We start from the raw sequence: 113011 nt of genomic DNA on the forward strand, positions 1-113011 counted from the left end.
GCCGCCGTCCTTGGGCAGCTGCGGCAGCATGTTCGTGCCGAGGCCGAGGAACGACTTCTTCGGCACGGTGCCCTTGCCGGTCGCGATCTTCTCGAACGCCGTCTGCAGCTCGGCGCCGAGGAAGATCGAGATGATCGCCGGCGGCGCCTCGTTGGCGCCGAGACGGTGGTCCTGGCCGATGTTCGCGACCGACGCGCGCAGCAGCGCCTGGTGCTTGTTGACGGCCTTGATGACCGCCGACGCGAAGAACAGGAACTGCGCGTTGGCCTCGGGCGTGTCGCCCGGGTTGAGCAGGTTCACCTTCGTGTCCGTGCCCATCGACCAGTTGTTGTGCTTGCCCGAGCCGTTGAGGCCGGCGAACGGCTTCTCGTGCAGCAGGCAGACCATGCCGTAGCGGCGGGCGACGTTCTGCAGGATCTGCATCGTCAGCTGCTGGTGGTCGGAGCTGATGTTCGAGTTCTCGAACAGCGGCGCGAGCTCGTACTGACCCGGGGCGACCTCGTTGTGACGGGTCTTGATCGGGACGCCGAGCTTGGAGAGCTCCTCCTCGACCTCGAGCATGTAGGAGAGGACGCGCTCCGGGATCGACCCGAAGTAGTGCTCGTCGAGCTCCTGGCCCTTGGGCGGCTTGGCGCCGAACAGCGAGCGGCCGGTCGTGTACAGGTCGGGGCGCTCGAAGTAGTACTGCTCGTCGACGAGGAAGTACTCCTGCTCCGGGCCGACCGTCGTGAAGACGCGCGTGGCGGTCTCGTCGCCGAGCAGCTTCAGCGCCTTGATCGCCTCGTTCGACAGCGCGTCCATCGAGCGCAGCAGCGGGATCTTCGCGTCGAGCGCCTCACCCGTCCACGAGACGAACGCCGTCGGGATGCACAGCAGCGCGCCGTTGGGGTTCTCGAGGATGAACGCGGGGGAGGTGGGGTCCCAGGCGGTGTAGCCGCGCGCCTCGAACGTCGCGCGGATGCCGCCCGACGGGAACGAGGAGGCGTCCGGCTCCCCCCTGGATGAGCTCCTTGCCGGAGAACTCGGCGAGCGCCGTGCCGTCGCCGACCGGCTCGAAGAAGCCGTCGTGCTTCTCCGCCGTCAGGTTGGTCAGCGGCTGGAACCAGTGGGTGTAGTGCGTGGCGCCCTTCTCCATCGCCCACTCACGCATCGCCTGCGCGACCGAGTCGGCGAGCGAGGCGTCGAGCGGCTCGCCCGCGGCGAGCGACGCCTGGAGCGCCTTGAAGATGTGCTTCGGCAGCCGGGCCTTCTGGACGGCGACGGAGAAGACGTTGTCGCCGAAGTTGGAGGCACCGGGGACCGTGAGGTCCGCGGCGCCGAGCGCGCCGCCGTTGGAGCTCCACTGGGCGGCCGTGACGTTCTGCTGACGGGTGCGGCTCATGAGCTGTTCGATGTCCTCCTGAGGGAACGACGGGGGTAGAGGCGCGCGCGCAGAAGCGACGCGCGCGGGTTGCGTCGACCAAGGTATGCCGCGCGACGTCCCGCCACCTTATCCCGATGTCCAAACCCTCGGTGAAGGGTTTCGCCCGTGTGTCACGACGCGGTCACGTCGGTAGAAGTGGTGTAGGAGGACACCGGGTCCGGACGTAGTCCGACCACCGTGGTGTCCATGCTCGTCGGTCCCTTCCACAGGATCGATGAATGGAGCACCACGATGGCCGAGGACCGGATGATGACCCCTGCCGATGTCGTTGCGCGAGCGATGAGCGGCGAGCACGGAGATCTGTTGCGCGACGCGGTCGCGCTGGTCGTGCGTGAGTTGATGGAGGCCGAGGTCGCGCAGCTGACCGGGGCGGGCCGCGGTGAGCGGTCCGAGGACCGCGTCGCGAATCTCAACGGGTACCGCCAGCGGGCGTGGGACACCCGGGTGGGGAGCATCGAGCTGGCGATCCCCAGGACGCGGTCCGGGCCGTCGTACTTCCCGAGCTTCCTGGAGCCTCGGAGCCGGTGTGAGCAGGCGATCGTGAGCGTGGTGATGGAGGCCTACGTCAACGGCGTCAGCACCCGCAAGGTCGATCGGCTGGTGGAGCAGCTGGGGATCGGGGCGATGAGCAAGGACCGCGTCAGCCGGCTCTGTCGTGATCTGGACGAGCTGGTGGCCGAGTTCCGTGAGCGCGAGCTCACGGACGCCTATCCGTACCTGTGGCTGGATGCCAAGCACGTCAAGGTCCGCGAGCGCGGCCGGGTTGTCTCGAAGGCGCTGGTGGTCGCCTACGCGGTCAATCAGGACGGGGTGCGGGAGGTGATCGGCCTGGATATCGGCCAGGTCGAGTCGGGCCCGTTCTGGGTGGCGTTCCTGCGCTCGCTGAAAGCCCGTGGGCTGCACGGGGTGCAGCTCGCGATCAGCGACCACCACGAAGGCCTGAAGGCGGCGATCGCGCAGGTCCTGGACGCGCCGTGGCAGCGCTGCACCGTGCACTTCGTCCGCAACATGCACGGCCACTGCCGCCGCAACGAGCGCGGCCTGATCAGCGCTGGCCTGCGCGAGGTCTTCCAGGCCGCCGACGGCACCGAGGCGCGCCGCCGCGTCGGCGAACTGCTCGATCGCCTCGCACCGGTCGCTCCGAAGGTCTGCGAGCTGCTCGATGCTGCCGAAGAGGACCTCCTGGCGTTCTACGCGTTCCCGAAAGCGCACTGGAGCAAGCTGCGCTCGACCAACCCGCTGGAACGGGTCAACAAGGAGATCGGCAGGCGTTCGGATGTCGTCGGGATCTTCCCCAACGACGCGTCCGCGATCCGGCTCTGCGGCGCCGTCCTGATCGAGCAGAACGACGAGTGGCTGACCTGCCGGCGCTACCTCTCCGAAGAGTCGATGGCGGTCGTCCTGGCGGGCCCCATCGAGGACGCCGACGAGGTCCACGACCTGGAGGTCGCGAGCCTTGCGGCCTGACCCCCTCCGCTGGAGGCTGCACGCGTTGGGGGTCTCGCCTCGGCTCGCCCTCCGGGCTCACCTCAGCGACACCCCCAACGCGATCCGAGAGGAGAAGAGCCCCCTCCACACGGCCTGACACGCCGCGATGTACCCGACGAGCGAGCTACACCACAACACGCGACTTGACTCACGACGCCCCCGACAGGCTGGCGAATCCCCCCCGACGATGTTCCGACACATGGCTAAAGAGGTTGTGGACCGGCTGTCGCACCATGGTCGAGCACTTCGACCCAGGAGGATGTATGCGACGTTCGTCGTTGGCGGGGGCGCTCATGCTGAGCGTGCTCGCCGCACTGATCGTGCCGGCCGTTTCGATGGCCGACACGCTCGAGGCCTCACTCAACGGCCAGTTCCCGGAATCACGCGCCATCAACACCATGTGGGTGATGGTCGCCGCCCTGCTCGTCATGCTCATGCAGGTCGGCTTCATGTTCCTCGAGATCGGGTTCTCCCGTGGCAAGAACGCCGGCACCATCGTCGCGAAGATCCTCACGAACTTCTCGATCGCCGGGATCATGTTCTGGGCCTGCGGCTTCGCTCTCGCGTTCGGCGCGCCCGTCAGCGACTCGTTCAACGTCGCCGGCAAGGAGGGCTTCTTCCTGCAGGGCTTCGGCGATCCCGCCACCGCGTTCCCGGTGCTCGGGATCTTCGACGTCACCGTCGAGACGAAGTTCTTCTTCCAGTTCGTCTTCTGCGCCGTGTCCCTGGCGATCGTCTGGGGCTCCACGCTCGAGCGCATCAAGTTCGGCGTCTACATCATCTACGGCATCGTCTTCGCCGGCCTGATCTACCCGCTCGGCGCCCACTGGGTGTTCGGCGGTGGCTTCCTGCAGAACGGTGACTACCTCGGCCTCGGCCTCGTCGGCATGCAGGACTTCGCCGGCTCGACCGCGGTCCACCTGATCGGCGCCACCGGCGCCCTCGCGGCGCTTCTGCTGCTCGGGCCGCGCAAGGGCAAGTACGGCCCCGACGGCAAGCCGCGCGCCATCCCGGGCCACAACATGCCGCTCTTCGGCCTGTCCGTCCTGATCCTCTGGTTCGGCTGGTTCGGCTTCAACGGCGGCACCGCGCTGTCCGGCCTCGACGGCCGCTACCCGGAGATCATCCTGATCACCAACCTGGCCGCCGGCTCCGGCGTCCTGGGCGCCCTGCTCATGTCCAAGATCAAGATGGGCACGCTGGACATCGGCATGGCCGGCAACGGCGCGATCGGCGCGCTCGTCGCCATCACCGCCCCGTCGGGCTACGTCGAGGCGTGGACCGCCCCGATCATCGGCGTCATCGCCGGCCTGCTCGTGCCGATCTGCGTGATCGCGATCGACAAGAAGGTCGACGACCCGGTCGGCGTGCTGACCGCGCACGGCATCTGCGGCATCTGGGGCACGCTCGCGTGCGGCATCTTCACCGCGCCGCGCCTGGCCCAGTACAACGCGTTCGGTGATCCGAACGGCGGCCTGATCTACAGCGGCTCGTTCGACCAGCTGCTGGCCCAGGTCGTCGGACTCCTCATCGCCTTCTCGTTCGTCTTCCTCATGAGCTACGGCACCTTCTGGCTCATCAAGAAGACCTACGGCCTGCGCGTGACGGAGGCCGAGGAGGACGCCGGTCTCGACATCTCCGAGCACGGCATGTACGGCTACCCGGAGCAGTTCATCCCGTCCGCCGAGCTCGTCGGCTACGGTGCCGCCCCGGCGGCGTCCGCGAAGGCGGGGGCCCCCATTGCGACCACGAAGGAGGCCACCGCGTGAAGAAGATCGAGGCGTTCATCCGCCACGAGGCGTTCGAGCCGATCCGGCTCGAGCTCCTCGGGCTCGGGTTCCCCCTCGCTGAGCATCAGCGAGGTCAAGGGCTCGGGCCGTCAGAAGGGCATCACGGAGCGCTACCGAGGCGCCGAGCTGACGAACTACCTCCGGCCGAAGCTGAAGCTGGAGTGCGTCGTCTCAGACCGGGACGTGCAGACGATCGTGGACACGATCCTCAAGCACGGCCGCACCGGTGCGGTGGGCGACGGCAAGGTGTTCGTCCAGCCCGTCGACGACGCGTACCGCGTCCGGACCGGTGAGTCGGGCGAGGAGATCCTGCAGGCGCACCCGGACGCCGCAGCGACCACCTAGTCCGACCGACCCAGCAGAGCGCCTGGCCGGGGCGGCGGCGCACACCAGTGCCGTCGCCCCGCCTGCGTTCACCGGAGGAACCCATGGCCACGCCGATCCCCCTGAGAGACATGTCCGCCACGCCCGCACGCAACCAGCCCGACCCGCACTCCGGAGGCCTCGTCGAGCGCCTCCGCGCGATCCACCTCCAGATGGTCGAGGCGGTCCTCGGGGGCGACGGCCTGGACCGCGTCGCGCGGCTCGCCGCCGACGCGGCCGGCGGCGCCGTCGTCGTCGCCATCCCCCGACTGCAGGCCTTCGCGCAGGGCGGGCCGTCCGCGCCGCCCGAGACGCTCGACGCCGTCAAGCGCTACGTCGCGGACCGCGTCAAGGGCCGCCCCGTCCCCGCGCCCGACGGCGTCCTGATGGACGTGCCGATCAGCTCCGGTGACGAGGTCGTCGGCGCGGTCGTCCTGCTCGCCGCCGCCGACGCCACCCCCGCCGACGAGGCCGGGGAGTACCTGCACCTCGCCGCGGTCGCCTCGCTGACCGAGGTCGCCATCGAGGAGGCCAAGGAGGAGGTCGAGCAGAACCTGCGCGGCTCCTTCCTCGAGGACCTGCGCTCGCGCCCCGACCTCGAGCCGCGCGAGATCGTGCGCCGTGCCGGCCGGCTCGGCTGCGACCTGTCGCGCGGCACGGTCGTGCTCTGCGCCGAGCTGAAGACCGACCGTCCCCGCCACGTCGTCGCGATCATCAACGGCGACGAGCCCGGCGCCCTCGCCCAGCTCATCGACGACCGCGTCTACGCCCTGCTGCCCGCGGCCGGCGGCGACGACGCGCCCGAGGCGACGCTCGACCGTGCGCGCCGGCTCGCCCAGCGGCTCGGCCAGTACGGCACCGTCGGCCTCTCGAGCTTCTACGCCGACCCCGGCGAGTTCGCCCGCGCGATCCAGGAGGCCGAGCTCGTCCTCGACGTCCTGCGCCAGAGCGACGGGACCGGCGGCTTCGACAGCCACGACATCGGGACCGGCACCTACCGGCTGCTGTTCCGGGTCCTCGCCTCGCACCCCGAGGAGGTCCGGTCCTTCTACGAGGACACCGTCGCGCCGATCGTCCGCTACGACGACCAGTACCGCACCGACCTCGTCGGCACCCTCGAGTCCTATCTCGAGCAGAACTGCAACATGAACGCGACCGCCGCGGCCATCTACGCCCACCGGCACACCGTCGCGTACCGGCTCGAGCGCGTGAAGGAGCTCACCGGCCTCGACCCCATGCTCTCCGAGGACCGCGAGCGCCTCGGCCTCGGCCTCAAGGCGTACCGGATCATCGCGCCGCGGCTGCCCAAGTGAGGGTGGGGGGCGGCGGGGGCTGACGGGCGCCCCCGCTCGCTCCGGCACTCGGCCTCCGGCCTCGCACCGGATGCCGCTCGCGGGGGCGCCCGCCGAGCCCCGCCGCAGCCGGGGGCGCTGCGCGCGGCTAGCGCTCGTCGGTGTCCCGGACGACCTTGCCGGTCTCCGGGTCGACGCGCGACCGGGCGGGCGCGTCGGAGATGTCGACGGTGAAGTCGCCGGCCTGCTCGCTGGCCGTCTTCGCCTTGCCGTCGAGGCCGGCGGCCACGCGGTACTTCACCGTGTGGGTGCCGGACTGCACCGGGGTGACCCGCCACGAGAACGTGCGCGTCTGGCCGGCGGGGAGCGAGCCCAGGGCCCACGTGTTGGTGTAGGCGGTGTCGCCGCCGACCGGCGGACGGTCGATGACCCAGACCGGGCGCGACGGGTCGGCCAGGCCGGGCTGCTCGGAGTCCTTGGAGAAGGAGTCGACCGTGACGGCCACGACCGGCACCGCCTTCGTGTCCGCGTTGCGGACCGTGATCTTCATCTCGCTGGCCGACGCGAGCGACTGGCGCTCGGGGAACGACGCGGAGACGACCTCGAGCGCGTACGTGCCCGAGGGCTCGTCCGCGTCCTGTCGCTCGCCACCGCCACAGCCGGCGATCACAAGGGTGGCCGCGGTGAGCACCGCGCTGGTCTGGAAGCTCCCTCTCACAGCGCGCCGCAACGTACCAGACGCAGGGGCGTCCGCGGGACGGTTTCCGCGCGCGTGTGACCGCGGGGCACCGGCGGCGCGCCGGACCGAACGTTCCCGTTTGTCAGAGGTCCGGCGAAAGGCATAGACTCCGGCGTCGTCACTGGGTCCGGTGACTCATGACCCTGAGGAGGGGCTGTCCGTGGTACGTAACGTCGCCGATCGAGCGTTTCTTCCGACGAAGAACGTCCTCGAAGAGGTCGGGGACATGATGATCCTGACGGGGAAGACCATCGTGTCGGCCCTCCGCCCGCCGTACCCGTACGGCGGCGAGTTCGTGCAGCAGTTCCTGTTCACGCTGCGGCTCTGCTGGTTCCCGCTGCTGGTCTCCACGATCGCCTTCGGCTACGGGGCGCCCGGTCTGCAGGCGGCGAACTTCCTCGTGCTGTTCGGCGCGCTGGACCGCCTCGGCGGGTTCTTCGTCCTCGCGTCGATCCGCGAGTTCGCGCCGTTCGTGACCGCGATCGTGCTCGCCGGCGTCGCCGGCACCGCGATCACCGCGGACCTCGGCGCCCGCAAGATCCGCGAGGAGCTCGACGCGCTCCAGGTGCTCGGCGTCGACCCGGTGAAGAACCTCGTCGTGCCGCGGTTCCTCGCGCTGATGCTCGTCACCGGGCTGTTCGACATCTACGCGCTGCTGTTCGGCATCTTCGGCGGCATCCTCGCCACGCTCGTCAACGGCGCGCCGCTCGGCCCGTTCTGGGCGACCTTCTTCACCAACGCGTCCGTGACCGACCTCTGGGGGTCGGTGCTGAAGTGCACCATGTTCGGCGCGATCATCGCGATCGTCTGCTGCTACAAGGGCATGACCGCCTCCGGCGGTGCCGAGGGGGTGGGACGTGCCGTCAACCAGGCCGTCGTCATCGCCTTCCTCGGGGTGTTCGCGTTCAACTACGTGTTCACCCAGACACTCCTGGCAACCCACCCCGAGATCACGGTGATCCGATGAACACCGGCTGGCTCAGCGTCCCCCGGGACTGGATCGCGAACTTCGGCGAGATCGCCAAGTTCTGCGGCAAGATCGCCGGGCAGGTCTACAGCCTGCGCGTGCTGCGCTTCTTCGGCGAGGCGCTGCGGCAGTGCGGGATCCTCATCCTCAGCTCGACGCTCGTCATCTGGGGCCTCGTCTTCATCATCGGCCTCCAGTGCGGGATCGAGGGCGCGTACTTCAACCGCTCGGTCGGCGCCCCGGCCTACGCGGGAGTCTTCTCCGCCTGGTGCGACCTGCGCGAGCTGGTGCCCTACGCCTTCGGCTACATGATGGCCGCGAAGGTCGGGACCGGCATCGTCGCCGAGCTCGGATCGATGCGGATCTCCGACGAGATCGACGCGCTCGAGGTCATGGGCATCGACTCCACGGTGTTCCTCTGCGCGACGCGCCTGCTCGCCGCCTGGCTCGTGCTGCCGTTCATGTACATCGCGGCGGTCGGCGCCGGCTTCTTCGCGAGCTACCTCGCGGTCGTCGAGCAGATCGGCGAGGTCAGCTCCGGCGGCTTCTTCCTCATCTTCTGGATGTTCCAGAACCCACCCGACCTGCTCTACAGCGTCATCAAGGGGATGACGATGGCGACGGTCATCGTGCTCGTCGGGTGCTACTACGGCTACCACGCCAGCGGGGACCCGTGGGCGTCGGCACCGCGACCGCGAAGTCCATGGTCCTCAACATCGTGCTCGTCCATCTCATCGGGATGCTCGGCACGCAGCTCTTCTGGGGTGCGAATCCCCGGGCCCCGATCGGAGGTTGACCCCCATGCCGCGCATTCCTCGACGGGGCGGAGGCTCCGGAGACGACACCCCCAAGCCGCCGGCCGACGACTGGCTCAGCGACGACGCTCCGCGCGTCGACGAGCCCACGGCCGTGACCCCGCCCGCGCCGCCGGTCGAGGTCCCGCCGATCGACGTCCCGGCGCCCGCCCCGGCCGCCGCCGCGGCGCCGGAGCCCGCCCCGGTCAAGGTCGTCAGCGAGCCCGAGCCCCCGGCCGGCCGTCTCGACGACGACGAGTACAAGTGGCACACCGGCCTCGCGACCCCGGCGGGGACGCCGGATGCGGTGGAGTTCATCGATGTGCACAAGGCGTTTGGGCGCAACAAGATCCTGCGGGGTCTGAACATGGGTCTTCCGGAGGGGAAGATCTCGATGATCCTGGGGCCGTCGGGGACGGGGAAGTCGGTGTGCATCAAGCACATGGTCGGGTTGCTGTACCCGGACGAGGGTGATGTGCTGGTGCACGGGGAGTCGGTGCCGAACATGCCCGACGACGATCTGTTCGAGATGCGCAAGAAGTTCGGGGTGCTGTTCCAGGACGGCGCGTTGTTCGGGTCGATGAACATCTTCGACAACGTGGCGTTCCCGCTGCGGCAGCACACGGAGAAGTCCGAGGACGAGATCGCGCAGATCGTCAATCAGCGCATGGAGGAGGTCGGTCTCGGGGCGGCGAAGGACAAGTTCCCCAACGAGCTGTCGGGTGGCATGCGCAAGCGTGCGGGGTTTGCGCGGGCGCTGGTGCTGGATCCGGACATCGTGTTGTTCGACGAGCCGGACTCGGGTCTGGATCCGGTGCGTACGGCGCTTCTGGGTGAGCTGATCCAGGAGATCCACGAGACGGTGATGAACGAGGCGCGGGCGGATGGGCGTAAGCACATGCCGGCGTTCGCGATCATCAGTCACGACATCATGACCTGCCGTCGGGTGGCGGAGTACATCTCGGTGTTGTGGCGGGGGAAGATCGTGGAGGCGGGTCCGGCGCAGGACATGCTCAACAGCGACAACCCGTTCATCCGGCAGTTCCTCGCGGGCGAGTCGATGGGCCCGCTCACCATGGACTGACGGATCGTCCATCCGTCCAGGGTCCGCGGCACCCACCGCGGATCCATCGGGCCGGCCGGTCACCGGCCCGAGAAGCCGCAGACGACCTTCACGCAAGATCAACAGTCGTTCGGGCATGATGCCCGCCCCGCTCGCCCCAGTCCCACTTCGAGGGCACCTCTGCACCAGCGCCGCACACCCCTTGTCGTTCCCCCGTTCGCCGATCCCCGCAGGACCGCGCGATGACCGCTGCCCGCGCCGGGATCGTCGGCCTGCTCGTCGTCACGCTCGCGGTCGTCGCGGTCGTCCTCACGCGTGGCGACGACGTCACGAGCTACACCCTGCGGTTCGAGAACGCCGGCCAGCTGGTGAAGGACGACGACGTCCAGATCGGCGGCCGCCGCGTCGGCTCGATCCGCGAGATCACACTCACCGGGGACAACCAGGCCGAGGTGCGGATCGAGCTCGAGAACGCCTACGCGCCGCTGCACGTCGGGTCGACCGCCGTCATCCGCGCCACCTCGCTGTCGGGCATCGCCAACCGCTACATCGCGATCTCCCCGGGCGCGAACTCCAACCCGGAGATCCCCGAGGGCACGACCCTGTCCGCGGAGAGCTCGACGACGATCGTCGACCTCGACCAGCTCTTCAACACGCTCGACCCCAAGGCGCGCCGCTCGCTGCAGGAGGTCATCCGCGGATCCTCGGTCCAGTACAACGGCAAGGGGCGACAGGCCAACGAGGGCGCGAAGTACTTCAACCCCGCGATCTCGACCACCGCACGGCTCGTCAACGAGCTGACGCGCGACCAGAAGGTCTTCACCGACTTCCTCGTCTCGAGCTCGAAGGTCGTCACCGCGCTGGCCGAGCGCCGCCCGCAGCTCGCCTCGCTGATCGCCAACACGAACCAGACCGCCGCCGCCATCGGGGACGAGCGCGTCGCGCTGGACACGTCGCTCGGCGTGCTCCCCGACACGCTGCGCCGCGCGAACACGACGTTCGTGAACCTCCGCTCGACGATCACCGACCTCGACACGCTCGTCGCCGAGAGCAAGCCCGCCACGAAGGAGCTCGCCCGCTTCCTGCGCGAGCTGCGGCCGCTCGTCGCCGACGCCCGCCCGACGATCAAGGACCTGCGCACCCTGATCCGCAAGCCCGGGACCGGGAACGACCTCATCGAGCTCGTCCGCAAGGCCCCGCGCCTGGAGCGCGTCGCCAGGCCCGCGCTCGCCAACGGCATCGAGGCGTTCCGCAAGACCACGCCGGTCCTGCAGTTCATCCGTCCCTACACCGCCGACCTCGCGGGCTGGATCCGCGACTTCGGCCAGGGCGCCTCCAACTACGACGCCAACGGCCACTACGCGCGCATCTCGCCGATCGCGAACCTCTACTCGCTCACCGACAACGTCCTCAACCCGCTGCAGAGCGCCGCCCCGCTCGACGGGTTCCAGAACGGGGTCGTGCGCCGCTGCCCGGGCGCCGCGAGCCAGACCCGTCCCGACGGGTCCAACAACTGGCGTGACACCGACGGGAAGCTCGACTGCGACCCGTCCCTGACCCTCCCCGGCCCGTGAAGCGCCTCGCCGCCATCCTCGCCCTCGGCGTCCTCGCCGCCGCGTTCGCCGTCTTCGGCAGCGGCGCCGGCGACGGCGACGCGTACCTCGTGCGCGCGGAGTTCCGCAACGCCTTCTCCGTCATCCCCGGCGAGGACGTCAAGATCGCCGGCGTGCGCGTCGGCTCGATCGAGGCGCTCGACGTCACCGACCGGCAGACCGCGGCCGTCACGCTGAAGATCGAGGAGCCCGGCTTCCAGGACTTCCGCACCGACGCCACCTGCACGATCCGGCCGCAGTCGCTGATCGGCGAGAAGTTCGTCGAGTGCACCCCGACGCAGCCCAAGGCGCAGGGCGCCGCCCCGTCCCCGAAGCTGCAGCGGATCACCTCCGGCGAGGGGGAGGGCGAGTACCGCCTTCCCGGCCTGCAGGCCAGCCCGGTCGACCTCGACCTCGTCAACAACACGCTGCGGCTGCCGTACCGCCAGCGGCTCTCGCTGATCCTCAACGAGCTCGGCGCCGGCCTCGCGGGCCGCGGCCAGGACCTCAACGCGATCATCCGCGACGCCGACCCGGGCCTGAAGGCGACCGACAAGGTCCTGAAGATCCTCGCGTCGCAGAACCGCGTCCTCGCCGACCTCGCCCGCGACTCCGACACCGTCATGCGGCCGCTGGCGCGCGAGCGCGGCCGCGTCGCCGACTTCGTCCAGCAGGCGAACACGACCGCGCAGGCGACCGCCGAGCGGCGCGTCGACCTCGAGCGCAACCTCCAGCGGCTCCCCGCCTTCCTGCGTGAGCTGCGGCCGACGATGGCCCGGCTCGGCGAGCTCGGCGACCAGTTCACCCCGGTGCTGTCGGACCTCGGCCGGGTCGCGCCCGACGTCAACCGCTTCGTGTCCCAGCTCGGGCCGTTCACCCGCTCGGCCACGACGTCGCTGACGTCGCTGGGCGACACGACCGTGGTCGGCCGCGACGCGCTGCTCAAGAGCAAGCCGATCATCGACGACCTACGCCAGTTCGGCATCCAGGCGAAGCCGCTGTCGACGAACCTCGACGCGCTCCTGACGAGCTTCAAGGAGACCGGCGGCGTCGAGCGGCTGATGGACTACCTCTTCTACCAGGTGGCCGCGATCAACGGGTTCGACCAGTTCGGGCACTACCTGCGCGCACAGCTCGTCGTGAACCTCTGCTCCACGTACGCGGTCACCAACGACCCGGCGTGCAGCGCGAACTTCACCGGCACCGCGTCGCGCAGCGTCACGACGCGCTCCGCCCAGAGCGCCCTCGACGCGATCGACGACGGCCGCTCGCCGCTGCTGGCCAAGACCGACGCGGTGCTGCGCGGCATGAGCCCCGAGGACGTGCGCGCCGCCACCACGACCGCGCGCCAGCGCGACGAGGCCAGGCCCGCGCTCGCCCCGCTGCCCGCCCGCCCCGCGAAGGGCGAGGCACCGCTGCAGCTGCCCGCGTTCCTGCCCTCGACCGGCGAGGCCACGCCGCAGAAGGCGGCGCCCGCGCCCGCCCCGTCCGCGACGCCGGGCAGCGCGTCCCCCGCGACCGAGGGCCTCCTCGACTACCTGCTCGGCGGGGGGGGCTGATGCAGCGTCGCAGCCCGTCCCTCGCCGCCAACCCGGTGCTCATCGGCGCCGCGACGACCCTGATCGTCATCGTCGCCGTCTTCCTCGCGTACAACGCCAACAGCGGCCTGCCGTTCGTGCCGAGCTACTCGGTCAAGACGCTCGTGCCCTCGGCCGCGAACCTCGTGCCCGGCAACGAGGTCCGCCTCGGCGGCGCGCGCGTCGGCGTCGTGCAGGACATCACCCCGGTCCGGCGGCCCGACGGGTCCGTCATCGCCGAGCTCGACCTGAAGCTCGAGACGACCGTCAAGCCGCTGCCCGTCGACTCGACGATCCTCGTGCGCCCGCGCTCCGCGCTGGGCCTGAAGTACGTCGAGATCACGCGCGGCACCTCCAAGCGCGGCTTCGCCGACGGCGCGACCGTCCCGTTCTCGCAGGCGACCCCCACGCCCGTCGAGTTCGACGACGTCATCAACACCTTCGACCTGCCGACCCGCAAGGCGTCGCGGACGAACATCGAGGAGTTCGGCACCGCGTTCGCCGGCCGCGGCGGCGACCTGAACATCGCGCTGCAGGAGCTGCAGCCGCTGCTGCGCAACCTCGCGCCGGTGATGGACAACCTCGCCGACCGCCGCACGCGCCTGGGCCGCTTCGTCCGCGTGCTCGGCCGCACCTCCGCGGAGGTCGCCCCCGTCGCGCAGACGCAGGCCGCGCTGTTCGCGAACCTCGACACGACGTTCGTCGCGCTCGCCGGCGTCGCCCGCCCGTTCATCCAGGACACGATCTCCGGCGGGCCCGCCGCGCTCGACGCCGGCATCCAGGGGTTCCCGCGCCAGCGCCCGTTCCTGGCGAACACCGCGAGCTTCGCGCGCGAGCTGCGTCCCGGCATCCGCGCGCTGTCCGGGGCCGCGCCCGACCTCGCCGACGCGCTGCAGATCGGCACCCCGGTCCTGCGCCGCTCGCTGGACCTCAACCGCCGCCTGAAGCCGACCTTCACCGCCCTGCAGGAGTTCGCCGCCGACCCCGCGGTCAAGCTCGGCGTCGCCGACCTCACGAACCTCGCGAAGATCGCCAACCCGACGATCGCGCACCTCACGCCCGTCCAGACGGTCTGCAACTACGTGACGCTGTGGTTCCGCAACGTCGCGAGCCTCCTGAGCGTCGGCGACAACAACGGCACCGGCCAGCGGTTCATCATCATCGCGACGCCGCAGGGACCCAACGCCGAGGGCGCGCCCTCCAGCGGTCCCGCCAACGGCCCGCTACGCGACAACTACCTGCACACCAATCCGTACCCGAACACGGCCTCGCCCGGCCAGACGCTCGAGTGCGAGGCCGGGAACGAGCGCTACGCCGCCGGCCGCCAGGTCATCGGCAACGTGCCCGGCAACCAGGGCACGTCGACCGAGAAGACGACCATTCAGAAGGACAACTGACGTGGCCCGTCGCGCATCCTCCGGTCGCCGTCGCGGCACCTCCGGACCGTCCGCCTTCGTGGTCGGGGCGCTCGTGCTGCTGCTCGTCGGCGTCGGCACGTACATGGGCTTCGCGAAGGACCTGCCGTTCACCTCGGACTTCCGGATGAAGGCGGTGTTCGAGTCCGCGAACTCGATCCGCAAGAACTCGCCGGTGCGCATCGCGGGCGTCAACGTCGGCAAGGTCGTCGACGTCCAGCGCCAGGACGGCACCGACGCCGCCGTCGTCACGTTCGAGCTGAAGGACAAGGGCCTGCCCGTCCACAAGGACGCCACCGCCAAGATCCGGCCGCGCATCTTCCTCGAGGGCAACTTCTTCCTCGACCTGCAGCCCGGCACCCCCGGCACCCCGACGGTCGGGGACGGGGACACGCTGCCGATCACGCAGACCGCGACCCCGGTGCAGCTCGACGAGGTCCTCACGGCCCTGCAGTCGGACACGCGCGAGGACCTCAAGGCGGCGCTCGACGGCTTCGGGACCGCACTCACGTACGAGCCGACCGCCGAGGACGACGCCGACCAGGACCCCGACGTGCGCGGCGAGACCGCCGCCGAGGCGTTCAACGACACCTACGACCGCGGCGGTCGCGCGCTGAAGAACCTCGCGATCGTCAACGAGGCGACCCTCGGGACCGAGCCGCGCGACCTCTCCAAGCTCATCGCCGGGCTCGGGCGCGTCACCACCGCGCTCGCCTCCCGCGAGGACGACCTCAAGGGGCTCGTCACGAGCTTCAACACGACGATGGGCGCGCTGGCCGCCGAGCAGACGAACCTGCGGGCCACGGTCCGCACGCTCGCGCCGACGCTCGCGAGCGCCAACCGCGCCTTCGCGAGCCTCAACGCCGCGTTCCCGAACACGCGCGCGTTCGCCCGCGAGATCCTGCCCGGCGTCCGCGCCACCCCCGGCACGATCACCGCCTCGTTCCCGTGGATCGCCCAGACGCGACGGCTGCTCGGGCCCGCCGAGCTGCAGGGCCTCGCCCGTGACCTGCGCCCGACGACCGCGGCGCTGTCGAAGGTCGTCGACACCTCGCTGACCCTGTTCCCGCAGGCCGACCTCGTCGCCAAGTGCGCGACCCGCGTGATCCTGCCGACCGGGGACATCAAGATCCAGGACGGCACGCTGTCCACCGACCGCGAGAACTACAAGGAGTTCTGGTACGCGATGGTCGGGCTCGCCGGCGAGGGCCAGAACTTCGACGGCAACGGCGGCTACGTCCGCTTCCAGACCGGTGGCGGCAGCCAGACCGTGTCGACCGGCAAGGTCGGCGGCGCCGCCGGCGACGTGCTGTTCGCCAACGCCGCGTCCAAGCCGCTGGGCACCCGGCCCGCGTTCCCGGGCAAGCGGCCGCCGTACAACTCCACGGCCCCCTGCTTCGAGCAGAAGATCCCCGACCTCAACGGCGCGAAGGTCGGCGGCGCCGAGGGCGGCGTCTCGGCCGGCGCCGCCCGGTCGGCGATCGGGGAGCAGCTGCGCGCCGCGCAGTCCCGCAAGCGCGACGCCGCGCCGTCGACCGGTGACTCCGTCGCCGGGGCGCTCGCCGAGCGCCTGAACCCGTTCCGCGGCGCCACGGTGGGGAAGTGACGTCGTGAGGCGCGCGATCAGCAAGAACCTCCGCTGGATCGGGGCGATCGCCGGCCTCGCGCTCATCGCGAGCGTCGTCGGCGGCTACATCCTCTCCAACCAGCGCTTCTACCTCCCCAAGTGGGTGCCGGTCCTCGGCAGCGACTTCGTCGACTACAAGGCCGAGATCCAGACCGCGCAGTCGATCACCCCCGGCCAGGGCCAGACCGTGAACATCGCGGGCGTCCCGGTCGGCGAGCTCTCCGACGTGCAGCTGAAGGACGGCCGCGCGATCGTCACGCTGAAGATCCGCCGCCGGTACGCGCCGCTCTACAAGGACGCCAGCGCGCTCGTGCGGCCGAAGACCGGGCTCAACGACATGATCGTCGAGCTGTCGCCCGGCACGAAGGCCGCCGGGGAGCTGCCGCGCGACGAGCCGATCGACGTCCGCAGCACGCTGCCGAACATCAACGCCGACGAGATCCTCGCGTCGCTGGACGGCGACACGCGGTCCTACCTGCAGCTGCTGCTCGGCGGGGCGGGGGAGGGCCTGCGCGGCAACGGCGAGCGCCTGTCCTCGACGATCCGCCGCTTCGAGCCGACCGCGCGCGACACCGACCGGATCGCCACCGAGCTCGCCAAGCGCCGCGAGAACATCCGCCGCGTCGTCCACAACTTCCGGCTCGTCAGCGAGGCGCTCGGCGAGAAGGACGAGCAGCTCGGCGACCTCGTCTCGAGCTCCAACGCCGTCTTCACCGCGTTCGCCCGCCAGGACGCCCGCCTGCGCGAGACGCTGCAGCTGCTGCCCGACACGCTCGGCGAGACCCGCACCGCCCTCGACAAGGCCGACCGGCTCGCCCGCCAGCTCGGGCCGACGCTCGGCGCGCTGCGGCCCGCCGCCCGCAACCTCGGTCCGGCGCTGCGCCAGACCCGCCCGTTCCTGCGCACCACGACCCCGGTCATCCGCGACCAGCTGCGCCCGTTCGCGCGTGACGTGCGGCCGGTCGTGCGGGTCCTGCGGCCCACCGCCCGCGACCTCGCGGTCGTGACGCCGAAGCTCTCCAGCGCGCTCACCACGGTCAACTACCTGCTCAACACGCTCGCCTACAACCCGCCCGGGGACGCCGAGGAGGGCTACCTGTTCTGGACCGCGTGGGCCAACCACGCCGCCGGCACGGTGTTCGGCACCCAGGACGCGCACGGCCCGATCCGCCGCGGCCTGCTGCAGCTGTCCTGCTCGACGCTGGCGACGCTCGACTCGCTCAAGCCGGTCAACCCGCAGCTCGGCACGCTCGTCGACCTCGCCGGCGTGCCGCTGACCAGCGACGTCTGCCCGACGACCAGTCAGGCCGGCACCGGGACGACGACCACCCGGGCGCGCGGCGCCGACGCGGTCGTGCCGCAGACGCCGACGCAGGAGCTGACGACCGAGCCGGTCGCCGCCTCCCGTGGGACCGCCACCGCGGGGGAGGGGCGCTAGATGGTCAAGCAGGCACCCACGGTCGGGCGGCTCCTCGTCATGGTCGGCTTCGCGCTGTCCTGCTTCGGCCTGCTGCTGTTCCTCTGGGTCGCGTTCGGCGGCCCGACGCCGCTGAAGCCGCAGGGCTACCGCTTCACGACCTCGTTCGGCGAGGCGACGCAGCTGGCCGTCGAGGCGGACGTCCGGATCTCGGGCGTCTCCGTCGGCAAGGTCAAGGAGATCACGCCGAACAAGTCGACCGGCCGCTCCGACACGGTCATCGAGCTCGAGCCCCGCTACGCGCCGCTGAAGCGCGACACGAAGGCGATCCTGCGCCAGAAGACGCTGCTGGGCGAGACCTACGTCGAGCTGACCCCGGGCACCCGCGGGGCGGGCACGGTCCCCGAGGGCGGGCGGCTGCCCGCCGGTCAGGTCTCGCCGACCGTCGAGCTCGACGAGATCTTCCGCGCGTTCGACCCCAGGACGCGGACCGCGTTCCAGAACTGGATCCAGACGCTCGCCGTCGCCAGCGACGGGCGGGGCCGGGACATCTCCGACGCGCTCGGCAACCTCGCGCCGTTCTCGCAGGACACCAACGAGCTGCTGCGGATCCTGAACTCGCAGTCCGCGACCGTCCGGCGCCTCGTGCGCAACGGCGGCGAGGTGTTCGACGCGCTGAGCGAGCGCCGCGGCCAGCTCGCCGGCCTGATCACCAACGGCAACCGCGTCTTCGAGACCACCGCGCGTCGCGACGCGGAGCTCGCCGACACGTTCCGGATCCTGCCGACCTTCCAGCGCGAGGCGACGCGGACGGTCCGCCGCCTGACGACCTTCGCCGACGACACCGACCCGCTGATCGACCAGCTGCGGCCCGCCGCCCGGCAGCTCAGCCCGACGCTGATCGACCTGTCGGCGCTCGCCCCGGACCTCAAGGCGCTGTTCCGCGACCTCGACCCGCTGATCACGGCGTCGCGTCGCGGCCTGCCCGCCACCGAGCGGTTCCTCGACGACCTCAAGCCGTTCCTGGGCGAGTCCGACCCGGTGACGCGGCAGCTGAACCCGATCCTCGACTTCCTCGGCATGTACCGCAACGAGGTCGGCGCGTTCTTCGCCAACACGGTCGCCGCGACGCAGGCGTCGAACATCCCGCCCGGCGGCGACGTCACCACGAAGGTCCACTACCTCCGCACGACGAACCCGCTGAACCCGGAGGTGCTCGCCGTCTATCCGCGCCGGCTCAGCACCAACCGGTCCAACCCGTACCCGCTCCCTGGCGCGTTCAACGACATCAAGGACGGCCTGAAGGTCTTCGAGGACCGCCACTGCCGCAACGGTCTCGTGCCGACGCTCGGCGGGCTCGGGGACACGCTCTCCGGTCTCGTGCCGCCCGCGCTGCGCGCGAACATCGTGAAGTTCGTCTTCGGCGGCGCGATCGCCGACGTCGTCGCGCCACCCTGCACGAAGCAGGGCCAGTTCACGATCGGCGGCAAGACCACCGACTTCCCGCAGATCGGGGCGTCGACGTCGGCCACCGCGGGCGCGTCGCGCGCCACCACGAAGTAGCCCGTGCCGTCGAGGGGCGGCGCCCACGTCCCGTCGCGTCGGTACGGTGACGGGGCCGTGAGGGAGACGTCGGGCTGATGGTCGTGCGAGGGCTGACCGCGCTGATGCGCGGCGCGGCGCGTCGCCCGCTGGCCGCCTCGATCCTCGTCGCCGTGCTCGTCGCGGCCGGCACCGTGCTCGCGCTGCAGCTGCGGCCCACCGCGGCGACCGAGACGCTCGTCGGCAAGAGCTCCGACAGCTACGAGGCGACCCAGCGGTTCTACGAGCGGTTCGGCGACGACGCCGTGTTCGTCGTCGTCCGCGAGGACCTGAAGTACCTGGCGCTCACCGCCGACCTGCAGCGGGTCCTTGGCCTCGAGGGCTGCCTGTCGGGCAACCGGCCCGCGGGCGTCGTGCCGCGCGGGGGCGAGAACGGGCCGTGCGCACGGCTGGCGCGGACGAAGCCGACGAAGGTCGTCTTCGGGCCCGGCACGTTCCTCAACACGGCCGTGACGCAGATCGCCGAGGAGTTCGGGCGCGAGCAGCAGCGGGCCGCCGAGCGGGGGGCGAGCGCGGCCGAGGCCGCGCGACGGCTCGCGCGCTCGCAGGGCAAGAGCACCGCGGAGGCGCGACGCCTCGGCGAGCAGGCCCGCGAGCTCGTGAACGCCGAGTTCACCCGCAACCTCCTGCTGCTCGCCACGAAGTACGGCGTCACGTCGCTGCCGCAGCTGAACAACCCGGACTTCGTCTCGAACATCATCTTCGACGACAGCCGGCCCGTCGGCTGCCCGAAGGCCCGCTTCGCCTACATCCTGCCGAGCTGCACCACGGCGCTGATCACCGTGCGGCTCAACCCCGGGCTCTCCGAGGGCGACAAGCAGCGGGCGATCGCCGACATCCGCGCCGCGGTCGCGATGCCCGACTGGCGGCTGGAGAACGGCAAGGGCACCTACGTGGTGACCGGCGCCCCGGTCGTCGTGGCCGACCTCACCGACGCGATCACCGACTCGATCATCTGGCTGATCGTCGGCGCGCTCGCGGTGATGGCCCTCACGCTCGCGCTCGTCTTCCGCGCCCGCCTGCGGCTGCTGCCGCTCGTCGTGGCGCTCGCGGCGACCGCCGTGACCTTCGGGGTCCTCTCGCTCGTGGGGGCGAGCCTGACGATGGCCTCGATCGCGGTGCTGCCGATCCTCATCGGGCTCGCGGTCGACTACGCGATCCAGCTGCACGCGCGCCTGGAGGAGGAGCGCCGGGCCGCCGGGGGCGACCTCGATCGCGCGATCGACCGCGTCGCCGCCGCGGGCGCCCCGACCGTGGTCACCGCCGCGGTCGCGACCGCCGCCGGCTTCCTCGTCCTCGTGCTCAGCCCCGTGCCGATGGTGCGGGGCTTCGGCATCCTGCTCGTGCTCGGCATCGCGCTCGCGCTGCTCGCGGCCCTCGTCCTGGGCACCGCGGTGCTCGCCGGGACCGACGGGCGCCGGCTGCCCGACGGCGGCCCGCTCGGCGCCGCGCTGCGCGGCGCCGGGGAGCTCGTCGTCGACAACCCGGTCGGCCGGGGCGTGCGGCGCGGCGGCCGGGCGCTGCGGGCGCGGGCCGCCCGGACCGGTCGCCGGGGCCTCGCCCTGGCCACCGCCCGGCCCGGACGCGTCGTGGCGGTCGCGCTCGCCGTCGCGGTCGCCGGGTGGGCGATCGACACGGGCGCCGAGGTCGAGTCCGACATCCAGAAGCTCGTGCCGCGCGACCTGCCCGCGATCACCGACCTGCAGGCCCTGCAGGAGTCCACCGGCGTGGGCGGGGAGATCGACGTTGTCATCACCAGCGACCGCCTGACCGACCCGGCGGTCGTGCGCTGGATGACGAGCTACCAGGACACGCTGCTGAAGCGGTTCGGCTACAGCGCCAAGCGGGGCTGCGGCAAGGCCGAGCTGTGTCCGGCGTTCTCGCTGCCCGACCTCTTCCGCTCCGGGACCGCGAACCGCAGTCGCGCCCAGATCGAGGCGCTGCTCGACGCCGTGCCGCCCTACTTCTCGCAGGGCGTCATCACCGCCGACAAGCGCACCGCGAGCCTCGCGTTCGGGATCCGGCTGATGTCGCTGGAGCGCCAGCAGGAGGTCATCGACGTCATGCGCGACACGCTCGACCCGCCCGCCGGGGTCCGCGCCGAGCTCGCCGGACTGCCGGTCCTCGCCGCGGAGGCCAACGCGGCCGTCGCCTCGCCGTGGCGCCGCGCCGGCACGCTGATCGCCGGGCTCGTCGCGGTGGCGCTCGTGCTGCTCGCCGCGTTCCGCGACCGCCGCCGGGCGCTGGTCCCGCTCGTCCCGATCGCCTTCGCGACCGGCTGGTCGGCCCTGATCCTGTTCCTGACGCGGATCCCGCTGAACCCGATGTCGGTGACGCTCGGCGCGCTCGTGATCGCGATCTCGACCGAGTTCAGCGTCCTGCTGTCCGAGCGCTACCGCCAGGAGCGCCTCGCGGGACACCCGCCCGAGGAGGCGCTGCGACGGACCTACGCCTCGACGGGCGCCGCGGTCCGCGCCAGCGGCATCACCGCCATCGCCGGGTTCGCGGTCCTCGTGCTGTCGGACATCCGGATGCTGCGCGACTTCGGCGCCGTCACCGTGATCGACCTGACCGTCTCGCTGCTGGGCGTGCTGCTCGTGCTGCCCGCGGTCCTGCTGCTGGCCGAGCGCGGCGAGCTCGTCCCCGCTCGGCTGCGCCGCGGCACGCGGGCCGGCGCCGCGTCGACCGGCCGGCCGCGGATCCCGCTGCTGCGCCGCAAGCAGCAGGTGGCGACGGCGACCCCGGGGGAGGGCACGTGAGCGAGGACGGACGCGACGACGGGCCGCTGGGCTTCGGCCCGGCCGACGAGGAGCCGGCGCGCCCGTCGGTGCCGCCGCCGGCCCGGGACCGGGACCCCGACCGGCCGACCGCCGCCGAGCGGCTCGCCGCCGGTGACGCGTCCGACCCCGACCTGCCCCGGCCCGGCCGGCGCGAGCGACGCCCGTCGCTGCCGGGCGGCCGCGGCCGCTACGGCTGGTTCGTCGGGGTCGTGCTCGTGCTGCTGCTCGGCCTGGTGACCCTGAACTCGATCGGCAGCGACGGCGTGTCCTCGCGCGGACTGGAACGCGAGAGCGAGGCCCCGACCTTCGCGGCGCCGCTCGCGCTCGGCGACCTCGACGGCGACGTGAACGTCGCGACGAAGGCCGACCAGGGCGACGCGGGCGACGTGCCGGCCTGCTCGATCCGCCGCCCCGACGTCGTGACGCTGTGTGCCCTGACCGAGCGCCGCCCGGTCGTCCTCGCGTTCTTCGCGACCCGTGGCGGGGACTGCGTCGACCAGCTCGACGCCGTCGAGGCGGTCAGCCGCCGCCATCCCCGCGTCGCGTTCGTGGGCGTGTCGATCCGCGGCGACCGCGGGGACCTGCGCGACCTGATCCGCCGCCGCGGCTGGACGTTCCCGATCGCCTACGACCGCGACGGGGTGCTCGCGAACCTCTACGGTGTGGCCGTGTGCCCGCAGATCGCCTACCTGCGCCGCGGCGGCCGGACCTTCGACACCTCCCTGGGGACGCTGCGCGAGCGTGACCTCGAGGGGTACGTGACCGCCCTGGAGCGCGGCGGCGCCCGCTTCGGCGAGGCGCCCACCGGGACCACCGGAGCGTCCGGGGCGACGCCGTGACGCACGAGGAGCTCAGCCGCGAGGGATGGGTCGACGCCGAGCTGCTGGCGGAGTTCCCCGAGCTGGGCGTCTTCACGATGGAGGTGCTCGCCCCGCCGCGCAAGAGCCCGCCCGCGCTGCGCGGCCAGCTGCGCACCCTCAGCTCGCGCTTCAACGGGGCGGCGGCGATCACGATGCGCCGCCAGCCGATCCCGCACGCCTACCGGGTGTTCTTCCGCCACATCGGCCTGGACCCCGACACCACCCGGACGCCGATCGAGGCGGCCGCGATGGAGCGGCTGATGCTCGGCGGCTTCGAGTCGCGCTCGTGGGCGCACGACGCGATGCTGCTCGCGCTCGTCGAGACCGGCGTGCCGGTCTGGGCGCTCGACGCGGACCGCCTCGACGGGCCGCTGGGGATCCGTCCGGCGCGCGACGGGGAGCGCCTGGGCGGCGGCGACCTGGGGACCGACCTGCCGGCCGGCCGGCTCGTCGTCGCGGACGCCGACGCGCCCGTCGCGGTGCTGTTCGGCGACCTGGCGCACGACCGCGCGCCGACCCCGGAGACCGCTGTCCTGCGCCTGTTCACGGTGCAGGTCGCGGGGGTGCCCTCGATCCACGTCGAGGAGTCGTTGTGGGCGTGCGCCAACGCGATGACCAACCGGTCGTGACAGTCGGCACACGCTGCTAGGCTCGTCCGCGGAGGAGCACCGTACCGTGGTCGTCATCGAGGACATCGAGCAGATCCCGCGTCACGCGCCCGGCCGTCCGCCGGCCGGTCCCGGTGAGGGCTCGCCCGGTCACGGCGGTGGCGACGACCACGCGGCCCGTCGCACGCTGCGGGCGCAGGTCAAGCGGCTCGAGCGCGAGCTCGGCGACGCGCTGATCGCCGCGTTCCCGCGCACCGCGGTCGACGTCCGCGTCCCGGCCGTCCACCGCGGACCGCAGCTGCTCGGCATCGCCGAGCTCGAGGCCCTCCGCGACGACCTCGCCGAGAAGCTCCGCGAGGCGCGCCGCGTCGTCCACGAGCGTGGGGAGGAGGAGGAGCGCAACCGCGACCTCCTCGAGCGCATGCTGCGCGACCCCAAGCGCTACAAGTTCGCGCGCCTGCCCAACCGCGACCTCGGCGAGTCCGGGTGTGGGGTCTGGCAGGTCCGTCCGCGGCTCGGTCTCATCGGCATGCTCGCGGGCTGGTGGCACGTCAAGCTCTCCAGCGGGTGCCCGTTACCCCGCTGCGCGCCGCGTCGCCCGGCCGGACGCTCGTCTAGCATCCGACGGCGATGGGGAAGCGGTCACGCAAGCGAGCGGCGCCCGGCGCCCCCCGGCCCGCCGCACCGACGGTGGCGCCCGGCACGCCCGAGCGCGGCCGTCCGGTGTCGCGCAAGGCCCGGCCGACGGAGGCGCCCGACGCGCTCTGGCACCCGCTGCCGGTGACCGAGACGCTCATCTTCCTCGGCCTCATCGGCGTCCTCTACGGCTTCTTCACGCAGACCCCGCCGGCGCTGTTCGTCGGCATCGGCCTCGTGTCCGTCGCCGCGGTCGAGCTCGCGATCCGCGAGCACTTCGCGGGCTACCGCTCGCACAGCTCCCTGCTCGCCGCGCTCGCGGGCGTGCTGGTGGCCCTGCCGCTCTACTTCACCTCGCTCCCGGGCGAGGCGCTGCTCGTCGTCGCCGCGCTCGTCGGCGCCGGCGCGTTCCAGGTCCTGCGCACCGCCTTCGCGCGGCAGGCCGGCGGGCTCACGTTCCGCGCGTGACCTCCGCGATCCCCACCCGAGACCCGGCAGGAGACCCATGACCGACCCGTTCACCGGCGCCGCTCCCGCGCCGCGCCGCATGCAGCTGCGCGGCATCCACCACGTCACGATGATCTGCGCGGACCTGCAGCGCACGCGCGCGTTCTACCGGGACCTGCTCGGCCTCGGGGTCGTCCGCGAGGGCGACAACGACGACGACCCGGGCGCGCAGCACGTCTGGTTCGGTGACGCGGGCGGGAGCCCGGGGACGCTCGTGACGTTCCTGGAGTACCCGCAGATGGACGAGGGGCGCGTCGGGCGCGGCAGCACGCACCACCTCGCCTTCCACGTGTCCTCGCGCGAGGAGCTCGACGCGTGGCGCGAGTACCTCGTCGGGGCCGGGGTGCCCTGCAGCGACGTGCTCGAGCGCTCCGGGCTGCGGTCGGTGTACTTCCGCGACCCCGACGGGCACCTGCTGGAGATCGCCGCGGCCTGAGGCCGCGGCGCGCCCCCGGGCGGACTAGACCAGCGCGGCCTCGCGGGAGCGGTCGAAGCGCCCGCTGCGGTCCGGCGTGCCGGACGTGGGGGCGGAGCCGTCGAGCATGGCGGCGACCGCGCGGCGCTGACGCTCGGTCATCGAGCCGACCGTCTTCGTCTCCGAGAGCGGGACGCGCTGCAGGAACGTGCGGCAGCGCGTGCGACCCCAGCGCTTCTGGGCCATCAGGAGGTCGGCGACCGTCATCGACTCCGCCTCCCACGAGCACTCGAGGATCACCTCGGCGGCACGGAGCTCGCCCGCGAGGACGCGGCGCTTGAGCTCGGCCCGGGCGAGGCGGACCTCGTTGGCCTTGGCGAGGGCGCGCAGATGCTGCGGCCCAGGGGTCGTCGGATGCTGCATGGGTGAGATGTCCTCCCTCCCGTCGGGGTGGCACGACGGGAAATCCTCGTGTTGGGCGTCCGCGTGCACCGGCGACGTCGGGTCCCTCGGCGGATCGCGCAGGTAGCGGCGGCAGGTCGTCCCACGAGACCCGGCCTCTGCGCGGTGCCCGCCCCGTCGACGCGTCGGCAACGCCCCTCGAAACTACGTCAGGTCGCCGGGCCTGGTCAACGTGTGAACCTCGACAACATCCGCTCAGAGCGCCTTTTTCGTGACCGCCCTGTGACGCCCCGTGATCCGGTTGGTACGCCCGTCCGAACCGACCGGTCCTGACCGCCCTCGACCTCGGGTCGAGGGTCAGATGAACGGCGCGGTTCAGCCGTGGAACGACGTCGGCAGCGGCCCGTGCTCGGCCTCGAACGCGGCCTTCACCGACGAGAACGCGTCGAGCGCGCGGTCCAGCGTCGCGCGGTCGTGGGAGGCCATGACGCTCGTGCGCAGCAGCGCCCCACCGGGCGGCACCGCCGGGTGCAGCGCCGTGTTGACGAACACGCCCGCGTCGTACAGGGCCTTCCACAGCAGCACGGCCTTCCAGTCGTCCCCGACCAGCACGGGAACGATCGGCGTGACGACGTCACGGCCGTCCCCGAGCGGCTGGGGCTGCACGACCGCGAAGCCACGCTCCTGCAGCCCGTCACGCAGGTAGCGGGCGTTGTCGAGTACCGCGGCCAGCAGCGGCGGCCCGTCGGGGGAGCGCAGGACCCGCAGCGCGGCGAGCGCCGCCCCGACCGCGGCCGGCACCGCGGCGGCCGTGAAGAGGAACGCGCGCGAGGACACGCGCAGGTAGTCGACGACCTCGCGCGAGCCCGCGATGAAGCCACCGCACGACGCCAGCGACTTCGAGAACGTGCCCATCCGCAGGTCGACCCGGTCGGCGACCCCGAACAGCTCGGCCGTCCCGGCCCCGGTCGGCCCGAGCACCCCGGCGCCGTGCGCCTCGTCGACCATCAGCCGTGCGCCGAAGCGCTCGCAGAGGTCGCAGATCGCCGGCACCTGGGCGATGTCGCCCTCCATCGAGAACACGCCGTCGACGACGACCAGCACGCCGCCGCCGTCGCCCGCGGCCTTCTCGAGCGTCCGCTCGAGCTTGTCCAGCCGGTTGTGGCGGAACGGCCGGAGCTTCGCCTTCGACAGCAGGCAGCCGTCGAGGATCGACGCGTGGTCGCCGGAGTCCGCCACGACGGTGTCGCCCGGGGCCAGCAGCGTCCCCAGCGTGCCGACGTTCGCCTGGTGGCCGGTCGTGAAGACGATCGCGTCCTCCGTGCCCATCCAGTCGGCGATCTCCTCCTCGAGCTGCGTGTGCAGCGGGATCGTGCCGTTCAGCAGCCGTGAGCCCGTCAGACCCGTCCCGTACTGCTCCAGCGCGTCCCGGGCGCCCTGCAGGACGCGGGCGTCCTCGGTCAGGCCCAGGTAGTTGTTGGAGCCGAGCATGATCCGCTCCGCGCCCTCCATCCGCACGACCGGCCGCGCCGGGCCGTCGAGCGTGCGGAAGTAGGGGAGCAGGTCGGCGTCGCGGGCGGCGCGCAGCTGCGCCTCACGCTCGTGACCCCGGACCTTGGCGAAGACGTCGATGGCGGTGTGCGACATATAGGGTCCTCTTTCGATGAGCACCGTCGAGATCCGTCCCGTCCGCTCGCGTCGGGACCTGCGGGAGTTCGTCGAGCTCCCGTACCGCCTCCATGCTACTTCGCCGCGCTGGGTGCCCCCGCTGCGGCTGGAGCGGCGGCTGTTCCTGAGCCGCCGGCTCAACGCCTTCTTCAAGCACGGGGACGCCGAGTACCTGCTCGCCGTGCGCGGCGACCGCGTCGTCGGGCGCCTCAGCGCCCACGTCGACCACGCCTACAACCGCTACCACGACACGTCCTGGGGCTGGTTCGGCTTCCTCGAGATCGAGGACGACCCGGAGGTCCTGCCGGCGCTGCTGGACGCCGCCGAGGCGTGGCTGCGCGGCAAGGGCTGCGACCGCATGGTCGGGCCCGCCGACTTCACGATGAACGACGAGTCCGGGGTGCTGTACGAGGGCTACGACCTCGACCCGATGATCAAGCAGCCGTGGCACCCGCCCTACGTCTTCGCGCGCTGCGAGGAGGCCGCGGGCCTCGACAAGGCGATGGACCTCTGGATGTGGAACCTCGAGGTCTCCGACCGCTCGAAGATGATGCCGATCCTGTTCGAGCTCGCCGACCAGGTCGAGACCAAGCACGGGATCCGCCTGCGCAAGATGTCGCGCCGCTCGCTGCGCAAGGACGTGGACCGCTTCAAGGAGGTCTACAACAGCGCCTGGTCGCGCAACTGGGGCTTCTCGCCCTACGACGACAAGGACCTCGACCAGTACGCGCAGGAGCTCCAGCTCGTCTTCGACAAGCACTGGTTCATGGTCACCGAGACCGCCGAGGGCGAGACCGTCGGCGTCGCCATCACCGTCCCGGACGTCAACCAGGTGCTGCGGCAGATGAACGGCCGCCTGCTGCCGCTGGGCTGGTGGAAGTTCCTCACCAAGGGCCGGCGGATCGACCGCGTGCGCGTCGGCTTCCTCGGCGTCAAGCCCGAGTTCCAGCACACCGGCGTCGCCGCGAAGATGTACGTCGAGCACTTCGACATGGCCGAGGTGCGGCCGCAGAAGGGCGGCGAGATGGGCTGGATCCTCGAGACGAACAAGGCGATGAACCGCGCCATGGAGGCCATGGGCGGGACGATCGTCAAGCGCTACCGGGTCTACGAGCGCGTCTGGGGCGCCGGCTCGGCGACCGGCGAGGACGCCTGAGCGCGACGCGACGCGGGCGCGGTGCCGAACACGGTGTCCCACCAGGGGGCGCTGATCCCGAACGCGACGGTGTCGTCCTGGAAGTGGTGGCGCATGTGATGCTCGCGCAGGCGCCGCCCGAGCCGCGACCGCGGCACCCGGTGGTGCAGCAGGTAGTGCGTCATGTCGTACGCGAGGTAGCCGGCGAAGAAGCCGGCGCACAGCGCGTTGGCCTGGCCCGCGGGCAGCAGCAGGTGGTAGAGCCCGACGAACAGCGCCCCGAGCGGGAGGCTCGCCGACGGCGGCATGACCAGCCGCATCGGGTCGTTGGGGTGATCGTGGTGGACCCCGTGGATCATCCAGTGCAGCCGCGCCCCGATGCCCTTCTCGGGCTCGAAGTGAAAGACGATCCGGTGCAGCCAGTACTCGGTGAGCGTCCAGGCGACGTAGCCGATCGCCACCCACAGCACGAGCCCGAGCGGCGAGCCGAGGCCGCGGTCGACCGCGAAGTACAGGAACGCCCCGATGATCGGGACGAAGAGGGTGGGCACGACCGCCGGGTGCACCCGCGTGACCTTGTCGAGCAGCGGCGAGCGGAACATGGGCGGCGAGGCGCGAAGCTCCTCGGCCCTGGTGGCGTACGTGACCGATGTCCGCTCCGGCTCAGGCATCGATGTACGGGAGAATACCGACCGCTGCGGCGGCCCTCCGTGGCCGGGCGCGTCACCCGGCCCGTGCGGTCTGCCGCGGGGACTACACTCGGGCGAGCATGCCGCCGCAGCCGCCGACGGGGACCGACGAGGACACGCTCGACGAGGCCGAGGAGGTCACCGCCGAGCCCGTGCTCGGGGACGCCCGCCCCGCCGTCCGGCGGCCCGGCACCCCGGCCGCGGTCGACCCGGCCTCCGGTGCCGTGAGCGCGCCCGCGACCACCCGCCAGCTCGCGGTGCAGGCCGCCGCCGTCGCCGCGACCGCCGTGGTCGCCGGCGCCGCCACCACCGCGCTCGTGCGCGCCGCCCGGGGCGGCGGTCGCGCCGCCGGCCGGGCTCGTGGCCGCGCGCGGCAGGACGGCGTCGAGGTGCTCGAGACGCGCACCTACGTCGTCGACGTGCACGTCCTCGGGCGGCGGTGAGCGCGGCCGTCCCGGTCGAGGTCCGCGCCGAGGTCCGGCCGGCCTGGCCGGTCCGGCTCCCCGGTGGCGGCATGGACGGGCTCGCGCTGCGCCGCGGCGACGTCTGGCTGCGCCTCGTGCACGTCGGCCCGTCGGCGGTCGAGCTGCGGGCCGCGCAGCCCGAGCCCGGGCGCCTCGTCCTCGGCGCCCGCGCGCGGCGCCGCGCCGACGCCGAGCACGGGCTGGAGCGGCTGCGCTTCGCGCTCGGCGTCGACGACGACCTCGCCGACTTCCACGCCCGCTTCCGTGACGACCCCGTGATCGGCGCGAGCGTGCGGCGCCGCCCGTGGCTGCGCGCCCGGCGCCGTCCGGTGGCCTTCGAGGCGCTCGCGTGGGCAGTCACCGAGCAGCTCATCGAGTACGACCGCGCCGTGCGCATCCAGCGGCGCATCGTCCGCGCGCACGGCCGCCCCGCCCCGGCGTGGGCGTGGCCCGGGCTGCGCGACGCCCCGTCGGCCCGGACGGTCGCGGAGCTCTCCCCGGCGCGGCTGCAGTCCTACGACCTCGCGGCGGGCCGCGCGCTGGCGCTCGTCCGCGTCGCGCGCGAGGTCGCCGACGGGCGCGTCGACCTCGACGACCCCGACCACGAGCGCGGCTGGGCGCGGCTGCGCGCGATCCCGGGGATCGGCGCCTGGACCGTGGAGGTGCTCGCGCTGCTGGGGCAGGGCCGCGACGACGTCGTGCCCGCCGGGGACCTCGGCTTCCTCAAGGCGCTCGGCGCCCTGACCTCCGGCGGCGACCCGCGCGCCCGCGTCACCGAGGAGGAGGTGCGGGTGCACATGGCGCGCTACGACCCGTGGGCGGGCCTCGCCGGCGTGCATCTGCTGCACGTCCTCACCAGCGGCCCGAAGGCGCTCGCGGCCTGAGCCGGCCGCGAGCGGTGCGACGGTCCCGTCGCTCAGTCCAGGCCCTCGCGCTCGTTGCCGATCGGGGCGCCCGGCAGGAACTCGTTCGTCAGCGACGTCGGGTCGATCTCCTTGGTGATCAGCCCGCGGTCGAGCATCCAGCGCCCGTAGGCGCGCCACTGCGACGGATCCATGAAGCCGAACGGGTCCTCGTCGTCGGCCGGGAAGAACACCGGCAGCGTCTTGCGCACGACCGCCTCCTGGAGGCCGCGGTCGAGGTCCGGGTTGGCCTTCAGCAGCGGCGTGACGCCCGCCGCCGGATCGGCCCGGACCTGCTCGGTGCCCTGGCGCAGCGCCTGGAAGAACCGGCGCACCAGCGCGCCGCGGTCCTTCGTCGTCTCCTCGGAGGCGACGACGACGAGCTCGTCGTAGGTCGGGACCCCGACGGTCTCCATGCGGATGATGTCCGGGTCCTTCTTCTCCCGCTGCAGCTGCGTGCCCTCGTAGTTCCAGAACGCGCCGAGCGTCGCGTCGACCTTCCCGGAGATCATCGCGGGCACGAGGTTGAAGCCGACGTCGACGGTCTTCACGTCCTCGGGCGGCACGCCCGCCTCCTCGAGGATCGTCTTCAGGTACGCGGCCTGGTACGGGATGCCGGCGGTGCCGACCGTCTTGCCGCGCAGGTCCTCCACGCGCGTGATCTTCTCCTTGCCCAACGCCATCAGCGAGGTCAGGGGCTTGTTGACGATCGCCCCGACCGCCACGAGCTTCGCGCCCTTGTCCCGGGCGAGCAGCAGCTCGGGCTCGTAGGAGATCGCCAGGTCGGCGCGGCCCGCCTCGACGAGCTTCAGCGGGGCCGACGGGTCCGACGGGGTCTGGATGTCGACGTCGAGGCCGACCTTCGCGAACGCGCCCGACGCCTGCGCGGCGTAGATCCCCGCGTGGTCGGCGTTGGGGAAGTAGTCGAGCATCAGCGTCAGCTTCTGCGTCTGCGGCGTGCCCGCGATGTCGTCCTCCTTGGACCCGCAGGCCGACAGCAGGAGGGCGACGGGCAGGAGCAGCAGGCACAGCAGCGCGGCGGGGGAGCGGCGGGTCATCGAGGGGATCCTCCGGGTCGGGCGGCCCACGGCAGGAGACGGCGCTCCGCGAGGACCAGGGCGTAGAAGAGGGTGACGGCGAACGCGGCCAGCACGACGACCGCGGCCCAGGCGCGGGCGGTCTCGAGCTGGCCGTTGGACTGCTTGAGCAGGTGGCCGAGGCCCGAGTTGGACCCGGAGTCCTCCGCGAGCACGGCGCCGATGACCGCGATCGCGACGGCGATCCGGGCGCCGGAGAGCGCCGCCGGCGCGGCGGCCGGCGCCTCCGCCCACCAGAACACCTGGCGCGGGCTGGCGCCGAGCGTGCGCAGGAGCTTGCGCCGGTCCGGGTCGGTCCGGTCGAGCGCGTCGAGGGTCGTGACCGCCACGGGGAAGAAGCAGATGATCGTGATGATGGCGAGCTTCGGGCCCAGGCCGAACCCCAGCCAGAAGACCAGCAGCGGCGCCAGCACGACGATCGGGACCGCCTGCGAGCCGACGAGCAGCGGGTAGGTGGCGCGGCGCAGCAGCGGGCTGCGGTGCAGCGCGACCGCGGCGACGAAGCCGACGACCAGGGCGCAGAGGACGCCGAGTCCGACCTCGGTCGCGGTGACGAGGAAGTCGTCCCACAGCAGGTCGCGGTCGTCGATGAGCGCCTCGCCGATCTGCAGCGGCGAGGGCAGGATCAGCTCGCCGGGCCCGCCGATCGACGTGTAGGCCTGCCAGACGCCGAGGAACGCGAGCACGAGCAGCGCGGCGAGCATCAGCGCAGCGCCTCCAGGACGGCGGAGCGGACCTCGAGCACCGCGCGGTCGGTGCCGGTCCGGGGCCGTGGCGCGTCGACCACGACCTCGGCGACCACGCGCGCGGGCCGGGGGGGAGAGGACGAGCACGCGGTCGGCGAGCACGGCCGCCTCCTCGACGTCGTGCGTGACGAGCAGGACGGTGCGCGGCTCCGTGGCCAGCGCACCGGCGAGCCAGGCGCGCAGCTCCTCGCGCGTCAGGGCGTCCAGGGCGGCGAACGGCTCGTCGAGGCACAGCACCGGCCGGCCGGCGAGCAGCGTGCGCAGGAACGCGACGCGCTGGCGCATGCCGCCGGACAGCTCGTCCGGGCGGGCCTGCTCGAAGCCGGCGAGGCCGAAGCGCTCGAACAGCGGCCGCGCGGCGGTCCGCGCCGCGTCCCGGCCCACGCCCGCCAGCCGCGGGCCGAGCGCCGCGTTGTCCAGCGCGGTCAGCCAGGGCAGCAGCTGGTCGCGCTGGGGCATCAGCACCGCCGGGTCGGCGGCGACCGTCCCCGCGTCGGGGGCGACGAGGCCGCAGACGAGCTCCAGCAGCGTCGTCTTGCCGCAGCCGGAGGGGCCGACGAGCGCCACGACCTCACCGGGCGCCGCGTGCAGCGACAGCCCGTCGACCGCCGGCACCGGCCCGCCGCGACGCGGCCGGTGCGCGAACGCGACACCGTCCAGCCGGACCGCCCCGGGGCCGCCCGGGGCGCCCGTGGCCGTCGGCGTCTGCGCCCCGGCGTCGCTGCGTGTGGTCATCGGCTCCCTCCGCGGGCATTACCCCACAGGTTCGAAGGGTCCGGACCCAGCGCGGGTCGATCTCAGCCGGGCGATCTTCCCAGCACCCCTGTGTACATGCGCCGTCAGCGTACTACGGGGGTCCGCCGTCAGGCGGCGGCCGCCCCCGGCCGGCCGGCCTGCACGACGTAGGACGCGCGGGTGGTGATCGGCGCCCCGGGCGTCCGCACGTACGGGACCACGCGGAAGTCCCCGCGCCAGGTCTGGCGGTCGACCTCGCAGCGCAGGTAGCCGCGCTGCTCGTTGGTGAACAGGATGTGCGGGTTCTCGGCCAGCACGGCGCGCCCGCCCGCGCTGATGTCCTGCCCGTCGCCGCCGGTGGCGATCGAGGTCGTGACGAACTCGCTGCCGAGGGTCGGGCTCGCGACGTCGCCCGGTGCCGCGTGGACGTCGGCGCAGTAGTGCTTGTGGACGTCCCCGGTGAGCACGACGAAGTTCTCGACGCGGCCGTCCTGGACGGCGCGCGTGATCCGTTCGCGGGCGGGGACGTAGCCGTCCCAGCTGTCGGCGCTGAACCCCTGCGCGGGACCGGCGGTGAGGTCGCGCTGGGCGAAGAACACCTGCTGCGCGAGCACGTTCCAGCGGCTGCGCGAGCGCTGCAGGCCGTCGATCACCCACCGCTCCTGCTGCGGGCCGGTGAGCGTGCGGGCCGGGTCGAGGCGGCGCGCACCGTCCTGGTCGTCGCGGTACTGACGGGTGTCGAGCACGTTCAGCGTCAGCAGGTCGCTGTACCCGACGCGGCGGTAGAGCAGCATGTCGGACCCGCGCGGGACCTGCGCGCGACGGAGCGGCAGGTGCTCGTAGTACGCCTGGAACGCGACCGCGCGGCGGGCCAGCCACGACTCGGTCGTCGCGTTGACGCCGATGCGGTCCTGGGGGAGAGGCCCGCCCAGTCGTTGTCGACCTCGTGGTCGTCGAAGGTCACGACCCAGGGGGCGGCGGCGTGCGCGGCGCGCAGGTCGGCGTCGGTGCGGTACAGCGCGTGGCGGTTGCGGTAGCCGGCGAGCGTCTCGGGCTCGGGGCCGTCGTGCTGGCGCGGCTTCGTCGGCGCCGGGCCGCCCTCGTAGATGTAGTCGCCGAGGTGCACGACGAGGTCGAGGTCCTCCCGGGCCATGTGGCCGTAGGCGGTGAAGTAGCCGTCCTGGTAGTGCTGGCAGGAGGCGACGGCGAACCGCACGCGGTCGCCGCGGCCCGGGCGGGGCGCGGTCCGGGTCCGGCCGGTCGGGCTCTCCTGGGGCCCGACGAGGAAGCGGTAGAAGTACTCGCGCGCCGGGTCGAGTCCCTCGACCTCGACGTGGACGCTGTGCCCGACCTCGGGACCGGTGAGCGTCACGCCGCGCCGGACGACGCGGCGGAAGCGGTCGTCGTGCGCGACCTCCCAGCGGACCGGCACGCGGCGGGCGGGCAGGCCGCCGCTGCCGTCCGGGGCCAGCGGCACGGGCGCCAGGCGCGTCCACAGGACCACGCCGTCGGGCAGCGGGTCGCCGGAGGCGACTCCGAGGGTGAACAGCGGGTCGGAGAACGGGCCGCGGGTCAGCGCGCCGGCGCTCAGCGGGCGGGCGGCGAGGAGGGCGCCGGCGCCGAGCGCGGCGCGACCGAGCAGCTGGCGGCGGTTGATGGGGCGGTGGTCCCAGGTTCCGGTGATCGACATGCCCGCGAGCCTGTCAAGTGCGACAGGCCGCGCATGTGATCAGGTGGTGACGGCGCCCGTCAGGCGCTGTGCACGGGGCGCGTCAGCGCCTTGACGAACTCCTCGAGGTGCGCCGTCGTCCAGCACTCGAACGCCTCGCAGTGCTGCTCGTAGGTCGCGATCACCGAGTCGCCGTAGTTCCAGTACAGCCGCGGCTCGGGGTTCAGCCAGAACGTCCGGCCGGCCTTCGCCGCGATCTGCCCGAACGTGTCGGCCGCCGGGTCGCGGCCGTTCGTGCGGGCGTCCCCGAGCACGATCACGGTCGACCGCGGGTGCAGGTCGCCCTCGACCTGCTCGCGGAACTCGCGCCAGACGCGCCCGTAGTCGGTGTAGCCGGAGACGTCGGCGACCCCGGCGTCGCGGCCGATCGCCTCGCTGACGGCGCGGAAGTTCCGCTCCTTCTCGAAGACCTCGGTGACCTCGCTGATCCGCTCGATGAAGACGAACGAGCGCATCTTGCGGAACGAGTCGTGCAGCGCGTGCAGCACGCTGAGGAAGAACACGGAGGCGCTCGCGACCGAGGTGGAGACGTCGCAGACGACGTAGATCTCCGGGCGGCGCGGCCGCTTGGGCTTGTACTTCAGCTCGACCGGCACGCCGCCGGTCTGCAGCGACGCGCGCATCGTCTTGCGCACGTCGACCTGGGCGTGGCGGCGCGAGCCGCGCTGCTCCTGGCCCTGGGTCTTGAGCCGGCGCTTGAGCTGCATCACCGTGCGGTGCACCGCGGCGAGGTCCTGGAGCGGGCCGGACGGCAGCGCGCGGTCGATCTCGTTCAGCGGCCGGGCGGGCGGCAGCTGCTCGGTCCGCTCGATCTGGCTGCGCTCGAGCTCGCGGCGCAGCAGCTGCTCGAAGCGGCGGATCTCGTCGCGCGGGAGCCCCTCGTGGCGCGGGTCGTCCTGTGGCAGCTCCGGCTGCGGCTCGGCGCGCAGGCCGAGCTGGCGGCGGATCCGCTGGACGTCGACCCCGACCACGCCCGAGCCCTCGCCCTGCTGGCCGAACGCGGCGATCGCCACCCGCGCGAGGTCGGACATCGCGTCGCCGTCGCCGTCCTGGATGGCCTGCGCGATGAGCTTGCGCAGCTCCTCCATGTCGAACTCGCCGGCGCCCTCGAAGTCGATGCCGCCCTCCTCGCGCACCCCCTCCTCGATGGCGGCGACCTCGGCCGCGCGGAAGAAGAAGCGGTCGAAGACCTGGCCGAAGATCCGCCGGTCCTCGGGGGACTTCGCGATCGTCGTCGACAGCGCCTCGCGGAACACGTCGCGCTCGGTCCAGCTGACGTGGTCGAGCACCGAGAACGCGTCGAGCAGCTCGGACGTGCCGACCGCGACGCCCTCGCCGCGCAGCTCCTCGCCGAACTCCAGCAGCCGTGCCGCCATCCCGTCCTGGCGCTCGGCGCTGCGGGCGTACAGGGCGGCCTGGCGCGGGTTCGGCGTCCGCTTGCCGGGACCGGGGGCGGGGGGCGCGGGCACGGTCGCCGCCTACGAGGCGAGCCCGGGCGTGAGCTTCACGCCGACGCGCTCGCTGACGACGTCGAGGTCGGTGCGGTGCTTGACGATGATCGACATCGTGTTCTTGAACGTCTCGGCGTCGATGTCGGTGGCCCCGAGCAGCAGCAGCGCGCGGGCCCAGTCGATCGACTCGGCGATGCTCGGCGGCTTCTTGATGTCGAGGTCGCGCACGAGCTGGACGATCTCGACGAGCCGGCGGCCGACCGCGTCGGGCAGCTCCGGCGTGTGGAGCTTCACGATCTCGAGCTCGTGCTCGAGCTCGGGGTAGTCGAGCCAGAGGTACAGGCAGCGCCGCTTGAGCGCCTCGGTGAGCTCGCGCGAGTTGTTGGACGTCAGCAGCACGATCGGCCGCGAGCTCGCGGTGACGGTCCCGAGCTCCGGGATCGACACCTGGAAGTCCGACAGGATCTCGAGCAGCATCGCCTCGAACTCCTGGTCGGTCTTGTCGATCTCGTCGATCAGCAGCACGACCGGCTGCTCGCTGGAGATCGCCTGCAGCAGCGGGCGGGTGAGCAGGAACTCCTCGCCGAAGATGTCGTCCTGCACCGTCGACCAGCCGGACTCGTCGCGGCCCTCGGCCTGGATGCGCAGCAGCTGCTTGCGGTAGTTCCACTCGTACAGCGCCTTGGACTCGTCCAGGCCCTCGTAGCACTGCAGGCGCACGAGCTCGCGTCCCGTGTACTGCGCGAGCGCCTTCGCGAGCTGCGTCTTCCCGACCCCCGCCGGACCCTCGACGAGGATCGGCTTGCCGAGCTGCGCGGCCAGGTAGGAGACGAGCGCGGTCGACTCGCCCGGCAGGTAGCCGGTGGCCAGCAGGCCTGCGGACAGCGCTTCGACGGACTCAGGGGTGACGGGAGTCGGCATGAGACGCGACACGATATCGGTGTGCGATCCTCGGACCGTGTCCCCGAGCGCCGTGGTCGTGACGGCCGCCATCTCGGCGGCCCCCGTGCTGGGTCTGATGGCGTTCGGGGTCGTCCTCGCCATCGCCGGTCACATGGCGCGCAACATGCGCGTCGCCGCGCTCGGGATCGGGGCGCTGTTCCTGGCGACCGGCCTGATGATGGTGCTCGGGTTCGCGTCCTACCAGGACGACAAGCGCGACCCGCGCAAGTGCAGCGACGAGCCGGACTACGCGCAGTTCTGCAAGCGCTGAGCGCGCCGCGGCCGCTCAGCCGCGGGTGCGCAGCGTCCGCGTGAAGCCGACCACGCGGCCGGTCAGGTCGCGGGCGCGGACGGTGACGCGCAGCGGGCCGGGCCGCGTCGCGCGCGGCAGCGCCACGGCGGCGGTGAAGGACCGCGTGGCCCGGCTGCGGCGGGCGGTGGCGATCGTCGTGGCGGCCCCGCCCCGCACCCGGCGGACGGTGATCCGCAGGTCGGTGACCGGCAGGCGGACCGCGAGGCTCAGCCGCAGCGCGCCGGTGCGGGAGCGGTTCGCGCGGCGCAGGCCGAGCACGCGCTCCGCCGCCAGCGTCGGGCTGGCGGGCGCGGGGGAGGGGGTGGGCGCCGGGGCCGTCGGGACGGCCGACGGATCGGGGCCCGCGTTGCGCACGATCCAGGCGGCGAGGTCGGGGGCGCCGATCCGCGCGTAGACCCCGTACTGCGTCGGGAAGCCGCAGCCCAGGCCGAACGAGACGACCCCGACGAGCAGCGGAGCGCCGCCGTCCTCCACCATCAGCGGGCCGCCCGAGTCACCCTGGCAGGAGTCGCGGCCGCCCAGGCCGTTGCCCGCGCAGAGCATCGTCGCCGGGTCGTAGCCGAAGGTGTTCTGGTACGTCGCGTTGCAGGTGCGGTCGCTCTGGATCGGCACCTCGACCTGCTGCAGGTTCGGGTTGGTGGCGGGCGCCTGGAAGCTCGCGCTGCCCCAGCCGATCACCGTCGCGGTCGTGCCGGCGGACCACCGGGACTCCTGTCCCGGCTGGACGACGCGGATCGGCGCGCCGCGAGGGGCGCGCTCGAGCTCGACGAGCGCGACGTCGTTGCTGGCGCCCACCGGGGTCCCGTAGGACTCGTGGCGGATCACGCGCCGGGCCGGGATCCGCTCGCCGGTGCGCACGTCGGTGCGGTCGGCGGTCCCGAGGACGAACGCGAGATCGGTCGCCGGGGTCACGCGCGAGCCGTCGTCGACGCAGTGCGCCGCGGTGAGGATCCAGGTCGGCCGCACGAGCGAGCCGCCGCAGATGAACCGGCCCTCCTGCTCCATCGCCGCCATCGCCGGATAGGCGCGGGTCGGCGGGCCGCCGCCCACGATCGCGTGCGCCGGCGTCGCCGGGGCCAGCAGGGCGGTCGCGGCGAGCGCGAGGAGCAGCGGGCGGCGCATGCCTGCACGATAGGCGCCCGCGGGTCGGCGGGCGCCGCAGCTCACATCTCGCGCTCGTCGAAGCTCAGCTGGCCGCCGGCGTCGCCCGGATCGGCGGGATCGCGGCGGGCCGCCGGCGGGCGCGCGGGCGGGGCGGGCGCCGTGGCACGGGCGCGCGGCCGCCCGTCGGGGGCGACCCGCGTCGGCTGCAGCGAGCTGTCCACGCGGGTGGCCCCGGTCGGCGGGTCCTCCGCCACCGGTGCCCCGGGCGGCGCGGCCGGGGCGGGCGCGGGAGCCGCGGCGGGCACGGGGTCGGCGTCGATCACCGGCGGCACCGGGCGTCGCGGCGTGCGCACCGCGGCGGGCAGCGGCGGCTCGAGCACGCGCGCGGCGCGCAGCCGCACGCCCGCGGAGGCGAGGAAGATCGCGGCGCCCAGCGCCAGGAAGATGCCCCAGCGCAGCCCGTAGGTCGTGACGAGCGTGCGCGTCGTCTCCTCGTCGGGCTGGTCGAGCAGCCGGTAGAAGATGAGGAACGCCGCCCAGCCGCCCGCGGCCGCGATGACGGTCCCGTCGCCGCCGGGCAGGTGGAAGGCGCGGCCCTCGCCGCGGCGGAAGAGCAGCAGCAGCACCGAGCCCGCCACCAGCAGCGTCGCCGCCTCGACGAACGAGAACGCGGTCCACGCCGACAGCGTGTCGGTGCTCTTGGCCAGCGCCTGGTCGCGGCCCTGCGTGACGATCGCGGTGACCGACTTCGAGTACCAGGGCAGGAACATCGTCACGACCATCGCGAGCGCGCCGTAGACCGCCAGGCGCTGCGCAGGCTCGAGCTGCGCGAACGACCGCGCGATCCGCCCGGCGAGCCCGGCGGCGAAGCGCCCGGCGCGCTGTGCCGCCCCGCCGGAGCCCGATGTCCTGGCGGGTCCCGGCTCAGCCATCGGCGTCGGCGGTCAGGGCGGACAGGGCGGCGAGTCGCCGCTCGACGAGGTCGCGCACGCGGTCGTCGACCGACGGGTCGCGGGCGACCTCGCGGGCCTCGAGCAGCGCCTCGCGGGCGCGCTCGGCCCGGTCGTCGGCGACGGTGGCGTCGGGCGTGTTCTTCAGCAGGTTGTCGGCGCGCAGCAGCAGGGTGCGGAGGCGATCTGCGGGCGCGGCGGACACGGCTCGATCGTAGCGCGGGGCCTCGGCGGCACGAACGCGTCGTTGCAGCGGCCCGCGACGTCGCCCGCACGGCCACCTGTCTGAACGTTAGCGTTCACCCTCATGCGCACCCCCGGGTCCCGTCCTGCACCGCGCCGCGCGGCCCTGTCGCTGCTGTCGGCCGCGCTCGTCGCCGCCTGCGCGCCCGCCCCCGCCCGCGCGCAGGACGAGCCGTTCACGGTCAAGACGCTGCGCTTCGACACCCGCGTCGGCCCCCAGGGGGACCAGCGCTGCGAGGTCGTCGGGGACCTCTACGTGCCCCGGTCGGCGACCGCGGCGACCCCGGCCCCGGCGATCCTCACCACGAACGGCTTCGGCGGGTCCAAGGACGACCAGGCGCCGGCGGCACGCGCGTTCGCCCGCCGCGGCTACGTCGTGCTGTCCTACTCCGGCCTGGGCTTCGGCGGCTCCCGCTGCCGCATCACGCTGGACGATCCGGACTTCGACGGACGTGCGGGGCAGCAGCTCATCACGTTCCTGGGCGGCGGCAGCGCCGCGACCGACGGGACCCGCATCGAGGTCGTGCGCCGCGACGCGCGCGGCAGCGACGGCCGGCCGTACGAGCACGACCCGCGCGTCGGGATGATCGGCGGCTCCTACGGCGGGCAGGTGCAGTTCGCCGTCGCGGGCGTCGACCCGCGGCTGGACACGATCGTCCCGCAGATCACCTGGAACGACCTCTCCTACGCGCTGGCCCCGAACAACACGAGCCTCGCCGAGGGCGTGAGCGCCGCGACACCGGGCGTCCACAAGACGCTCTGGACGACGCTGTTCTTCTCGGTCGGCCTGCTCCGCGGCGTCGAGTACGCGCTCGACGACCCGGCCCGGCTGCTGCCGTGCCCGAACTTCGCCGACCAGGCCTGCCGCGCGAAGCTCGAGATGGACGCCACCGGCCATCCAAGCCCGGCGACCGTCGCGTTCGCGCGACACGCCTCGGTCGCCACGTACCTCGACCGCGTCCGCATCCCGACGTTCCTGCAGCAGGGGCAGGCCGACACCCTCTTCAACCTCCAGGAGTCGCTGGCGACCTACCGCGGGCTCCGGGCGCGCGGCGTGCCGGTGCGCCTGTTCTGGCACCGCTGGGGCCACAGCGGCGGCGCCGCCCCGGGGGAGATCGACCCCGCCGAGCCCGAGCGCGGCTACGAGACGCGGCAGTCGCTGGCCTGGTTCGAGCACTACCTGAAGGACCGCGGTCCCCGGCCGCCGCAGGACTTCCAGTTCTTCCGCGACTGGGTCGACTACGAGGGCGACGCGGGCGCCGCCTACGCCGCCGCGCCCGCCTATCCGGTCGGCGCCACGCGCACGCTGCGGCTCAGCGGCACGGACGCGCTCGTGCCCGGCGGCGAGCCGGTGCGGGCCGGGGCCGCCGCCTTCACGACCACGGTGGCGAGCCTGCCGACGAGCTTCACCGAGCTCAGCGCGCTCACGCAGTCGCCGCCGGTCCGCGACCTCGACGGGACCTTCGCGGCGTGGTCGACCGCGCCGCTGCCGGACGACGTCACCTCGGTCGGCGTCCCGCGGCTGACCGTGCGCGTGCAGGCCCCGCGCTCCGCCGACCCGGCGTTCATGCCGGTCCTGTTCGCCAAGCTCTACGACGTCGCGCCCGACGGCACCGTCGAGCTCACCCATCGCCTCATCTCCCCGGTGCGGATCGCGGACCCGTCGCAGCCGGTCGAGATCGAGCTGCCGGGGGTCGTGCACCGCTACCGGCGCGGCCACACGATCCGCCTCGTGCTCGCCGGTGGCGACGCCGCCTACCGTGGCGGGACCGTCCCGATGGCGGTCCGCGTCCTCACCGACGCGACCACACCGGGGACGCTCGTGCTCCCCGTCGAGGGGGACCGGGGCCTGCCGACCGGCCTGGAGGCCGAGCGGGCGGCGGCGCGGACCTGCACGAGCCGCCGGACCGTCACGTTCCGCGTGCCGCTGCGCCGCGGCGAGCGGATCACACGGGTCGAGACGACCGTCGACGGGCGGCGGCGCACGGTCCGTCGCGGCCGGTCGCTGCGCGCGACGGTCGTCCTGGCGGGTCTCCCACGCGGGACCGTCCGGGTCCGGGTGCGCCTGCGCACCTCCCGGGACCGGACGATCACCCGCACGGGGACCTACCGTCTCTGCGCGCGCCGCTAGGCGTTCGTCGGGCTCGGCGTCGCGGTGGGCCGGACGGCGCTGCGGGCCGGGCCCTCCTCGGAGAACCCGATCCGCGCGTGCAGGCGCGTGAGCGGGGCGGGCGACCACCAGTTCCAGCGGCCCAGCAGCGCCATCAGCGACGGCACGAGCAGGGTCCGGACGATGAACGCGTCGACGAGCACGCCGACCGCGGCCCCGACGCCGATCTGCTTGATGAACAGCACCGAGGACGTGCTGAACGCGCCGATCGCGACGGCGAGGAGGATCGCCGCGGCGGTGACGACGGCACCGGTCCGCGCGACGCCCATCGCGACGACCTCGCGCTCGTCCACCGGCTCGCCGGAGGCCAGCGCCCGGTCGCGCAGCTCCTTGATGCGGCCGAGCAGGAACACGCCGTAGTCGGTGGAGAGGGCGAACACGAGCGTCGCGGTCACGACGAAGTCGGTGGCCTCGATCCCGCCGTTGCTCGTGTAGCCCAGCAGGCCCTCCAGGCGACCGTCCTGGAAGATCCAGGCGAGGACGCCGAGGGTCGTGCCGACGGTCAGCGCGTTCATCACCAGCGCCTTCAGCGGCAGGATCACCGAGCCGGTCATCAGCCACAGCACGACGAACGTCAGGACGGCGAGGATGCCGAGCGCGAGCGGCAGCCGGTCGCCGATCGAGGCCTGCTGGTCCAGGAACTCGGCGGCGACGCCACCGACCTGCACCTCCAGCGCGGTCGGCAGCTCGCGGATCTCGCGCACGACCTGCTGCGCGGTGTCGCTGGCGCGGCCGTCACGGGCGGTGACCGTCAGCTGCCAGGTGTCAGGCGCCAGCTGCACCGGGGCCTGCGCGCGGACGACGCCGGGCAGGTCGGCGACGGTGCGGGCCAGCGCCCCGACGGCCTGGCGGTCGGTGCCGCCGATCGCGACGGTGATCGGGTCGTTGTCGGTGGCGGTGAAGTCGCGCTGCAGCGTGTCGGCGACCTGCCGGGAGCTCAGCGACGTCGGGACGCTGGTCTGGTCGACCGGCGCCCACTGCGCACCGAGCGACGGGAGGGTCAGGACGACCATGACCGCGGCGGTGGCGAGCGCGATCAGCCCGGGGCGGCGCATGACCCCGTGGGAGATGCGGTACCAGCGGGTGGCGGCCTCCTCGCCGGTGTCGCGCACGGCGAGCTTCTCGCCCCACAGCGCGAGGAAGACCGGGGTGACGAGCAGGGACAGCACGGCGGCGACAATCGCGACGACGGCACCGCCGATGCCCATCGACTGCAGGAAGTTCAGCGGGAACACGATCAGCGCGGCGAGGGCGATCGCCACGGTGGCGGCGCTGAACGCGACGGTGCGGCCGGCGGTCGCGAGCGTCGCGGCGATCGCGGCCCGGCCGGGACCGTGCTCGGCGAGCTCCTCGCGGTAGCGGGTGAGCAGCAGCAGGGTGTAGTCGATCGCCAGGCCAAGCCCGAGGCCGATGACGAGGTTGAGGGCGAAGATCGACAGCTCGGTCGCCGCGTTGACGAGCCGCAGCACGAGGAACGTCGAGAGCACGGTGGCGATGCCGACGACGAGCGGCATCACGGCGGCGCGACGGCCGCGGAAGAACAGCAGCGACAGGAGGACGAGGATCGGGAAGGCGATCGTCTCGGCGCGGCCGAGGTCCTCGGAGATCTGGTCGCCCATCTGCGTCTGGGCGACGAGGCTGCCGCCGAGCAGCACGCCCTCGCGGTCCCCGAAGCGGGACTCGAGCGTGGAGACGACGAGGTCGTCGTCGGCGTCGGCGCGCAGCAGCACCGCGTGCGCGGCGGTGCCGCCGTCGCGGGAGAGGAGCGCGCGGTCGCCGGAGGTGGCGAACGAGCTGACGGCGGCGACGCCGGGCACGGTGCGCAGCTCGCGGTCCAGGGCGGCGACCGCGGCACGGTCTCGGGTCTCCTGGAGCACGATCACCGAGGGGGAGACCTCGGTCTGCGTGGCCCGCTCGATCCGCTCGACGGCGGCGACGGACTCGGCGTCGGGGGCGACGAAGCCCCCGTCGTCCTGGAGGGCGCCGAAGACGGGGCCGCCCAGCGCGCCGGCGAACGCGATGAGCAGCACGACGCCGACGAGGGCGCGGCGGGGTCGGGTGATGAGCAGGTCGAGCAGGCGTGACATGGAGGTCCTTGGAGGAGGAGGGGCGACTGGACGGCCGTACATATACAGACGTAGATATACAGGTGTCAAGTTGTCCGGGTTGTGGGTATAGTCGACCTGTGGCCCCGTCCGACCGTCCCACCGCAGCCGCCCGGCCTCGCGCCGCCCGCGGCGACGGCGAGCTCCTGCGCGAGCACCTGCTCGACGCCGCGAGCGAGCTCGTCCACGAGCAGGGCACGGCGGCGAAGCTCTCGATCCGCCAGGTGACCAAGCGCGCCGGGGTCTCGCCGATGGCGCTTTACCTGCACTTCGAGTCGCTCCCCGCGCTGATCGACGAGCTGATCGAGCACGGCTTCGTCCGCTTCCGCGCCGCCCTGCACGACGCCGCCGAGCGGGTGCCCGCCGACGACGCGGTCGGGCGCCTGCAGGCCCTCGGCATCGCCTACCTGCGGTTCGCGCGCGAGGAGCCCGCGATCTACAGCGTGATCTTCGGCGACGAGCACGAGCGCCAGCACGCGGAGAGCCCCGAGCACACGTCGAGCTCCGGCAGCGCGGCCTTCGAGGACCTCGTCGGCGCGATCGCCGCCTGCCAGGCCGCGGGACTCGGCCGCCCCGGGGACCCCGCCGCGCTCGGCATCGGCGTCTGGTCCTCGATGCACGGCTTCGCGATGCTGTGCACGATCGACGACGACCCGAAGCTCACCTGGCCGAGCGACGAGACGTTCGCCGCGATGATCTACGACGCCTGGATCGCGCCTCGTCCCTGACGCGGGACCGCCGACCGTCGCTCAGACGATCGGGATGTCCTGCACGTCCGGCCCGGCGCCTGCCGGTCGCGGCGTCGCCGACGCCGGACCCATGCGCTCCACGAGCCAGTCGATCAGGGCGCGCACCAGCAGCAGGACCTGACGCACGACCTCGGTGAGCTGCTCCTGCAGCTCCGCGGGGACGAGCGCGCGCAGCGACTCCAGCAGGGCGACGAGCGCCTGCAGCTCCCCGGCGCGGGCCTCGCGGTCGCCGCCGGTGCGCCAGCCGGCCGGCGGGGTGCGCCCCTGCTCGTGCGCTGCCCGCGCGTCCGCGGCCTCGCCCGCGAGGGCGCTCGGCCGCCTCCTGGGTGTCCTGGATGCGGCGGCGGAGCTCGTCGAGCGGGTCGTCGTCGGGGCGGTCAGTCATGGGCGAACGTCACGTGCAGGGCGCCGTCGGCGAACGACGCCCCCGACGGACGATAGTCCGCGAGCGCCGGCGGCAGCAGGAGGGTGCGCTTGTGGCCGTCGACGCGCACCACCAGCTCGAGCCCGATCTTCTTCAGCGAGATGTCGCCCTTCTCGGCGAACGGCAGGTCGAGCCGCAGCGTCGCCGAGTCGCGGCGCACCGTCAGCTCCTGCGAGACGGACCCGTGCAGCACGCCGTCCGCGGCGTGGTCGCCGAACAGCGCCCCGCCGAGCTCGTCGAGCATCGCGGGCCCGACGACCTCGCGGTCGAAGTACGGGGCGCGCAGCACCGGAACGGGGGAGAAGGCCTCCTGCACCTCGACGAGCTGCTCCTGCTGGCGGTCGCGCCAGGCGCCGAAGTACGCCCCGACGTCCTGCGGGAAGACCCGGTTGACGACGACCGCGTCGGTGAGGAAGCCGTAGAGGTTCAGGTAGGTGAACGTCCGGCGTGCCTCGTCGATGACCATCCGGTCCGGGTTCATGACCAGCCGCAGCGAGACGTGCTCGTGGTCGCGGAGGATCTCGTTCATCGCGATGAGGTTGCGGATCAGCCGCTGGACGTCCTCCATCACCGCCTCGCCGGGCAGTGCGACGTCCAGGACGGCGCGCGCGAACGGCCGGGCGGCGTCCATCAGGCGCGACTGCTGCGGGAAGACCTTCTCCAGCCACCACCGGGCGACGTCGGGGAACGACAGCAGGCGCAGCGTCTCCCCGGTCGGCGCGCAGTCGACGATCACGACGTCGTAGGCGCCCTCCTCGTAGTGGCGCTTGAGCGCCAGCAGGCTGAACAGCTCGTCCAGGCCCGGCGGGACGGTCAGCTCCTCGGCGCTGATCCGGTCGACCCCGCGCTCCACGAGGATCTGCCCGAGCCAGGCCTGCACGGCCGCCCAGTTGCGCTCCATCTCCTCCTGCGCGCCGACCTGCTGGGCGTCCAGCAGCGGCCCGACCGGGGTCGGCTCGCCGCCGACGTCCTGCCCGAGGCTGTCGGCGAGGCTGTGCGCGGGGTCGGTCGAGAGCACGATCGTGCGTCGGCCGGCGGCCGCGCACGCGCGCGCCGTGGCCGCGGCGACCGACGTCTTCCCGACCCCGCCCTTGCCCGTGTAGAGGATGGTGCGCGGCGGCATCGAGCCCGCAAGGCTACTTCGCGGACGCCACCTTCACCGCGCCCGAGACGATCGTCGCGTTGCCCGCGAGGTCGACCGCCCGGACGCTGATCGCGTAGGACCCGGGAGCCTTCGGGGTGAAGCGCAGGGCCTGCGTGCCGCGCCCTAGGCGGACGGTCCGGCCCGCGACCGGGCGGCCGGCCCGCGTGACGCGCGTGGTGACCGTCGAGATCTTCGACAGCACGTACGGCACCGTCACCCCGCGCCGGGCGCGGGCGCGCGCCGGGCGGGCGGCCCGCAGCGTCACCACCGGCCGTGTCCGCAGGTAGCCGGTGAAGCGCTCGGCGGTCCCGCAGTAGAGCGCCGGGTCGGGGACGGCGGGCGTCGCCGTCGCGCCGCCCGCGGCCTGGGCGGCGGCGGCCCGCGCGGTGTCGTCGGTCAGGCGGCCGCAGAGGTTGCGCAGGAAGTCCCGCAGCAGCGTGTGGTACCCGAGGTCCGACTCGCGCGCCTGCGAGTACATCGACCAGGCACCCGTGTCGTAGGCGGGCACCTCGCGCCGCAGCTGCGCCTCGCCGTCGGCGAACAGCGCGCGGCCCCCGTCGTCGTTGGCGAAGGTCGCGAAGTCGCGCAGGCCGATGAGCGACTGCACGAACCCGTTGAGCACCCGCAGCCGCGGGGCGAACGAGTAGATGAGGTAGTGCGCGCCGGCGTCGGTCGCGACCCGGACGCCGGTGGGCGGGGGCGTGCGGAAGATCCCCAGCGCGGCCCGCGCGGTGTCGAAGTACGGGCCGTGCCCGAGGCGGATCGCGGCGCGCGACAGCGCCTGGACCGCGGTCCCCTGCGACAGCGCGCTGACCCACGGCGGCCGGCCGCCGTCGAAGCGGAACCAGGACTCCCAGGCCAGGCCGCCGGCCCGCGGGGTGGCGAGGGCGACCGCCTCGTCGAGCAGGGCGCGCAGCTCGGGATCGTGGTCGCCCGAGAGGAACAGGCCGTTGGCCTTGCCGAACGTGCCGAGCCACTGCAGCTGGATGCCCTGGCCGGGGTAGCTCTGCCAGACGAGCCGGCTGCCGGAGAACGCGACCCGCTGCCCGTACCCGACGAGCCGTCCGGCCGCCCACCACTGGCGGTTGCGGGCGACGGTCTGGAAGACGGCCGGCAGCCGCGCGGCCGTGAGCGCGCCGGCCGCGGCGACCTCGTCGACCGTGCGCAGCACCCCGCGCAGCTCGACCGCGCGGCGGCCGGTCAGCCGTCGCAGCGTCCGCTGCGCGGCGTCCCACGTGTCGCGGTGGCGGTCGTGGGTCGCCGCGTCGATCGCGCCCGCGTCGCGCAGCCGTGCGAGCTCGCCGCGCACGGTCCGCCGGGAGCGCGCCGCGCGACCGACCGCCCCGTCCGGCGCCGTCGCGGAGGCCGGGGCGGTGACCCGACCGACCGGTCGGTCGGGAGCGGGAAGGAAGCGGTCGTCGCGGGCGGTCACCTGGCCGTCGGGCTCCAGCACGAGCAGCGGGGCGCCGGCCGCGGGGCCGGCGAGGGCCAGGGCGACGAGCGCGGCCGCGAGCAGGGCGATCGGCGTGGCGCGCACGGGACCGATGCTACGCTCGCCGCCGCCGCGGGCCGCAGCCTGCGTTGCACGTCCGATTCTTGAGGGAGTAGTCCGACCGTGCCGTCCACCCGTCGTGCCGTCCAGGTCCTGTTCACCCTGCTCGCGCTGGTCGCCGGCGGGCTCACGCTCGCCGCGTGCGGCGGCGGCGACGACGGCGGCGGAGGGGACGACAGCGTCTCGGGCATCCTCACCTCGACCTTCGGATCGGACAAGCCGATCCGCAGCGGCAAGCTCGACGTCGCGGTCTCGCTCGACGCGCAGGGCCTGCCGAGCCTCACCGGTCCGGTGGCGCTGAAGCTCACCGGCCCGTTCCAGAGCAACGGCAGCGAGAAGCTCCCCGCGTTCGACTTCGACCTGTCGCTCGACGCGTCCGGCCAGTCGTTCACCGCCGGGGCCGTGAGCACGGGCGACAAGGGCTTCCTGACCTTCCAGAACCAGAACTTCGCGGTCGGCGACGAGCTCTTCCAGAGCTTCAAGACCGGCTACCAGCAGGCCCAGAAGGAGGCGGGCAGCCAGGAGGACGGCCCGACCTTCAAGGCGCTCGGCATCGACCCGCTGCGCTGGCTGAGCGGCGCGAAGAAGGCCGGCACCGCCGAGACGGGCGGGACCGGCACGACGCACATCACCGCGACCGTCGACGTCCCGAAGTTCCTCCTGGACATCAACACGCTGCTGGAGAAGGCCGACGACCTCGGCGTCGCGCAGCAGGCGCCCGCCGAGGTGCCCGCCACGCTGACCCAGGCCCAGCGCACGCAGATCGCCGAGGCGGTCAAGAGCGCGAAGGTCGACGTCTACTCCGGCCAGGACGACCAGCTGCTGCGCCGGATGGTCGTCGCGGTCCAGTTCGACGTGCCGCAGGCCGAGCGCGCCGGCGTCGGCGGCCTCGAGGGCGGCACGCTGAAGCTCGACCTCACGATCGCCGACCTCAACGAGGAGCAGAAGATCTCCGCGCCCGCGAACGCGCGGCCGCTGGAGGAGCTCACCGGCCAGCTCGGCGGCGGCGCGACCACCGGTGCGGCGGGCGCGTCCGGCACCACCGGTGCGGGCGGCGCGGCGAGCGAGGCGGGCGGGGCGCCGGCCGCCAACCCGGAGTACCTGGAGTGCCTGGACCGGGCCGGGACGGACCTGCGCAAGGTCCAGGAGTGTGCCGGGGCGCTGACCGGGTAGGTTCGGCGCGGTGGATCCGCGCGCACTGCTGACCCCGCAGGGGTGGCCCTACCTCCTCGTCCCGTTCATCCCGGCGGCCGTCGCGTTCGAGCTCGCCGGGCTCGACCCGGTCCTCGTCTTCTTCGCCTCCGCGGCCGGGGTCATCCCGACCGCGGCGCTGATGGGCCGCGCGACCGAGGAGCTCGCGGCGCGCAGCGGGCCGGGGATCGGCGGCCTGCTGAACGTCACGTTCGGAAACGCGCCCGAGCTCATCATCGCGCTGTTCGCGCTCAACGCCGGCCTGCACGAGGTCGTCAAGGCGTCGATCGTCGGCTCGATCATCGGCAACACCCTGTTCGTGCTCGGGGCGGCGATGTTCGCGGGCGGCCTGCGCCGCGACCGGCAGTACTTCAGCGCCGCCGCGGCCTCCGCGCAGTCCTCGATGCTGCTGCTGGCGATCGTCGCGCTCGTGATGCCGGCGATCTTCCAGCTCGTCGACGCCGACGGGCTGCCGCGACCCGGCGACGAGCGCGTGAACTTCGGCGGCGACGTCGAGACGCTGTCGCTGCTCGTCGCGCTCGTGCTGATCGTCAGCTACGCCGCGGGCCTCGTCTTCTCGCTCGTCACCCACCGCGACCTGTTCAACCCCGACGACGACGAGGACGGGGACCAGGAGGAGCCGTGGACGGTCCGCCGCAGCGTGCTCGCGCTGCTCGCCGCGGGCGTCGCGGTGGGGGCGATGAGCGAGATCCTCGTCGGGTCGATCACCGAGGCGGCGGGCTCGATCGGCCTCAGCGAGTTCTTCGTCGGGGCGATCGTCGTCGCGATCGTCGGCAACGCCGCCGAGCACTGGGTCGCGGTGCTCGTCGCGATGAAGAACAAGATGGACCTCGCGGTGAACATCGCGATCGGCTCCAGCGCGCAGGTGGCGCTGTTCGTCGCGCCGGTCCTGGTGATCGCGAGCTTCGTGCTCGGCCCGCACCCGATGGCGCTCGTGCTCAACGGGTTCGAGCTCGGGGCGATCCTCATGGCCGTGCTCATCGCCGGGCAGGTCGCCCGCGAGGGCGAGAGCACCTGGTTCATGGGCCTGCAGCTGCTGCTCGTGTACCTCGTGATCGCGCTGGCGTTCGCGTTCGCCTGACCCGGTCGCCGCGCGTCGGTCAGGCCGCCTCCCGCGCCGGGGCCGCCGCCACGGGCGACCACGCCGCACGGACGGCCGCCAGCACGGCGGGCAGCCGGGCGCGTAGGAAGAAGTGCCCGTCGCCCGGCAGCACCGTCGTGCGCCGGTCCCTGATCGTGGCGGTGTGGGCGAGCGCGTGCCCGACCGGGACCGTCGCGTCGTCGCGGCCGTGCCAGACGAGCACGGGTCCCGGCACGGCGGCCGGGGAGAAGCCCCAGGGGCCGAGCGCGAGCCGCAGGTCCTCCAGCACGCAGTCCGGCCCGCCGGCGACGGCGTCGAGGATCGCGGCGGTCATCTGCTCGCGACGCTCGGGCGTCAGATGGGCCCGGTCGGCCGCGGCGCCGCGACGCTCGATCAGGCCGATGAGCGCGTCCGGCCGCGCGCGCACGGCGGCGACCAGCGCCCGGGCCGCGGCACGCGCCGCGCGCGGATGGCGCACGGTCCGCGCGCCGAGCGCCAGCAGCGGCGTCGCCGCGGGCGCGGCCCCCGGTCCGCGCAGCGGCACGGTCGTCGAGATCAGGGCGGTGACGGCGACGCGCTCGCCGAGGCGGTGGGCGCACGCCGCCGCGTAGGGGCCGCCGGCGCTGACGCCGAGGACCGCGAAGCGCGCGAGCCCGAGCGCGTCCGCGAGCGCGCCCAGGTCCTCGGCGAACGAGCGCAGCGTCCGTCCGGGGTGCGGGTCCGAGCCGCCGAAGCCGGGCCGCTGGGGCAGCAGCAGCCGCACACCGGCGTCCTCGAGCGCCTGCTCGGTCCATGGGCAGCGCGCGGGGCGCGTGCCGATCGCGCCGTGCAACTGCACCAGCGGCAGGCCGTCGGGCGGGCCGAGGGCGGTGCAGGCGAGGCGGCGGCCGTCGGGCAGCGGGACGGTGGCGGCGGCGAGGCGGACGGCGGCGGTCACGGCGCTCCTGGGCGGTCGGACGGACGGGAATCTGCCGCTGTGCAGGGTCCTTGCCCGCGGACCGGTCGGTGTGACCGTTCGGGGAACGGGAGCGCCGCCGGGTCAAGCGCGGGCCGCGTCGGCCGACGATCGGGGTGTCATGGACCCGGTCACCGCCACCACCGCCGCGCGCGACACCACCGGTGTCGCGCGCGCGGACCGGGTGACGAGCGACGAGCTGTCCGCCCGCACCGGCGGCGTCTCGCCGACGAGCACCTCGTTCAAGACCGTCCTCGAGGCGGCCGCCGAGGGCCGGGCCCGCTCCGGGGTCGCCGCGGGCGTGACCGCGGCCGAGCGCCACGAGCAGGTCGCCGGGCACCGCTACGTGCGGGTGACCGCGGGCGTGCGCGAGGGCAGCTACGTCAACACCAGCGGCAACGCCCGGCACGGCGAGGCGTTCGCGCTCGTCGAGCGCGGCGGGCGGACGTTCCACGTGTACGGCGAGGGCGCCGACCGGCGGATCGTCGAGATCCGGCGCGCGACACGCGACCCCGCCGCTCCCACGGCGGCCGAGCCGTCGGTCGCGGCCATGCCCGCCGCGACCACCCTCGCGCCGACGACCACGACCACCACCGCGACGGTCCAGGACCCGGACGTCACGGGCGACGGCGGCGGCCTCGAGGCCCCCGAGGACGACGCGCGCTGATCGCGTCGCTCAGGCCTCGAGCTCGCGGACCTGCCGGGCGATCTCCGCCTCGACGTCCAGCGGCTCCTGCCCGGCCTTCACGCGGCGGCGGTTGCGTGCCTCCACGAGCGTGCGGATCTCGTCCAGCAGCTCCGGGTCGATCCGCGTCGCGGTGAGCGCGGCGAGCTCCTCCTCGACGTCCAGCGGCGCCTCGCCGCGGCGGACGCGCCGCACGTTGCGGGCCTCGAGCATCTGCCGGATCTCCTCGTCGCGCTCACGCGCGAGCGCCGCGCCCTGGGCCGCGGCGGGCCGGGGACGCTCCTCGTGGAAGCCACCCTGGCCGATCTGGTCGTAGCTGCGGTCGCTCGTCGCGAGCGTCAGGACCGCGATGACGATCCCCACGCCGACGACGGCGAACAGCACGATCCCGAAGACCTCCTGCACCGTCCCAGCTTAGGCTCTGCGCATGTGGCGACGGCTGAGACGGCGCACGATGGGTCCGAGCCGGCCCGCGGTCCACGGCGACCAGTGGCCGCTGCTCGCCGTCACGCTGGTCGCGCTGGTCGGCAGCGTCGTGTTCGTCCTGACCGTCGTCCTCGACGGCTGAGACGACCGCGGGACGGCGCGCCGTCCGCGGGCGCCCGCTGCGATCCTTGAGGGATGCCGGACCGCTCCACCCGCGACGCCGTCGCCCAGGCGGCGCCCCTGCCCGAGGCCCAGGCGGCCGCCGGGGCCCGCGGTGGCGGCCGGGCGGCGGGCGGGGGCGACCCGCTGGTCGGCGAGCTGCGGCGCGCCGGGCTGCTGCCCGCCCTGGTCCTGCACCTGCTCGCCGACGACCGCTCCTACGGCAACCAGCTGATGGACCGCGTCACCGAGGTGACCGCCGGTCTCGTGACGGTCAACCCGAACACGATGTACCCGCTGCTGCGCGACCTCGAGGCCCGCGGGCTGATCGCCGGGGAGTGGGAGCACCCGGAGCGGCGCTCGCGCCGGTTCTACCGCCGCACCGCGGCCGGCGCGCAGGAGCACGAGCGGCTGCGCGCGGCGCTGGAGCCGCGGCTGGCCGCGGTCGCCGCCGCGGTCACCCGGCTGCAGGCCGAGCTCGACCTCGAGCCCGGACCCGGTCTGCCACCATCGCGCCCATGACCGTCCGCCGCACGCGTCCCGTCCGGTGAGCGCCGCCGCGCTCGCCGACCTCGTCCGTGGGGCCGGCTCCGTCGTCGCGCTCACCGGCGCGGGGATCTCCGTCCCGTCGGGCATCCCGGACTTCCGCTCCCCCGCGACGGGGCTGTGGGAGAACGTCGACCCGATGGAGGTCGCGCACATCGACGCGTGGCGCGCCGACCCCGCGCGGTTCTGGCGCTTCTACGGGGACCGCTTCACGACCCTGCGCGAGAAGCAGCCCAACGGCGCCCACCGGGCGCTGGTGGCGCTCGAGCGGGCGGGCCACCTCGAGGCCGTCGTGACGCAGAACATCGACATGCTGCACCGGCGGGCGGGCACGGCCGAGCTGGTCGAGGTCCACGGGACGATCGAGCACTCCTCGTGCCTGTCGTGCCTGCGCCGCTACCCGGTCGACGTCGTGCGGGAGCGGCTCGCGGCCGCCGCGGACGGCGTGCCCGGCTGCGACTGCGGCCGCCCGCTGAAGCCGGACGTCGTGCTCTTCGGCGAGTTCCTGCCGGAGGGCGCGCTCGAGCGGGCGGCGTCGCTGGCGGCGGGGGCGGACGTGCTGCTGTGCATCGGCACGTCGCTGGAGGTCCACCCGATCGCCCAGCTGCCCGGGATCACCCAGGCGGCGGGCGGCACCGTCGTGGTGGTGACGCAGGGGCCGACGCCATGGGACGGCCGGGCGGCGCTGAAGCTCGACGGCGACGTGGTCGCCGAGCTCGAGGCGGTCGTGGCCGCGCTCGGGATCGCCTAGTCCGTCGCGGGGGGCGGCAGGCGCCGCAGCAGCTCCTCGAGCGTCGCCTCCATGCGGGTGAGGCGCGCGTCGAGGTCGGCCGTCCCCCTGGAGCGCGGCGAGCCGGTCGTCGAGCCGGTCGACGCCGTCCTCGATGCCCTCCAGCCGCTGGGACAGCGACCGCACCCGGCGTGACAGCCGGTCGACGTCGGCGGCGGACGGGATGTTCAGCGCGCCCATCGCCGCCTCCTGCGCGTGCACCGCGCGCTCGCGGGCCTCGAAGGCGCGCGAGAGCGCGCCGCTGACCAGCGGGCTGCCGAGCAGCTCCTGGGCGATCCGCCCGAGCGGGTCCTCGCCCTTGCGCGGGACGTCGTCGCGGTCGTCGGACGGGTGCTCGCTCATCGTCCTCCGAGCGTAGCGGGCGGCCCGAAGCCGCTGGAAACGGCCGGGAAAACCGGCTGCTCCCGACCGCTCGACCCGGATGGGGGTGGATTACCCCCTTTCGGGCGAGGGACGGCGCCGGTTGGGCGTTGCATTCCGGCTGAGCGGCCGGATAGCGTGCCTGCATTCCGGTCGAGGGGTCCGTGGTAGGGTCCGCCGCGCCGGGCGGCGGATGACGGACGTGACCGGCACAGCGGGGGGAGGAGCCCGCAAACACGCATGAACAAGCGCAAGCTGCTTCTGGGTCTCACTTCTGCTGGCGTCGTCGCGGCGGGCTTCGGCTCGACCGTCGGCTCGGCGAGCGCGGACCCTCGGACGTTCCAGGTCACCCTGCTCGGAGGCGCGGTGATCACGGTCACGCTGGACGTGCCTCCCGGCACGCCGGTGGGCCAGATCAAGATCCCCGGGATCGAGCTGCCCATCCTCGGCATCCAGGAGGTCGGCGGGACGCCGGCCGCCCCGTCGCCGACCGCGACGCCGGCGCCGACCCCCGAGCCCGCTCCGGGTGGCGAGGTCACGACGATCGAGGGTGCCCCGCAGGTCGTGCAGGAGGCCGGCTCCGCCGAGCAGGAGACCTCGGGCACGAAGACCCGCACCCCGTCGAAGAGCACGAAGGCCGTCCAGCAGGCCGCCGAGCAGCTCGCCGCCGCCAAGAAGGACGCGGCCGAGCGCCGGCAGGCCACGAAGCTGCGCAACAGCGACGGGTCGCCGACCGAGGTCAACCCGGGCTTCGCGATGTCGCTGCCCGGCGTCGCGCCGATCGGCGTCCCCAACTTCTTCATCGAGAAGTTCCGGATCCCGCCGTTCCTGCTGCCGATCTACCAGGCGGCCGGGATCGAGTACGGGGTGCGCTGGGAGATCCTCGCGGCGATCAACGAGATCGAGACCGACTACGGCCGCAACCTCAACGTGTCCTCCGCGGGCGCGCTGGGCTGGATGCAGTTCATCCCGTCCTCGTGGAAGGCCTACGGCGTCGACGCCAACCGCGACGGCAAGAAGGACCCGTACAACCCGGTCGACGCGATCTTCGCCGCCGCCCGGTACCTCAGGGCCGCCGGCGCCGACGAGGACATCCGCAAGGCGATCTTCGCCTACAACCACGCCGACTGGTACGTCGACAGCGTGCTCATGCGCGCCCGGCTGATCGGCGGCCTGCCCGCCGACCTCGTCGGCTCGCTCACCGGCCTGACCCAGGGCCAGTTCCCGGTCCACGCGAAGGCCACCTACGCCGACGACCTCTCCGAGGCCGATGCGGTCAAGCGCGTCGCCAAGGGCCAGAACGCCGCGAACGTCGTCGAGTCGACCGCCCGTCGCGGCATCGACATCTTCGCCAAGGCCGGCAGCTCGGTCATCGCCGTCCAGGACGGCAAGATCGTGAAGATCGGCAAGAGCAAGCGGCTGGGCCGCTTCCTCCAGCTCGAGGACGCCTACGGCAACACGTACACGTACGCGGAGCTCGGCAGCGTCGCGCGCAAGCATCCGGTGCCGAAGGCCGCGAGCGTCTCCGAGTCCGCCGTCGCCAAGGAGCTCGAGCTCCCGAAGGACAAGGCGCCGAAGGCTCCCGCGTCCGCCGGGACGCAGAAGGCCGCCGAGGTCGTCGAGCGGGTCGCCAAGACCGCGACCGACTCGGTCAAGGCCGGCAAGGAGCGCCTGTTCGCGAACCCGGCGCGCCCGCAGGCGTACGAGGCCGGGGGCGACAAGCAGGTCGCCGACCAGGGCGAGGCTCTCACCGACTCGTCGACCTTCGACACGTACTTCACCGACGTCTACGGCCTGAAGAAGGACGACGTCGTCCTCAAGGACCTCAAGGTCGGCTCGAAGGTCATCGCGGGCACCGTCCTCGGCCGCATCGGCAAGGGCACCTCGCGCGCGGCCTCGCACGTGAAGTTCGAGATCCGCCCGGCCGGGCGCGGCGCGCCGCGCATCGACCCGAAGCCGATCCTCGACGGCTGGAAGCTGCTCGAGTCGACCGCGGTCTACCGCGCCGCCGGCAAGAACCCGTTCTTCGGTCCCGACTCGAAGAACCCGACGATCGGCCAGATCCTCCTGATGTCCAAGGAGGCGCTGCAGAAGAGCGTCCTGGACGACCCGCGCATCGAGATCTACGAGTGCGGCCGTCGTGACATCAAGGCGGGCCTCGTCGACCGCCGCGTGCTCGCGACGATGGCGTTCCTCTCGGCGTCCGGTCTGAAGCCGACGGTCACGTCGCTGCGCTGCGGTCGCTCGTCGATCTTCACGGCCTCGGGCAACCTGTCGGCCCACCCGTCCGGGTCGGCGCTCGACATCGCGAAGATCAACGGCATCCCGATCATCGGCAACCAGGGCGCGGGCTCGGTCACGGAGCTGACGATCCGCCGGCTGCTCACGCTCCAGGGCACGATGCGGCCGAACCAGATCATCAGCCTGATGACCTTCGACGGCGCGGACAACACGATCGCGCTGCCCGACCACGCGGACCACATCCACGTCGGCTTCAGCCCGCTCTACAGCGAGAACGGCAAGCTCGCCAAGCAGCTGAACAGCACGCTCAAGCCGTCGCAGTGGATGAAGCTCATCGACCGGATCGGCAACATCGACAACCCGACCGTCGCGACGGAGCCGTCGAAGTACGCGATCCCCGCGGGCAAGGACGTGCCGACCGCCGCGGAGCGCGCGAACAGCGCACGACGCGGGAAGTAGTGTCCGAGCCGGCCGGCGCGCCGCTGCCGCACTTCAAGTTCGTCCAGCTCGAGTTCCCCTGGGAGCTCGGGCCGGAGGAGGGGCGCTACGTCGTCCGCGGCCACGCCGGTGAGGTCGACCAGGTCGTCGTGCTCCAGACGCTCGGGGCTCCCGAGCGTCGCGGCCTGGTCCGCAACCGGCGGGCGAGGGACGTGCCGTCCGAGCCGCCCGCCACGCCCGTGCCCGTGAGCCGCGTGACGGTCGTCGGCCCGAAGCCGTTCCCGTCGCTGGACGATGCCGCCCGCTGGCGCCGTGAGGTCGACGGCGAGGAGGAGGCCGCCGAGGCGATCCGGGTCCTCAACCGGATGCTGCACCTGCACCGCACCGCGACGGCGGATCCGACGGTCCGCGAGGTCTCGCGTCCGCAGACGCTGGTCGTCCGCGTCGGCACCGGGGAGGGCGAGCAGCTCGCGCACAGCCGCTGGGCGGAGGCGGTCGAGCTGCCGCCGCAGGCGCGCCGGCGGCAGACCGGTCGCGAGGCGGCGCTGCGTCCGCAGGAGCGTCTTGCGGCGCTGCTGGGCGGGCGGGACGTCGCCCTGGCGTGCGAGGAGCTGATCCTGCGCGCCCGGCTGGACCTCGACGGGGACCGCACGCGCGAGGCGGCCCTGCAGCTGCGCGTCGCGCTGGAGGCGGCGATCGCCGAGCTGGCCCCGTGGGCCGACCGGGCCCAGATCGCCGACCGGCTCGAGGCGCTGCGGGCGGAGCGCCGCGCCGTCGGCGCCGCCGCCAACCGCGCCCTGGAGGGCGGGCTGGACGAGGAGACCGTCGAGGACGTCCGGCGCGTCGTCGGGCTCGTCGAGGGGATCGTCCGGCTGCGGACGTCGTTCGGCTTCGGCTGACGCGACGGGGTGGTGGGTCCGCGGCGGGCGCGGACGGTCAGGTGGCCGCGCGTTCCTCGTGCACGGGCATCGGCGCGGGCGTGAGCGCCGCGGCACCGATGACGAGCGCGAACGCCGCGAGCCGCAGGACGACGCCGAGCGTCCCCTCCGGCAGCGGCTCGCCGAAGACGACGAGGCCCGAGGTGATCGTGCTGAGGTTCGCCGCCGCCGAGGTCACCGCGATGACCGGCACCGGGTCGCCGATCTGCAGCGACCGGGCGGAGACGACGAGCCCGATCAGCGACAGCACGAGGATGACCAGCGCGAGCGGGTGGACGAGCACGAGCAGGCCGTCGTCCTCGAGGTGGCCGGTGAGCGCCTTGATCGACACGTCCGAGCCGCCCCACTGCAGCCCGGCGGCCGCCGCGAGGATCACGCCGGCGTGGCGGGGGATGCGGGAGGCGAGCACCATCGCGACACCGGACGTCACGGTCAGCCCACCGACGTACAGGGCGAGCGTCGCGCCCTCGTAGTCGCTGTGGGCGCTGTCGGCGGCCTCGCCGCCGAGGGTGGCGGCGAGGATCGCGAGGCCCGCCGCGGTGAGCGCGACCCCGATCCACTCGCGCCGGCGGACCTCGAGGCCGAAGAGGCGGTCCGCGACGACGGTCAGCAGGACGAGACCCCCGGCGATGACGGTCTGCACCAGGGTGATGGGGGCGAGCGCGAGCGCGGCGACGTGGAAGACCCACGAGCCCATGGCCACGAGGATCCCGATCGTCCACCAGCGGTTGGCGAACAGCGCCCGGGTGGAGGCGATCGGGGTGCGCCACTGCACCTCGGGCGCGTGGATCGCGCCGCGGTGCTTGAAGAGGAAGCCGAGGATCGAGACGAACGCCGTGGCGACCGACAGGACGAGCCCGAGCTGGACGGAGAGGCTCACCCGGCGCCGTCCGTCGCGGCGGCGCGCTCGCGGCGGGCCTTCTGCGCCTCGAGCTCGGGGTCGACGAGGCCGCGGGCGGGTGCGCCTTCGAGGGGCGGGATGCCGAGCCCGGCGACGGCGGCGTGCCCGAGCGCGGCGCCGGCGGCGACGAGCCCGTCGGCGTCGAGCCGCTCGCGGCCGCCGTCGGCGAGCCGGTCGCTGACCGCGAGCACGCAGCCGACGCGGATGCCGCGCAGCTCCCCGACGCGCAGCAGCGCGGCGGCCTCCATCTCGACGACGTCGGCCCCGGCGGCGCGCCAGCGGGGCGTCGTCGAGCGGTCGCGCTCGTAGAAGACGTCGGTGCTGACCGCCACGCGCGGGGTCGTGCCGGTGGCCTGCGCGAGCGCGGCGACGTACCCGGGGTCGGCGGGCAGGACGCCGTCGGCGCCCAGCGCGCGGCTGGTCCCGTCCGCGGCGAGCGCGCCCGCGGCGACGACGAGCTCGCCGAGCGCCAGCTCGGGCACGAGCGCCCCGCAGGTGCCGACCCGGATCGCCTCGGTGACGCCCATGTCGATCAGCTCCTCGAGCACGATCGCGGCGCTCGGTCCGCCCATCCCGGTGGCCTGGACGGTGAGCAGCTCGCCGTCCGCCGCGGGGCCGGTGTAGCCCCAGAGGCCGCGGTGGTGGTTGAACATCTTCGGCCCGTCGAGCAGCAGCTGCGCGAGCGCGAGGGCGCGGCCGGGGTCCCCCGGGAGCAGGACGCGCGGCGCGAGCTCCGTGGTCGGGTGGACGTGGATCCCTGGCACCGGCACGGCGAGGGAGGATAGTCTGCGGGGCGTGGCCAAGAAGAACAAGAAGAGCAAGAGCCGCGCCGAGCAGGTCCGGACCGCGGTCGACCAGGCGTTCCAGGCCACCGCGCAGGTGACCGCCGAGGGCGCGCAGGAGACCCGCGAGCGCGCCCACGCGCTCGCCGACGAGCTGGCCAACGCCGCCACCCGGGTCCGCGAGGCGCTCGAGGAGCTGCGTCCTGCGGCGGGCGACGAGGTCAAGCGCCTGACCGAGCGCGTGTCCGCGCTGGAGGAGAAGGTCGCCGCGCTCGAGGCCGCCGCGGCCAAGCCGGCGCCCGCCCGTCGCGCGCCGGCGCGCAAGCCGGCGGCCGCCGCGAAGCCGGCCGCGGCGAAGCCCGCGCCGCGCCGTGCCGCCGCCGCGAAGCCCGCCGCGACCAAGCCCGCCGCCGCGAAGCCTGCCGCGACCAAGCGCGCCGCCGCGAAGCCTGCGGCGAGCAAGCCCGCCGCGACCAAGCCCGCCGCCCGGCGCGCGCCCGCGAAGCCGGCGGCCAAGCCCGCCGCCGCCCGCACGTCGACCGCCACGAAGACCGACGGCGGCACCACGCCGCCCGCGTCGACGAGCAGCTCGTAGTCCCGGGGGTTCACGCGACGGTGGGCGCGTTCGCCTCGACCGAGGAGTTCCGCGCGGTCATGGACCGGGTCTTCGGGCTGATGCGCGACGACCCCGAGATGGGACCACGGCTGCGTGCGGCGGACGTGCCGCAGCGTCACGAGTACGCCGACCTGGGCCTCGTCGTGAACATCCGCGCCGGCCGGCCGGACGAGGACCACCACCTCGTGTGGGAGTGGTCCGACGACGTCGACTGGACGCCGCGCGTGGAGATGGCGATGGACTCCGAGATCGCCAACCGCTATTTCCAGGGCAAGGAGAACATCGCGGTCGCCATCGCCCGGCGGCGCATCCGCACCGCGGGCGACCTCCGGGCGGCGCTCGCGCTCGTGCCGCTGACCAAGCCGGTGCACGCCCGCTACCGCGACATCCTGGCCGCCGAGTACCCGCACCTGGTCGCGTGAGCGAGCCCGAGCGGATCACCCTGGCCGAGGTCGCCCGGCGGGCGGGCGTCAAGGCCGCCACCCTGCGCCGCTGGGTGCAGACCGGCGTCGTCCCGGGCCCGACCGACGGCGTCTGGACGGCCGCCGCGATCTCGCACGCCCGGCTCGTCGCCCGCATGCGGGAGCGCGGCCACAGCCTCGCCCAGTTGCGCGAGGCCACCGCCCAGGGACGTCTCGCCTTCGGCTACATCGAGGACCTGCTGCCGCCGGCGACCTCCGACCACACGCTCGAGGAGGCCGCGCGCGAGACCGGCCTGGAGCCCGCCCTCATCGAGCGGATCTACTCGACCGTCGGCTTCAACGCCCACGCGCTGCGCCAGATCAGCGCCGACGACCTCCAGTTCCTGCGCTACTGCGCCGCGGTGCTCGCGGCCGGCTTCCCGCTCGTCGCGTTCCTGCAGATGTCGCGGGTCTACGGTCAGGCGCTCGCCCAGGTCGCGGACGCCGAGGTGCGGCTGTTCCACCTCTACGTGCACGAGCCGCTGATGCGCGACGGCGTGCCCGGCCTGGAGATGGCGGAGGAGATGGAGGGGCTCGCGCGCGAGCTGCTGCCCCTCGCCTCGCCGATGATGGACCACGTCCACCGCCGCTTCCTGCAGCACTTCGTCGAGCAGGACGTCATCGGCCACCTGGAGAGCGACTTCGGCGACAGCCAGCCGCTGGACCTCGGGCGGCTGCGCGTCGCGATCGCGTTCGCGGACCTCGCCGGGTACACCCGCCTGACCGAGGAGGAGGGGGAGGAGGAGGCCGTCAGCGCGGTCGAGCGGTTCGTCGAGAACGTCGAGCACACGCTCCCGGACGACGCGCGCGTCATCAAGACGATCGGCGACGAGGTGATGGTCGTCGGCAGCGACCCGGCGGCCCTCACCGACTGGGCGGTCGGCTTCCAGACGCTCGTGGCCGAGCGGCCGCTGCCGCGGATCGGCATCCACTACGGGGAGACCCTCTACCGCGACGGCGACTACTACGGGCGGGAGGTCAACCTCGCCGCCCGTGTCGCCGCGCGCTCCGCGGGCGGCGAGGTGATCGTCACCCGCTCGGTCGTCGAGCAGGCCGGCTCGCACCTGGAGTTCGAGCTGATCGGCGAGGTCCGCCTCAAGGGCTTCAAGGAGCCGACCGAGCTGTTCCTCGCCCGGGTGGCCGACGATGACTGAGACCGCACGTTCACGGCTCGTCCTGGGCGGCGTGGTCCTGACCGTCGGGGCCGCGGGGGCGGTGCTGGGCTGCGGTGGGGCCGGCGCGGACGACCAGGCGCGCCTGACCGAGGCGCTGGCCCGCGTCCCGATCGCCGACGCCTACGACCTGCGGGTCGCGCTGCGCGAGCCCGGCGGCCGGCGGCGGATCGTGAAGCTCGTCGTCGACGCCCGCACGACCCCGCGGCCGTCCGGGGCGTGGCGGGCGACCTACGAGGTCGACATCGCCGGGCGCGACCCGTACGTCGTGGAGAGCGCGGCCCGCGACGACGTCGTCTCGGTCGGGGTCGGCCGCACGGCGACGCAGCCGATCCCCCCCGAGGTCGGCCGGCGCGTGACCTTCGCGTCGCGCCTCCCGCGCCGGGTCCTCGACAGCCCGTTCGTCCTGGCGCCCTACGACCGCGACACGCTGAACCCGACGGTGTGGCCGCGGGAGCTCTCCCGCGTCGCGGGCCCGGACGCCGACACCGACCGGCTGGAGGGCCAGGCCGACGCGGTCGCGCTCCTGCAGGACCTGCGGTCGTTCGTGGGCAGCGTCACCGGAGGCGATCCCGCCCGGCGCGGGCGCGGGCCCGAGAGCGCCGAGATGGGCGTCGACATCGGTCCCGACGGGCGCGTCGAGCTGCTCGTCGCGCGGGTGCGGATCGCCGGGGGGCGGGCGCGGCAGCGTGCAGCTGCGTGCGCGCCCGACCGGCCGCGACCTCACCGGGGTCCGCACCACCGCCGGCGCGCCGCTGCGGCGGCTGCCCGGTCCGATGCGCGGCGCCGTGCCGCCGCGGGTGCGCGGGGCGTTCGGGGTCGGCGCGCCCTAGATGGCCGCGACGGTCGTCGACCGGGTCCGCCGGCTCGCCGACGCGACGGGGCTCCTGGCCGACGGCGCGCTGGTGCTGCTCAGCGGCGGCCGCGACTCGGTCTGCCTGCTCGACGTCGCGGTCGCGCTCGCGGGCCCGGACCGGGTCCGGGCGCTGCACGTCGACCACGGGCTGCGGCCCGACAGCGCCGCCGACGCCGAGCACTGCGCGGACCTGTGCGGGACCCTCGGGGTCGGGCTGACCGTGCACCGCCTCACCCCGCCCGGGACCGGGGCGGGCAACGTCCAGGCCTGGGCGCGCGAGGAGCGGTACGCCGCCGCGGGCCGGGAGGCGGCGGCCCGCGCGCTCGCGGCCGTGACCGCCCACACCGCCTCCGACCAGGTCGAGACCGTGCTCTACCGGCTCGCCGCCTCGCCCGGCCGGCGCGCGCTGCTGGGGATGCCCGCCCGCGGGACCGTCGTCGCGCGGCCGCTGCTGGCGGTCACCCGCGAGCAGACCGGCGAGTACTGCGCCGCCCGCGGGCTCGCCGTCCGCGACGACCCGGGCAACGACGATCCGCGGTTCGCGCGCAGCCGCGTGCGTCACGGGCTGCTGCCGGCGCTGCGCGCCGTCCATCCGGCCGCGGAGCAGAACGTCCTGCGGACCGTGGAGCTGCTGCGCGACGAGGCCGCGGTCCTCGACGCGGCCGTCGCCGGCCTGCTTGACGGGCAGGACGCGGTGGCCGTCGCGCGGCTGGCCGCCGCCCCGCCGGCGCTGGCGCGGCTCGTCGTGCGCCACCTGGCCGAGGCGGCCACGGGAGGCCTGTGCGCCCGCGCGCCCGGGCGCCTGGACGAGCTGCTGGCGCTGCGGGACGGCGCGCTGGACCTCGGCGACGGGGCGCGCGCCGAGGTCCGTGACGGGGTGCTGCGGATCGGCCGCACGCCGCCGCTCCCGCCCCGCTGACCGCCCGCCGCCCTATCCTCCGCGCCATGCGCGACCCCCAGATCGGCGAGATCCTCGTCCAGCCCGACGCCCTCGCGCAGCGCGTGCGGGACCTCGGGGCGGAGATCTCGCGGGACTACGAGGGCCGCGACCCGCTCCTCGTCGGCGTCCTGAAGGGCGCGGTGTTCTTCCTCGCCGACCTGATGCGCCGGATCGACATCCCCTGCGAGGTCGACTTCATGGCGGTCGCCAGCTACGGCAGCGCGACGGACTCCAGCGGCGTCGTGCGGATCATCAAGGACCTCGACCGCGCGATCGACGGCCGTCACGTCCTGATCGTCGAGGACATCGTCGACTCGGGCCTGACGCTGCAGTACCTGCTGCGCAACCTCGGTGCGCGCGAGCCCGCCTCGCTGGAGGTGTGCGCGCTGCTGACCAAGCCGGAGCGCCGCAAGGTCGAGCTCGAGGCCCGCTACGTCGGCTTCGAGATCCCGGATCGCTTCGCCATCGGCTACGGGCTCGACCACGCCGAGCGGTACCGCAACCTCCCGTACGTCGCCTCGCTGAACGTGTAGGCCACGGGGCGCCGGGCTGCGTATCCCCTGAAGATGCGCAGCCCCGAGACCCGCCCCACCCGGCTTGGCCCCGAGAGCACCGTGGTAGGATCGGGGACCTTGCGTCACCACGCACGACGTCCACACGCCGCCTTCGCGGCGGAGGTTCTCGCCGTATGAGCCGGTTCTTCAAGAGCGCTGCATTCCCGATCCTGATCGTGGTGGTGCTGGCGTTCTTCGCCCAGCGCCTGATCAGCCCGGGGGAGGAGCCCGCGAAGCTCCAGTACTCCGAGCTGATCACGAAGATCGAGGCCGGGCAGGTCAAGACGGTCGACCTGCGCACGCGCGACAACGTCCTCAAGTACGAGCTGCGCGAGTCCCCGGGCCGTGACCAGGCCAAGAAGGGCGAGACCGGCTTCACCGACGGCAACGCGGAGCGCCTCGAGGCGCAGCTGACCGCCGCGGTGCAGGAGGGCAAGCTCCAGAGCTTCGACGTCGAGGGCCGCAAGAGCAACGGCTGGCTGTCGCTGCTGACCTACGTCCTGCCGTTCCTGATCTTCATCGGCTTCTGGATCTTCCTGATGAACCAGATGCAGGGTGGCGGCTCGAAGGTCATGTCCTTCGGCAAGTCCCGCGCCAAGCGCATGTCGGTCGACTCGCCGAAGATCACCTTCCGCGACGTCGCGGGCGCCGACGAGGCCGTCGAGGAGCTGCACGAGATCAAGGAGTTCCTCGAGAACCCGAAGAAGTTCCAGGCGCTCGGCGCCCGGATCCCCAAGGGCGTCCTGCTGTTCGGCCCTCCCGGCACCGGCAAGACGCTGCTGGCCCGCGCGGTCGCCGGCGAGGCCGGGGTGCCGTTCTTCTCGATCTCCGGCTCGGACTTCGTGGAGATGTTCGTCGGCGTCGGCGCGTCCCGCGTGCGCGACCTGTTCGAGCAGGCCAAGCAGAACTCGCCCTGCATCATCTTCATGGACGAGATCGACGCCGTCGGCCGCCACCGCGGCGCCGGCATGGGCGGCGGTCACGACGAGCGCGAGCAGACGCTCAACCAGCTGCTCGTCGAGATGGACGGCTTCACGATGACGGACAACATCATCCTCATCGCGGCCACCAACCGTCCCGACATCCTCGACCCCGCGCTGCTGCGCCCGGGCCGCTTCGACCGCCAGATCATGGTCGACCGCCCCGACCGCAAGGGCCGCGCGAAGATCCTCGACGTCCACACGCGCGGCAAGCCGCTGGCGCAGGAGATCGACACCGACACGCTCGCGGGCCAGACCCCGGGCTTCACCGGCGCCGACCTCGCGAACCTCGTCAACGAGGCTGCCCTGCTCGCCGCCCGCACCGGCAAGCGCGAGATCACCCAGGTGGAGCTCGAGGAGGGGATCATGCGCGTGATCGCCGGTCCCGAGAAGAAGACCCGGGTGATGGGCGAGAAGGAGCGGCTCGTCACCGCGTACCACGAGATGGGCCACGCGCTCGTCGGGCACTTCCTCGAGCACGCCGACCCGGTCCACAAGATCTCGGTCGTCAGCCGCGGCCAGGCGCTCGGGTACACGATCTCGATGCCGGGCGAGGACAAGTTCCTCACCACCCGTGCGGAGCTGCTCGACACGATGGCGATGACGCTCGGCGGTCGCGCCGCGGAGGAGATCGTCTTCGGCGAGATCACGACCGGTGCGTCGAACGACCTGCAGAAGGTCACCGCGACCGCCAAGCAGATGGTCATGCGCTTCGGCATGAGCGAGAAGCTCGGGCCGCGCGTGTTCGGTCACGACCACGGCCAGCCGTTCCTCGGCCGCGAGTTCAGCTCCGAGCCCGACTACAGCGACGACATCGCCAAGGAGATCGACGCGGAGATCCGTCGGATCGTCGAGTCCGCGCACCAGCGCGCCAAGGACCTCCTCAACGAGCACCGCGAGTCGCTCGAGACGATCTCCGAGCTGCTGCTCAAGCGCGAGACGATCGAGCGCGACGAGTTCGTGGCGCTGCTCGAGGGCAAGTCCGAGCTCGAGGTCTTCGGGCCCGACGAGGTCGAGCCGCCGGCGGACTCCACGCCGACCGCGTCCTCGACCCCCGAGCGTCGCGACGCGCCGCGCTCGCTGCCGCGTCCCGGCCTCGCCGGTGGCGGCGTCGAGGCGCGCGGTCTCGACAGCCCCGAGAAGCCGCTGCTCTAGCGTCCGGCGGCCGCTCGCGGCCGCCGGCCCGGCTCAGGCCACCCGCACCTGCGGGTGGTCGGTCGCCCGGCGCCCGCCGCGACGGCGCTCGCCGCCCGCGCCCGGCCCGCCGTCGGCGCGCCACCGGCGGTCCACGCCCGTCCGCCGCTCGATCCCGTCCCACGTGCCGGTCGTCGCGGCCATCCGCGCTGCCGGGACGGCCGCGGGCTCCTGCGCGGACGGCGCCAGCGCGTCGGCGACGCGGGCGACGCCCAGCGAGGCGGCGGTGAGCAGGCCGACCACGGCGGTGGTGGCGAGGACGAGGGCGACGGTGTGCACGGGCGCTGATCTGCTTTCTGCTCGTCGCGGCACGCCGCGACCGGACGGACGGGGACCGGCTCCGACCCGCACCATCTCCGACCGTCCGGACGGAATCCGGACGCCGCGGCGACGTGGCAGGATCCGGCCGTGGCCTTCACCGTCATGGGGATCGTGAACGTGACGCCCGACTCGTTCAGCGACGGCGGCGCGTTCCTCGACGAGCGCGACGCGATCGCGCACGGACGGCGGCTCGCGGCGGAGGGCGCCGCGATCCTCGACGTCGGCGGCGAGTCGACGCGGCCCGGAGCGGCCGCCGTCGACGCGGGCGAGGAGCTGCGGCGCGTGCGGCCGGTCGTCGCCGCGCTGGCGGCGGACGGCGTCGCGCGCGTCTCGATCGACACGTCGAAGGTCGATGTCGCGCAGGCCGCGCTCGACGCCGGGGCCGTGTACGTCAACGACGTGACCGCGTTCCGCGCCGAGCCGGAGCTCGCGGGGCTCGTCGCCGACCGCGGCGTGGACTGCTGCCTCATGCACATGCTCGGCGACCCGCGCACGATGCAGCGCGACCCCCGCTACGACGACGTCGTCGACGACATCCTCGCCTTCCTGGAGGAGCGCATCACCTTCGCGGTCGGCGAGGGGGTCGCCGAGCACCGGATCCAGATCGACCCCGGCATCGGGTTCGGCAAGACGATCGAGCACAACCTCGAGCTCGTGCGACGCATCGACGCGTTCTGCACGCTCGGGTTCCCCGTGGTCGTGGGCACGTCGCGCAAGTCGTTCCTCGGCCGCCTGACCGGCCGCGACGAGCCCGCGCGGCGCGTCGCCGCCACGCTGGCCACGAACGTCCTGGCGTACGAGCGCGGTGCGTCGGTCTTCCGCGTCCACGACGTGGCTGAGCACGTGGACGCGCTCACCGTGGCGGCTGCTACGTTGCCGCGGTGATCAGCGACGAGCACGGGCCCGACGAGGACGACCTCGAGGACGACCTGGACGACGACGACCTCGACGAGCACGACTTCGACGAGGAGGGCGGCCCGCAGACCGAGGTGACCATCGAGGTCAGCGGCCTGTCGCTGTACACCCACCACGGGGTCACGGCCGCGGAGCGCGAGATCGGGCAGCGGCTCGTCCTGGACATCCGCATGGAGGTCGGGGAGTGCGACGCGACCGTCACCGACATGGTCGACGACACCGTCGACTACGGCGAGGTCTGCAACGTCTGCGCGCTCGTGGCCCAGCAGCGCTCCTACAAGACGCTGGAGCGGCTCTGCTCCGCGATCGCCGACGCGCTGCTCGACCGCTTCGCCGCCGACGAGGTGTCGGTGAAGGCCGCCAAGCCCGAGCCCCCGATCGCGCTGCCCGTCGACGAGGTCAGCGTCGAGGTCTGGCGGACCGCGCGCGAGCGCTAGCCGCGATGGCCGGGGAGGACCCGCACTTCGGCCGCGACTCCGCGGTCGAGCCGCTCGGCGACGGCCGCTACCGCGCATTCGTGACGCCCAGCTGGTCGGCGCCGGTCGGGCCCAACGGCGGCTACATCGCGGCGATGGTCATCCACGCGATCGAGGCGCAGGTCGCCGACCCGGCCCGCCACCTGCGGTCGATCACGCTGCACTACCTGCGCTCCCCGGCGGTCGACCGCGACGCCGAGGTGCACGTGACCGTCGAGCGGTCGGGCCGGTCGGTCACGACGGTCACGGCGCGGCTCGTGCAGGACGACGACCTCTGCATCCTCGCGCTCGCGGCGCTCTCGCTGCCGTTCCCGCCGGCCGCCGACTACGCGACGGCGCCGCCGACGCTGCCGCCCTACGCGGCGCTCCCGGCGGTGGACCTCCCGGAGCAGGCCCCGGAGATCGCCCACCGCCTCGACATCCGCTACGGCCTCGGGCACCCGCCGTTCAGCCTTGCCCCGGAGGCGCTCACCGGCGGCTACGTGCGGCTCGCGAACCCGGTGGCCTACGACGCCGGGGTCCTGGCACTGCTCGTCGACGCCTGGCTGCCCGCCCCGTGGTGCCGCCTGGACGCGGTCGCGGGCGCGCCGACCCTCGACCTCACCGTCCACTTCCGGGCGCCCGAGGTCGCGCTCGCGCTCGACCCGGCGACGCCGCTGATCGGCCGCTACCGCTCCGGGACGTCCCGGGACGGACTGTCGGAGGAGGACGCCGAGATCTGGGCGCCCGACGGCACGCTGCTGGTGCAGGGCCGGCAGCTGGCGCTGCTGCGGGCGCGACGCGACCGCTGAGACGTGAGAGGGTCTGCGCATGAGCACGCTCGCCTTCCGTGACGCCGTCGTGGCCCACGACCACGCGGCGCTGGTCGCCACCCTGGCGCCCGACGTCGTCTTCTGCTCCCCGGCGGTCCACAAGCCCTACGCGGGCCGCGACGCGACCGCGTTCGTGCTCGCCGGGGTGCTGCAGGTGTTCGAGGACTTCCGCTACGTCGACGAGCTGCACGACGGCGACCGCGCGGTGCTCCGCTTCCGCGCCACCGTCGGCGACCGCGAGATCGAGGGCGTCGACCTGCTGACCGTCGGCGCGGACGGCCTCGTCACGGAGCTGACGGTGATGATCCGCCCGCTGAGCGGCCTGCAGGCCGTCGTCGAGGGCATGGGCCGCGCGCTCGCCGCGCTCCAGGAGCAGGGGACCGGCGCGTGACCGGCTACCTCGGCCTGGGCTCCAACGTCGGCGACCGGCGCGGCAACCTGCAGCGGGCGGTCGACCTGCTGCCCGCACAGGGCGTCACGGTCACGGCGGCGAGCTCGACCTACGACACCGATGCGGTCGGCGAGGTCCTCGACCAGCCGTCGTTCCTCAACGCGTGCGTGCGGATCGAGACCGATCTCGCGCCCGAGGCGCTGCTCGACGCGTGCAAGGCCGTCGAGCGGGAGCTCGGTCGCATCCTCGCCGGGGAAGACGGCTACGTGCGTCACGGGCCGCGCCCGATCGACGTCGACCTGCTGCTGCTCGGGGACGCCCCGTACCGCAGCGAGCGGCTGGCGCTGCCGCACGAGCAGGTGACCTCGCGCCGCTTCGTGCTCGTGCCGCTGCTGGAGCTCGACCTCGAGCTGCGCACCCCGGACGGGGCGTCGCTGGCGGAGGCGCTCGCCGCGCTGCCGCTGGACGAGGGCGTGCGCCGCGAGGGCGCGCCGCTGCAGGTCCCGCCGGCCGGCTGAGCGTCAGCCGGCGGCGACCGGGACGAGGTCCCGGTCCAGGCCGCGCGGCATCAGCGTGAAGCTGACGGCGCCGAGCTCGACCTTCAGCGCCCGGCCGGGCGCGAGGTCGCGCGTGAGCGTCGCGGGCGCGGGCGGCTCGCGCCGCAGGCCGAACATCCGCAGCGCGACGCGCGCCCCGTGGCCCTGGAGGGCGCGCACGGCGGCGCCGCGGTCGGTGCGCCAGCCCGTGGCCAGCAGCGTGCTGCCGTGCCACAGCTCCCAGCGCCAGCGGCTGAAGCCCATGCGGCCGGGCGGGAGCAGGTGCAGCGCGTAGTCGAACTCGAGGCCCTGGAACGTCGGCACGGACGCGAAGGCTACCGACCCGGCCCGGTCGCCCACCCGGGACCGTCGGGCACGTCCTGCTCGTCGATCGTGTCCAGGTCCGGGCCCGCGACGACGCCGTCGGCGGTCACGCGCAGCGCCTGGTGCGCGAGACAGCGCTCGTAGAAGCTCCGCGCGGTGCGCGCGTTGGCCCAGTCGGCGCCACGGTCGGCGTGCAGGGCGGCGAGGGCGGCGTGCGCGCGCTCGCGGGCGCCGGCGGTGAGCGTCCAGTGGTCGCGCTCGACGACCCGGTCGAAGATCGCGGCGAGCTCGGCGGCGTCGTAGTCGGCGAACTCGAGCGTCGCCTGCAGCCGCGAGCGCAGGCCGGTGTTGGCGGCGATCAGCGTCTCCATCTCGTCCCGGTAGCCGGCGAGGATGACGACGAGCCGGTCGCGGTCGTCCTCCATGCGCTTGACGAGCTCGGCGAGCGCCTCGCGCCCGAAGTCCTCCTGGCCGCCGGACACGAGGCTGTACGCCTCGTCGACGAACAGGACGCCGCCGAGCGCCTGGTCGCAGACGGCGTTCGTGCGCTGCGCGGTCTGCCCGACGAACCCCGCGACGAGGTCGGCGCGCGTGACCTCGACGAGGTGTCCGCTGCCGACGACGCCGAGCGCGCCGTAGAGGCGCCCGACGATGCGGGCGACGGTCGTCTTGCCGGTGCCGGGCGCGCCGACCATCGCGAGGTGCCGCGTGCGCACGCCGACGGGCAGGCCGGCGGCGCCGCGGGCCTGCGCGACCTGCGCGAGCGCGACGAGGCGGCGGACCTCGGCCTTGACGCCGGCGAGGCCGATCAGGCCGTCGAGCTCGGCGAGCAGCTGATCGACCGTCGCGGGGTCCGGCGCCGGCGCGGCGGGCGTGGCCGGCGGGGCCGCGCGCCGGACGGGCGCCGGGGGCGGGCCGCCCTCGAGCCGGTCGCGGACCGTGCGGGCCTCGGCGCGCAGCGCGTCCCCGAGGCCGGCGGACAGCCGCACCGCCTCGTCGGCCAGGTCCCGTGCCCGGTCGCGGTCCCCGGCCGCGTCGGTGGCGAGCGCGGCACGCAGCCGCCGGATGACGGCGAGTCCGTCGACCCGTGAGGCGGCGCGGTCGACCTCGCAGGCCTCCGCGAAGGCGGCGGCCGTCGCGGCCGGATCCCCGGCGCGCTGCGCGAGCTCCGCGCGCGCCACGGCGAGCTCGGCGCGCTCGGGCGCGGTCGCCGGCAGCGTCCGGGCCGCGTCCTGCGCGAGCCGCAGCGCGGCGAGGGCGTCGGCGTCGCGGCCCTCGCGCGCGGCGGTGGCGGCGGTGGCGAGGTAGCCGCGCAGGCGCTGGACGCTCATGCGGGTCGGCGAAGTCCGGCGATGAGGGCGTCCACGACCGCGATCGCCTCGGTGGCGGCCGCGTCCGGGTCCGCGGCACGGGCCACGTAGAGGGCCGCCTCGTCGAGCGCGCCGAGCAGCACGTGCGCGAGCGGGCGGGTCGGCTGCGGTGCGAGCACCCCGGCGTCGATCGCGGCCTGCAGGACGGTCTCGGTGAGCCCGAGGCCGTGGGCCAGCCCGATCGCGCGCCAGCGGTCCCACCCGAGCACGGCGGGTGCGTCGACCAGGGCGATCCGCTCGACGGCGGGGTCTCGGACGCCGGCGAAGAAGGCCCGGGCGGCCGCGCCGAGCGCGTCGAGCGGGTCGCCGGTCCGGGCGGCCTCCAGGGCGCCGGGGGCGAGCTGGGCGGTCAGCTCCGCCTCGATCTCCTCGTACACGGCGGCGAACAGCTCGCGCTTGTCGGCGAACTGGTGGTAGAGCGCCCCCCGGGTCACCCCGGCGGTCCGGACGATCTCCTCGGTCCCGACCTCCGCGTAGCCGCGGGTGGCGAACAGCTCGCGGCCTGCAGCGATGAGCGCGGACCGGGTCGCCGCGGAGCGGGCCGCGTGCTTGGTCGGGGCAGGGTCCGACGAGCCGCTCATTGACATGCAGACTGTCTGTATGTAATTTCCGTACAGCTTGTACGCATCACTGTGACGCTACCGGAACCAGGAGACACCCATGAGCCACCCGTCCACCCTGAAGCTCCCGTCCGGCCCCCTCGTCGTGCACGACGACGGTCCCGTCGATGGCCCCGCGGTCGTGTTCGTCCACGGCTTCCTCGTCGACTCCCGGCTGTGGGAGGCGACCGCCGAGGCCCTCGCGGACGACCATCGCGTGGTCCGCCCCGACCTGCCACTCGGCGCGCACCGGACGCCGATCGGGACGTCCGCCGCGCTCTCTCCGCGCGGTGTCGCCCGCCTCGTCCTCGAACTCCTCGACGCGCTCGACCTCGAGGACGTGACGCTCGTGGGCAACGACACCGGCGGCGCGATCTGCCAGTTCGTCCTCGACGAGCGCCCGTCCCGCGTCGGCCGGCTGGTCCTGACCAACTGCGATGGCTTCGAGACGTTCCCGCCCGCGCCGTTCAACCTCGTCCACCTGCTCAAGCGCGTCCCCGGCGGCGTGGAGGTGGCGCTGGCGCCCATGCGGTTGCGGCTGGGCCGCCACATCGCGCTCGGGACGCTCGCGCGCACGCGGATCCCGGACGAGCTGCTGCGCGCGTGGAGCGAGCCGTTCCTCACCGACCGGGCGATCCGCCGCGAAACACTGACGTTCCTGCGTGCCGCCTGGCCCCGCGACCTGGTCGAGGCCTCCACGCGCCTGCACCGCTTCGAGGGTCCCGTCCTGCTGGCCTGGGCCCCGGCCGACCGCTTCTTCACGATCGGGCTCGCCCGGCGCCTGCGGGACGCCTGCCGCGACGCGCGGCTGGTGGAGATCCCCGACGCGAAGACGTTCGTCGCGTGGGATCAGCCGCAGCGGCTCGCGGACGAGATCCGGGCGTTCGCCGCGGCTCAGGCCGTCGCGGCCGGCGCCGGCAGCCACTCGGCCGGGTAGGTCCCGGCCGGGACGTGCCCGCCGATGGCGGGCAGCGCCCGGCGCACGAGGTCGGCGACCGGCCGGCCCTCGATCAGCGGGGCGACGTCGCCGATCGTCATCAGCAGTCGGACCGACGGCAGGATCTGCAGGTCCGCGGCGTTCGGCGGCTCGCCCCCGAGCGTGCCGTCGGCGATCCAGGCGTCGATGCGGTCGAGGTGCGCGGGGAGCGCGAGCAGGTCGGCGCGCGTCGCCGCGTCGGTCGCGCCGTTCATCCGCCGCTCGATCCGCGTCAGCACGGGGGCGGCCGCGACGAGCGCCGCGCCGGGGGCCGGGATCTTCGAGTTCTCGGTGAAGGACGGCAGCGCCTTGGGGTTGCGCTGGAACGCGGGCCACAGGATCCGCCGCGGGATCGACTGGAACACCTCGTCGCCCCAGCGCTCGGCGGCGGCGACCGCGGCGCGGCGCTCCGGGTCGGTCGGCCACAGCGACGGCTCGGGCACGCGGCGCTCGAGCTCGGCGAGGATCGCGCGGGACCCGCTGACCTTCAGGCCGTCCTCGAACGTCATCGCCGGAACGGTGCGCACGCCGAACAGCGCCTTGGCGACCGGCGCGTGCAGCGGCGGCACCAGCTCGACCGTCTTGTACGGGATGCCCTTCATCGTCAGGGCGCGTTCGACCGTCGCGCACGGATGGGAGCCGTCGATCATGAAGAGCTTGTTCGGCATCGGGCGAGCATACTGTCGGCCTCATGCTCCTCGTGGTCGACGTCGGGAACACGCAGACGCACTTCGGCACCTACTCGCCGCAGGGCGAGCTCGTCGAGCACTGGCGCTTCGCGACCGTGCGCTCGTCGACCGCCGACGAGCTCGGGGCGGCGCTGCGCAACCTGCTGGAGCTGCGCGGGGTCGGACTGGCCGACCTCAGCGCCTCGATCGTGTCCTCGACGGTCCCGCAGCTGGAGCCCGAGTGGGTGCGCATGGCCGGGCACTACCTCGGTCACGAGATGCTCGCCGTCGGCCCCGGGATCCGCACCGGCATGCCGATCAAGATCGACAACCCGCGCGAGCTCGGCGCCGACCGGCTCGTCAACGCGGTCGCCGCGTTCGAGCGGCTCGGCGGCCCGTGCATCTCCGTCGACTTCGGCACGGCGGTGAACTTCGACGTCGTCAGCGCCGAGGGCGAGTACGTCGGTGGCGTCCTGATGCCCGGCGTGGAGATCTCGCTGGACGCGCTGACCTCGCGCGGCGCGAAGCTCCCGCGGATCGACCTCGTGCCGCCGCGCCGGGCGATCGGCAAGGGGACGGTCGAGGCGATCCGGGCGGGCGTGATCTACGGCTACGCCTCGGCGGTCGACGGCCTGATCGAGCGCATCCACGAGGAGCTCGAGGCGACGGCGCCGGTCCTGGCCACCGGTGGGCTGGCGAGCACCGTCGTGCCGTACTGCCGCTCGATCGACGAGCAGGACGACCTGCTCACGCTCGAGGGGCTGCGGCTGCTGCACGCGCGCAACGCCTGAGGCGCGCCGCTTGGCATCATCCGTGGTGATGCGGAGCCTGACGGACAGCTGGGAGCTCGGGGGCGTGCACGTCCCCAACCGCGTGATGCTCGCGCCGCTGGCGGGCATCGGCAACTGGTTCGTGCGCCTGCAGGCCAAGCGCTACGGGGCGGGGATGGCCGTCAGCGAGATGGTGTCGAGCTTCGGCATCCACCACGGCAACGAGAAGACCTGCACCGAGATGCTGCGCATCCACCCCGAGGAGCGTCGCGTCGGCACCGACGGCTCGGGCGGGGTCACCTCGCTGCAGCTGTTCGGCCAGGACCCCGACGTGATGCGCTCGGCCGCCGCCTCGGTCGCGCGGGTCGGCGGCGTCGACATCATCGACCTGAACATGGGCTGCCCGGTCCCGAAGGTCATGAAGACCGGGGCCGGCGCCGCGATGCTCAAGGACCCCGACACGGCGGTCGCCGTCGCCACCGCGGCCCGCGAGGGCAGCGGCCTGCCGGTCACCGTCAAGCTGCGCTCCGGCGAGCGCAAGGGGGACCGCAGCGGCCTGGACCTCGCCCACCGGCTCGTCGCCGAGGCCGGGGTCGCCGCGATCACCTTCCACCCGCGCTCGGCGCAGGTGCACCACAAGGGCGTGCCGGACTACGACCTCGCCCGGGAGCTCGTGGAGACGCTGCCGGCCCCGGTGATCCTCACCGGTGGCCTGCAGGACGTCGCCTCGATCCGCTCGGCGTTCGAGTACACCGGCGCGGAGGCCGTGATGCTCGCGCGCGGCTGCCTGGGCAACCCGTGGCTGTTCGCGCAGGTGCTCGGCCTGCGCGAGGAGCCCCCGACCCGCGCCGAGGTCCTCGACGAGCTCGACTGGGTGATGGATCGCGCGGTCGAGCACCTCGGGCCGGACCGCGGCGGCCGCTACCTGCGCAAGTTCTACCCCTGGTACGTGACCACGCTGGGGGAGGGCACGGCGCTGCAGCAGGCGCTCCAGCAGACCAGCACGGTGGAGGAGGCGCGAGCCGTCCTCGCGCCCCTGCGCGACGCCGCGGCGGCTGCGGCCTGAGGCCGCTGACGCACTCGCTATACTCCGCCGCTCGCCCGGCCCACGTCGGGACGGCGAACCCCGCCAGGTGCGGGGTTTTTGTCGCCCTGAGGGCCGGTGGAATCCGCGAAGCCAGGTAGCCCCATGCCGAAGGACGTCATCCTCACCCCCGAAGGCCTCGAGAAGCTCAAGGAGGAGCTCGAGCACCTCTCGACCGAGAAGCGCCGCGAGGTCGCCGAGCGCATCAAGGAGGCGCGGGAGTTCGGGGACATCTCCGAGAACTCGGAGTACGACGACGCCAAGAACGAGCAGGCGATGCTCGAGTCGCGGATCCTCGCGCTGGAGGAGAAGCTCCGCTCCGCGCAGGTCATCGACGCCGACGAGGTCTCCAAGGACGTCGTGGGCATCGGCTCGGTCGTCACGATCAAGGACGAGAAGACCGAGAAGTCGCAGACCTTCACGATCGTCGGCTCCGCCGAGGCGGACATGGCCGAGATGAAGCTCTCCAACGAGTCCCCGGTCGGCCGGGCGCTGATCGGCCACAAGAAGAACGACGTCGTCTCCGTGCAGGTGCCCAAGGGCCCGGCGCGCAAGCTCAAGATCACCAAGATCGAGGTCGGGCTCTGACCGAGCCCGCGGGCGGTACCGAGGCCGAGCTCCTCGCCGTCCGCCGCCAGAAGCTGGACCAGCTCCGCGCCGACGGCGTGGAGCCGTTCCCGCACGCCTTCCCCGACGTCGAGCCGATCGGCGACGTCCGCGCGGCGCACGCCGGGCTCGAGGACGGCGCCGAGACCGACAGCACCCACCGGGTCGCCGGGCGGCTCGCGGCCCGGCGCGGCCAGGGCAAGATGGCGTTCCTGGACCTCGTCGACCGCAGCGGCCGCATCCAGCTGCAGGCGAAGCTCGACGTCCTCGGGCCCGAGCTCATGGAGCGCCTGCTGGGCCTCGACCTCGGCGACCTGCTCGGGATCGACGGGACCGCGTTCATGTCGCGCCGCGGCGAGCTGACGCTCCGCGTCGACGGCTTCACCGTCCTGGCGAAGTCGCTGCGCCCGCCGCCGGACAAGCACGCGGGCCTCCAGGACGTCGAGACCCGCTTCCGCCGCCGCGAGCTCGACCTGATCGCCAACGAGGAGTCCCGCGCGATCTTCCTGACGCGGGCGAAGGTCATCTCGACCGTGCGCCGGATGCTCGACGACGACGGCTTCGTCGAGGTCGAGACGCCCATGCTGCAGCCGCTCTACGGCGGCGCGATGGCCCGGCCGTTCGTCACGCACCACAACCAGCTCGACCGCGACTTCTACCTGCGGATCGCCACCGAGCTGTACCTCAAGCGGTGCATCGTCGGGGGCCTCGAGCGCGTCTACGAGCTCGGCAAGGACTTCCGCAACGAGGGCGTCAGCTTCAAGCACAACCCCGAGTTCACGATGATCGAGTGGTACGAGGCGTACGCCGACTACCAGGACGCCGCACGCCGCCTCGAGACGATCGTCGGCGCGGTCGCCGAGGCGGTCGGCTACACCGGCGAGCTCGAGTTCGGCACCCCGTGGCGGCGCGTCACGTTCGTCGGCGCGATCCGCGACGAGACCGGCATCGACATCCTCGAGCACCGCGACGCGGCCGCCCTGCGCGCCGCCGTCGAGCGGTCCGAGCGGGTCGACCTGCCCACCGCCGACCTCACGTGGCCGCAGCTCGTCGACGACCTGCTGTCCAAGTACGTGGAGCCGACGCTCCAGCAGCCGACGCTCGTCATGGACTACCCGGTCGAGATCTCCCCGTTCGCGAAGGCGCACCGCTCCGAGCCGGGGCTCACCGAGCGGTTCGAGGCGTTCTGCGGCGGCATGGAGATCGCCAACGCGTTCACCGAGCTCAACGACCCCGACGTCCAGCGCGAGCGGTTCGAGGCGCAGGTGCGCCTCGCCGGCGAGGGCGACGAGGAGGCCCAGCCCTACGACGAGGTCTTCGTCCAGGCGATGGAGCACGGCATGCCGCCCACCGGCGGCCTGGGCCTGGGCATCGACCGGCTCGTGATGCTCATGACCGGGCAGCGCTCGATCCGCGAGGTCGTGCTCTTCCCGGCCATGCGCGACTGAGGTCGCGGGCCGCCCGGCGCCCGACGTTTGGGCGCACGGGCACTCCGGGAACGCCTCCCGGGATGCTCTCGACGCTGTCCGTCCCGCTCGCCGAGGTGTCCGCCGGCCGCCTGCGTGGTGCCTGCGGCGAGGACCCCTCGTTCTGGTGCCGGGAGGTGATGAACGCCACCGAGGACCGCACCCTGGCGGGGCTCGCCGACACGTTCGTCGGGACCCCGCTGGCGCTCCTGGGCATCTTCCTCGTCGCGCTGGTCGCCAACCGCGTCATCCGCCGCTCGATCAAGGGCTTCCTGCGCCGCCTGCACGCCGGTGGGGTCGCCGAGCGCGTCGGCGGGCGGATGCGCCGGATGACCCCGGACGCGCTGCTCGAGACGCGCGAGACGTCGCTGCGGGCCGAGCAGCGGATCGACGCGCTCAGCGGCGTGCTGCAGAGCGTGGCCTCGTTCGTCGTGTTCCTCGTCGCCGGGTTCGTCGCCCTCGGGCGGATGGGGGTGGACCTCGCGCCGCTGCTGGCCAGCGCCGGGATCGTCGGCGTCGCGCTCGGCTTCGGCTCGCAGACCCTCGTCAAGGACTTCCTCTCGGGGATCTTCATCCTCATCGAGGACCAGTACGGGGTCGGCGACATCGTCAGCCTCGACAACGAGACCAGCGGCACGGTCGAGGCGGTGTCGCTGCGCACGACGCGGCTGCGCAGCGTCGACGGGACCGTCTGGCACGTCCCCAACGGCGAGATCCGCCGGGCGGGCAACCAGAGCCAGCACTGGTCGCGGGCCCTGCTGGACGTCGAGGTCGCCTACGACACCGACCTCGAGCAGGCCAAGGAGGTGCTGCAGGAGGTCGCCGACCGGGCCTGGAAGGCCGACCGGGCGATCCTCGAGCAGCCGTCGGTGTGGGGCGTCGAGGCGCTCGGCGCCTCCGGGATCACGCTGCGGATCGTCGTCAAGACGCGACCGTCGGAGCAGTACCGGGTGAGCCGCATGCTGCGCGAGCAGATCAAGACCGGCTTCGACGCGGCGGGCATCGAGATCCCGTTCCCGCAGCAGACCGTGTGGCACCGGCCCGCCGACGAGGAGGCGGCCGCGCGCTGAGCGGGCGGCGCGGCCGGGCTGGCGCGCCGGCCGCCCTCCGATCGGGCCACCCGCACGTTGCGGGTTCTCTCCCCGCGGTAGATGTCGGACCGGTGCAGGCCGGTTGGTAGGATGACCCATGCGCGTCGATCCGGTCCCGGAACTCATCCTTTGCGCCCTCGCGGCCGAATACATGAGTGACGGGCGCCTCGGCGTCCCCATGATCACCCCCGACGTTCCGGACCACGCACGAAGCCACGCTGACGACCCGCACGCCGCCAGCAGGAAGGATCAGCACTGATGTTCGAGCGATTCACCGAACGGGCCCGCCAGGTCGTCGTTCTCGCGCAGGAAGAGGCGCGGACGCTCAAGCACAACTACATCGGGACCGAGCACATCCTGCTCGGCCTGCTGCGCGAGGAGGAGGGTCTCGCGGCCCGCGTCCTGGAGAGCCTCGACATCACCGTCGAGCGCGTCCGCGCACAGGTCGTGCGGATCGTCGGCTCGGGCGAGGAGGTCACCTCCGGGCAGATCCCCTTCACCCCGCGCGCCAAGAAGGTGCTCGAGCTCGCCCTCCGCGAGGCCCTCAGCCTCGGCCACAACTACATCGGCACCGAGCACATCCTGCTCGGGCTCGTCCGGGAGAACGAGGGCGTCGCCGCGCGGATCCTCCTCGACTTCGACGCCGACAGCGAGAAGATCCGCAACGAGGTCATCCGCATGCTGTCCGGTCCCGGCGGTCGCCGCTCGGGCTCCGGCGCGGGCCAGGCCTCCGGCTCGGGCTCCGGGTCGGGCTCCGGCTCCGGCACCGCCCAGGGCGAGGGCAAGAAGAGCTCCAAGCTGCTCGACCAGTTCGGGCGCAACCTCACGAAGCTCGCCTCCGACGGCAAGCTCGACCCCGTGGTCGGCCGTGAGAAGGAGATCGAGCGGATCATGCAGATCCTCTCGCGCCGCACGAAGAACAACCCGGTGCTCATCGGCGAGCCGGGCGTCGGCAAGACCGCCGTCGTCGAGGGCCTCGCCCAGCGCATCACGAACGCCGACGTGCCGGAGCTGCTGAAGGGCAAGCAGATCTACACGCTCGACCTCGCGGCGCTCGTCGCCGGGTCGAAGTACCGCGGCGAGTTCGAGGAGCGCCTCAAGAAGGTGATGAAGGAGATCACCCAGCGCGGCGACATCATCCTGTTCATCGACGAGATCCACAACCTCGTCGGTGCCGGCGCGGCCGAGGGCGCGATCGACGCGGCCTCGATCCTCAAGCCGGCGCTCGCCCGCGGCGAGCTGCAGACCGTCGGCGCCACGACGCTCGACGAGTACCGCAAGTACCTCGAGCGCGACTCCGCGCTGGAGCGTCGCTTCCAGCAGATCCGCGTCGAGCAGCCCTCGATCGACGAGACCGTGCAGATCCTCAAGGGCCTGCGCGACCGCTACGAGGAGCACCACAAGGTCGACATCACCGACGAGGCCCTCGAGGCCGCGTCGGAGCTCGCCGACCGGTACATCGCCGACCGGCAGCTGCCGGACAAGGCGATCGACCTGATCGACGAGGCCGCCTCGCGGATGCGCATCAAGTCGATGACCTCCCCGCCCGTGTACCGGGAGCTCGAGGAGGAGATCGAGACGACGCGCCGCCAGAAGGAGGCGTCGATCGAGGCGCAGGAGTTCGAGAAGGCCGCGTCCCTGCGGGACGCCGAGCGGCGCCTGACGAACAAGAAGCGCGAGCTCGAGGAGCAGTGGGAGGCCGGCGAGGCCGAGGGCCAGGAGCGTCCGGCCATCGGCGAGGAGGAGATCGCCGACATCGTCTCGATGTGGACGGGCATCCCGGTCTTCAAGCTCACCGAGGCCGAGACCCAGAAGCTCATGCGCATGGAGGACGAGCTCCACAAGCGCGTCATCGGGCAGCACGCCGCCGTCGAGGTCATCTCGAAGGCGATCCGTCGGTCCCGCGCCGGCCTGAAGGACCCGAAGCGCCCGACGGGCTCGTTCGTGTTCCTCGGCCCGTCCGGGGTCGGCAAGACCGAGCTGGCCCGCACGCTCGCCGAGTTCCTGTTCGGCGACGAGGACTCGATGATCCGCATCGACATGTCCGAGTACATGGAGAAGCACGCGGTCTCGCGGCTCGTCGGCTCGCCCCCCGGCTACATCGGCTACGACGAGGGCGGCCAGCTCACCGAGGCGGTCCGGCGCAAGCCGTACTGCGTGCTCCTGCTCGACGAGATCGAGAAGGCGCACCCGGACGTCTTCAACATCCTCCTGCAGATCCTGGAGGACGGTCGCCTGACCGACTCCCAGGGCCGCACGGTCGACTTCCGCCACGCCATCGTGATCATGACGTCGAACATCGGTGCGTCCGAGATCGCCCGGAACACCCCGCTCGGGTTCTCCGTCGGCGACGAGGACCACGGCATGACGTACGACGACATGAAGGCGCGGGTGATGGGCGAGCTGAAGAAGGTCTTCCGCCCGGAGTTCATCAACCGCATCGACGACGTCATCGTCTTCCACAAGCTGCAGAAGGACGAGATCAAGACGATCGTCGAGCTCCTCCTGCGCCGCATCCGCGAGAGCCTCGCGGAGCGGGAGCTGCAGCTGGAGCTGTCCGACGAGGCCAAGGAGTACCTGGTCGAGAAGGGCTGGGACCCGTCGATGGGCGCCCGGCCGCTGCGCCGCGCGATCCAGCGCTACATCGAGGATCCGCTCGCGGACTTCGTGCTCCGCGCCGAGCTGGAGCCGGGTGGCACCGTCATGGTGGACCGCGGTGGCGACGGCGAGGACGAGGAGCCGGTGAAGCTCTCGGTCATCGCGCCCAAGCACCCGAAGAAGGTGCCGGCCGCGGTCGGGGCCGAGGGCGAGGACGCCCCGGTCGCGGACGCCCCGGAGGCGGACGCGACGGCCGACGAGGAGCCCGCCGGCGACGAGTAGCGGCCCCGCCGCTCCCGCAGGATTCCGTCACGAGGGCGGCCCGCACGGGCCGCCCTCGGTCGTCGTGGGGATCAGCGCCCCGGTGGCGGTGCGGCCGCGAGCGCGCGCTCGGCGGCCTCGCGGCCCGCGGCGATCGCCCGGTCGAGCTGGTGGAACTCGAGCAGCCCGACGCCGTCGGGGCGCGGCTCGATGAGCAGGTCGGCGGCGCGCCGGTTGGCCTCGAGCTCCGCCACGCTGCCCAGCAGCAGGCCGCTGGTGAGCGTGTCGCCGATCGCCGGGAGCGTGTCGGCGTCCTCGGGGGCGCGACCGCGTCGCGGGCGGGTCGTGCGCGGGCGCGCGGTGCTCGGATCGAAGCGCGAGGACACGTCGACGGCGATGACCGGCCCCTCGCCCGACCGGCGCATCTCCAGGACGGGCAGGTTGCTGAGGACGCCGCCGTCGACGAGCAGCCGCCCGTGGCTGGCGACGGGCGGCAGCAGCCCGGGGACGGCGGAGCTGGCCAGCAGCGCGTCGGCGACCGGGCCGTCGCGGTGGATGCGCAGCTCGCCGCTCTGCAGGTCCGCGGAGTTGCAGAAGAAGCTCAGCGGGAGGTCCTCGACGAGCCCGGGGAGCAGCCGGTCGCCGAGCGCGCGCAGCCGCCGTCCACGCGCCAGCGCCACGCGGGGGAGCGTGTAGTCGGAGGCGGGGCGGCGCCGGACGAACTCCTCGAAGCAGACGGCGTCGATCTCCGCGGGGCTGCGGCCGTCGGCGAGCAGTGCCCCGACGAACGCCCCGAACGAGCAGCCGCCGACGCGGTCGACCACGACGCCGTGCGCCGCGAGCGTCTCGAGCACGCCGATGTGGGCGAGGGCCCGGGCGCCGCCGCCGGACAGCACGAGGCCGACCGAGGTGCCCGCGATGCGGCGGGCGGCGCGCCCGAGCGTGCCGGAGCGGTCCGCGCGCCGGACGTGGTGGTGGGCCCAGCCGGGGTGCGCGGCCCGCCAGCGCGTCGCCGCGCCTCCCGGGGCGGCGTCGACGAGCACGAGGTGGCCGGCGCCCGCGGTGCGCGCGTCGGCCGGGTCGGGGTCCCGGTCCGCGTCGACCAGCAGCACGGTGCGGTCGGCGTGCCGGGTGACGAAGGTCCGCCACGCCTCGGGCGCGTCGTGGGGCACGGCCAGCACGACGGTGCCGTGGGTGCGCTCGAGCGCGTCCAGGCGGGCACGCGGGTCGGTGCCCCCGTCCCGGGGCCCCAGGCGCGCGACGGGCCCGTGCCCGGTCAGCTCGTGCGCGACCGCGTCGAGCAGCGCGTCGTGCAGGCCGGTGGGGTGCCGCTCGACGACCGCGAGCGTCCCGGAGCGCGCGGGGGAGGCGGGGACCGGGGCGGCGGGGAGCGCGGCGACCTGGGCGGCCAGCGTGCGCAGCAGCGCCCGCTCGACGCTCCGTTCGCGGTCCAGCAGCGCGAGGAACGCCGCGCGCGGCAGCTCGAGCAGCTCGCTGTCGCGTCGGGCGACGACGGTGGCGCTGCGGGGCGCGCCCGTCAGGAGGCCGAGCTCGCCGAGGACCGCGCCGCGTCCGACGGCGCCGGCGGGCTGCCCGTCCTTGACGACGTCCAGCCGCCCGGAGGCCACGAGCAGCAGGGCGTCGGCCGGTGCGCCCTGGCTCAGCACCGTCTCCCCGGCGCGGACGAGCCGGCGACGCAGCAGCGGGCGCAGCTGCTCGCGCACGTCCGCCGGGAGGTCGGCGAGCAGGCCCACGCCGGCGAGCGCGTCGTCGTCGGCGTCCGGGGCGGCGGCGACCGGGGCGGGGGCGGCCGGGCGGGGCGCGCGGGCGCGCGGCGCGACGGCGGGCGTGACCGGGGCCGCGGCCGGTGCCGCGGCGGGCGCGAGCGGCACGGCCCGCCCGAGCAGGACGGCGCCGAGCGCGGTCGCGACGAAGCACAGTCCGGCCAGGCGCCAGCCGTCGTCGAACGCGGGCGTCACGTCCGGGGCGGCACCCTCGGGCACCCCCAGGACGGCCACGACGAGCGCGACGCCGAGCACGGCGCCGAGCTGCCGGGCGACCGCGTTCAGCCCCGTCGCGCTGCCGAAGCGGTCTCCGGGGGCGCCCGCGACCGCCGTCGCCCCGACCACCGGGAACGTGACCCCCGCCCCGACCCCCAGGACGAGGATCGCGGGCAGCCAGGCGCGCACGAACGCCGGATCGGGCCCGACGGCCTCCACGAGCAGCAGCACCCCGGCCGCCCAGGTCGCGGCACCGACCGCGAGCACCGGTCCGGGCCCGAGCCGCTCCGCGACGCGGCTGGCCGGGCGTGCCACCGCGGCGGCGACGAACGGGCCGGGCGTGAGCGCGAGGCCCGCCTCGAGCACGGTGTAGTCCCACGCCGCGGTCAGGAACAGGACGTTGCAGAGCACGTACGCGTAGAAGCCCGCCGCCCCGACGAGCGTCAGCAGGTTCGCGATCGCGGTCGTGCGGTCGCGCAGCAGGTCGAGGTCGAGCATCGGCGACGGGTGCCAGCGGCAGCGCCGCAGCACGACGGCCAGCAGCAGCGCGGCGAGCGCGAAGCTCCCGAGCGTGCGCGGGTCGGTCCAGCCCCAGCCCTCGCCGCGGACGAGCCCGAGCGTCACGAGCGCGATCGCCGCCGCCAGCCAGCACGCCCCCGCGAGGTCGGGGAGGCTGCGGCGGCCGGGGGCGCGGTTCTCCACCAGGGTGCGCCGGGCGAGCACGAGCGCCAGGGCGCCGATCGGGAGGTTCACGAGGAACACCAGACGCCAGCCGGAGAGCTCGACCAGCAGGCCGCCGATCGTCGGGCCGAGCCCGGCGGCGAGCGCCGCGATCGCGCTCCACAGCGCCACGCCGTGGCCGCGCTCCTCGGCCGGGTAGGCGTGGACGACGAGCGCCAGCGAGGCGGGCACGACGATCGCGGCGCCGAGCGCCTGCAGCACCCGCGCGGCGATCAGCCACCCGAGCCCGGGCGCGAGCGCGCAGAGCACCGATGCCCCCGTGAACAGGACGATGCCGGCGCTGAACAGCCGCCGGCGCCCGAGCAGGTCGGCGACGCGGCCCGCGGTGACGAGGAACGCGGCGAAGACGATGTTGTACGCGTTGAGGACCCAGGACACGGTCGCGAGGTCGCGGCCGCCGAGGTCACGCGCGATGTCCGGGAAGGCGACGTTCACGACGGTGGCGTCGACGAACGCGAGCGTCGCCCCGAGCGAGGAGACGACCAGCACCCGTCCCGCCGACGCGGTCGCGCGCGCGTGCCCGCCGACCGGCGTGCTGATCTCGTCCCTGCGGGTCCCCACCTGGCCGCGAGTCTAGAGCGGGTGAGCCGGGCCGTGGGCGCGTCGACGAGCCCGACTTCACAACCGACCGCCCGATGAGCGAGGATTCGGTCGTTCAGGTTCGACATCGAGGGAGACGCAGTGGACGCAGCACGGTTGAAGGGGATCCCGGTCCTGGCGGACCTCAGCGAGGCGGAGCTCGAGGCGGTCGCCGGGCTCGCCGCGGAGGTCTCGGTCCCGGCGGGCAAGGAGCTCGTGCGCGAGGGGGACTACAGCTACGAGCTCCTGGCGATCGAGGAGGGGACCGCCAAGGTCGAGCGCGGCGGCACCGTCATCGCCGAGCTCGGGCCGGGCGACATCATCGGCGAGATGGGGGTCCTGGAGCGCAGCCAGCGCAGCGCGACGGTCACCGCGACCTCGTCGATGCTGCTCGTCACGCTCGACCGCTGGGACGCGAAGAAGCTCGCGAAGGCCGCCCCGTCGGTGGCCGAGAAGCTCAAGGCGCTCATCTCCGAGCGCAAGGACCACGCCTAGCGACGGTGCCGCGTCAGGCGCGCACGACGAACGTGCGCGCCACGCGGTCGCCGATCCGCTGCCGGCGCTCGCGGTCGCCCCGGGCGACGAGGAAGCCGGTCAGCCACGGCACGAAGAACGGGAACGCGTCGACGACCCACAGCAGCGAGCGGATCGCGGACCGGCCCGGACCGGGCGACGTGCCCGCCTCGTCCACGACGCGCAGGCCCAGCAGCCGCTTGCCCGGCGTCTGCCCGGTGCGGCCCTGGAGCAGCACGTAGACCAGCGACCAGAGGGCCAGGACGCCCAGCAGGTACAGCGCCGCCGCTCCGCCCTCCAGGAACCAGCGGTCGTCCCCGAGCGTGATCTCCGCGGTCGCGCTCGCCTCGACACCGCCCGTGCCGCCGGTGGCCGGGCCGCCGTCGGCGGGTCCCCGGTCGGCGATCGCGAAGAACACCGCGAGCTGCACGGCCGACAGCAGGAGGACGTCGAGGAGGTGCGCGAGGGCGCGGCGGCCGACGCGGGCGGGCTCGCTGGGCGGCATGGCCGGAGCCTAGCCGGGCGGCCGCGGGTCGGCCGAGCTACGGTGTGCCGGGTGGACGATCCCGAGACCCGTGTCGTGCACGCCGGCCTGCCGGCGCCCGTCGACGGCGCGCCGTTCCTGCCCGGACCGGTGCTCGCGGCGCCCTTCCACCTGCGCGGCGACCCCGAGCTGCGCACGCGCGAGGGCTACGCGCGCTTCACCACCCCGACCTGGGAGGCGTTCGAGGCCGCGGTCGGCGAGCTCGAGGGCGGCAGCACGGTCCTGTTCCCGTCGGGGATGGCGGCGCTGTCGGCCGCGCTGCTGAGCGCGCTGCGGCCCGGCGACGTGCTCGTGGCCCCGTCGGACGCCTACCCGGGCGTGCGGGCGATCTGCCACGACCACCTCGAGCCGATCGGCGTGGAGTGCCGGCTCGTGCCCACCGACGAGGCGGCGATCCGCGCCGCGCTCCCGGGCGCCACCGCGGTCTGGGTGGAGAGCCCGAGCAACCCGGGTCTCGACGTCGTCGACCTCGCATCGCTGGCCGCCGACGTCCACGCCGCCGGTGCCGTGCTGCTCGTCGACAACACGCTCGCCGGGCCGTTGCGGGTCCGGCCGCTGGAGCTCGGGGCCGACGTCAGCATGCTCAGCGCCTCCAAGCAGCTGACGGGCCACTCCGACCTGGTGCTCGGCACCGTGACCGTCCGCGATCCCGCGCGGCTCGCGGCCCTGCGGGCGTGGCGCACGACGGTCGGCGCGATCCCGGGCGCGGTCGAGGCGTGGCTCGCGCACCGCTCGCTCGCCACGCTCGGGGTGCGCACCGCCCGCCAGGAGGACACCGCCCGTGCGCTCGTCGCGGCGCTGCGCGGACGCGAGGACGTCACCGACGTCCGCTGGCCGCAGGTCGGGCCGGTGGTGTGCTTCACGCTGCGCGACGCGGCGACGGCCCGCGCGTTCCTCGGGCACTGCCGGCTGGTGGCGGAGGCGACGAGCTTCGGCGGCGTGCACTCGAGCGCCGAGCGGCGCGCGCGGTGGGGCACGGACGCGGTCGCGGAGGGCTGGATCCGGCTGAGCGTCGGCGTCGAGGCCACCGCCGACGTCGTCGCCGACGTGCTCGCCGCCCTGGACCTGGCGGGCTGACGCTCGCGAAACCGCGTTTGTGCAGCGGAACTTCGGGGCACCCCGTCCGTTGGTAGATCAGATGCGCACCCAGAGCGGAACATCCCTCGCCGTCCTCGTCGCCGTCTGCGGCGTGTTCGGCGTCCTCGCCGCCCTCATCGGCGGCCCGGGCCTCTGATCGGCCTCACCGCGACCTGACGGGCCCGTCCCGTCGGGGCCGAGGCCTACCGTGTGCGGGCCATGCCCCGCACCGCCACTCTCCACGTCTGCAGCGACTGCGGGCACAGCGAGCCCCGATGGATGGGGCAGTGCCCCGGCTGCGGGGCGTGGAACACGCTGGTCGAGGAGCGGCCCGTCGCCGCCCTGACCGGTCGCGCGGGCGGCTCCCGGTCGGCGGGCCGCGGCGGCGCGGGCACGGCCGGGGCCGTCGCGGTCCGGCCGTTGCGCGAGGTCGAGCAGGTCCGTGTCGCACGGCTGCCCGCCGGGATCGGCGAGCTCGACCGGGTCCTGGGCGGCGGCATCGTCCCGGGCTCGCTCGTGCTGCTGGGCGGCTCGCCGGGCATCGGCAAGTCGACGCTGACGAACATGGTCATGGGGCATCTCGCGGCGGCCGGCCGCCGGACGCTCTACGTGTCGGGTGAGGAGTCCGCCGCCCAGATCCGGCTGCGCGCAGAGCGCCTGGAGACGGAGGGCTGCGCGGCGCTGGACGTGCCGGTCCTCGCCGAGACCGACCTCGACACCGTGCTGGCCACGCTCGTGGCCGAGAAGCCCGACGTCTGCGTCATCGACTCGGTCCAGACCCTCCACGCCGCCGAGCTCAGCGGCGCGCCGGGGTCGGTCGGCCAGGTCCGCGAGGTCGCATCCCGCATCATGGCCGTCGCCAAGGGGCAGGGGACCGCGGTGTTCCTCGTCGGCCACGTCACGAAGGAGGGCGCGCTCGCCGGCCCGCGGGTGCTCGAGCACCTCGTCGACTGCGTCCTGCAGTTCGAGGGGGAGCGCGAGCGGACCTACCGGACCCTGCGTGCCCTGAAGAACCGCTTCGGGTCGACGAACGAGACCGGCGTGTTCGAGATGGCGCAGGGCGGCCTCGTCGAGGTGCTCGACCCCAGCGCCCGCTTCGTCGGGGAGGCGACCCGCAAGCCCGGCAGCGTCGTGCTCGCCGCCATGGAGGGCACGCGGCCACTGCTCGTGGAGGTGCAGGCGCTCGTGTCGCCGAGCGAGATCGTGCCGCCGCGACGCGTCTGCAACGGCATCGACCGCAACCGGCTGGCGCTCGTGCTCGCCGTCCTGGGCCGCCACGCGGGGGTCGGGACCGGCACCGCCGACGTCTTCGTCAACGTCGTCGGCGGGGTCCGCGTCGACGAGCCCGGGGCGGACCTCGCGGTCGCGCTCGCGGTCGCCAGCGCCGCGCGCGGCGTCACCGCCGGGGGTGAGGACCGGCCGCTCCCGCTCGCGTGCTTCGGGGAGGTCGGGCTCACCGGTGAGCTGCGCAGCGTCGGCCACGGCGACCGGCGCCGCCAGGAGGCGCGCAAGTTCGGCCTGGACCCCGTGATCTCGCCCGAGTCGGCGCCGACGCTGCGGCAGGCGTTGAAGGCGGCGCTCGGGGTCCCGGCGCCGAATCTCAAGACGAGCTAAGGGAAATGCGGATTCCCTGGTAGAATCGCCGTGATGGCGCAGCGTTCCAGCGATGACCCGAACGAGCTCGAGGGTCGTCAAGAACCTCGCCTCGTGAAGGCGCTGGAGATGGTCGCGCCGGGCACCGCACTCCGCGAGGGCCTCGACAACATCCTCCACGCGCGCACCGGCGGCCTCATCGTCATCGGCGACACGGACGAGCTCAGCTTCCTGTTCTCGGGCGGGATCAAGCTCGACGTCGACTACACGCCCGCGCTGCTCTACCAGGTGGCGAAGATGGACGGCGGCATCACGCTGAACGCGAACGCGACGAAGATCGCGATGGCGAACGTCCAGCTGATGCCGGACCCGACGATCCTCTCGCTGGAGACCGGCACCCGCCACCGCACCGCCGAGCGCGTCTCCAAGCAGACCGACGCGCTCGTGATCGCGATCTCGCAGCGCCGCGAGGTCGTCTCGCTCTACGTCGACGGCGCGAAGTACATCCTCGAGGACATCCCCGTGGTGCTCGCGAAGGCCAACCAGGCGCTCGCGACCCTCGACAAGTACCGCACCCGCCTGGACCAGGTCTCCACGCGCCTCACCGCCCTGGAGTTCGAGGGCGGCGCGACGCTCCACGACGTCCTCACGGTCCTGCAGCGCTCCGAGCTCGTCACCCGCATGGCGGTCGAGATCGAGCGCTACATCGTCGAGCTCGGCACCGAGGGCCGTCTCATCGAGATGCAGCTCGAGGAGACGATGGTCGGCACCGCCGCGGACAAGTCCGCGCTCGTGCACGACTACCTCGCCGAGCACACCGACGACGCCTTCGCGGCAGCGCTGGACCAGATCGGTCGCCTGCCGCACCAGGACCTCCTCGACTTCGGCCGGCTCGGCGAGGTCATGGGGTACGACCGCAAGCTCAACACGCTCGACTATCCGGTGTCGCCCCGCGGCTACCGGATCCTCGGGCGCATCCCACGCCTGCCGAAGCTGGTCGTCCAGCAGATCGTGCAGGAGTTCGGCGGGCTCGACGAGATGCTCGCCGCCACCGACGCGGAGCTGGAATCCGTCGAGGGTGTGGGCGAGATGCGGGCGAAGGAGATCCGCGAGGGCCTTCGCCGGCTTCAGGAGATCAACCTCGTGGACCGGTACCTGCAGACGTGACGCCGTACCCGGCCGCGGACCCCCGCGACCGGCTGACATTCCAAGGAGAGATCACCATTTCCGAGACGGAGCTGAACGAGGCGGAGCTGCTCGAGGACCTCGAGCCCGATGTCATCGAGAACATCGAGTTCGAGTGTGGCGACAACGTCGTCTACCCGCACCACGGCGCGGGCAAGGTCCTCAAGAAGGAGCTGCGCAAGATGTTCGGTGAGGAGCGTGAGTACCTCACCATCAAGATCCTCCACAACGACATGACCGTGATGGTCCCGTGCGAGAACGCCGGGATCGCGGGCCTGCGTCGCGTGATCGACGAGGAGACCGTGCAGAAGGTGCTGGGCGTGCTGCAGGACGACGTGTCCGAGATGCCCAAGAACTGGAACCGCCGGTTCAAGCACAACCGCGACAAGATCAAGACCGGCGACATCTACGAGCTCGCCGAGGTCGTCCGCAACCTCGCGCTGCGCGAGCACGAGAAGGGCCTGTCCACGGGCGAGAAGCAGATGTTCACCCGCGCGAAGAAGATCCTCGCGTCCGAGCTGATGTACGCGCTCGACAAGACCGAGGACGAGGCGGAGGCGCACCTCGACGCGCTGCTCGCCGAGTCCGCCGGCGAGAAGATCGGCGCCAAGGGCTGAGGCGGTGAGGACCGGGACCCAGCCACGGCGGCCCGACGGCCGCCTCCGCCGCCCCGGATGACCGCCACGGTCGCGCTCGTCGTGGCCGCCGGCAGGGTGAGCGCCTTGGGTCCGACGGGCCCAAGGCGTTCGTCGTGCTGGGGGGCCGCCCGATGCTCCGCTGGAGCCTCGAGGTCCTCCGCGCGACGGTCGACGACGTCGTCGTCGCGCTGCCGGCCGACACGCCGTTCGCCGCCGACGGGGTCCGCACCGTCCCCGGTGGGGCGGAGCGCTCGCACTCGGTCCGCAACGCGCTCGCGGCCGCGCCCGCGCAGGCGGAGCTCGTCCTCGTGCACGACGCCGCACGGCCGCTGCTCACGGCGGCGATCGTCGCGGACTGCCTGGCGGCGATGGAGGACCCGTCCGTCGACGCGGCGATCGCCGCCGCGGCGGTGACCGACACGGTCAAGGAGGCCGACCGGGTCGACGGGCAGGTCCGGGTCGCCGGGACGCTCGACCGCTCGCGGCTGTGGGCGGTGCAGACCCCGCAGGTGTTCCGCCGGTCGGTCCTCGAGCGCGTCCTGGCCCAGCCCGACGCGGTGCTCGCGGCCGCGACCGACGACGCCTCGCTCGTCGAGGCGGCGGGCGGGACCGTCGTCCTCGTACCATCACCGCGCACGAACCTGAAGGTCACGACCCCCGAGGACCTGCAGCTCGCCGAGCTGCTCCTCACCGCCCGCGAGGCCGCCACCCCCTGATGCTCACCGACTACCACGTCCACCTGCGCCCCGACGGTCCCGACACGCCGTCGTCCCGCTACTTCACGACGACCAACGTCGACCGCTTCCGCGAGGCGGCCTCCGACCGCGGCGTCGCCGAGCTCGGCGTCAGCGAGCACGTCTACCGCTTCGTGCAGGCGCTCGACGTGTGGGACCACGAGTACTGGCGCGACAGCGCGTTCGACGACCTCGACGCGTACTGCGCGTTCGTGCGCGAGGAGACCGACCTGAAGCTCGGGATCGAGGCCGACTTCATCCCCGGCCGCGAGGACCGGATGGCCAACCTCCTGGACGGGCGGCCGTGGGACTACGTCATCGGCTCCGTGCACTTCCTCGGCGACGACGCCGTCGACTACGACAAGTACGACGTGTGGACCCGGGCCGACAACGCCGACAAGGTCTGGCGCCGCTACTTCGAGGTGCTCGGGCAGGCGGCCGCCAGCGGCATGTTCGACGTCATGGCCCACCCGGACCTCGTGAAGGTCTGGGGGCAGACGCGTCCGTGGCCCGAGAAGGACCTGCGCTACTACTACGAGATCGCGCTCGAGGGGATCGTCGAGGGCGGCGCCGCGTTCGAGCTGTCGACCGCCGGCCTGCGCAAGCCCGTCGGCGAGATCTACCCGTCGCTGGCGTTCCTGGAGATGCTCGTGGACGCCGGGGTCCCGGTCGCGCTGTCCTCCGACGCGCACGTGCCCGAGCACGTCGCCCACGGCTACGACCAGGCGCAGGAGCTGCTGGCCTCCGTCGGCGTGACCGAGCTGTGCGTGTTCTCCGGTCGCGAGCGGACGCTCGTGGAGATCGGGCCGACCTGATGCCCGACGCCGCCGTCCCGCGCACGGGCATCGGCTGGGACACGCACCGGCTCGTCGCCGGCCGGCCGCTGGTCCTCGGCGGGGTCACCGTGCCGTCGGAGCTGGGCCTCGACGGCCACTCCGACGCCGACGTGCTGACCCACGCGGTGATCGACGCGCTGCTCGGCGCCGCCGGGCTCGGCGACATCGGCGAGCACTTCCCCGACACCGACGAGGCGTTCCGCGGCGCGGACTCGATGGTGCTGCTGCGCGAGGCGGTGGCGCGGTGCGCGGCCGCGGGCTGGCGCCCGGTCCACGCGGACGCCACCGTGCTGCTGGAGCGCCCGAAGCTGCTGCCGCACAAGCCCGCGATGCGCGCGAACCTCGCGGCGGGCCTCGGGGTCGGCGAGGACGCCGTGAACGTCAAGGCCACCCGCGGCGAGGGCATGGGGCCCGTCGGCCGCGGCGAGGGCGCCGTCGCGCAGGCGGTCGTCACCTGCGTCCCCGTCTAGGCCGATGAGCGGGCTGCTCGCCGCCACCGAGGGCGGGGCCGCGTTCGACCTCCAGCTCCTCGGGATCCTCGTCGCCGTCGCGGTCCTGCTGCTCGCCGCGTACCGGACCGCGCTGCCCTACCCGATCCTGCTCGTCGTCGGCGGGGCCCTGCTGGCGCTCGTGCCCGGCATCCCCGAGGTCGAGCTCGCGCCCGAGCTCGTGCTCGTGATCGCCCTGCCGCCGCTGCTGTACTCGGCGGCGTTCTTCTCGTCGCTCAGCGACCTGCGCGAGAACGTGCAGCCGATCGCGCTGCTCGCGGTCGGCGCCGTGATCATCACGGTGCTCGGCGTCGCCGTCGTCGCGCACACGATCATCGACGGCCTGTCGTGGGAGGCGGCGTTCGTGCTCGGCGCGGTGCTCTCGCCGACGGACCCGGTGGCGGCGACCGCGATCGCGGGCCGGGTGGGGGCGCCGCGGCGGTTCGTGTCGATCGTCGAGGGCGAGTCGCTCGTCAACGACTCGACCGCCCTGATCTGCTTCAAGTTCGCGGTCGCCGCGGCGGCGGGCGGCAGCTTCTCGCTGATGGAGGCCTCCGGCGCCTTCGTCTGGGGGGCGGTCGCCGGCGTGGCGATCGGCCTCGCCGTCGGCTGGCTCGTCGCGCAGCTGCGCGCCCGCCTGGACGACGCGCCGACCGAGATCACGATCTCGCTGCTCACCCCGTACTTCGCGTACCTGCCCGCGGAGGCCGCCGGGGTGTCCGCGGTGCTCGCCGCCGTCGTCTCGGGCATCTTCCTCGGCTTCCGCTCGCCGCACCTGATCACGCCGCAGACGCGGATCCAGGCGTTCGCGGTCTGGGAGATCGTCGTCTTCGTCCTCAACGCGATGCTGTTCGTGCTGCTCGGCCTGCAGCTGCCCGCGGTCGTCGAGGGCCTCGAGGGCTACGGGGCGCTCGAGCTCACCTGGTACGCGTTCGCGGTCACGGCCGCGGTCGTCGTGCTGCGGCTCGTCTGGGTCTTCCCGATGACCTACCTGCCGCAGAAGCTCTGGCGGCCCCGCTCCGGGCGTCCGGCCCGGCGCACGCCGCCGTGGCAGTACCCGCTGCTCGTCAGCTGGACCGGCATGCGCGGCGCGGTCTCGCTCGCCGCGGCGCTCGCCATCCCGCTGGAGACCGACGCGGGCGAGGCGCTCCCCGGCCGCGAGATCGTCGTCTTCTGCACCTACGCGGTGATCATGGCGACGCTGCTCGTGCAGGGGCTGTCGCTGTCGTACGTGATCCGCTGGCTCGGGGTGGAGGAGGACGGCTCACGCCACGCCGAGCACGAGGCCCGGGCGCGGATCGCCGCCGCCCGCGCCGCGCTGGAGCGGCTGGAGCAGCTCGAGGCCGAGGACTGGGTGCGCCGGCCGACCCACCAGCGCATGCGCGGCCTGTACGAGTTCCGCATCCGCCGCTTCGAGGCGCGCTTCGACGACGAGGACGACGGGGACATCGAGCGCGGCTCGCTCGCCTACCAGCGGCTGCGCCGCGAGGTGCTCGACGCGGAGTACGCCGAGATCATCCGCCTGCGCAACCGCGGGGAGATCGACGACGAGGTGATGCGGGGGATCATGTACGACCTCGACCTGGAGCACACCCGCCTGGAGATCTAGGCATCATCGGGGGTCATGCCGCGCGAGATCCACCTGCACGACACGAAGACCGGGCGCCTGGCCCGGCTCGAGCCCCGGGAGCCCGGGAAGGTCGGGATCTACGCCTGCGGACCCACGGTGTACGCGCGCATCCACCTCGGCAACGCGCGGCCGTTCGTCGTCTTCAGCCTGCTCAAGCGGTTCCTGCAGCACGAGGGCTACGCGGTGACGTTCGTCGCGAACGTCACCGACGTCAACGACAAGATCTACGCCGCCGCGACGGCCGCCGGGGTCCCCAGCGAGCAGCTCGCCGCCGAGATGACCGCGCACTACGAGGCCGACACCGACGGCCTCGGGCTCGGCCGGCCCGACCACGAGCCGAAGGTCGTCGACACGATCGACGGGATCGTCGACCTGATCGCCGCGCTGATCGAGCGCGGGGCCGCCTACGCCGCCGAGGGCGACGTCTACTTCCGCGTCCGCGCCGACGGCGACTACGGGTCGCTGTCGCACCGCCAGGTCGACGACATGAACCAGGGGGGAGGGCGGGGACGGCCTGCACCTCAAGGAGGACCCGCTGGACTTCGCGCTGTGGAAGGCGCAGAAGCCGGGGGAGGACACCGCCTGGGACGCCCCCTGGGGCCGCGGCCGCCCGGGCTGGCACATCGAGTGCTCGGCGATGGCGGAGGAGATCCTCGGCCTCGGCTTCGAGATCCACGGCGGCGGCAACGACCTGACGTTCCCCCACCACGAGAACGAGGCGGCGCAGACCCGCGCGGGCCGCGGCGAGGAGCTCGCCCGGATCTGGATGCACAACGGGATGCTGCAGATGGCCGGGGGCGGCGAGGACGACAAGATGTCCAAGAGCGCCGGCAACATCGCCCTGCTGCCCGACGTGCTCGAGCGCTACGGCCGCGACGCGGTCATCGCGTTCTTCTGCAGCGCCCACTACCGCCAGCCGCTGAAGTACACGCCCGAGGCGATGGAGCAGGCGCAGGCCACGGTCCGCCGCCTGCGCGAGCTCGGCCGCCGCCTGACGCCCGGCGCGTCGCCCGCCGAGCTCGCGGGCGAGCGGGAGCGGTTCTTCGCCGCACTCGCCGACGACTTCACGACGCCCGAGGCGCTCGCCGCCGTGTTCGCCTGGGTGCGCGAGGCCAACCGGCGCCTGGACGCCGGCGAGGCGGTCGGCGCGGACGACCTGCGGGCGATGCTCGACGTGCTCGGGCTCGCGAACGTCCTGGACGCCGCGGGCGACGGCGACGGGCCGGACGCGGAGGCCGCGGCGCTGCTGGCCCGGCGCGAGGAGGCGCGCGCGGCGCGGGACTGGGCGCTGGCGGACCGGCTGCGCGACGAGCTCGCCGCGCGCGGCTGGGTCGTGCGCGACGGGGCCGGCGGCGCCGAGCTCGTGCGGGGCGCGTGATGGCGGCCGCGGGCCGGGGTGGCGGTGGACGGGGCGGGTCGGGCCGCGGCGGCGGGTCGGGCGGCGGGCGCTCCGGCGGTGCCGGAGGCCGTGGTGGTGGGAGCGGTCGTGGCGGCGCCCCGGGCGCGGGACGCTCCGGCGGCTCGCCGGGCGGCCGCGGCGGTGCCGGCGGCGGTGGCGGCGCGCGCGGCGGCGGCTCTGGGGGTCGTGGCGGCGCGGCGGGGCCCCGGGGCGGCGGTCGTCCCGGTGGCGCGGGAGCGCCGGGCGGACGGCCGGGCGGTCCGGGCGGCGGTCCGGGCCGTGGCGGTCCGGCCGGGCGCGGCGGTGGACGTCCCGACGGCGAGGCGCGGGGACCGGGCGGCCGGTCCTGGGGCGAGGAGCGCACGGCTCCCGACGGGCGGCCGATCCTCTACGGCCGCAACGCGGTCCACGAGGCGCTGCGGGCGCGGCGCCGGCCCGTGCACCAGATCTGGGCGACGCAGTCGACGCTGCGCTCCGAGGGCTGGCTGCAGTCGCGGACGGTCGACGTCGTCGACGCCGACGAGCTGACCCGCCTGGCGGGCACCGACGCCCACCAGGGCGTCTGCGCGCGGGCCGACGGCTACCCCTACGCCGACGCCGCCGGCTTCCTGGCCGCCGAGGCGCCGCTCATCGTCGCGCTCGACGAGGTGCAGGACGTCCAGAACCTCGGGGCGATCGCGCGCACCGCGGAGTGCGCCGGGGCGACCGGGCTCGTCATCCCCGAGCGGCGCTCCGCCGAGGTGACCCCGGCGGCGGCGAAGGCGAGCGCGGGCGCGGTCGAGCACCTGCCGGTGGCGCGCGTGCGCAACCTCGCGGACTTCCTCGCCGACGCCAAGGCGGCGGGCTGCTGGATCTACGGGGCGGCCGGCACGGCGGAGGCCGTGCCGTGGACGACCCCGGACTACGCGGGCGGGATCGTGCTCGTGATGGGCGCGGAGGGGGACCGGCCTGCGCCCGCGGGTCGCGGACTCCTGCGACGCGCTCGTGGCGCTGCCGCTGGCCGGCCGGATCTCGTCGCTGAACGTCAGCGCGGCCGCGGCGGCCCTGCTCTACGAGATCGTGCGGGGACGCACGACCTCCGCGTAGTCCTGCGTCTGCAAGGACGCGTGCATTCCGTCCACCGCCCTTGACAAGGGCCCATAACCGCCATAGGTTCGCGCCACATCACGTTCAACCTGAGGTCGAGCAATAGCGAGCTTCAGGGAACATTCAGTTTCAGATGGCGCCAGGGGAGGAGTGCGTCACTGAGTTACTCCGCCTGCCCGGAAGCACCTGCTGACGGGCACGAAAGGACTACTCGTGGCACGTCTCTCCGCAGCAACTCAGGGTCAGGTCCAGGTCGACGACCACTACCTGATCGCCCTCGCCAAGCAGGGCGACCCGCTCGCCTACGACCGCATCGTGCGCCGGTACCACGGCTTCGTGCGGATGAAGGCCTCGTCGTACTTCCTCGCCGGTGGCGACAGCGACGACCTCATCCAGGAGGGCCTCGTCGGCCTCTACAAGGCCGTGCGCGACTACCGCTCCGACCGCGAGTCCAGCTTCCGCAACTTCGCCGAGCTCTGCATCACCCGACAGATCATCACCGCGGTGAAGACCGCGACGCGCAACAAGCACAGCCCGCTGAACCAGTACGTCTCGTTCTCGCAGTCGCCGGCCAGCGCCACCGAGGGCGAGCCGACGCTCGAGGAGGTCATCCCGGGCCCGACCGTCAACGACCCGGTCAACCAGGTCATCAGCTCCGAGGAGCTGCAGGCGCTCGTCTCGTGCCTCTCCTCGGTCCTCAGCGAGCTCGAGTCGCGCGTGCTCTCGCTCTACCTCGACGGCAACAGCTACGAGGCGATCGGCGAGCGGCTCGGCTGCGACGCCAAGACCGTCGACAACGCGCTCCAGCGCGTGAAGCGCAAGGTCGGCACGCACCTCGTGTCGCGCAACGTCATGAACTAGCGCGCCCCGGTCGGCGTGCGCCGAACGTGATGTCAGGCCGTGCCCGGGTCGGGGAGACCCCGGGCCGCGCGCCGACCGGAGCCCTGGACGCCCTACCATCCGGAGCGTGAGCGTCCTTGCCGTCGTGCTGATCGTCGTCGCCGTCGTGGTCCTGGGGCTGTTCGCCGGGGGCCTCGTGGGGGCGGCCCGTCGCGCCCGTTCGACCGAGGGCGCCCTGCGCGCCCGCCTCGAGCGCGCCAACGAGGAGCTCGCGCTCGCCCACGCGCAGGACAAGGGCTGGGACCGCGCGACCATGGAGGCCGCGGCCCGCGAGGTCCACGCCGCCGCCGGCGGTGGGCCGATCGACGAGCTGCATCTCGTCCAGGTCCTCGACCTCCCGGGGACCGACGCCGACGAGGCGGTCTTCCGCGTCGTGTCCGGCGGCGCCGAGACGCAGGTCGCCCTCGGGCGCCGGGACGGCGCCTGGGTCGCCCGCTGACCCGCGCGGCGTCGCCGGCTCAGGCCGCGTCGAGCGCGGCCCAGCCCGCCCAGAGCGCACCGAGCGCGACCCGCAGGTCGTCCGCCCCGATCGCGTGGTCGGGGGAGGCCAGGCCCTGCAGCGCGTGCCCGTCGATCAGGGCGAGGAACGAGGGGCCGGCGCGCTCGGGGTCCGCGATGCCGGTGGCGCGCAGCGCCGCGACGGCGACGTCGACGTAGCCCTGCACGCAGTCGCGGGCGACCGTGCGCAGCGCGGGGCGGCGCGTCGCCTCGAGGTACAGCTCGAACTGGGCGGTCGTCTGCGTCCGCGACATCGGGTCGCCCGCGTCGTCGTCGCCGAGCAGCTCGACGGCGAACAGCGCCGCGATCTCGTCGACCGTCCCGACCCCGCCGTCCAGCCGCTCGGCCAGCGCGCGCAGCCGCTGGACCTCCTCGCGGACGAACAGCAGCAGCGCCTCCTCGAGCAGCTCGTCGATCGAGCTGAAGTAGTACGTCGTGGTGGCGGGCGGGACGCCGGCCTCCTCGGCAACCGCGCGGTGGGTCGTCTGGCCGACGCCGCGCTCGCCGATCACGCGCAGCGCCGCACGCAGCAGCTCCTCGCGCCGGCGCTCCCCGCGGGCCCGCCGCGTCTTGACCTCCGTCCCCACGCGGCGAACCTAGCAGCAACCTGGACAAACGTCCAAGGTTCTTCTACGGTCGCGCGGTGCGCACCACGATCGACCGGGACGGCCTGCGCGGCACGGTGGAGCTGCTCGCCGCGATCGAGCGGCCATCGGCCTCCGACGGCGAGCGCCGCGCCGCGACCTGGATCGCCGACCGGCTGCGCGAAGCGGGCTGCGCCGTCGAGGTCGACGAGGAGACCGCCTACGGCGGCTACGCCCGCTCGCTCGCCGGGCAGAGCGCCGTCGGCCTGCTCGCCGCCGGGCTCGCGGCCACGCCCCGCCCGCGGACGCGGGCCCTCGGGGCCGCGCTCGGCGTCGTCGCGATCGCCGGGATCGTCGAGGAGGTCAGCAACGGACCGCAGCTGTTCCGCCGCCTGACGATGCGCCGCCGGCCCACCCAGAACGTCGTCGCCGTCACCGGCGACGCGGAGGCCGACCGCACGCTCGTCGTCCTCGCCCACCACGACGCCGCCTCCACCGGTCTCGTCTTCGACCAGTCCGGGCACCGCGCGTTCGCCGCCCGCTTCCCCGGCGTCGTCGAGCGCATCGACACCTCGCTGCCGCTGTGGTGGCCCGTCGTCGCCGGGCCGCTGCTCGCCGTCGCCGGCGCGCTCGGCGGCCGCCCGCGCCTGGCCCGCACGGGCGCCGGCCTCGGCGCGCTGTCGGTCCTGACCTTCGTCGACATCGAGCGCAGCCCGACCGTCCCGGGGGCCAACGACAACCTCACCGCGGTCGCGGCGCTGCTCGCCCTCGCCGCCGCGCTGCGCGAGCGCCCCGTCGACGGCCTGCGCGTGATGCTCGTCAGCTGCGGGGCGGAGGAGAGCCTCCAGGGCGGCATCCGGGCGTTCGCCGCCCGCCGCTTCCCGACGCTCGACCCGGCCCGCACCGCGGTGCTGAACCTCGACACGATCGGCTCGCCGCACCTCGTGATGCTCGAGGGGGAGGGTCCGTTCGTCATGGAGGACTACACCGACCCCGCGTGGCGCGACCGGGTCGCCGCCGTCGCCGAGCGCATCGGCGTCCCGCTGCGCCGCGGTCTGCGCGCCCGCACGAGCACCGACAGCGTCATCACCAGCCGCGGCGGCTACCCGACCGCCACGATCGCCAGCGTCGACGACACCAAGGCGCTGTCGAACTACCACCTGATGAGCGACACCGCCGCGAACGTCGACTACGACACGGTCGCCGACGCGACCGCGCTCGCCGAGGCGCTCGTGCGCGAGCTCGCCGCCGAGCGGTCCGCCGCCTGACGGCGCGAGGGACCGCGGTAGCTCAGCCCGCGCCCGGAAGCGGCCCGGCGTCGACGAGCTTGCCCGGGTTCAGCACCCCCGTCGGGTCCAGGCGGGCCTTCGCCGCCCGCAGGAGGTCGAGCCCGAGCGGCCCGACCTCGGCGCCCAGCCACGGGGCGTGGTCGCGGCCGATCGCGTGGTGGTGGGTGATCGTGCCGCCGGCCGCCGCGATCGCGTCGCCCGCCGCCGCCTTCACCGCGTGCCACTGCTCGAGCTCGGCCCCGTCCTCCTGGGCGGCGACGAACGTGAAGTAGAGACTCGCGCCGGTCGCGTACACGTGGGAGACGTGGCACATGACCAGGGGCGGGGTGCCACGGTCGCGCAGCGCGCGGCGGATCGCCGCGCCGACCGCCCGGTACAGGTCGAGCAGGTCGCCCCAGGTCGTCGCCGTCTCCAGCGTGTCGACCAGGACGCGGCGCGTCAGCAGCTCGTCGCGCAGGTACGGGCCGTGGAAGCGGCCGTCGCGCCACTTCTCGCCGGCCCGCGAGCCGAGCGCCACGCCGCCGTGGTGGCGGACGACCGGGTGGACCCGGGCGCGCTGGTCGGCCACGCCGTCGGCGCCGCCCTCGAAGCCGAGCGTCAGCGTGCAGCCGTGGGCGCGTCCGCGCGCGGCGAGGTAGGCCCGGCCGATCTTCGCCGTCGACGAGTCGCCCGCCATCGCGAGCTGCAGGCGCGTCTCCTCCTCGTCGGAGAGCCGCGACACGGCCGGGGCGATCCCCGCCTGGCGCAGCTCGCGCAGCGTCTCGATGCCGGCCGCGAGGTCGGGGAGCGCCCAGACCTCGTAGCGCGCCGTCGTGGGGCGCGGCCGCACGCGCACGGTGACCTCGGTGATGACCCCGAGCGTCCCCTCGCTGCCGACCAGCAGCTCGCGCAGGTCGGGGCCCGCGGCCGTTCCGGGCACGGCCGAGGTGGCGATCGTGCCCGACGGGGTCGCCGCGCGCAGGCCCGCGACGAGGTCGTCGATGCGGCCGTACCCGGTCGACGCCTGGCCGGCGGAACGGGTCGCGACCCAGCCGCCGAGGGTCGAGAACTCGAAGCTCTGCGGGTAGTGGCCGAGCGTCAGGCCGTGCTCGGCGAGCAGCCGCTCGACCTCCGGGCCCGTCGTCCCGGCGCCGACCGTGGCCAGCTGCGAGCGCGCGTCGACCTCCCGCACGAACGAGAGCCGCGCGAGGTCGACCGTGACGACCGCCGCGTGGCCGGGGCCGCGCAGTGCCTCGACGCCGCCGACCACGCTCGTGCCGCCGCCGAACGGCACCGCGGCGACGGCGTGCTCCGCGCACGCCGCCAGGACCGCGGCGACCTCGTCGTGGTCGGCCGGGTAGACGACCGCGTCCGGGGCGGACGGCACCGTGCCCGCGCGCAGCCGCACGAGGTCCGGGTAGCTCTTGCCCGCGGCGTGCAGGACCCGCGTGGCGTGGTCGTCGCGCACGTGCGGCTCGCCGACCGCCGCGACGAGCGCCGCTCGCGCCTGGTCGGTCAGCGTCGGGGCCGGGAGCCGGACGTCCTCGAGCGCAACGGGGGGGCCGTGGGGTCGCGTCGGCGGCGGCGTCCCCGAGCTCGCGGCGCAGGAGCTCGAGCGCCCCCCGCGGGCAGCGGCTCGTCGTGGCCGTCGGTGCCCCAGCCCCAGAACCGCATCCGCGGCGCGGTGGGATCGGCGGCCGGGCCGGTCCCGACCGGGGTGACCGATCGCTCGGTGATCGCGGTGATCGCGGTGACCGCCGGGACGGCGGTGTCGGTGCTCATGCGCCGACCCGCGCGCGCGGCGCGGTCGCCGGGACGGTGGCGGCGAGCTGCGGCAGCAGCTGCGCCGCGGCGTCGTGCAGCGCGTCGCGCCAGGCCGGGACGAGGCCCGCGCGGGTCCGCCGGTCCAGCACGTCGGCGAGCGTCATCGCGCCCTCGCTGCGGGCGGCGAACAGCAACTCCGCCCCGGTGACCGGCACCTCGGGCACGAGCGGCCGCAGCAGCTCCGGGCGCCCGTCGGCGAGCGCGGCGACCGCGGCGGCCTCGGTGCCGTAGCGACGCGGCAGCCGCGCGGGCAGGTCGCCGCGCGCGACCGCCGACCCGGCAGGGGGCGCGCCGACGAGGGGCAGCGCCGCGGTCCGGCACGGCCCGGCGGCGACGCCCGGCCGGGCCGCGATCACGTCGACCGCGTCCTGGGCCATGCGCCGGTAGGTGGTGAGCTTGCCGCCGACGACGGTCACCAGGCCGGTCGTCGCGTCCTCGAGGACCGCGTGGCGGCGCGAGACGTCGGCGGTGGCGCCGTCCGCTGCGCCGAGGTCGAGCAGCGGGCGCAGCCCGGCGAAGCGCCCGACGACGTCCTGCGGGCCCAGCGGGGTGGCGAGCGCGCGCGAGACGGTCTGCAGCAGGAAGGCCTCGTCCTGCGCGGTGACCGCCGGCTCGTCCGGGATCGGGCCGGCGTGCGCCTCGTCGGTGAGGCCGACGAGCACGAGCCCGTCGGGCCGCGGGTGCAGGAAGACGAAGCGGCCGAACGCCCCGGGCACGGGCACCGACACCGACGCGGCCGGGTCGCCCAGGCGTGCGGCCGGGACGAGCAGGTGCGCGCCGGCGCTCGGGCGCAGGGCGAGGCCCGGGTGCAGGGTGTCCGACCAGACGCCGGTGGCGTTGACGACGTGCCGGGCGCGCAGCGCGAACCGGTCGCCGGTGAGCGTGTCGCGCACGGTCGCGCCGCCGGAGCGGACCTGCTCGACCTCCGCGTAGGTGACGATCCGCGCGCCGTGCGCCGCCGCCGTGCGGGCGACCGCGACGACCAGCCGGGCGTCGTCCTCGAGCTGCGCGTCCCAGTGCAGGTACGCCCCGCGGAGCCCGTCGGGATCGAGGGCCGGCGCCCAGCGCAGGGCCTCGGCGGCGGTGATCCGGCGGGTGCGCGGCAGCTGCTTGGCGCTGGTGCCGGCGGCCGCGCGCATCGCGTCGCCGAGCCGCAGCCCGGTGGCGATGAGCGCCGCCTCGGTCCGGGAGATGTCGGGGGTCAGCGGGACGGTGAACGGCAGCGGCCGCACGAGGTGCGGGGCGATCGTCTCGACGATCCGCGCGCGCTCGGTGGCGGACTCCCAGGCCACGCCGACGTCCCCGGTGGCCAGGTAGCGCAGGCCGCCGTGCACGAGCTTCGTCGACCAGCGCGAGGTCCCGTGCGCGAGGTCGTGGCGCTCGACGAGCGCCACGCTGAGCCCGCGGGTGGCGGCGTCGAGGGCGACGCCGGCGCCGGTGATGCCGCCGCCGACGACGAGGACGTCGACCTCGTGCCCGTCGGCGAGCGCGTCGAGGTCGCGGCGGCGGCGGTCGGCGTCGAGGTGGGGGAGCGCTCGGGGCGGTGCATCAGCGGCCTCCGGTGGTGGTCGGCGGGTCGGGGCGCAGGTAGCCGTCGAGCATCCGCTCGAGCTCCTGGCAGGTGCGGGCGCGCTCGGGCGCCGTGTACGCGTGGGCGGCCAGGACGTGACCGCGGAGGGTCAGCTCGATCGTCGCCGCCAGCCGCGCCGGGTCCTCGTCGCGGATCGAGCCGTCGTCGATGCCGGCCTGGACCTGGACGGCGAGCATCGCGAGGCCGGCCTCCTGCACGCCGCCCAGGCGCTGGGTGACGTAGGGGAGGACGAGCTCGGGGTCGATGTCGAGGATGCGCCGCCAGAGGTCGTTGGAGGCGATGTCCTCGGCGCCCTGCACGGCGGCGCGCACGAGACGGGCGCGGGCGGGCTCGAGGTGGGCGGCGGCGAGCGCGGCGTCGCGGACGACGCCGGTGAACTCGCGCGTCATCAGCGCGGCGATCATCGCCGCGACGTCCTCGAAGCGGCGGTAGAGCGTCATCCGGCTGACGCCGGCGCGGCGGGCGACGTCGGTGGCGGTCGTGCGGCGCACGCCGACGGCCATGACGCAGGCGCGGACGGCGTCGAGGTACGGGTCGTCGGCCGGGTCGGTCCGGGTGTGGTCCAACTCCTGTGCGTGACGCTGTGACATCCCGCGTCAAACTGTAACACCCCCGGTCGGGGGGTGGGCGGGCGTCAGCCGGCCGCGTCGGCGCCCACCGTGCCGAGCGGCGGGGCGAGCTTCGTCGCCCCGGGGCCGGGACGGGGCGTGACCTCGCGCGGGTCGAGCGGCTCGCCGCAGCACGAGCACGTCACCACCGGCTCGGTCACCCGGCCGCAGCCGTCGTGCACCAGCTCCACGGGCGGGCCGTGCACGAAGCCGGCGTGCTTGTTCCCCCAGGCCATGAGCATCGCGATCGCGGGGTAGAGGTCCATGCCGGCCTCGGTGAGCCGGTACTCGTGCAGCGTGCGGCGCGCGTGCTCCTCGTAGGCGCGGCGCTCGAGCACGCCGACGTCGACGAGCCGGTTGAGGCGGTCGGTGAGGATGTTCCGCGCGACGCCGGTGGCGCGCTGGTACTCCTCGAACGTGCGGCAGCGGAAGAACGCGGCGCGCAGGATGCTGATCATCCAGCGCTCCCCGAGGATGCCCGCGGTGCGCGAGATGGCGCAGTTGGTCTCGAAGAGCTCGTCGTGTCGCACGGACCGATCGTAGCGCCGTCCGACCCCGCAGTTGCGAAACGCAACGACGTGCCCTACCGTGCCCGTTGCTTTTTGCAACGACGGGTCTGGAGGCACCATGACGACCGACGCACCGACACCCGCCCGCAGCCGGTCCGCGATCCTCGCGATCGCCTCCGGCGCCGGCTTCCTGGCGTTCCTCGACACGACGATCGTCAACACGACGTTCCCCGACATCGCCGCCTCCTTCCCGGAGGCCGGCCGCTCCGAGCTGTCGTGGATCCTCGACGCCTACTTCATCGTCATCGCCGCCCTGCTCGTGCCCGCCGGGCTCCTCGCCGACCGCGTCGGCCGCAAGCGCGCGTTCCTCGTCGGCGTCGTCCTGTTCGGCGTCACGAGCCTCCTCTGCGCGATCGCCCCGACCTGGGAGACGCTCGTCGCCGCCCGCGTCCTGCAGGGGGTCGCCGCCGCGATCATCGCCCCGGTCTCGCTCGCGCTCGTGCTGCCCGAGTTCCCGCGCGAGGAGCGCGCCACCGCCGTGGGCATCTGGGGCGCCGCGGCTGCGCTCGCCGCCGCCTGCGGTCCCCCGCTGGGCGGCCTGCTCGTCGAGGTCGCCGACTGGCGCTGGATCTTCCTCGTCAACCTCCCGGTCACCGCGCTGCTCGTCGTCCTCGGTGCCCGCGTCCTGCGCGAGTCGCGCGACGAGCACGCCAGCGGCCGGCCCGATCTCCTCGGGGCCGCGATCGCGGTCGTCGGCCTCGGGGCCCTCGCCCTCGCGCTCGTCGAGGGCCGCGAATGGGGCTGGACCGGTGCCGAGAGCGCCGCGTCGTTCGCGATCGCCGCCGTCGCGCTGGCCGTCGTCGTGCGGCGCTGCCTGACCCACCCGGTCCCCGTGATCGACCCCGCGCTGATGCGCATCCGCTCGTTCCGGCTCGGCAGCATCGGGACGCTGCTCGTCGCCACCGCCTTCTTCAGCGTGATCCTCGGGAACATCCTGTTCCTCACGCAGATCTGGGGCTACAGCGTCCTCGACGCCGGACTGGGCACCGTGCCCGGCCCGCTCGCCACCGTCGTCGTCTCCGGGCCCGCCGGCCGGCTCGCCGACCGCTTCGGGCACCGCGCCGTCATCGTCCCGGGCTGCCTCGTCTACGTCGCCGCCCTGCTCGTGCTCGGCTCCGCGCCCGCCGAGCCCGACTACGTCGGCCACTGGCTGCCGGGCATGGTCCTCAACGGCATCGCGATCGGGCTCGTCTTCCCGACCTTCGGGGCCGCCGCCGTCGCCGACGTGCCCGCCGACCGCTTCGGTGCGGCGAGCGCCATCAACGGCGCCTTCCGCCAGTTCGGCGCCGTCATCGGGACCGCGCTGCTCGTCGCCGTCGTCGGGGAGCCTGCGCCCGCCGACGCGCTCGACGCCGCCCACCGCGGCTACCTCGTGGCGATCGTCGCCGTCCTCCTCGCGGCCGGCGTCGCGCTGCTGCTGCGGCGCGTCCCCGCGCCCGCGACCCCTCAGCCGCGCGGCAGCACGGCGAACGCGATGACCGCGTAGTGGCAGAGCGCCGCGAGCACCACGGCGACGTGGAAGATCTCGTGGTAGCCGAAGACCAGCGGCCGCGGGTCCGGGCGCCCGCGCGCGTAGACGATCGCGCCGGCGGTGTAGAGCACGCCGCCGACCGCGAGCCCGACCACGCTCAGCACGCCGAGCCGGTCGAGGATCTGCGGCATCGTCGCGATCGACACCCAGCCCATCGCGATGTAGATCGGGGCCTGCACCGTCTTCGGCGCGTCGACCCAGATGAGCTGCAGCGCGACCCCGCCCGCCGCGCACGCCCAGATGATCGCGAGGATGATCGTCTGCAGCGGCTCGCTGAGGACCAGCAGCGCGATCGGCGTGTACGTCGCGGCGATGAACACGAAGATCATCGCGTGGTCGGCCCGGCGCATCCAGCGCCGGTGCGCGGGCGCCCACGTGCGGCGGTGGTACAGCGCGCTGATGCCGAACAGGCCGCAGACGCCCGCCGCGTAGATCGACGCGCCGACCGTGGCGCGCGTGGAGTCGGCCGCGCCGACGAGCAGGACGCCGAACACGACCGCCGCGAAGAACGACCACTGGTGGAAGACCCCGCGCAGCCGGGGCTTCGGCGGGTCCTGCGGCGCCGAGGACGGCAGCGGGGTGGGACCGGGATGCGTGCTGACCACGTCTGCAGGCTAGGCGCGCGGACGCGCGACGGGAAGGGGGGACGACCCGTCGCGGGGGTGGGGGTGGCTGCAGGGTGGCGGTACGCTGGACCGGCCGCGCCGGAGTAGCTCAGCTGGTAGAGCAATCGCCTTGTAAGCGATAGGTCGTCGGTTCGAACCCGTCCTCCGGCTCCTTGGATCCCTACGCCGTCCTCGGCCTCACCGCCGACGCGAGCGACGAGGACGTCGCCCGCGCCTACAAGGAGCTCGCGAAGCAGTGGCACCCGGACCTCCCGGGGGCCGGGGGCGCGGCGTCCCACGCCCGGATGGCGCAGATCAACGCCGCCTACGACGCGATCCGCTCGGCCGGCGAGGAGCCCGACCGTCCCGCCGCACCCGAGCCGCCGCGACGGCGCCCCGCGCCGGGCAGCTGGCTGTCGGAGCGCATGCGCGAGGCGCTGCCGCCCGAGCTGCTCGGCGCGCTGCACCCGTTCGAGGACGTGCGCCTCGTCGCCCGGCCGTCGACCTGGCAGAGCCCGCAGGTCGTCCTCGCGGTGACCGCGGGCCGGCTGCTCTGGGCGCCGGTGCACACGTTCAGCCCGCGCGTCCACGTGCTGCGGCTCGCCGACGTGGCCGAGGTCGGCCACCGCGTCCGTCGGCCGCTGCGTCGCCGCGCGGTCGTCCGGCTCGTCACCCACGCCGGGCGCAAGCTCTCCTTCGGGGACCTCGAGCCGGACGCCGCCGCGCTGATCGAGCGCAACGTCGCCGACGGGATGGAGCCGCGCGCCGTCCGCGACGACGACGACGCGCAGCGCGCTACCGGTTGAGCCGGCGCTCGACCTCGCCCAGCACGACGCCGAACAGCAGGTGCCGCCAGGTCGCCTGCGGGAACGCCCCCGGCGTGCGCCAGAGCTTCGGCAGCTCGTCGCGGGCCGGGTGCAGCCGGTCGGCGGCCGCGACGCCCGGCCACGAGGCCACGTTCTCGACCATCGCGACGAACGGGCCGCGCGCCGCCGCGGGCAGCGGCAGGCGGTCGCGCACCGCCGCGTACCCGGCGCCGAACGCCGCCCCGTTGGCGACGTGCATCGCGAACCCGACCGGGCGCCACGCGGGCCCGCGCGTGACGAGCTTGCCCAGCAGCTCCGTGTCGTCGTAGGCGACCCCGAACACCCGCTGATCGGCGGGTTGCTGCAGGGCCCAGACGGTGGCGGCGACGGCGCCCGCGGCGGCGCCGCGGGCGATGCGGGCAGGATCGGTCGGCATACCCCGCATACTCCCCTGTAACCGGGGGCGATCACGGCGGGTAGTCCAAGCGATGGATCACTCCGCCCTCCTGGACCGCGCCCGGACGAAGGGGGTCAATCCCTTCGTGTACTGGATCGTCCGCGCGCTCTTCCAGCCGTTCTTCCACCTCTACTTCCGGCTCAGCCGGGTCGGGCGGGAGCACGTGCCGCAGGAGGGGCCGGTCATCTTCGCGGCCAACCACCGCAGCTTCCTCGACCCGTTCATCATCGCGACGCTCGCGCGCCGGCCGATCTACTTCGTCGCGAAGAAGGAGCTGTTCGAGAAGCGCCTCACCGCCTGGTTCCTCAACAGCCTCGGGGCCTTCCCCGTGGACCGTGGCAACGGCGACGGCGACGCGATGGCCACGGCCCGCGCGATCCTCGAGCGTGGCGACGGCGTCCTGATCTTCCCCGAGGGCACGCGGGTCCGCCCGGGCACGCTCGGCGCGCCGCGTCGCGGGGTCGGCCGCCTCGCGCTCGAGACCGGCGCCCCGGTCGTGCCGGTCGCGATCATCGGCACCGAGACGATCCGCCGCGGCTGGCGGATCCGGCCGCACAAGGTCCGCGTCCGTGCCGGCAGCCCGCTGCGCTTCCCGACCGTGCAGACCCCGTCGCCCGAGCTCGCCGCCGCGGTGACCGAGCGGATCTGGCCGTGCGTGTCGCTGCAGTGGGAGTGGCTCGGCGGCCTCCCGCCGATCCGTCGCGCCGCGGTCATCGGCGCCGGCTCCTGGGGCACGGCGATGGCGGTCGCGCTCCAGCGCGCGGGTGTCGCCGTCGACCTCGGCTGCCGCACCGCGGACCAGGCCGCCGCGCTGGCGGGCGCGCGCGAGAACGCCGCGTACCTGCCCGGCGTGACCCTCGACGCCGGCATCACCGTCGGTCGTGCCGCCGACCTCGACCTGACCGCGCACGACCTCGTCGTCCTCGCCGTCCCGACCCGCGCGCTGCCCGCGACCATCGCGGCCCACGGCGAGCACATCACCGCGCGCTCGGGCGTCCTCGTCCTCTCCAAGGGGCTCGTCGGCCACGACCCCGAGCACCCGGTCTCCCCGAGCGACTACGTCGCGCAGCGCTGCTCGGCCCGCGCCGTGGCGTGCCTCGCCGGTCCCGGCCACGCCGCCGACGCCCTGGCCGCCGGGGCCTCGCTCGTCGCGGCGAGCGCCGACCGCGGCTTCGCCCGGCAGCTCGCCGAGCTGCTGCAGCGCTGCGACCTCGACGTGAGCACCACCACCGACATCACCGGCGCCGAGCTCGCCGGCGCGGCGAAGAACGCCGCGGTGCTGGCCGCCTCGGCGGCCGCGTCGGCCGGGCCCAACGCGGCCGGGGCCGCCGCCGGCAAGGTCTTCGCCGAGGTCGACGCGTACGCGCGCCGCCGCGGCGCGCGGCCCGAGACGTTCGCGGGCCTCGCCGGTGCCGGCGATCTCGTCGCCACCGTGGTCGCGGCCGGCAGCCGCAACCGCCGCGCGGGCGAGCTGCTCGCCGCCGGCGTGCCCGGCCACGACATCGCGCCGCGGCTCGGCCAGGCCGTCGAGTCGCTCGACGCGCTGCCGCTGCTGGCCACCGCGATCGCCGCCGAGGGCCTCGAGGCCCCGACGCTCGCAGGGCTCGCGGCCGTCGTCGACGGTCGCGCCGACGCCGACGCCTGGGCGCGCGGCGTCACGACCCCCACGAAGACCACGAGGCGCCGCGCGGCGTAAGCCCCGTCCCGGAGCGAGACGCGTGCCCGCAGGAGATCCCCCCATGAGCGAGACCGCGTTCAGCGACATCGACTTCGAGCACCTGCTCGCCCGCGCCCTCGCGCCGGTCGAGCCGCCGCCGAACCTCTCCGAGCGGTTCGAGCAGACGCTCAGCAACCTCGCCGGCCTCGCCGGGGAGGAGCTCGAGGCGTGGGAGCTCGGCGCGATGCGCGACCCGCGCAACTGGGTGCGCCCCGTCGCGGCGACCGCGATCGGTGGTGCGGCGGGTGCCGCGCTCGTCGTGCTGCGGGTCCGCAACCGCCAGAAGGCGCGGCTCGCGAGCTCCGACAACGCGCTCGAGTTCGTGGAGCAGACCGCCCGCGCGCTCGCCGACGACGCGCGCCGCCTGCTCGACCGCCGCTGAGCGGCGTCCCGGCCCGCGGGATAGGCTGCGCCGGTGGACAAGGCGCAGCTCGACCACGAGTTCTCCGAGCTCTACCGCGCGCACCTGCGGGACGTGTACTCGTACGCGTACTACCGCGTGGGCAACCACCACGACGCCGAGGACCTCACCGAGCAGACGTTCCTGCAGGCCTACCGGCACTTCGAGCGCGCCCTGGCCGAGTCCGACGGGCGGCCGCTGCGCCCGTGGCTGATCCGCATCGCGCACAACCTCGCGGCCAACCTCTACCGGGACCGCTCGCGCAAGCCGCAGACGCCGATCGACGACACGACCGTGATCTCCGCGGTCCACACCACCGAGGACCTCGTCGAGGGCCGGGACGAGCTGGCCCGCATCCTGGAGGGGATCCAGGAGCTGCCGGACGACCGGCGGGAGGCGCTGATCATGCGCTTCGCGCTCGGCATGGACAACCGCGAGATCGCCCGGGCGATGGGTCGCACCGACGGGGCCACGAAGGTCCTGATCCACCGCGCGATCAAGCAGCTCGAGGGCATCGTGCGCCAGCCCGACCCCGCCTGAGGCGCAACCCGCGATACTTGGCACCATGCCACTGATCCGGGCGACGGCCCGACGCGAAGAACTCGCAGGATGCCCCTCGTCCGACGTAGCCAATCCCCGGTGAGCGCCCCGTTCAGCGACCTCGCCGACGAGGACCTCATGCAGCTCGTCCGCCAGGGCGAGCCCGGAGCGTTCGACCTCATCTACCAGCGCCACGCCACGGCCGCCTTCTCGCTCGCGTACCGGATGACCGGCGCGCGCAACCAGGCGGAGGACGTCGTCCAGGAGGCGTTCCTGAGCCTGTGGCGCTCCAACGCGCGCTACGACCGCAGCCGCGGCAGCGTCCGCACCTGGGTGCTCGGCATCGTCCACAACCGCGCGATCGACTCGCTGCGCCGCAGCGTCGTCCACGACCGGCGCCGCGCGTCGGACGAGGGCATCGAGGAGCGGTTCGAGGCGAAGGACCGCACCGACGTCGAGGTCGCGCGCCGCAGCGAGGCCCAGGAGGTGCGCAGCGCGCTCAAGACCCTGCCGCCCGAGCAGTGCAAGGTCATCGAGCTGGCCTACTTCGGCGGCTTCACCCACAGCGAGATCGCCGCGATGCTCGAAACCCCGATCGGGACCGTGAAGGGCCGCATGCGGCTCGGCCTCGAGAAGATGCGCGGGCAGCTCGGAGGCCTGCAGGAGATCCCCTCATGAGCGAGCCCTTCGGCATCTTCGGCAGCACCTGCGAGTTCGGCGACGAGGCCGGCGCCTACGTCCTGCGGGCGCTGAGCGACGGGGAGCGTCTCCGGTTCGCCCGGCACCTCGAGTCCTGCGCGTCGTGCCGGGCCGAGGTCGAGGAGCTGCAGATCGTCGCGGACCAGCTGCCGATGGCGGCCCCGCAGCTCGTGCCCCCGACCGACATCCGCACGCGTCTGATGGCGGTCGTGGAGTCCGAGGCGCAGCTCCTGCGCGCCGCCGGCCCCGAGGCCGACCGCGTGGCGCCGCCGCGCGACACGATGCGGCTGCGCGACCGGATCTGGTGGCCGAGCTGGGGCGTCTCGCCCGGCTTCGCCGCGGCCGCGGCGTCCGTGCTCGTGCTGGCGGGCGTCGGGGGCGGCCTGCTGCTCGGCGGCGACGACGGTCCGGGCCCGATCCGCACCGTGCCCGCCCAGGTCGCCGCCGCACCCGGCGCGACCGCGAACGTCGCGCTGCAGGACGGCCGTGCCACGCTGCACGTGCGCGGCCTCCCGGCGGCTCCCACGGGCCGGGTCTACCAGGTGTGGCTCAAGCGCTCCGGCCAGGATCCGCTGCCGACGCACACCCTCTTCACGGTGCGGCCGGACGGCCGGGCGGCGGTGAAGATCGACGAGGGCGTCGACGGCGTCGACCAGCTGCTCGTCACGGCCGAGCCGAGCGGCGGCAGCATGGCGCCCACCTCGGCGCCGATCGTCGCCGCCACGCTCGCGTGACGGCGGCGTGACGCCCCCACGGCTACGCTGAGTCGCGCATGGCGACCTCGACGTCCGCGCAGACGTGCTACCGGCATCCGAGCCGCGAGACCCGGGTCTCCTGCTCGAACTGCGGGCGGCCGATCTGCCCCGACTGCATGACCTCGACGCCGGTCGGGATGCGCTGCCCGGAGTGCAGCCGCGACCGCACCCAGGTCCGCACGATCCAGAACGTGCAGGCGGCGGTGCAGCTCACCCCGGTCCTGATCGCGGTGTGCGTCATCGCCGGGCTGGCGAGCGGCTCCGTCGGCGCCGGTGGCGCCGGCAACCAGCTGTTCGAGCGCGGGGCGCTGTTCGGCCCGCTGATCGCGCTGGACCACGAGTACTGGCGGCTGATCACCGGCGGCTTCCTGCACTCGGGCCTCATCCACCTCGGCTTCAACATGTACCTGCTGTGGATGCTCGGCAACCTGCTCGAGCCCGCGCTCGGTCAGGTGCGGTTCGGGCTGCTGTACTTCACCTCGCTGCTGGCGGGGTCCGCCGGCGCGCTCCTCGTGGAGCCCAACGCGGTGACCGTCGGCGCGTCCGGCGCGGTGTTCGGGCTGATGGCCGCCGCGTTCCTGGAGCTGCGTCAGCGCGGCTTCGACCCGATGGCGTCCGGGATCGGACCGCTGATCCTGCTGAACCTCGTGATCACCTTCGTGCCCGGCTTCAACATCTCGATCGGCGGGCACATCGGCGGCCTGATCGGCGGCGCGATCGCGATCACGCTGATCCAGCAGACCTCCAGCAAGCAGCGTCGGCCGTACGGCATCGCGGGGCTGATCGTGCTGTGCGTCGTGTTCGCCGTCGTCGGCGTGGTCGCCGCCGACGCGGGCCTGCCGCCCGGCGTGCGCGGCTGAGGCCGCGAGGCGCCGCGCTCAGCGGCGCGCGAGGTGGTCGTACAGCCCCTGGATGCGGTCGAGCATCAGCTGCGTCGAGAACCGGCGGCGCACGTCCTCGCGGGCGGCCGCGCCGAGCGCGTCGCGGCGTGCCGGATCGTCGACGAGGTCCCCGAGCGCGGCCGCCAGCGCGGCCGGGTCGCCCGGGGGCACGAGCACGCCGGTCTCCCCCGTCGCGCAGCATCTCCGGCAGGCCGCCGTGCGCGCTGGCGACGACGCAGCAGCCGGCCGCGGCGGCCTCGAGCGCCGCGTTGGGGAACGGGTCGGGCTGCTTGGAGGGGACGACCACGACGTCCGCCGCCCCGTAGACCGTGTCGACGTCCGGCCGGAAGCCGCAGTGCACGACGCGCCCGCCCACGCCGAGCCCGGCCGCGATCTCGTGCAGCTCGCGCAGGTGGCGCTCCTCGCCGCGCCACGGCTCCCCGGCGACGAGCACGACGACGTCCCCGCGGGCGGCGAGCGGCCCGTGCCCGAGCGCCCGGACGAGGACGTCCTGT

General features: G+C 73.9%; 109 protein-coding genes, 1 tRNA gene, 8 pseudogenes and 1 riboswitch (2 of these 119 cut by a window edge). Of the genes and pseudogenes, 79 read left to right on the plus strand and 39 right to left on the minus strand.

Going from position 1 to position 113011, the window contains the following annotated elements; all coding sequences use genetic code 11:
* The 3 genes and pseudogenes from GKE82_RS21805 to GKE82_RS29220 all read right to left on the minus strand — a co-directional run.
* Positions 1–801: the 5' portion of a glutamine synthetase type III gene (locus GKE82_RS21805; RefSeq protein ID WP_230316253.1), read on the minus strand. 780 nt of this gene lie to the left of the window's left edge; the window shows 801 of its 1581 coding nt (coding positions 1–801); its start codon is at positions 799–801; its stop codon lies beyond the left edge, outside the window.
* Positions 802–861: 60 nt separating this feature from the next.
* Positions 862–960 (minus strand): annotated as a pseudogene (locus GKE82_RS29215) (glutamine synthetase III); the annotation flags it as partial.
* 88 nt (positions 961–1048) lie between these two features.
* Positions 1049–1381 (minus strand): annotated as a pseudogene (locus tag GKE82_RS29220) (glutamine synthetase III); the annotation flags it as partial.
* 273 nt (positions 1382–1654) lie between these two features.
* Here GKE82_RS29220 and GKE82_RS21810 point away from each other — a divergent pair.
* The 4 genes from GKE82_RS21810 to GKE82_RS21825 all read left to right on the plus strand — a co-directional run bounded on the left by GKE82_RS21810 (position 1655) and on the right by GKE82_RS21825 (position 6377).
* Entirely contained in the window at positions 1655–2890 is a 1236-nt protein-coding gene (locus GKE82_RS21810; RefSeq protein WP_154735015.1) for an IS256 family transposase, read from the plus strand.
* Between the two features lie 284 nt (positions 2891–3174).
* Positions 3175–4680, plus strand: a complete 1506-nt coding sequence (locus tag GKE82_RS21815; RefSeq protein ID WP_154734747.1) for an ammonium transporter — start codon at positions 3175–3177, stop codon at positions 4678–4680.
* A 120-nt stretch (positions 4681–4800) separates the two neighbouring features.
* Positions 4801–5046 (plus strand): P-II family nitrogen regulator, encoded by a 246-nt coding sequence (locus GKE82_RS21820; RefSeq protein ID WP_309233830.1) that lies wholly within the window; start codon positions 4801–4803, stop codon positions 5044–5046.
* Positions 5047–5156: 110 nt separating this feature from the next.
* Positions 5157–6377 carry a CdaR family transcriptional regulator gene (locus GKE82_RS21825; protein WP_154734749.1) on the plus strand — a complete coding sequence of 407 codons (1221 nt, stop codon included), beginning with the start codon at positions 5157–5159 and terminating at the stop codon, positions 6375–6377.
* A gap of 127 nt (positions 6378–6504) precedes the next feature.
* Here GKE82_RS21825 and GKE82_RS21830 read toward each other — a convergent pair whose 3' ends face one another.
* Positions 6505–7074, minus strand: a complete 570-nt coding sequence (locus tag GKE82_RS21830) for a hypothetical protein (RefSeq protein WP_154734750.1) — start codon at positions 7072–7074, stop codon at positions 6505–6507.
* 247 nt (positions 7075–7321) lie between these two features.
* Here GKE82_RS21830 and GKE82_RS21835 point away from each other — a divergent pair, with 247 nt between their 5' ends.
* The 16 genes and pseudogenes from GKE82_RS21835 to GKE82_RS21905 all read left to right on the plus strand — a co-directional run bounded on the left by GKE82_RS21835 (position 7322) and on the right by GKE82_RS21905 (position 24976).
* Positions 7322–8062 carry an ABC transporter permease gene (locus GKE82_RS21835; protein ID WP_107570294.1) on the plus strand — a complete coding sequence of 247 codons (741 nt, stop codon included), beginning with the start codon at positions 7322–7324 and terminating at the stop codon, positions 8060–8062.
* Positions 8059–8676, plus strand: a pseudogene (locus GKE82_RS21840) (ABC transporter permease); the annotation flags it as partial. The gene GKE82_RS21835 and the pseudogene GKE82_RS21840, both read left to right, overlap by 4 nt.
* Positions 8677–8735: 59 nt before the next feature.
* Entirely contained in the window at positions 8736–8858 is a 123-nt protein-coding gene (locus GKE82_RS30150) for a hypothetical protein (protein ID WP_255450740.1), read from the plus strand.
* Between the two features lie 5 nt (positions 8859–8863).
* The gene (locus GKE82_RS21845) at positions 8864–9940 is read left to right on the plus strand and encodes an ABC transporter ATP-binding protein (protein ID WP_107570292.1); all 1077 of its coding nucleotides are present in this window, start codon (positions 8864–8866) and stop codon (positions 9938–9940) included.
* A 221-nt stretch (positions 9941–10161) separates the two neighbouring features.
* Positions 10162–11493: an MlaD family protein gene (locus tag GKE82_RS21850; protein WP_154734751.1), complete on the plus strand. Its 1332-nt coding sequence runs from the start codon at positions 10162–10164 to the stop codon at positions 11491–11493.
* Positions 11490–13070 (plus strand): MlaD family protein, encoded by a 1581-nt coding sequence (locus tag GKE82_RS21855; protein ID WP_196189374.1) that lies wholly within the window; start codon positions 11490–11492, stop codon positions 13068–13070. The genes GKE82_RS21850 and GKE82_RS21855 overlap by 4 nt, the downstream gene beginning before the upstream one ends.
* Positions 13070–14485, plus strand: a complete 1416-nt coding sequence (locus GKE82_RS21860; RefSeq protein ID WP_107570289.1) for an MlaD family protein — start codon at positions 13070–13072, stop codon at positions 14483–14485. The genes GKE82_RS21855 and GKE82_RS21860 overlap by 1 nt, the downstream gene beginning before the upstream one ends.
* Before the next feature lies 1 nt (position 14486).
* A complete protein-coding gene (locus GKE82_RS21865; RefSeq protein WP_154734753.1) occupies positions 14487–16109 on the plus strand; it encodes an MlaD family protein in 1623 nt (540 codons plus the stop codon).
* A gap of 4 nt (positions 16110–16113) precedes the next feature.
* Positions 16114–17568, plus strand: coding sequence for an MlaD family protein (locus tag GKE82_RS21870; RefSeq protein ID WP_154734754.1), 1455 nt, complete (start codon positions 16114–16116; stop codon positions 17566–17568).
* The gene (locus GKE82_RS21875) at positions 17569–19110 is read left to right on the plus strand and encodes an MlaD family protein (protein WP_154734755.1); all 1542 of its coding nucleotides are present in this window, start codon (positions 17569–17571) and stop codon (positions 19108–19110) included. It abuts the gene before it with no gap.
* 77 nt (positions 19111–19187) lie between these two features.
* The gene (locus tag GKE82_RS21880) at positions 19188–21908 is read left to right on the plus strand and encodes an RND family transporter (RefSeq protein ID WP_154734756.1); all 2721 of its coding nucleotides are present in this window, start codon (positions 19188–19190) and stop codon (positions 21906–21908) included.
* Positions 21905–22768 carry a TlpA disulfide reductase family protein gene (locus GKE82_RS21885; RefSeq protein ID WP_154734757.1) on the plus strand — a complete coding sequence of 288 codons (864 nt, stop codon included), beginning with the start codon at positions 21905–21907 and terminating at the stop codon, positions 22766–22768. Before GKE82_RS21880 ends, GKE82_RS21885 begins: the two co-directional genes overlap by 4 nt.
* Positions 22765–23418, plus strand: coding sequence for a hypothetical protein (locus GKE82_RS21890; RefSeq protein WP_107570283.1), 654 nt, complete (start codon positions 22765–22767; stop codon positions 23416–23418). Before GKE82_RS21885 ends, GKE82_RS21890 begins: the two co-directional genes overlap by 4 nt.
* A 46-nt stretch (positions 23419–23464) precedes the next feature.
* Positions 23465–24181, plus strand: coding sequence for a hypothetical protein (locus GKE82_RS21895; protein ID WP_154734758.1), 717 nt, complete (start codon positions 23465–23467; stop codon positions 24179–24181).
* A complete protein-coding gene (locus GKE82_RS21900) occupies positions 24178–24501 on the plus strand; it encodes a hypothetical protein (protein ID WP_154734759.1) in 324 nt (107 codons plus the stop codon). Before GKE82_RS21895 ends, GKE82_RS21900 begins: the two co-directional genes overlap by 4 nt.
* A 37-nt stretch (positions 24502–24538) precedes the next feature.
* Positions 24539–24976, plus strand: a complete 438-nt coding sequence (locus GKE82_RS21905; protein WP_154734760.1) for a VOC family protein — start codon at positions 24539–24541, stop codon at positions 24974–24976.
* Positions 24977–25000: 24 nt separating this feature from the next.
* Here the strand turns inward: GKE82_RS21905 and GKE82_RS21910 are convergent, their stop codons facing one another.
* Positions 25001–25378, minus strand: coding sequence for a hypothetical protein (locus GKE82_RS21910; RefSeq protein ID WP_154734761.1), 378 nt, complete (start codon positions 25376–25378; stop codon positions 25001–25003).
* A 354-nt stretch (positions 25379–25732) separates the two neighbouring features.
* Positions 25733–27004 (minus strand): aminotransferase class I/II-fold pyridoxal phosphate-dependent enzyme, encoded by a 1272-nt coding sequence (locus tag GKE82_RS21915; protein ID WP_107570278.1) that lies wholly within the window; start codon positions 27002–27004, stop codon positions 25733–25735.
* A gap of 16 nt (positions 27005–27020) precedes the next feature.
* Between GKE82_RS21915 and GKE82_RS21920 the strand changes: the two genes are divergently transcribed.
* A complete protein-coding gene (locus GKE82_RS21920) occupies positions 27021–28181 on the plus strand; it encodes a hypothetical protein (protein ID WP_154734762.1) in 1161 nt (386 codons plus the stop codon).
* On the opposite strand, the gene GKE82_RS21925 is transcribed toward GKE82_RS21920, so the two are convergent.
* A complete protein-coding gene (locus GKE82_RS21925; RefSeq protein ID WP_154734763.1) occupies positions 28133–28831 on the minus strand; it encodes a sterol desaturase family protein in 699 nt (232 codons plus the stop codon). The two genes, GKE82_RS21920 and GKE82_RS21925, sit on opposite strands and share 49 nt — an antisense overlap.
* 98 nt (positions 28832–28929) lie before the next feature.
* Here GKE82_RS21925 and GKE82_RS21930 point away from each other — a divergent pair, with 98 nt between their 5' ends.
* Both GKE82_RS21930 and GKE82_RS21935 read left to right on the plus strand, forming a co-directional pair.
* On the plus strand, positions 28930–29292 hold the full coding sequence (locus GKE82_RS21930) for a hypothetical protein (protein ID WP_154734764.1): 363 nt from the start codon (positions 28930–28932) through the stop codon (positions 29290–29292).
* Positions 29289–30197, plus strand: a complete 909-nt coding sequence (locus GKE82_RS21935) for a DNA-3-methyladenine glycosylase (RefSeq protein ID WP_154734765.1) — start codon at positions 29289–29291, stop codon at positions 30195–30197. The genes GKE82_RS21930 and GKE82_RS21935 overlap by 4 nt, the downstream gene beginning before the upstream one ends.
* 32 nt (positions 30198–30229) lie before the next feature.
* Here the strand turns inward: GKE82_RS21935 and GKE82_RS21940 are convergent, their stop codons facing one another.
* The 5 genes and pseudogenes from GKE82_RS21940 to GKE82_RS21965 form a co-directional block, all read right to left on the minus strand.
* Positions 30230–31273 carry an ABC transporter substrate-binding protein gene (locus GKE82_RS21940; protein ID WP_154734766.1) on the minus strand — a complete coding sequence of 348 codons (1044 nt, stop codon included), beginning with the start codon at positions 31271–31273 and terminating at the stop codon, positions 30230–30232.
* Positions 31270–32793: an ABC transporter permease subunit gene (locus GKE82_RS29225; RefSeq protein WP_230316254.1), complete on the minus strand. Its 1524-nt coding sequence runs from the start codon at positions 32791–32793 to the stop codon at positions 31270–31272. The genes GKE82_RS21940 and GKE82_RS29225 overlap by 4 nt, the downstream gene beginning before the upstream one ends.
* Positions 32781–32893: riboswitch (TPP riboswitch) on the minus strand. Its footprint overlaps the gene before it by 13 nt.
* A gap of 28 nt (positions 32894–32921) precedes the next feature.
* A pseudogene (locus GKE82_RS31670) lies at positions 32922–34483 on the minus strand (alkaline phosphatase D family protein).
* A 59-nt stretch (positions 34484–34542) separates the two neighbouring features.
* The gene (locus GKE82_RS21960) at positions 34543–35991 is read right to left on the minus strand and encodes a VWA domain-containing protein (RefSeq protein ID WP_233243908.1); all 1449 of its coding nucleotides are present in this window, start codon (positions 35989–35991) and stop codon (positions 34543–34545) included.
* Positions 35992–36000: 9 nt separating this feature from the next.
* Entirely contained in the window at positions 36001–36894 is an 894-nt protein-coding gene (locus GKE82_RS21965) for a MoxR family ATPase (RefSeq protein WP_154734767.1), read from the minus strand.
* Positions 36895–36931: 37 nt separating this feature from the next.
* Here GKE82_RS21965 and GKE82_RS21970 point away from each other — a divergent pair, with 37 nt between their 5' ends.
* Entirely contained in the window at positions 36932–37186 is a 255-nt protein-coding gene (locus GKE82_RS21970; RefSeq protein ID WP_107570268.1) for a hypothetical protein, read from the plus strand.
* A 15-nt stretch (positions 37187–37201) separates the two neighbouring features.
* Here GKE82_RS21970 and GKE82_RS21975 read toward each other — a convergent pair whose 3' ends face one another.
* The 3 genes from GKE82_RS21975 to GKE82_RS21985 are packed head-to-tail and all read right to left on the minus strand — an operon-like array spanning position 37202 to position 39487.
* Entirely contained in the window at positions 37202–38350 is a 1149-nt protein-coding gene (locus GKE82_RS21975; RefSeq protein ID WP_154734768.1) for a serine protease, read from the minus strand.
* Positions 38351–38391: 41 nt separating this feature from the next.
* Positions 38392–39264 (minus strand): hypothetical protein, encoded by an 873-nt coding sequence (locus GKE82_RS21980; protein WP_154734769.1) that lies wholly within the window; start codon positions 39262–39264, stop codon positions 38392–38394.
* Entirely contained in the window at positions 39257–39487 is a 231-nt protein-coding gene (locus GKE82_RS21985; RefSeq protein ID WP_107570265.1) for a hypothetical protein, read from the minus strand. The genes GKE82_RS21980 and GKE82_RS21985 overlap by 8 nt, the downstream gene beginning before the upstream one ends.
* 102 nt (positions 39488–39589) lie before the next feature.
* On the opposite strand from GKE82_RS21985, the gene GKE82_RS21990 reads away from it, so the two are divergent.
* Positions 39590–41656: a CocE/NonD family hydrolase gene (locus GKE82_RS21990; protein ID WP_154734770.1), complete on the plus strand. Its 2067-nt coding sequence runs from the start codon at positions 39590–39592 to the stop codon at positions 41654–41656.
* Here GKE82_RS21990 and GKE82_RS21995 read toward each other — a convergent pair.
* Positions 41653–43782 carry an MMPL family transporter gene (locus GKE82_RS21995; protein ID WP_196189375.1) on the minus strand — a complete coding sequence of 710 codons (2130 nt, stop codon included), beginning with the start codon at positions 43780–43782 and terminating at the stop codon, positions 41653–41655. The two genes, GKE82_RS21990 and GKE82_RS21995, sit on opposite strands and share 4 nt — an antisense overlap.
* 98 nt (positions 43783–43880) lie before the next feature.
* Here GKE82_RS21995 and GKE82_RS22000 point away from each other — a divergent pair, with 98 nt between their 5' ends.
* Positions 43881–44528: a TetR/AcrR family transcriptional regulator gene (locus GKE82_RS22000; protein WP_196189376.1), complete on the plus strand. Its 648-nt coding sequence runs from the start codon at positions 43881–43883 to the stop codon at positions 44526–44528.
* A 21-nt stretch (positions 44529–44549) separates the two neighbouring features.
* Here the strand turns inward: GKE82_RS22000 and GKE82_RS30165 are convergent, their stop codons facing one another.
* The 3 genes from GKE82_RS30165 to GKE82_RS31010 all read right to left on the minus strand — a co-directional run bounded on the left by GKE82_RS30165 (position 44550) and on the right by GKE82_RS31010 (position 47654).
* The gene (locus GKE82_RS30165; RefSeq protein ID WP_255450744.1) at positions 44550–44675 is read right to left on the minus strand and encodes a hypothetical protein; all 126 of its coding nucleotides are present in this window, start codon (positions 44673–44675) and stop codon (positions 44550–44552) included.
* Positions 44676–44926: 251 nt separating this feature from the next.
* Positions 44927–46096 carry an ArsA family ATPase gene (locus GKE82_RS22005; RefSeq protein WP_107570261.1) on the minus strand — a complete coding sequence of 390 codons (1170 nt, stop codon included), beginning with the start codon at positions 46094–46096 and terminating at the stop codon, positions 44927–44929.
* A 13-nt stretch (positions 46097–46109) separates the two neighbouring features.
* Positions 46110–47654 carry a D-glucuronyl C5-epimerase family protein gene (locus GKE82_RS31010; RefSeq protein WP_154734773.1) on the minus strand — a complete coding sequence of 515 codons (1545 nt, stop codon included), beginning with the start codon at positions 47652–47654 and terminating at the stop codon, positions 46110–46112.
* A gap of 78 nt (positions 47655–47732) precedes the next feature.
* Between GKE82_RS31010 and GKE82_RS22015 the strand changes: the two genes are divergently transcribed.
* Positions 47733–48842, plus strand: coding sequence for a hypothetical protein (locus GKE82_RS22015; RefSeq protein ID WP_154734774.1), 1110 nt, complete (start codon positions 47733–47735; stop codon positions 48840–48842).
* A gap of 10 nt (positions 48843–48852) precedes the next feature.
* The gene (gene cax, locus GKE82_RS22020; RefSeq protein WP_309233757.1) at positions 48853–49962 is read left to right on the plus strand and encodes a calcium/proton exchanger; all 1110 of its coding nucleotides are present in this window, start codon (positions 48853–48855) and stop codon (positions 49960–49962) included.
* Between the two features lie 19 nt (positions 49963–49981).
* Here cax and GKE82_RS22025 read toward each other — a convergent pair whose 3' ends face one another.
* Positions 49982–50899, minus strand: coding sequence for an alpha/beta fold hydrolase (locus GKE82_RS22025; protein WP_196189377.1), 918 nt, complete (start codon positions 50897–50899; stop codon positions 49982–49984).
* A gap of 139 nt (positions 50900–51038) precedes the next feature.
* On the opposite strand from GKE82_RS22025, the gene GKE82_RS22030 reads away from it, so the two are divergent.
* Positions 51039–51584: a hypothetical protein gene (locus GKE82_RS22030; RefSeq protein ID WP_154734776.1), complete on the plus strand. Its 546-nt coding sequence runs from the start codon at positions 51039–51041 to the stop codon at positions 51582–51584.
* A 9-nt stretch (positions 51585–51593) separates the two neighbouring features.
* On the opposite strand, the gene GKE82_RS22035 is transcribed toward GKE82_RS22030, so the two are convergent.
* Complete coding sequence (locus GKE82_RS22035) at positions 51594–52007, minus strand: hypothetical protein (RefSeq protein ID WP_107570257.1); 414 nt, start codon at positions 52005–52007, stop codon at positions 51594–51596.
* Between the two features lie 22 nt (positions 52008–52029).
* Between GKE82_RS22035 and GKE82_RS22040 the strand changes: the two genes are divergently transcribed.
* From GKE82_RS22040 to GKE82_RS22060, 5 genes are all read left to right on the plus strand, one after another.
* Positions 52030–52170, plus strand: coding sequence for a hypothetical protein (locus tag GKE82_RS22040; RefSeq protein ID WP_154734777.1), 141 nt, complete (start codon positions 52030–52032; stop codon positions 52168–52170).
* A gap of 53 nt (positions 52171–52223) precedes the next feature.
* Positions 52224–52709, plus strand: coding sequence for a PadR family transcriptional regulator (locus GKE82_RS22045; protein WP_107570256.1), 486 nt, complete (start codon positions 52224–52226; stop codon positions 52707–52709).
* Between the two features lie 25 nt (positions 52710–52734).
* Positions 52735–53484: an NAD-dependent deacylase gene (locus GKE82_RS22050; RefSeq protein WP_309233758.1), complete on the plus strand. Its 750-nt coding sequence runs from the start codon at positions 52735–52737 to the stop codon at positions 53482–53484.
* 639 nt (positions 53485–54123) lie between these two features.
* Entirely contained in the window at positions 54124–56583 is a 2460-nt protein-coding gene (locus GKE82_RS22055) for a lytic murein transglycosylase (RefSeq protein ID WP_154734778.1), read from the plus strand.
* Positions 56583–57461 carry a hypothetical protein gene (locus tag GKE82_RS22060; protein WP_154734779.1) on the plus strand — a complete coding sequence of 293 codons (879 nt, stop codon included), beginning with the start codon at positions 56583–56585 and terminating at the stop codon, positions 57459–57461. The genes GKE82_RS22055 and GKE82_RS22060 overlap by 1 nt, the downstream gene beginning before the upstream one ends.
* A 37-nt stretch (positions 57462–57498) precedes the next feature.
* Here the strand turns inward: GKE82_RS22060 and GKE82_RS22065 are convergent, their stop codons facing one another.
* Together GKE82_RS22065 and GKE82_RS22070 are read right to left on the minus strand one after the other, a co-directional pair.
* The gene (locus GKE82_RS22065) at positions 57499–58380 is read right to left on the minus strand and encodes a hypothetical protein (RefSeq protein ID WP_107570251.1); all 882 of its coding nucleotides are present in this window, start codon (positions 58378–58380) and stop codon (positions 57499–57501) included.
* Positions 58377–59171, minus strand: a complete 795-nt coding sequence (locus GKE82_RS22070; RefSeq protein WP_196189378.1) for a purine-nucleoside phosphorylase — start codon at positions 59169–59171, stop codon at positions 58377–58379. Before GKE82_RS22070 ends, GKE82_RS22065 begins: the two co-directional genes overlap by 4 nt.
* A gap of 25 nt (positions 59172–59196) precedes the next feature.
* Here GKE82_RS22070 and GKE82_RS27390 point away from each other — a divergent pair, with 25 nt between their 5' ends.
* From GKE82_RS27390 to ftsH, 7 genes are all read left to right on the plus strand, one after another.
* Positions 59197–59778, plus strand: a complete 582-nt coding sequence (locus GKE82_RS27390; protein ID WP_196189379.1) for a hypothetical protein — start codon at positions 59197–59199, stop codon at positions 59776–59778.
* Positions 59779–59798: 20 nt separating this feature from the next.
* Positions 59799–60221: a hypothetical protein gene (locus GKE82_RS22080; protein ID WP_154734781.1), complete on the plus strand. Its 423-nt coding sequence runs from the start codon at positions 59799–59801 to the stop codon at positions 60219–60221.
* Positions 60218–61414 carry an adenylate/guanylate cyclase domain-containing protein gene (locus GKE82_RS22085; RefSeq protein WP_309233759.1) on the plus strand — a complete coding sequence of 399 codons (1197 nt, stop codon included), beginning with the start codon at positions 60218–60220 and terminating at the stop codon, positions 61412–61414. Before GKE82_RS22080 ends, GKE82_RS22085 begins: the two co-directional genes overlap by 4 nt.
* A gap of 707 nt (positions 61415–62121) precedes the next feature.
* On the plus strand, positions 62122–62265 hold the full coding sequence (locus GKE82_RS22090; protein WP_154734782.1) for a hypothetical protein: 144 nt from the start codon (positions 62122–62124) through the stop codon (positions 62263–62265).
* Positions 62266–63207: a tRNA lysidine(34) synthetase TilS gene (gene tilS / locus GKE82_RS22095; protein ID WP_154734783.1), complete on the plus strand. Its 942-nt coding sequence runs from the start codon at positions 62266–62268 to the stop codon at positions 63205–63207.
* A gap of 26 nt (positions 63208–63233) precedes the next feature.
* Entirely contained in the window at positions 63234–63761 is a 528-nt protein-coding gene (gene hpt / locus GKE82_RS22100; RefSeq protein ID WP_107570245.1) for a hypoxanthine phosphoribosyltransferase, read from the plus strand.
* 155 nt (positions 63762–63916) lie between these two features.
* Positions 63917–65917, plus strand: coding sequence for an ATP-dependent zinc metalloprotease FtsH (gene ftsH, locus GKE82_RS22105; RefSeq protein WP_107570244.1), 2001 nt, complete (start codon positions 63917–63919; stop codon positions 65915–65917).
* 33 nt (positions 65918–65950) lie between these two features.
* Here the strand turns inward: ftsH and GKE82_RS22110 are convergent, their stop codons facing one another.
* Complete coding sequence (locus GKE82_RS22110; protein ID WP_154734784.1) at positions 65951–66235, minus strand: hypothetical protein; 285 nt, start codon at positions 66233–66235, stop codon at positions 65951–65953.
* A gap of 129 nt (positions 66236–66364) precedes the next feature.
* On the opposite strand from GKE82_RS22110, the gene folP reads away from it, so the two are divergent.
* Genes folP through folK form a run of 5 tightly spaced genes read left to right on the plus strand, consistent with a single transcriptional unit; the run spans position 66365 to position 69389 of the window.
* The gene (gene folP / locus GKE82_RS22115; protein ID WP_309233760.1) at positions 66365–67162 is read left to right on the plus strand and encodes a dihydropteroate synthase; all 798 of its coding nucleotides are present in this window, start codon (positions 66365–66367) and stop codon (positions 67160–67162) included.
* Complete coding sequence (gene folB / locus GKE82_RS22120) at positions 67159–67629, plus strand: dihydroneopterin aldolase (RefSeq protein ID WP_233243906.1); 471 nt, start codon at positions 67159–67161, stop codon at positions 67627–67629. The genes folP and folB overlap by 4 nt, the downstream gene beginning before the upstream one ends.
* Before the next feature lie 5 nt (positions 67630–67634).
* Complete coding sequence (locus GKE82_RS22125; protein WP_154734785.1) at positions 67635–68459, plus strand: acyl-CoA thioesterase II; 825 nt, start codon at positions 67635–67637, stop codon at positions 68457–68459.
* Between the two features lie 19 nt (positions 68460–68478).
* Positions 68479–68871 (plus strand): nuclear transport factor 2 family protein, encoded by a 393-nt coding sequence (locus GKE82_RS22130; RefSeq protein WP_107570241.1) that lies wholly within the window; start codon positions 68479–68481, stop codon positions 68869–68871.
* The gene (folK, locus tag GKE82_RS22135) at positions 68868–69389 is read left to right on the plus strand and encodes a 2-amino-4-hydroxy-6-hydroxymethyldihydropteridine diphosphokinase (protein WP_309233761.1); all 522 of its coding nucleotides are present in this window, start codon (positions 68868–68870) and stop codon (positions 69387–69389) included. The genes GKE82_RS22130 and folK overlap by 4 nt, the downstream gene beginning before the upstream one ends.
* Positions 69390–69392: 3 nt before the next feature.
* Here folK and GKE82_RS22140 read toward each other — a convergent pair whose 3' ends face one another.
* Genes GKE82_RS22140 through GKE82_RS22150 form a run of 3 tightly spaced genes read right to left on the minus strand, consistent with a single transcriptional unit; the run spans position 69393 to position 71682 of the window.
* Positions 69393–69731 (minus strand): hypothetical protein, encoded by a 339-nt coding sequence (locus GKE82_RS22140; RefSeq protein WP_146175415.1) that lies wholly within the window; start codon positions 69729–69731, stop codon positions 69393–69395.
* Positions 69732–69742: 11 nt separating this feature from the next.
* Positions 69743–71062 (minus strand): AAA family ATPase, encoded by a 1320-nt coding sequence (locus GKE82_RS22145; RefSeq protein ID WP_154734786.1) that lies wholly within the window; start codon positions 71060–71062, stop codon positions 69743–69745.
* The gene (locus tag GKE82_RS22150; RefSeq protein ID WP_230316256.1) at positions 71059–71682 is read right to left on the minus strand and encodes a TetR/AcrR family transcriptional regulator; all 624 of its coding nucleotides are present in this window, start codon (positions 71680–71682) and stop codon (positions 71059–71061) included. The genes GKE82_RS22145 and GKE82_RS22150 overlap by 4 nt, the downstream gene beginning before the upstream one ends.
* 79 nt (positions 71683–71761) lie before the next feature.
* On the opposite strand from GKE82_RS22150, the gene GKE82_RS22155 reads away from it, so the two are divergent.
* A complete protein-coding gene (locus GKE82_RS22155; RefSeq protein WP_154734788.1) occupies positions 71762–72637 on the plus strand; it encodes an alpha/beta fold hydrolase in 876 nt (291 codons plus the stop codon).
* Here the strand turns inward: GKE82_RS22155 and GKE82_RS22160 are convergent.
* On the minus strand, positions 72595–73344 hold the full coding sequence (locus tag GKE82_RS22160; protein ID WP_154734789.1) for a glutathione S-transferase family protein: 750 nt from the start codon (positions 73342–73344) through the stop codon (positions 72595–72597). The two genes, GKE82_RS22155 and GKE82_RS22160, sit on opposite strands and share 43 nt — an antisense overlap.
* 23 nt (positions 73345–73367) lie before the next feature.
* On the opposite strand from GKE82_RS22160, the gene GKE82_RS22165 reads away from it, so the two are divergent.
* The 7 genes from GKE82_RS22165 (at position 73368) to GKE82_RS22195 (ending at position 81241) form a co-directional block, all read left to right on the plus strand.
* Positions 73368–74135, plus strand: a complete 768-nt coding sequence (locus GKE82_RS22165) for a type III pantothenate kinase (RefSeq protein ID WP_107570234.1) — start codon at positions 73368–73370, stop codon at positions 74133–74135.
* A gap of 28 nt (positions 74136–74163) precedes the next feature.
* Positions 74164–75180 carry a tRNA-dihydrouridine synthase gene (locus GKE82_RS22170; protein WP_154734790.1) on the plus strand — a complete coding sequence of 339 codons (1017 nt, stop codon included), beginning with the start codon at positions 74164–74166 and terminating at the stop codon, positions 75178–75180.
* Between the two features lie 123 nt (positions 75181–75303).
* Positions 75304–75786 (plus strand): transcription elongation factor GreA, encoded by a 483-nt coding sequence (greA, locus tag GKE82_RS22175; protein WP_107570232.1) that lies wholly within the window; start codon positions 75304–75306, stop codon positions 75784–75786.
* Entirely contained in the window at positions 75783–77252 is a 1470-nt protein-coding gene (gene lysS / locus GKE82_RS22180; protein ID WP_154734791.1) for a lysine--tRNA ligase, read from the plus strand. The genes greA and lysS overlap by 4 nt, the downstream gene beginning before the upstream one ends.
* Before the next feature lie 62 nt (positions 77253–77314).
* Positions 77315–78340, plus strand: coding sequence for a mechanosensitive ion channel family protein (locus tag GKE82_RS22185; protein WP_154734792.1), 1026 nt, complete (start codon positions 77315–77317; stop codon positions 78338–78340).
* A gap of 118 nt (positions 78341–78458) precedes the next feature.
* A complete protein-coding gene (locus tag GKE82_RS22190; protein ID WP_154734793.1) occupies positions 78459–78620 on the plus strand; it encodes a hypothetical protein in 162 nt (53 codons plus the stop codon).
* Positions 78620–81241, plus strand: a complete 2622-nt coding sequence (locus GKE82_RS22195) for an ATP-dependent Clp protease ATP-binding subunit (RefSeq protein WP_107570229.1) — start codon at positions 78620–78622, stop codon at positions 81239–81241. Before GKE82_RS22190 ends, GKE82_RS22195 begins: the two co-directional genes overlap by 1 nt.
* A gap of 71 nt (positions 81242–81312) precedes the next feature.
* On the opposite strand, the gene GKE82_RS22200 is transcribed toward GKE82_RS22195, so the two are convergent.
* Complete coding sequence (locus GKE82_RS22200; RefSeq protein WP_154734794.1) at positions 81313–84522, minus strand: MDR family MFS transporter/patatin-like phospholipase family protein; 3210 nt, start codon at positions 84520–84522, stop codon at positions 81313–81315.
* A gap of 135 nt (positions 84523–84657) precedes the next feature.
* Here GKE82_RS22200 and GKE82_RS22205 point away from each other — a divergent pair, with 135 nt between their 5' ends.
* Entirely contained in the window at positions 84658–85035 is a 378-nt protein-coding gene (locus GKE82_RS22205) for a cyclic nucleotide-binding domain-containing protein (protein ID WP_154734795.1), read from the plus strand.
* A gap of 13 nt (positions 85036–85048) precedes the next feature.
* Here the strand turns inward: GKE82_RS22205 and GKE82_RS22210 are convergent, their stop codons facing one another.
* Complete coding sequence (locus GKE82_RS22210) at positions 85049–85558, minus strand: RDD family protein (RefSeq protein ID WP_154734796.1); 510 nt, start codon at positions 85556–85558, stop codon at positions 85049–85051.
* Between GKE82_RS22210 and GKE82_RS22215 the strand changes: the two genes are divergently transcribed.
* From GKE82_RS22215 to GKE82_RS22270, 14 genes and pseudogenes are all read left to right on the plus strand, one after another.
* The gene (locus GKE82_RS22215) at positions 85511–86674 is read left to right on the plus strand and encodes a PLP-dependent transferase (RefSeq protein ID WP_375337023.1); all 1164 of its coding nucleotides are present in this window, start codon (positions 85511–85513) and stop codon (positions 86672–86674) included. The two genes, GKE82_RS22210 and GKE82_RS22215, sit on opposite strands and share 48 nt — an antisense overlap.
* 219 nt (positions 86675–86893) lie before the next feature.
* Positions 86894–88288: a DNA repair protein RadA gene (gene radA / locus GKE82_RS22220; RefSeq protein ID WP_154734798.1), complete on the plus strand. Its 1395-nt coding sequence runs from the start codon at positions 86894–86896 to the stop codon at positions 88286–88288.
* Positions 88289–88321: 33 nt separating this feature from the next.
* Positions 88322–89434, plus strand: a complete 1113-nt coding sequence (disA, locus tag GKE82_RS22225) for a DNA integrity scanning diadenylate cyclase DisA (RefSeq protein WP_107570223.1) — start codon at positions 88322–88324, stop codon at positions 89432–89434.
* Positions 89431–90069: a CarD family transcriptional regulator gene (locus tag GKE82_RS22230; protein ID WP_233243904.1), complete on the plus strand. Its 639-nt coding sequence runs from the start codon at positions 89431–89433 to the stop codon at positions 90067–90069. Before disA ends, GKE82_RS22230 begins: the two co-directional genes overlap by 4 nt.
* A gap of 152 nt (positions 90070–90221) precedes the next feature.
* Positions 90222–90806 (plus strand): 2-C-methyl-D-erythritol 4-phosphate cytidylyltransferase, encoded by a 585-nt coding sequence (locus GKE82_RS22235; RefSeq protein WP_230316257.1) that lies wholly within the window; start codon positions 90222–90224, stop codon positions 90804–90806.
* Positions 90806–91639: a histidinol-phosphatase gene (locus GKE82_RS22240; protein ID WP_154734799.1), complete on the plus strand. Its 834-nt coding sequence runs from the start codon at positions 90806–90808 to the stop codon at positions 91637–91639. Before GKE82_RS22235 ends, GKE82_RS22240 begins: the two co-directional genes overlap by 1 nt.
* Entirely contained in the window at positions 91639–92130 is a 492-nt protein-coding gene (gene ispF, locus GKE82_RS22245) for a 2-C-methyl-D-erythritol 2,4-cyclodiphosphate synthase (RefSeq protein ID WP_154734800.1), read from the plus strand. Before GKE82_RS22240 ends, ispF begins: the two co-directional genes overlap by 1 nt.
* A 4-nt stretch (positions 92131–92134) precedes the next feature.
* Positions 92135–93757 (plus strand): Na+/H+ antiporter, encoded by a 1623-nt coding sequence (locus GKE82_RS22250; RefSeq protein WP_154734801.1) that lies wholly within the window; start codon positions 92135–92137, stop codon positions 93755–93757.
* Positions 93758–93772: 15 nt separating this feature from the next.
* Positions 93773–94216 (plus strand): annotated as a pseudogene (locus tag GKE82_RS30170) (class I tRNA ligase family protein); the annotation flags it as partial.
* 109 nt (positions 94217–94325) lie between these two features.
* The gene (locus GKE82_RS30175) at positions 94326–95156 is read left to right on the plus strand and encodes a DALR domain-containing protein (protein WP_255451106.1); all 831 of its coding nucleotides are present in this window, start codon (positions 94326–94328) and stop codon (positions 95154–95156) included.
* Positions 95156–96055: pseudogene (locus tag GKE82_RS29240) on the plus strand (TrmH family RNA methyltransferase); the annotation flags it as partial. The gene GKE82_RS30175 and the pseudogene GKE82_RS29240, both read left to right, overlap by 1 nt.
* Positions 96056–96161: 106 nt before the next feature.
* Positions 96162–96263, plus strand: a complete 102-nt coding sequence (locus tag GKE82_RS30180; RefSeq protein WP_309233763.1) for a hypothetical protein — start codon at positions 96162–96164, stop codon at positions 96261–96263.
* Positions 96264–96476: 213 nt separating this feature from the next.
* Positions 96477–97124, plus strand: coding sequence for an RNA polymerase sporulation sigma factor SigH (gene sigH, locus GKE82_RS22265; protein ID WP_107570217.1), 648 nt, complete (start codon positions 96477–96479; stop codon positions 97122–97124).
* Positions 97125–97230: 106 nt separating this feature from the next.
* Positions 97231–97602 (plus strand): hypothetical protein, encoded by a 372-nt coding sequence (locus tag GKE82_RS22270; protein ID WP_107570216.1) that lies wholly within the window; start codon positions 97231–97233, stop codon positions 97600–97602.
* Positions 97603–97621: 19 nt separating this feature from the next.
* Here GKE82_RS22270 and GKE82_RS22275 read toward each other — a convergent pair whose 3' ends face one another.
* Positions 97622–98248, minus strand: coding sequence for a TetR/AcrR family transcriptional regulator (locus GKE82_RS22275; protein ID WP_107570215.1), 627 nt, complete (start codon positions 98246–98248; stop codon positions 97622–97624).
* A 56-nt stretch (positions 98249–98304) separates the two neighbouring features.
* Between GKE82_RS22275 and GKE82_RS22280 the strand changes: the two genes are divergently transcribed.
* Entirely contained in the window at positions 98305–99513 is a 1209-nt protein-coding gene (locus GKE82_RS22280; RefSeq protein WP_309233764.1) for a M28 family peptidase, read from the plus strand.
* 22 nt (positions 99514–99535) lie between these two features.
* Here the strand turns inward: GKE82_RS22280 and GKE82_RS22285 are convergent, their stop codons facing one another.
* The 5 genes and pseudogenes from GKE82_RS22285 to GKE82_RS22300 form a co-directional block, all read right to left on the minus strand.
* Complete coding sequence (locus GKE82_RS22285) at positions 99536–100981, minus strand: FAD-binding oxidoreductase (protein ID WP_309233765.1); 1446 nt, start codon at positions 100979–100981, stop codon at positions 99536–99538.
* 47 nt (positions 100982–101028) lie between these two features.
* Positions 101029–101295: a hypothetical protein gene (locus GKE82_RS29245; protein ID WP_230316258.1), complete on the minus strand. Its 267-nt coding sequence runs from the start codon at positions 101293–101295 to the stop codon at positions 101029–101031.
* A pseudogene (locus GKE82_RS31675) lies at positions 101292–102860 on the minus strand (FAD-dependent oxidoreductase); the annotation flags it as partial. The gene GKE82_RS29245 and the pseudogene GKE82_RS31675, both read right to left, overlap by 4 nt.
* Before the next feature lie 25 nt (positions 102861–102885).
* The gene (locus GKE82_RS22295) at positions 102886–103518 is read right to left on the minus strand and encodes a TetR/AcrR family transcriptional regulator (RefSeq protein WP_154734803.1); all 633 of its coding nucleotides are present in this window, start codon (positions 103516–103518) and stop codon (positions 102886–102888) included.
* A gap of 44 nt (positions 103519–103562) precedes the next feature.
* Positions 103563–104066 carry a helix-turn-helix domain-containing protein gene (locus GKE82_RS22300; RefSeq protein ID WP_107570212.1) on the minus strand — a complete coding sequence of 168 codons (504 nt, stop codon included), beginning with the start codon at positions 104064–104066 and terminating at the stop codon, positions 103563–103565.
* Between the two features lie 97 nt (positions 104067–104163).
* Here GKE82_RS22300 and GKE82_RS22305 point away from each other — a divergent pair, with 97 nt between their 5' ends.
* A complete protein-coding gene (locus GKE82_RS22305) occupies positions 104164–105591 on the plus strand; it encodes an MFS transporter (protein WP_154734805.1) in 1428 nt (475 codons plus the stop codon).
* Here the strand turns inward: GKE82_RS22305 and GKE82_RS22310 are convergent.
* Positions 105552–106241 (minus strand): hemolysin III family protein, encoded by a 690-nt coding sequence (locus GKE82_RS22310; RefSeq protein WP_309233766.1) that lies wholly within the window; start codon positions 106239–106241, stop codon positions 105552–105554. The two genes, GKE82_RS22305 and GKE82_RS22310, sit on opposite strands and share 40 nt — an antisense overlap.
* 98 nt (positions 106242–106339) lie before the next feature.
* Between GKE82_RS22310 and GKE82_RS22315 the strand changes: the two genes are divergently transcribed.
* Positions 106340–106412 (plus strand) — tRNA-Thr (locus GKE82_RS22315).
* 2 nt (positions 106413–106414) lie between these two features.
* Positions 106415–107047 carry a J domain-containing protein gene (locus GKE82_RS22320; protein WP_154734806.1) on the plus strand — a complete coding sequence of 211 codons (633 nt, stop codon included), beginning with the start codon at positions 106415–106417 and terminating at the stop codon, positions 107045–107047.
* Here the strand turns inward: GKE82_RS22320 and GKE82_RS22325 are convergent.
* The gene (locus tag GKE82_RS22325) at positions 107037–107483 is read right to left on the minus strand and encodes a hypothetical protein (protein WP_107570208.1); all 447 of its coding nucleotides are present in this window, start codon (positions 107481–107483) and stop codon (positions 107037–107039) included. The two genes, GKE82_RS22320 and GKE82_RS22325, sit on opposite strands and share 11 nt — an antisense overlap.
* A 52-nt stretch (positions 107484–107535) precedes the next feature.
* On the opposite strand from GKE82_RS22325, the gene GKE82_RS22330 reads away from it, so the two are divergent.
* The 6 genes from GKE82_RS22330 (at position 107536) to GKE82_RS29260 (ending at position 112475) form a co-directional block, all read left to right on the plus strand.
* A complete protein-coding gene (locus tag GKE82_RS22330; RefSeq protein ID WP_158276891.1) occupies positions 107536–109200 on the plus strand; it encodes a 1-acyl-sn-glycerol-3-phosphate acyltransferase in 1665 nt (554 codons plus the stop codon).
* 43 nt (positions 109201–109243) lie between these two features.
* Entirely contained in the window at positions 109244–109603 is a 360-nt protein-coding gene (locus tag GKE82_RS22335) for a hypothetical protein (RefSeq protein WP_107570206.1), read from the plus strand.
* Between the two features lie 33 nt (positions 109604–109636).
* The gene (locus tag GKE82_RS22340; RefSeq protein ID WP_107570205.1) at positions 109637–110161 is read left to right on the plus strand and encodes an RNA polymerase sigma factor; all 525 of its coding nucleotides are present in this window, start codon (positions 109637–109639) and stop codon (positions 110159–110161) included.
* Positions 110162–110260: 99 nt separating this feature from the next.
* Positions 110261–110839, plus strand: coding sequence for an RNA polymerase sigma factor (locus GKE82_RS22345; RefSeq protein WP_233243901.1), 579 nt, complete (start codon positions 110261–110263; stop codon positions 110837–110839).
* Positions 110836–111594: an anti-sigma factor domain-containing protein gene (locus tag GKE82_RS22350; RefSeq protein WP_107570203.1), complete on the plus strand. Its 759-nt coding sequence runs from the start codon at positions 110836–110838 to the stop codon at positions 111592–111594. The genes GKE82_RS22345 and GKE82_RS22350 overlap by 4 nt, the downstream gene beginning before the upstream one ends.
* A 38-nt stretch (positions 111595–111632) precedes the next feature.
* A complete protein-coding gene (locus GKE82_RS29260; RefSeq protein WP_107570202.1) occupies positions 111633–112475 on the plus strand; it encodes a rhomboid family intramembrane serine protease in 843 nt (280 codons plus the stop codon).
* Positions 112476–112689: 214 nt separating this feature from the next.
* On the opposite strand, the pseudogene GKE82_RS31015 reads toward GKE82_RS29260, so the two are convergent.
* Positions 112690–113011, minus strand: a pseudogene (locus tag GKE82_RS31015) (glycosyltransferase) (its annotated part continues 422 nt past the right edge of the window); the annotation flags it as partial.

This window comes from Conexibacter sp. W3-3-2 (genome assembly GCF_009707605.1).
Lineage (GTDB): Bacteria > Actinomycetota > Thermoleophilia > Solirubrobacterales > Solirubrobacteraceae > Paraconexibacter > Paraconexibacter algicola.

Coding starts and splice junctions, on each gene's coding strand:
- GKE82_RS21835 (WP_107570294.1), top strand. CDS start 7,322: ATGATGATCCTGACGGGGAAGACCATCGTGTCGGCCCTCCGCCCGCCG.
- GKE82_RS29245 (WP_230316258.1), bottom strand. CDS start 101,295: ATGAGCACCGACACCGCCGTCCCGGCGGTCACCGCGATCACCGCGATC.
- GKE82_RS29225 (WP_230316254.1), bottom strand. CDS start 32,793: ATGACCACACGCAGCGACGCCGGGGCGCAGACGCCGACGGCCACGGGC.
- GKE82_RS21925 (WP_154734763.1), bottom strand. CDS start 28,831: ATGCCTGAGCCGGAGCGGACATCGGTCACGTACGCCACCAGGGCCGAG.
- GKE82_RS21825 (WP_154734749.1), top strand. CDS start 5,157: ATGTCCGCCACGCCCGCACGCAACCAGCCCGACCCGCACTCCGGAGGC.
- GKE82_RS21880 (WP_154734756.1), top strand. CDS start 19,188: ATGGTCGTGCGAGGGCTGACCGCGCTGATGCGCGGCGCGGCGCGTCGC.
- GKE82_RS21810 (WP_154735015.1), top strand. CDS start 1,655: ATGGCCGAGGACCGGATGATGACCCCTGCCGATGTCGTTGCGCGAGCG.
- GKE82_RS21990 (WP_154734770.1), top strand. CDS start 39,590: ATGCGCACCCCCGGGTCCCGTCCTGCACCGCGCCGCGCGGCCCTGTCG.
- GKE82_RS22325 (WP_107570208.1), bottom strand. CDS start 107,483: ATGCCGACCGATCCTGCCCGCATCGCCCGCGGCGCCGCCGCGGGCGCC.
- GKE82_RS21915 (WP_107570278.1), bottom strand. CDS start 27,004: ATGTCGCACACCGCCATCGACGTCTTCGCCAAGGTCCGGGGTCACGAG.
- GKE82_RS21905 (WP_154734760.1), top strand. CDS start 24,539: ATGACCGACCCGTTCACCGGCGCCGCTCCCGCGCCGCGCCGCATGCAG.
- GKE82_RS22240 (WP_154734799.1), top strand. CDS start 90,806: ATGCTCACCGACTACCACGTCCACCTGCGCCCCGACGGTCCCGACACG.
- GKE82_RS21875 (WP_154734755.1), top strand. CDS start 17,569: ATGGTCAAGCAGGCACCCACGGTCGGGCGGCTCCTCGTCATGGTCGGC.
- GKE82_RS21975 (WP_154734768.1), bottom strand. CDS start 38,350: ATGCGCCGCCCGCTGCTCCTCGCGCTCGCCGCGACCGCCCTGCTGGCC.
- GKE82_RS22185 (WP_154734792.1), top strand. CDS start 77,315: ATGCTCTCGACGCTGTCCGTCCCGCTCGCCGAGGTGTCCGCCGGCCGC.
- GKE82_RS22210 (WP_154734796.1), bottom strand. CDS start 85,558: ATGCCGCCCAGCGAGCCCGCCCGCGTCGGCCGCCGCGCCCTCGCGCAC.
- GKE82_RS22030 (WP_154734776.1), top strand. CDS start 51,039: ATGGACCCGGTCACCGCCACCACCGCCGCGCGCGACACCACCGGTGTC.
- GKE82_RS21995 (WP_196189375.1), bottom strand. CDS start 43,782: ATGTCACGCCTGCTCGACCTGCTCATCACCCGACCCCGCCGCGCCCTC.
- GKE82_RS22305 (WP_154734805.1), top strand. CDS start 104,164: ATGACGACCGACGCACCGACACCCGCCCGCAGCCGGTCCGCGATCCTC.
- GKE82_RS22040 (WP_154734777.1), top strand. CDS start 52,030: ATGTGGCGACGGCTGAGACGGCGCACGATGGGTCCGAGCCGGCCCGCG.
- ispF (WP_154734800.1), top strand. CDS start 91,639: ATGCCCGACGCCGCCGTCCCGCGCACGGGCATCGGCTGGGACACGCAC.
- GKE82_RS21920 (WP_154734762.1), top strand. CDS start 27,021: ATGAGCACCGTCGAGATCCGTCCCGTCCGCTCGCGTCGGGACCTGCGG.
- GKE82_RS22165 (WP_107570234.1), top strand. CDS start 73,368: ATGCTCCTCGTGGTCGACGTCGGGAACACGCAGACGCACTTCGGCACC.
- GKE82_RS21980 (WP_154734769.1), bottom strand. CDS start 39,264: ATGGCTGAGCCGGGACCCGCCAGGACATCGGGCTCCGGCGGGGCGGCA.
- GKE82_RS22130 (WP_107570241.1), top strand. CDS start 68,479: ATGAGCACGCTCGCCTTCCGTGACGCCGTCGTGGCCCACGACCACGCG.
- hpt (WP_107570245.1), top strand. CDS start 63,234: ATGCGCGACCCCCAGATCGGCGAGATCCTCGTCCAGCCCGACGCCCTC.
- radA (WP_154734798.1), top strand. CDS start 86,894: ATGCCCCGCACCGCCACTCTCCACGTCTGCAGCGACTGCGGGCACAGC.
- GKE82_RS22295 (WP_154734803.1), bottom strand. CDS start 103,518: ATGTCACAGCGTCACGCACAGGAGTTGGACCACACCCGGACCGACCCG.
- disA (WP_107570223.1), top strand. CDS start 88,322: ATGGCGCAGCGTTCCAGCGATGACCCGAACGAGCTCGAGGGTCGTCAA.
- GKE82_RS22350 (WP_107570203.1), top strand. CDS start 110,836: ATGAGCGAGCCCTTCGGCATCTTCGGCAGCACCTGCGAGTTCGGCGAC.
- GKE82_RS22125 (WP_154734785.1), top strand. CDS start 67,635: ATGGCCGGGGAGGACCCGCACTTCGGCCGCGACTCCGCGGTCGAGCCG.
- tilS (WP_154734783.1), top strand. CDS start 62,266: ATGGCCGCGACGGTCGTCGACCGGGTCCGCCGGCTCGCCGACGCGACG.
- GKE82_RS22150 (WP_230316256.1), bottom strand. CDS start 71,682: ATGAGCGGCTCGTCGGACCCTGCCCCGACCAAGCACGCGGCCCGCTCC.
- GKE82_RS22235 (WP_230316257.1), top strand. CDS start 90,222: ATGCTCCGCTGGAGCCTCGAGGTCCTCCGCGCGACGGTCGACGACGTC.
- GKE82_RS22005 (WP_107570261.1), bottom strand. CDS start 46,096: ATGCCGCCGCGCACCATCCTCTACACGGGCAAGGGCGGGGTCGGGAAG.
- GKE82_RS22055 (WP_154734778.1), top strand. CDS start 54,124: ATGAACAAGCGCAAGCTGCTTCTGGGTCTCACTTCTGCTGGCGTCGTC.
- GKE82_RS22160 (WP_154734789.1), bottom strand. CDS start 73,344: ATGCCGAACAAGCTCTTCATGATCGACGGCTCCCATCCGTGCGCGACG.
- greA (WP_107570232.1), top strand. CDS start 75,304: ATGCCGAAGGACGTCATCCTCACCCCCGAAGGCCTCGAGAAGCTCAAG.
- GKE82_RS21940 (WP_154734766.1), bottom strand. CDS start 31,273: ATGACCCGCCGCTCCCCCGCCGCGCTGCTGTGCCTGCTGCTCCTGCCC.
- GKE82_RS22250 (WP_154734801.1), top strand. CDS start 92,135: ATGAGCGGGCTGCTCGCCGCCACCGAGGGCGGGGCCGCGTTCGACCTC.
- GKE82_RS22330 (WP_158276891.1), top strand. CDS start 107,536: ATGGATCACTCCGCCCTCCTGGACCGCGCCCGGACGAAGGGGGTCAAT.
- GKE82_RS21815 (WP_154734747.1), top strand. CDS start 3,175: ATGCGACGTTCGTCGTTGGCGGGGGCGCTCATGCTGAGCGTGCTCGCC.
- GKE82_RS22195 (WP_107570229.1), top strand. CDS start 78,620: ATGTTCGAGCGATTCACCGAACGGGCCCGCCAGGTCGTCGTTCTCGCG.
- GKE82_RS21860 (WP_107570289.1), top strand. CDS start 13,070: ATGCAGCGTCGCAGCCCGTCCCTCGCCGCCAACCCGGTGCTCATCGGC.
- GKE82_RS22155 (WP_154734788.1), top strand. CDS start 71,762: ATGAGCCACCCGTCCACCCTGAAGCTCCCGTCCGGCCCCCTCGTCGTG.
- GKE82_RS22045 (WP_107570256.1), top strand. CDS start 52,224: ATGCCGGACCGCTCCACCCGCGACGCCGTCGCCCAGGCGGCGCCCCTG.
- GKE82_RS22190 (WP_154734793.1), top strand. CDS start 78,459: ATGCGCGTCGATCCGGTCCCGGAACTCATCCTTTGCGCCCTCGCGGCC.
- GKE82_RS21930 (WP_154734764.1), top strand. CDS start 28,930: ATGCCGCCGCAGCCGCCGACGGGGACCGACGAGGACACGCTCGACGAG.
- GKE82_RS21910 (WP_154734761.1), bottom strand. CDS start 25,378: ATGCAGCATCCGACGACCCCTGGGCCGCAGCATCTGCGCGCCCTCGCC.
- ftsH (WP_107570244.1), top strand. CDS start 63,917: ATGAGCCGGTTCTTCAAGAGCGCTGCATTCCCGATCCTGATCGTGGTG.
- GKE82_RS21845 (WP_107570292.1), top strand. CDS start 8,864: ATGCCGCGCATTCCTCGACGGGGCGGAGGCTCCGGAGACGACACCCCC.
- GKE82_RS21965 (WP_154734767.1), bottom strand. CDS start 36,894: ATGCCGACTCCCGTCACCCCTGAGTCCGTCGAAGCGCTGTCCGCAGGC.
- GKE82_RS22335 (WP_107570206.1), top strand. CDS start 109,244: ATGAGCGAGACCGCGTTCAGCGACATCGACTTCGAGCACCTGCTCGCC.
- GKE82_RS22145 (WP_154734786.1), bottom strand. CDS start 71,062: ATGAGCGTCCAGCGCCTGCGCGGCTACCTCGCCACCGCCGCCACCGCC.
- GKE82_RS29260 (WP_107570202.1), top strand. CDS start 111,633: ATGGCGACCTCGACGTCCGCGCAGACGTGCTACCGGCATCCGAGCCGC.
- GKE82_RS22170 (WP_154734790.1), top strand. CDS start 74,164: ATGCGGAGCCTGACGGACAGCTGGGAGCTCGGGGGCGTGCACGTCCCC.
- GKE82_RS21850 (WP_154734751.1), top strand. CDS start 10,162: ATGACCGCTGCCCGCGCCGGGATCGTCGGCCTGCTCGTCGTCACGCTC.